General features: G+C 58.8%; 105 protein-coding genes, 3 tRNA genes and 2 pseudogenes (2 of these 110 running past the window's edge). 58 read left to right on the top strand and 52 right to left on the bottom strand.

Annotation, left to right across the window (positions count from 1 at the left end; all coding sequences use genetic code 11):
• Both HJA_RS06085 and HJA_RS18525 read right to left on the bottom strand, forming a co-directional pair.
• Positions 1-1,071, bottom strand: partial view of a serine hydrolase domain-containing protein gene (locus HJA_RS06085; RefSeq protein WP_241764308.1) — the 5' portion only. The gene continues 129 nt to the left of window position 1, outside the view; the window shows 1,071 of its 1,200 coding nt (coding positions 1-1,071); its start codon is at positions 1,069-1,071; its stop codon lies beyond the left edge, outside the window.
• Between the two features lie 397 nt (positions 1,072-1,468).
• Positions 1,469-1,615 (bottom strand): 2Fe-2S iron-sulfur cluster-binding family protein, encoded by a 147-nt coding sequence (locus HJA_RS18525; protein ID WP_155839877.1) that lies wholly within the window; start codon positions 1,613-1,615, stop codon positions 1,469-1,471.
• A 471-nt stretch (positions 1,616-2,086) separates the two neighbouring features.
• Between HJA_RS18525 and HJA_RS06075 the strand changes: the two genes are divergently transcribed.
• The gene (locus HJA_RS06075) at positions 2,087-3,931 is read left to right on the top strand and encodes a sensor histidine kinase (RefSeq protein WP_162177034.1); all 1,845 of its coding nucleotides are present in this window, start codon (positions 2,087-2,089) and stop codon (positions 3,929-3,931) included.
• Positions 3,928-4,566 (top strand): response regulator, encoded by a 639-nt coding sequence (locus HJA_RS06070; protein ID WP_035579485.1) that lies wholly within the window; start codon positions 3,928-3,930, stop codon positions 4,564-4,566. The genes HJA_RS06075 and HJA_RS06070 overlap by 4 nt, the downstream gene beginning before the upstream one ends.
• A gap of 132 nt (positions 4,567-4,698) precedes the next feature.
• On the opposite strand, the gene HJA_RS06065 is transcribed toward HJA_RS06070, so the two are convergent.
• From HJA_RS06065 to HJA_RS06055, 3 genes are all read right to left on the bottom strand, one after another.
• Positions 4,699-5,991: a tetratricopeptide repeat protein gene (locus tag HJA_RS06065; protein WP_035579483.1), complete on the bottom strand. Its 1,293-nt coding sequence runs from the start codon at positions 5,989-5,991 to the stop codon at positions 4,699-4,701.
• A 195-nt stretch (positions 5,992-6,186) separates the two neighbouring features.
• The gene (locus HJA_RS18700; RefSeq protein WP_035579481.1) at positions 6,187-6,519 is read right to left on the bottom strand and encodes a hypothetical protein; all 333 of its coding nucleotides are present in this window, start codon (positions 6,517-6,519) and stop codon (positions 6,187-6,189) included.
• Between the two features lie 693 nt (positions 6,520-7,212).
• On the bottom strand, positions 7,213-7,977 hold the full coding sequence (locus HJA_RS06055) for a helix-turn-helix transcriptional regulator (RefSeq protein WP_035579479.1): 765 nt from the start codon (positions 7,975-7,977) through the stop codon (positions 7,213-7,215).
• Positions 7,978-8,049: 72 nt separating this feature from the next.
• Between HJA_RS06055 and HJA_RS06050 the strand changes: the two genes are divergently transcribed.
• From HJA_RS06050 to HJA_RS06040, 3 genes are all read left to right on the top strand, one after another.
• Positions 8,050-9,231: an acyl-CoA dehydrogenase family protein gene (locus HJA_RS06050; RefSeq protein WP_035579477.1), complete on the top strand. Its 1,182-nt coding sequence runs from the start codon at positions 8,050-8,052 to the stop codon at positions 9,229-9,231.
• Between the two features lie 97 nt (positions 9,232-9,328).
• Positions 9,329-11,884 (top strand): TonB-dependent receptor, encoded by a 2,556-nt coding sequence (locus tag HJA_RS06045; protein ID WP_241764303.1) that lies wholly within the window; start codon positions 9,329-9,331, stop codon positions 11,882-11,884.
• A gap of 183 nt (positions 11,885-12,067) precedes the next feature.
• Positions 12,068-13,666, top strand: coding sequence for a fatty acid--CoA ligase (locus HJA_RS06040; RefSeq protein WP_035579473.1), 1,599 nt, complete (start codon positions 12,068-12,070; stop codon positions 13,664-13,666).
• Between the two features lie 239 nt (positions 13,667-13,905).
• On the opposite strand, the gene HJA_RS06035 is transcribed toward HJA_RS06040, so the two are convergent.
• From HJA_RS06035 to HJA_RS06005, 7 genes and pseudogenes are all read right to left on the bottom strand, one after another.
• Positions 13,906-14,613: a TetR/AcrR family transcriptional regulator gene (locus HJA_RS06035; protein ID WP_241764302.1), complete on the bottom strand. Its 708-nt coding sequence runs from the start codon at positions 14,611-14,613 to the stop codon at positions 13,906-13,908.
• Positions 14,614-14,632: 19 nt separating this feature from the next.
• Positions 14,633-16,153 (bottom strand): FAD-dependent oxidoreductase, encoded by a 1,521-nt coding sequence (locus tag HJA_RS06030; protein WP_035579471.1) that lies wholly within the window; start codon positions 16,151-16,153, stop codon positions 14,633-14,635.
• Positions 16,150-17,112: an alpha/beta fold hydrolase gene (locus HJA_RS06025; RefSeq protein WP_035579470.1), complete on the bottom strand. Its 963-nt coding sequence runs from the start codon at positions 17,110-17,112 to the stop codon at positions 16,150-16,152. The genes HJA_RS06030 and HJA_RS06025 overlap by 4 nt, the downstream gene beginning before the upstream one ends.
• Entirely contained in the window at positions 17,109-18,806 is a 1,698-nt protein-coding gene (locus tag HJA_RS06020; protein WP_035579468.1) for an N-acyl-D-amino-acid deacylase family protein, read from the bottom strand. Before HJA_RS06020 ends, HJA_RS06025 begins: the two co-directional genes overlap by 4 nt.
• Positions 18,799-19,071 carry a hypothetical protein gene (locus tag HJA_RS06015; RefSeq protein ID WP_035579466.1) on the bottom strand — a complete coding sequence of 91 codons (273 nt, stop codon included), beginning with the start codon at positions 19,069-19,071 and terminating at the stop codon, positions 18,799-18,801. The genes HJA_RS06020 and HJA_RS06015 overlap by 8 nt, the downstream gene beginning before the upstream one ends.
• A gap of 388 nt (positions 19,072-19,459) precedes the next feature.
• A pseudogene (locus HJA_RS18870) lies at positions 19,460-19,834 on the bottom strand (IS6 family transposase); the annotation flags it as partial.
• A gap of 375 nt (positions 19,835-20,209) precedes the next feature.
• Entirely contained in the window at positions 20,210-21,499 is a 1,290-nt protein-coding gene (locus HJA_RS06005) for a 3-hydroxyacyl-CoA dehydrogenase (protein ID WP_035579770.1), read from the bottom strand.
• Between the two features lie 311 nt (positions 21,500-21,810).
• Here HJA_RS06005 and atpD point away from each other — a divergent pair, with 311 nt between their 5' ends.
• From atpD to HJA_RS05960, 9 genes are read left to right on the top strand one after another with little or no spacing between them, the layout of a single operon-like run.
• Positions 21,811-23,205 (top strand): F0F1 ATP synthase subunit beta, encoded by a 1,395-nt coding sequence (atpD, locus tag HJA_RS06000; RefSeq protein WP_035579463.1) that lies wholly within the window; start codon positions 21,811-21,813, stop codon positions 23,203-23,205.
• Complete coding sequence (locus HJA_RS05995; protein ID WP_035579461.1) at positions 23,202-23,645, top strand: F0F1 ATP synthase subunit epsilon; 444 nt, start codon at positions 23,202-23,204, stop codon at positions 23,643-23,645. Before atpD ends, HJA_RS05995 begins: the two co-directional genes overlap by 4 nt.
• On the top strand, positions 23,642-23,917 hold the full coding sequence (locus HJA_RS05990; protein WP_035579459.1) for an AtpZ/AtpI family protein: 276 nt from the start codon (positions 23,642-23,644) through the stop codon (positions 23,915-23,917). Before HJA_RS05995 ends, HJA_RS05990 begins: the two co-directional genes overlap by 4 nt.
• Positions 23,914-24,180 carry an N-ATPase subunit AtpR gene (locus HJA_RS05985; RefSeq protein WP_035579456.1) on the top strand — a complete coding sequence of 89 codons (267 nt, stop codon included), beginning with the start codon at positions 23,914-23,916 and terminating at the stop codon, positions 24,178-24,180. Before HJA_RS05990 ends, HJA_RS05985 begins: the two co-directional genes overlap by 4 nt.
• Positions 24,180-24,884, top strand: coding sequence for a F0F1 ATP synthase subunit A (locus tag HJA_RS05980; protein WP_035579454.1), 705 nt, complete (start codon positions 24,180-24,182; stop codon positions 24,882-24,884). The genes HJA_RS05985 and HJA_RS05980 overlap by 1 nt, the downstream gene beginning before the upstream one ends.
• Positions 24,877-25,125, top strand: a complete 249-nt coding sequence (locus tag HJA_RS05975; protein WP_035579453.1) for a F0F1 ATP synthase subunit C — start codon at positions 24,877-24,879, stop codon at positions 25,123-25,125. Before HJA_RS05980 ends, HJA_RS05975 begins: the two co-directional genes overlap by 8 nt.
• On the top strand, positions 25,122-25,847 hold the full coding sequence (locus HJA_RS05970) for a F0F1 ATP synthase subunit B family protein (protein WP_035579452.1): 726 nt from the start codon (positions 25,122-25,124) through the stop codon (positions 25,845-25,847). The genes HJA_RS05975 and HJA_RS05970 overlap by 4 nt, the downstream gene beginning before the upstream one ends.
• Positions 25,831-27,330: a F0F1 ATP synthase subunit alpha gene (locus HJA_RS05965; protein WP_035579449.1), complete on the top strand. Its 1,500-nt coding sequence runs from the start codon at positions 25,831-25,833 to the stop codon at positions 27,328-27,330. Before HJA_RS05970 ends, HJA_RS05965 begins: the two co-directional genes overlap by 17 nt.
• The gene (locus HJA_RS05960; RefSeq protein WP_035579447.1) at positions 27,327-28,136 is read left to right on the top strand and encodes a F0F1 ATP synthase subunit gamma; all 810 of its coding nucleotides are present in this window, start codon (positions 27,327-27,329) and stop codon (positions 28,134-28,136) included. Before HJA_RS05965 ends, HJA_RS05960 begins: the two co-directional genes overlap by 4 nt.
• Before the next feature lie 210 nt (positions 28,137-28,346).
• On the opposite strand, the gene HJA_RS05955 is transcribed toward HJA_RS05960, so the two are convergent.
• Positions 28,347-29,051: an IS6 family transposase gene (locus HJA_RS05955; protein WP_035579445.1), complete on the bottom strand. Its 705-nt coding sequence runs from the start codon at positions 29,049-29,051 to the stop codon at positions 28,347-28,349.
• Positions 29,052-29,148: 97 nt separating this feature from the next.
• Positions 29,149-29,589 (bottom strand): Lrp/AsnC family transcriptional regulator, encoded by a 441-nt coding sequence (locus HJA_RS05950; protein ID WP_035579442.1) that lies wholly within the window; start codon positions 29,587-29,589, stop codon positions 29,149-29,151.
• Between the two features lie 127 nt (positions 29,590-29,716).
• On the opposite strand from HJA_RS05950, the gene HJA_RS05945 reads away from it, so the two are divergent.
• From HJA_RS05945 to astD, 5 genes are read left to right on the top strand one after another with little or no spacing between them, the layout of a single operon-like run.
• On the top strand, positions 29,717-30,928 hold the full coding sequence (locus tag HJA_RS05945; protein WP_035579440.1) for an aspartate aminotransferase family protein: 1,212 nt from the start codon (positions 29,717-29,719) through the stop codon (positions 30,926-30,928).
• On the top strand, positions 30,928-31,989 hold the full coding sequence (locus HJA_RS17915) for an arginine N-succinyltransferase (protein ID WP_051597415.1): 1,062 nt from the start codon (positions 30,928-30,930) through the stop codon (positions 31,987-31,989). The genes HJA_RS05945 and HJA_RS17915 overlap by 1 nt, the downstream gene beginning before the upstream one ends.
• The gene (locus tag HJA_RS05935; protein WP_035579438.1) at positions 31,982-33,295 is read left to right on the top strand and encodes a VOC family protein; all 1,314 of its coding nucleotides are present in this window, start codon (positions 31,982-31,984) and stop codon (positions 33,293-33,295) included. Before HJA_RS17915 ends, HJA_RS05935 begins: the two co-directional genes overlap by 8 nt.
• Positions 33,288-34,706: an FAD-binding oxidoreductase gene (locus tag HJA_RS05930; protein ID WP_051597414.1), complete on the top strand. Its 1,419-nt coding sequence runs from the start codon at positions 33,288-33,290 to the stop codon at positions 34,704-34,706. Before HJA_RS05935 ends, HJA_RS05930 begins: the two co-directional genes overlap by 8 nt.
• Positions 34,703-36,145, top strand: a complete 1,443-nt coding sequence (astD, locus tag HJA_RS05925) for a succinylglutamate-semialdehyde dehydrogenase (protein ID WP_035579435.1) — start codon at positions 34,703-34,705, stop codon at positions 36,143-36,145. Before HJA_RS05930 ends, astD begins: the two co-directional genes overlap by 4 nt.
• A gap of 69 nt (positions 36,146-36,214) precedes the next feature.
• Here the strand turns inward: astD and HJA_RS05920 are convergent, their stop codons facing one another.
• From HJA_RS05920 to HJA_RS05910, 3 genes are read right to left on the bottom strand one after another with little or no spacing between them, the layout of a single operon-like run.
• Positions 36,215-37,393: a mandelate racemase/muconate lactonizing enzyme family protein gene (locus HJA_RS05920; protein WP_035579433.1), complete on the bottom strand. Its 1,179-nt coding sequence runs from the start codon at positions 37,391-37,393 to the stop codon at positions 36,215-36,217.
• 4 nt (positions 37,394-37,397) lie between these two features.
• Positions 37,398-38,489 (bottom strand): DUF2817 domain-containing protein, encoded by a 1,092-nt coding sequence (locus tag HJA_RS05915; RefSeq protein ID WP_081814560.1) that lies wholly within the window; start codon positions 38,487-38,489, stop codon positions 37,398-37,400.
• A 49-nt stretch (positions 38,490-38,538) separates the two neighbouring features.
• The gene (locus HJA_RS05910; protein WP_035579431.1) at positions 38,539-40,137 is read right to left on the bottom strand and encodes an amidohydrolase; all 1,599 of its coding nucleotides are present in this window, start codon (positions 40,135-40,137) and stop codon (positions 38,539-38,541) included.
• A gap of 107 nt (positions 40,138-40,244) precedes the next feature.
• Here HJA_RS05910 and HJA_RS05905 point away from each other — a divergent pair, with 107 nt between their 5' ends.
• Positions 40,245-41,603: an MFS transporter gene (locus tag HJA_RS05905; protein ID WP_035579429.1), complete on the top strand. Its 1,359-nt coding sequence runs from the start codon at positions 40,245-40,247 to the stop codon at positions 41,601-41,603.
• Here the strand turns inward: HJA_RS05905 and HJA_RS17910 are convergent, their stop codons facing one another.
• The 7 genes from HJA_RS17910 to HJA_RS05870 all read right to left on the bottom strand — a co-directional run bounded on the left by HJA_RS17910 (position 41,604) and on the right by HJA_RS05870 (position 51,470).
• Positions 41,604-42,194: a TetR/AcrR family transcriptional regulator gene (locus HJA_RS17910; protein WP_051597412.1), complete on the bottom strand. Its 591-nt coding sequence runs from the start codon at positions 42,192-42,194 to the stop codon at positions 41,604-41,606. It lies immediately after the preceding gene.
• A gap of 214 nt (positions 42,195-42,408) precedes the next feature.
• Positions 42,409-43,929: a UxaA family hydrolase gene (locus HJA_RS05895; protein ID WP_206741679.1), complete on the bottom strand. Its 1,521-nt coding sequence runs from the start codon at positions 43,927-43,929 to the stop codon at positions 42,409-42,411.
• Between the two features lie 45 nt (positions 43,930-43,974).
• Positions 43,975-45,225 carry a lipase family protein gene (locus HJA_RS05890; RefSeq protein WP_035579426.1) on the bottom strand — a complete coding sequence of 417 codons (1,251 nt, stop codon included), beginning with the start codon at positions 45,223-45,225 and terminating at the stop codon, positions 43,975-43,977.
• Positions 45,226-45,277: 52 nt separating this feature from the next.
• The gene (nhaC, locus tag HJA_RS05885) at positions 45,278-46,747 is read right to left on the bottom strand and encodes a Na+/H+ antiporter NhaC (protein WP_051597410.1); all 1,470 of its coding nucleotides are present in this window, start codon (positions 46,745-46,747) and stop codon (positions 45,278-45,280) included.
• 121 nt (positions 46,748-46,868) lie between these two features.
• The gene (locus HJA_RS05880; protein WP_035579425.1) at positions 46,869-49,091 is read right to left on the bottom strand and encodes a TonB-dependent receptor; all 2,223 of its coding nucleotides are present in this window, start codon (positions 49,089-49,091) and stop codon (positions 46,869-46,871) included.
• A gap of 209 nt (positions 49,092-49,300) precedes the next feature.
• Positions 49,301-50,362 (bottom strand): alpha/beta hydrolase, encoded by a 1,062-nt coding sequence (locus tag HJA_RS05875; RefSeq protein ID WP_081814557.1) that lies wholly within the window; start codon positions 50,360-50,362, stop codon positions 49,301-49,303.
• A 58-nt stretch (positions 50,363-50,420) separates the two neighbouring features.
• A complete protein-coding gene (locus HJA_RS05870; protein WP_081814556.1) occupies positions 50,421-51,470 on the bottom strand; it encodes a threonine/serine dehydratase in 1,050 nt (349 codons plus the stop codon).
• A gap of 78 nt (positions 51,471-51,548) precedes the next feature.
• Between HJA_RS05870 and HJA_RS05865 the strand changes: the two genes are divergently transcribed.
• Both HJA_RS05865 and HJA_RS05860 read left to right on the top strand, forming a co-directional pair.
• Complete coding sequence (locus tag HJA_RS05865) at positions 51,549-52,196, top strand: helix-turn-helix transcriptional regulator (protein WP_051597408.1); 648 nt, start codon at positions 51,549-51,551, stop codon at positions 52,194-52,196.
• A complete protein-coding gene (locus HJA_RS05860; RefSeq protein WP_051597407.1) occupies positions 52,193-53,149 on the top strand; it encodes an ornithine cyclodeaminase family protein in 957 nt (318 codons plus the stop codon). The genes HJA_RS05865 and HJA_RS05860 overlap by 4 nt, the downstream gene beginning before the upstream one ends.
• 141 nt (positions 53,150-53,290) lie before the next feature.
• On the opposite strand, the pseudogene HJA_RS05855 reads toward HJA_RS05860, so the two are convergent.
• Positions 53,291-53,971 (bottom strand): annotated as a pseudogene (locus HJA_RS05855) (IS6 family transposase).
• Between the two features lie 291 nt (positions 53,972-54,262).
• On the opposite strand from HJA_RS05855, the gene HJA_RS05850 reads away from it, so the two are divergent.
• Positions 54,263-54,667, top strand: coding sequence for a hypothetical protein (locus HJA_RS05850; RefSeq protein WP_035579423.1), 405 nt, complete (start codon positions 54,263-54,265; stop codon positions 54,665-54,667).
• Positions 54,664-55,971, top strand: a complete 1,308-nt coding sequence (locus HJA_RS05845) for a relaxase/mobilization nuclease domain-containing protein (RefSeq protein ID WP_035579421.1) — start codon at positions 54,664-54,666, stop codon at positions 55,969-55,971. Before HJA_RS05850 ends, HJA_RS05845 begins: the two co-directional genes overlap by 4 nt.
• Positions 55,972-55,998: 27 nt before the next feature.
• On the opposite strand, the gene HJA_RS05840 is transcribed toward HJA_RS05845, so the two are convergent.
• Together HJA_RS05840 and HJA_RS05835 are read right to left on the bottom strand one after the other, a co-directional pair.
• A complete protein-coding gene (locus HJA_RS05840; protein WP_035579419.1) occupies positions 55,999-56,421 on the bottom strand; it encodes a hypothetical protein in 423 nt (140 codons plus the stop codon).
• Between the two features lie 2 nt (positions 56,422-56,423).
• The gene (locus tag HJA_RS05835) at positions 56,424-56,933 is read right to left on the bottom strand and encodes an antirestriction protein ArdA (protein ID WP_035579417.1); all 510 of its coding nucleotides are present in this window, start codon (positions 56,931-56,933) and stop codon (positions 56,424-56,426) included.
• Between the two features lie 446 nt (positions 56,934-57,379).
• On the opposite strand from HJA_RS05835, the gene HJA_RS18360 reads away from it, so the two are divergent.
• The 5 genes from HJA_RS18360 (at position 57,380) to HJA_RS18515 (ending at position 62,864) form a co-directional block, all read left to right on the top strand.
• The gene (locus HJA_RS18360; RefSeq protein ID WP_081814554.1) at positions 57,380-58,270 is read left to right on the top strand and encodes a sce7726 family protein; all 891 of its coding nucleotides are present in this window, start codon (positions 57,380-57,382) and stop codon (positions 58,268-58,270) included.
• A gap of 2 nt (positions 58,271-58,272) precedes the next feature.
• On the top strand, positions 58,273-59,223 hold the full coding sequence (locus HJA_RS05830; protein WP_035579414.1) for a sce7725 family protein: 951 nt from the start codon (positions 58,273-58,275) through the stop codon (positions 59,221-59,223).
• A 110-nt stretch (positions 59,224-59,333) separates the two neighbouring features.
• A complete protein-coding gene (locus HJA_RS05825) occupies positions 59,334-60,239 on the top strand; it encodes an RES family NAD+ phosphorylase (protein ID WP_206741678.1) in 906 nt (301 codons plus the stop codon).
• 205 nt (positions 60,240-60,444) lie between these two features.
• Positions 60,445-62,010 carry an ATP-dependent nuclease gene (locus tag HJA_RS05820; protein WP_206741677.1) on the top strand — a complete coding sequence of 522 codons (1,566 nt, stop codon included), beginning with the start codon at positions 60,445-60,447 and terminating at the stop codon, positions 62,008-62,010.
• 2 nt (positions 62,011-62,012) lie between these two features.
• Complete coding sequence (locus HJA_RS18515) at positions 62,013-62,864, top strand: HNH endonuclease (RefSeq protein WP_155839874.1); 852 nt, start codon at positions 62,013-62,015, stop codon at positions 62,862-62,864.
• A gap of 69 nt (positions 62,865-62,933) precedes the next feature.
• On the opposite strand, the gene HJA_RS05815 is transcribed toward HJA_RS18515, so the two are convergent.
• Complete coding sequence (locus HJA_RS05815; protein ID WP_155839873.1) at positions 62,934-66,716, bottom strand: hypothetical protein; 3,783 nt, start codon at positions 66,714-66,716, stop codon at positions 62,934-62,936.
• 553 nt (positions 66,717-67,269) lie between these two features.
• Complete coding sequence (locus HJA_RS05810) at positions 67,270-67,836, bottom strand: helix-turn-helix domain-containing protein (protein WP_035579406.1); 567 nt, start codon at positions 67,834-67,836, stop codon at positions 67,270-67,272.
• Between the two features lie 91 nt (positions 67,837-67,927).
• Here HJA_RS05810 and HJA_RS05805 point away from each other — a divergent pair, with 91 nt between their 5' ends.
• Together HJA_RS05805 and HJA_RS05800 are read left to right on the top strand one after the other, a co-directional pair.
• Entirely contained in the window at positions 67,928-68,359 is a 432-nt protein-coding gene (locus HJA_RS05805; protein ID WP_035579404.1) for a hypothetical protein, read from the top strand.
• A 75-nt stretch (positions 68,360-68,434) separates the two neighbouring features.
• A complete protein-coding gene (locus HJA_RS05800) occupies positions 68,435-68,902 on the top strand; it encodes a hypothetical protein (protein ID WP_035579402.1) in 468 nt (155 codons plus the stop codon).
• Positions 68,903-68,997: 95 nt separating this feature from the next.
• Here the strand turns inward: HJA_RS05800 and HJA_RS05795 are convergent, their stop codons facing one another.
• Both HJA_RS05795 and HJA_RS05790 read right to left on the bottom strand, forming a co-directional pair.
• Positions 68,998-69,570, bottom strand: a complete 573-nt coding sequence (locus HJA_RS05795) for a recombinase family protein (RefSeq protein WP_035579400.1) — start codon at positions 69,568-69,570, stop codon at positions 68,998-69,000.
• Positions 69,571-70,108: 538 nt separating this feature from the next.
• Positions 70,109-70,876: a hypothetical protein gene (locus tag HJA_RS05790; protein WP_035579398.1), complete on the bottom strand. Its 768-nt coding sequence runs from the start codon at positions 70,874-70,876 to the stop codon at positions 70,109-70,111.
• A 448-nt stretch (positions 70,877-71,324) separates the two neighbouring features.
• Here HJA_RS05790 and HJA_RS05785 point away from each other — a divergent pair, with 448 nt between their 5' ends.
• The 6 genes from HJA_RS05785 to HJA_RS18865 all read left to right on the top strand — a co-directional run bounded on the left by HJA_RS05785 (position 71,325) and on the right by HJA_RS18865 (position 76,154).
• Positions 71,325-71,756, top strand: a complete 432-nt coding sequence (locus tag HJA_RS05785; protein WP_035579396.1) for a hypothetical protein — start codon at positions 71,325-71,327, stop codon at positions 71,754-71,756.
• Between the two features lie 65 nt (positions 71,757-71,821).
• Positions 71,822-72,118, top strand: a complete 297-nt coding sequence (locus tag HJA_RS05780) for a hypothetical protein (protein ID WP_035579394.1) — start codon at positions 71,822-71,824, stop codon at positions 72,116-72,118.
• An 11-nt stretch (positions 72,119-72,129) separates the two neighbouring features.
• On the top strand, positions 72,130-73,764 hold the full coding sequence (locus HJA_RS05775) for a type IV secretory system conjugative DNA transfer family protein (RefSeq protein ID WP_035579392.1): 1,635 nt from the start codon (positions 72,130-72,132) through the stop codon (positions 73,762-73,764).
• A gap of 36 nt (positions 73,765-73,800) precedes the next feature.
• Positions 73,801-74,100 carry a hypothetical protein gene (locus HJA_RS05770; RefSeq protein WP_035579390.1) on the top strand — a complete coding sequence of 100 codons (300 nt, stop codon included), beginning with the start codon at positions 73,801-73,803 and terminating at the stop codon, positions 74,098-74,100.
• A gap of 132 nt (positions 74,101-74,232) precedes the next feature.
• A complete protein-coding gene (locus HJA_RS05765; RefSeq protein ID WP_035579388.1) occupies positions 74,233-74,583 on the top strand; it encodes a hypothetical protein in 351 nt (116 codons plus the stop codon).
• Entirely contained in the window at positions 74,580-76,154 is a 1,575-nt protein-coding gene (locus HJA_RS18865) for a recombinase family protein (RefSeq protein WP_081814578.1), read from the top strand. Before HJA_RS05765 ends, HJA_RS18865 begins: the two co-directional genes overlap by 4 nt.
• Here the strand turns inward: HJA_RS18865 and HJA_RS05755 are convergent.
• Positions 76,105-76,194: transfer RNA gene (locus HJA_RS05755), tRNA-Ser, on the bottom strand. The two genes, HJA_RS18865 and HJA_RS05755, sit on opposite strands and share 50 nt — an antisense overlap.
• 182 nt (positions 76,195-76,376) lie before the next feature.
• On the opposite strand from HJA_RS05755, the gene HJA_RS05750 reads away from it, so the two are divergent.
• From HJA_RS05750 to obgE, 4 genes are all read left to right on the top strand, one after another.
• Complete coding sequence (locus tag HJA_RS05750; protein ID WP_035579383.1) at positions 76,377-76,991, top strand: 50S ribosomal protein L21; 615 nt, start codon at positions 76,377-76,379, stop codon at positions 76,989-76,991.
• 41 nt (positions 76,992-77,032) lie between these two features.
• Entirely contained in the window at positions 77,033-77,302 is a 270-nt protein-coding gene (gene rpmA / locus HJA_RS05745; protein WP_034766490.1) for a 50S ribosomal protein L27, read from the top strand.
• Between the two features lie 131 nt (positions 77,303-77,433).
• Positions 77,434-77,949 carry a GNAT family N-acetyltransferase gene (locus tag HJA_RS17905; RefSeq protein ID WP_051597406.1) on the top strand — a complete coding sequence of 172 codons (516 nt, stop codon included), beginning with the start codon at positions 77,434-77,436 and terminating at the stop codon, positions 77,947-77,949.
• Between the two features lie 18 nt (positions 77,950-77,967).
• Positions 77,968-79,014, top strand: coding sequence for a GTPase ObgE (gene obgE / locus HJA_RS05735; RefSeq protein WP_035579381.1), 1,047 nt, complete (start codon positions 77,968-77,970; stop codon positions 79,012-79,014).
• A 3-nt stretch (positions 79,015-79,017) separates the two neighbouring features.
• Here obgE and HJA_RS05730 read toward each other — a convergent pair whose 3' ends face one another.
• Positions 79,018-79,251, bottom strand: coding sequence for a hypothetical protein (locus HJA_RS05730; RefSeq protein ID WP_035579379.1), 234 nt, complete (start codon positions 79,249-79,251; stop codon positions 79,018-79,020).
• Positions 79,252-79,343: 92 nt separating this feature from the next.
• On the opposite strand from HJA_RS05730, the gene proB reads away from it, so the two are divergent.
• From proB to HJA_RS05715, 3 genes are read left to right on the top strand one after another with little or no spacing between them, the layout of a single operon-like run.
• Positions 79,344-80,468: a glutamate 5-kinase gene (proB, locus tag HJA_RS05725; protein ID WP_422119970.1), complete on the top strand. Its 1,125-nt coding sequence runs from the start codon at positions 79,344-79,346 to the stop codon at positions 80,466-80,468.
• Positions 80,465-80,917, top strand: a complete 453-nt coding sequence (locus HJA_RS05720; protein WP_081814552.1) for a GNAT family N-acetyltransferase — start codon at positions 80,465-80,467, stop codon at positions 80,915-80,917. The genes proB and HJA_RS05720 overlap by 4 nt, the downstream gene beginning before the upstream one ends.
• A gap of 14 nt (positions 80,918-80,931) precedes the next feature.
• A complete protein-coding gene (locus HJA_RS05715; RefSeq protein WP_035579374.1) occupies positions 80,932-82,404 on the top strand; it encodes a RimK family protein in 1,473 nt (490 codons plus the stop codon).
• On the opposite strand, the gene HJA_RS05710 is transcribed toward HJA_RS05715, so the two are convergent.
• Positions 82,401-84,188 (bottom strand): long-chain-acyl-CoA synthetase, encoded by a 1,788-nt coding sequence (locus tag HJA_RS05710; RefSeq protein ID WP_035579371.1) that lies wholly within the window; start codon positions 84,186-84,188, stop codon positions 82,401-82,403. The two genes, HJA_RS05715 and HJA_RS05710, sit on opposite strands and share 4 nt — an antisense overlap.
• A 189-nt stretch (positions 84,189-84,377) precedes the next feature.
• On the opposite strand from HJA_RS05710, the gene HJA_RS05705 reads away from it, so the two are divergent.
• The 4 genes from HJA_RS05705 to HJA_RS05690 all read left to right on the top strand — a co-directional run bounded on the left by HJA_RS05705 (position 84,378) and on the right by HJA_RS05690 (position 85,826).
• Complete coding sequence (locus HJA_RS05705) at positions 84,378-85,250, top strand: acyl-CoA thioesterase (protein ID WP_035579369.1); 873 nt, start codon at positions 84,378-84,380, stop codon at positions 85,248-85,250.
• 61 nt (positions 85,251-85,311) lie between these two features.
• Positions 85,312-85,388, top strand: a tRNA-Pro gene (locus tag HJA_RS05700).
• Positions 85,389-85,418: 30 nt separating this feature from the next.
• Positions 85,419-85,727 carry an ETC complex I subunit gene (locus HJA_RS05695; RefSeq protein ID WP_035579367.1) on the top strand — a complete coding sequence of 103 codons (309 nt, stop codon included), beginning with the start codon at positions 85,419-85,421 and terminating at the stop codon, positions 85,725-85,727.
• A 22-nt stretch (positions 85,728-85,749) separates the two neighbouring features.
• A tRNA-Arg gene (locus HJA_RS05690) sits at positions 85,750-85,826 on the top strand.
• A gap of 87 nt (positions 85,827-85,913) precedes the next feature.
• Here HJA_RS05690 and HJA_RS05685 read toward each other — a convergent pair.
• The 3 genes from HJA_RS05685 to HJA_RS05675 are packed head-to-tail and all read right to left on the bottom strand — an operon-like array spanning position 85,914 to position 89,259.
• Positions 85,914-86,951, bottom strand: coding sequence for an alcohol dehydrogenase family protein (locus tag HJA_RS05685; protein ID WP_035579365.1), 1,038 nt, complete (start codon positions 86,949-86,951; stop codon positions 85,914-85,916).
• A 20-nt stretch (positions 86,952-86,971) separates the two neighbouring features.
• Positions 86,972-88,198 carry an acyl-CoA dehydrogenase family protein gene (locus HJA_RS05680; RefSeq protein ID WP_035579361.1) on the bottom strand — a complete coding sequence of 409 codons (1,227 nt, stop codon included), beginning with the start codon at positions 88,196-88,198 and terminating at the stop codon, positions 86,972-86,974.
• A 29-nt stretch (positions 88,199-88,227) separates the two neighbouring features.
• A complete protein-coding gene (locus HJA_RS05675; protein ID WP_035579359.1) occupies positions 88,228-89,259 on the bottom strand; it encodes a phosphotransferase family protein in 1,032 nt (343 codons plus the stop codon).
• 70 nt (positions 89,260-89,329) lie between these two features.
• On the opposite strand from HJA_RS05675, the gene HJA_RS05670 reads away from it, so the two are divergent.
• Entirely contained in the window at positions 89,330-89,977 is a 648-nt protein-coding gene (locus HJA_RS05670; protein WP_035579357.1) for a TetR/AcrR family transcriptional regulator, read from the top strand.
• A gap of 72 nt (positions 89,978-90,049) precedes the next feature.
• Here the strand turns inward: HJA_RS05670 and HJA_RS05665 are convergent, their stop codons facing one another.
• Entirely contained in the window at positions 90,050-93,187 is a 3,138-nt protein-coding gene (locus HJA_RS05665; protein ID WP_035579354.1) for an efflux RND transporter permease subunit, read from the bottom strand.
• 5 nt (positions 93,188-93,192) lie between these two features.
• The gene (locus HJA_RS05660; protein ID WP_035579352.1) at positions 93,193-94,296 is read right to left on the bottom strand and encodes an efflux RND transporter periplasmic adaptor subunit; all 1,104 of its coding nucleotides are present in this window, start codon (positions 94,294-94,296) and stop codon (positions 93,193-93,195) included.
• Positions 94,297-94,563: 267 nt separating this feature from the next.
• Here HJA_RS05660 and HJA_RS05655 point away from each other — a divergent pair, with 267 nt between their 5' ends.
• Positions 94,564-95,472 (top strand): ROK family protein, encoded by a 909-nt coding sequence (locus tag HJA_RS05655; protein ID WP_035579349.1) that lies wholly within the window; start codon positions 94,564-94,566, stop codon positions 95,470-95,472.
• A 1-nt stretch (position 95,473) separates the two neighbouring features.
• Here HJA_RS05655 and mmsB read toward each other — a convergent pair whose 3' ends face one another.
• The 3 genes from mmsB to HJA_RS05640 all read right to left on the bottom strand — a co-directional run bounded on the left by mmsB (position 95,474) and on the right by HJA_RS05640 (position 98,776).
• Positions 95,474-96,364 carry a 3-hydroxyisobutyrate dehydrogenase gene (gene mmsB, locus HJA_RS05650; RefSeq protein ID WP_035579347.1) on the bottom strand — a complete coding sequence of 297 codons (891 nt, stop codon included), beginning with the start codon at positions 96,362-96,364 and terminating at the stop codon, positions 95,474-95,476.
• 132 nt (positions 96,365-96,496) lie between these two features.
• Entirely contained in the window at positions 96,497-97,273 is a 777-nt protein-coding gene (locus HJA_RS05645; RefSeq protein ID WP_035579345.1) for an enoyl-CoA hydratase-related protein, read from the bottom strand.
• A 6-nt stretch (positions 97,274-97,279) separates the two neighbouring features.
• Positions 97,280-98,776 (bottom strand): CoA-acylating methylmalonate-semialdehyde dehydrogenase, encoded by a 1,497-nt coding sequence (locus HJA_RS05640; RefSeq protein ID WP_035579343.1) that lies wholly within the window; start codon positions 98,774-98,776, stop codon positions 97,280-97,282.
• A 165-nt stretch (positions 98,777-98,941) separates the two neighbouring features.
• Here HJA_RS05640 and HJA_RS05635 point away from each other — a divergent pair, with 165 nt between their 5' ends.
• Entirely contained in the window at positions 98,942-99,835 is an 894-nt protein-coding gene (locus tag HJA_RS05635; protein ID WP_035579341.1) for a LysR family transcriptional regulator, read from the top strand.
• Positions 99,836-99,918: 83 nt separating this feature from the next.
• On the opposite strand, the gene HJA_RS05630 is transcribed toward HJA_RS05635, so the two are convergent.
• Complete coding sequence (locus tag HJA_RS05630) at positions 99,919-102,003, bottom strand: TonB-dependent receptor (protein ID WP_035579339.1); 2,085 nt, start codon at positions 102,001-102,003, stop codon at positions 99,919-99,921.
• 202 nt (positions 102,004-102,205) lie between these two features.
• Here HJA_RS05630 and HJA_RS05625 point away from each other — a divergent pair, with 202 nt between their 5' ends.
• The 5 genes from HJA_RS05625 to HJA_RS05605 all read left to right on the top strand — a co-directional run bounded on the left by HJA_RS05625 (position 102,206) and on the right by HJA_RS05605 (position 106,454).
• Complete coding sequence (locus HJA_RS05625) at positions 102,206-102,883, top strand: Fe2+-dependent dioxygenase (RefSeq protein WP_035579737.1); 678 nt, start codon at positions 102,206-102,208, stop codon at positions 102,881-102,883.
• Positions 102,884-103,265: 382 nt separating this feature from the next.
• The gene (locus tag HJA_RS05620; protein WP_035579337.1) at positions 103,266-103,700 is read left to right on the top strand and encodes a hypothetical protein; all 435 of its coding nucleotides are present in this window, start codon (positions 103,266-103,268) and stop codon (positions 103,698-103,700) included.
• A 114-nt stretch (positions 103,701-103,814) separates the two neighbouring features.
• A complete protein-coding gene (locus HJA_RS05615) occupies positions 103,815-104,681 on the top strand; it encodes an alpha/beta fold hydrolase (RefSeq protein ID WP_035579336.1) in 867 nt (288 codons plus the stop codon).
• Between the two features lie 76 nt (positions 104,682-104,757).
• A complete protein-coding gene (locus HJA_RS05610; protein ID WP_035579334.1) occupies positions 104,758-105,498 on the top strand; it encodes an SDR family NAD(P)-dependent oxidoreductase in 741 nt (246 codons plus the stop codon).
• Positions 105,498-106,454 carry an alpha/beta hydrolase gene (locus tag HJA_RS05605; protein ID WP_035579331.1) on the top strand — a complete coding sequence of 319 codons (957 nt, stop codon included), beginning with the start codon at positions 105,498-105,500 and terminating at the stop codon, positions 106,452-106,454. Before HJA_RS05610 ends, HJA_RS05605 begins: the two co-directional genes overlap by 1 nt.
• Here HJA_RS05605 and HJA_RS05600 read toward each other — a convergent pair.
• The 4 genes from HJA_RS05600 to HJA_RS05585 form a co-directional block, all read right to left on the bottom strand.
• Entirely contained in the window at positions 106,451-106,993 is a 543-nt protein-coding gene (locus tag HJA_RS05600; protein ID WP_035579328.1) for a GNAT family N-acetyltransferase, read from the bottom strand. The genes HJA_RS05605 and HJA_RS05600 overlap by 4 nt on opposite strands.
• Positions 106,994-107,107: 114 nt before the next feature.
• On the bottom strand, positions 107,108-108,274 hold the full coding sequence (locus HJA_RS05595; RefSeq protein WP_035579326.1) for a CaiB/BaiF CoA transferase family protein: 1,167 nt from the start codon (positions 108,272-108,274) through the stop codon (positions 107,108-107,110).
• 89 nt (positions 108,275-108,363) lie between these two features.
• Complete coding sequence (locus HJA_RS17900; protein WP_051597404.1) at positions 108,364-108,705, bottom strand: helix-turn-helix domain-containing protein; 342 nt, start codon at positions 108,703-108,705, stop codon at positions 108,364-108,366.
• Between the two features lie 83 nt (positions 108,706-108,788).
• On the bottom strand, positions 108,789-109,859 hold the full coding sequence (locus HJA_RS05585) for an ATP-grasp domain-containing protein (RefSeq protein WP_035579324.1): 1,071 nt from the start codon (positions 109,857-109,859) through the stop codon (positions 108,789-108,791).
• A 228-nt stretch (positions 109,860-110,087) separates the two neighbouring features.
• On the opposite strand from HJA_RS05585, the gene HJA_RS05580 reads away from it, so the two are divergent.
• Positions 110,088-110,393 carry a hypothetical protein gene (locus HJA_RS05580; protein ID WP_035579322.1) on the top strand — a complete coding sequence of 102 codons (306 nt, stop codon included), beginning with the start codon at positions 110,088-110,090 and terminating at the stop codon, positions 110,391-110,393.
• 80 nt (positions 110,394-110,473) lie between these two features.
• Here HJA_RS05580 and HJA_RS05575 read toward each other — a convergent pair whose 3' ends face one another.
• Positions 110,474-111,106 carry a peroxiredoxin gene (locus tag HJA_RS05575; protein WP_035579319.1) on the bottom strand — a complete coding sequence of 211 codons (633 nt, stop codon included), beginning with the start codon at positions 111,104-111,106 and terminating at the stop codon, positions 110,474-110,476.
• Positions 111,107-111,476: 370 nt separating this feature from the next.
• On the opposite strand from HJA_RS05575, the gene HJA_RS05570 reads away from it, so the two are divergent.
• Positions 111,477-111,935, top strand: coding sequence for an Rrf2 family transcriptional regulator (locus HJA_RS05570; RefSeq protein ID WP_035579317.1), 459 nt, complete (start codon positions 111,477-111,479; stop codon positions 111,933-111,935).
• Here HJA_RS05570 and HJA_RS05565 read toward each other — a convergent pair.
• The 4 genes from HJA_RS05565 to HJA_RS05550 form a co-directional block, all read right to left on the bottom strand.
• Positions 111,932-112,438 carry a hypothetical protein gene (locus HJA_RS05565; protein ID WP_035579315.1) on the bottom strand — a complete coding sequence of 169 codons (507 nt, stop codon included), beginning with the start codon at positions 112,436-112,438 and terminating at the stop codon, positions 111,932-111,934. The genes HJA_RS05570 and HJA_RS05565 overlap by 4 nt on opposite strands.
• Positions 112,439-112,538: 100 nt before the next feature.
• Positions 112,539-112,658 (bottom strand): cytochrome bd-I oxidase subunit CydX, encoded by a 120-nt coding sequence (gene cydX / locus HJA_RS05560; RefSeq protein ID WP_034765495.1) that lies wholly within the window; start codon positions 112,656-112,658, stop codon positions 112,539-112,541.
• A 16-nt stretch (positions 112,659-112,674) separates the two neighbouring features.
• A complete protein-coding gene (gene cydB, locus HJA_RS05555) occupies positions 112,675-113,817 on the bottom strand; it encodes a cytochrome d ubiquinol oxidase subunit II (protein WP_035579312.1) in 1,143 nt (380 codons plus the stop codon).
• 12 nt (positions 113,818-113,829) lie between these two features.
• Positions 113,830-114,932: the 3' portion of a cytochrome ubiquinol oxidase subunit I gene (locus HJA_RS05550; RefSeq protein WP_035579309.1), read on the bottom strand. It continues 502 nt past the right edge of the window; the window shows 1,103 of its 1,605 coding nt (coding positions 503-1,605); its start codon lies beyond the right edge, outside the window; its stop codon occupies positions 113,830-113,832.

The raw sequence follows: 114,932 nt of genomic DNA, 5'->3' as shown, positions 1-114,932 counted from the left end.
GGCAAACGTATCGGTGGCACCCGCCCAGAAATAATCGCCTGGCGCAAGTAGAGACTGGATGCCTCGATCCTCACTGACAACGCCAAAACCAAGCCCGAAGCCCGCTCCCATCATGTTGAGTTCCAGGCGGATAGGCCCCATGGCCTCGGGCAATGCGTTCCGTGTCATCGCTTCGACCGACGCCTGCGACAGGAATTGCTCACCATTTACCTCACCGCGGCGGCGCATCATTTCAAGGAAGTTCATGTAGTCGCCGGCGGTCGAGATGAGTCCACCACCGGACATGGGAAACCGCATCTTATCGATCGCAGCATCCTCGAAGGGCTGAAGCTTGCCATCGGCGTCTGAGATGTAGAGGGTCGCGAGATTGGACCGGTCAATGCCTGCACGATTGTAATAAGTATGCGTCATCCCGAGCGGTGAGAGCACCAGTTCCTCCAGTGCATCTTCGACGGATTTGCCCGTTCTCACTTCAATTATTCGACCCAGCACGTCGAGGCTAAAGCTGTATCCCCAGCCCTCTCCTGGCTGGAAGACAAGCGGCAGACTGGCGATCCATTTGCTCGCGTCGGCGAGCGATTCCTGCTCGAAAAACTCTGCATAGCGCTTGGCATAGACCACATTCGCAGGAAGCTCAGCCTGTCCCGAAGCGCCGAGGCCGGCCGTGTGCGTCAACAAATCGTAGATCGTGATCGCACGCTTTGCAGGCTCGGTCTGGAGTGTACCATCTTCGGCAAGCCCGACACCTACTTCCATCTGCGCGAACTCCGGCAGGTAACGAACGACCGGGTCTGTCAGCCTCAGGTCGCCCCGCTCTACTAAACGCATGACCGCAGCCGACACGACAGGCTTTGTCAGGCTGGCGATACGGAATTCCGTATCAAGCGCCATCGGCGCGCCAGCCGATATATCGCGCATTCCAAACGCCTTCACATACTCACCCCCTGTGCCATTCCGGATGATAACGACATATCCGGCGCGTGATTGTGCTGCCGAATTTGCTTCGAGATGTTCGCTTATTCTGGAGAGTTGAACGGGGTCTAGTCGGCTGGTCTCTGGCTGTTCCGACATGTCGCTACTGACCATCTGGCACCCTGTCAGAATTCCGGCAACGACCAAGCCGAAAGCCGGGATCATGACTCCCCTAAAAAATCCAAACACAGAATTCCGCTCCCGCACATTACAAGCGCACTATGTCACGCTCGGGAGCATTTAGTTAGCCTACTAATTTTATGCCTTCAACCCCCAAAGCATCCCCGAAAAAGAACAGGCTTTATGAGATGAGGCGGTTCCAGATCTGCTCATCTGTTTCAAGAACGAACGGCAGACCTGCAAATTCGGAGAGACTGCTCATCCCGCCAAAAGCGATAGATAGCGGCCTTCGCCCTGTATGCTCGGATTTTCCAGAAATTTGTTCCAGGCCACTGAGAGTGGCGTGGCCAAGCAGCGCGCTCCCAGTGCGGCCTGATCAGGCTTCTGGTTGTGCTACAGTAATTTCCAGGCCCTCAAATTCCGGCACGACCTCGATCTGACAGCTGAGGCGTGAATTTGGCCGAGCGTTCAGCAAACCGCTGATCAACTCGATCTCTGCTTCATCCGCATCCTTCAATGCCACCTTTGACGGTCCGTCCACATATATGTGGCACGTCGCACAGGAGAGGTATCCACTGTCCGTCAAACTGAAAGTGATGACCAATTTTCAGGTATGTCTGTCCGGTTGCCTTCCGAGACAGTGAAGCAATTCCGATAATCAGGAACCGGGAACAAGTTCATGACCCTGCCGAGAGAGGTGACGGGGCCATGAACCCGGGATAGAAGCCCGCTCGTCAAGCGCTTGCGTTCCCACCCAGCCTGACAAGTGACATTTTACTAGCTTTTGCACGAGTGCCCCCGCTATCCCCTGAACAGGGGGCGCAGCTTTTGCGGAAGTGTGGCAGCGGGAAATATCCTGGTGTCGCCAGAAGCCAGCAAAGCGACGCACAAACCAGTTCTGGAGGTGACAGGGGCTACGGACAGGTTAGACGTTTGTGATCATGATGGGTCCAAAAAAATGATAGCCACTAGACTTTTGCTCCTGGCGCCACTGATGCGACTTGTCCTTCTGTCAGTGGCAGGCCTCGTCCTTTTCATGGGAATGGTTCTGGTCGCTCTGCAACCAGAGACCGGCTGGAACTGGTCGCCAGAGTATTGGCGCCCACTGGAGAAGATACATCCTGCCATTTGGGCATCGCTTTGCACAGGACTTCTCGCCTGGCTTATTTCGTCCTGGGTCTGGGCGCTGAAGCCCATGAATCTTCCCGCAATTTTGTTTGCGGCAAGCGGCGTCGCCACATTGGCGTTCTGTTTTTCCTCTTTCGCTCCGTGGATTTCACTCCCCATGACAGAGAAGACGGTCGCATCGATATGGGCCGTGAACATGTTGGGGGCTTCAGCCTTTGGCATCATTATGACCTGCCTTTTCCTGGTCTATCCTTCGCGCCAAACTCACTGGAAGCCGCTATCTGCTTTGACCGTCTTCGGTTTTGGTGGATGGACCTTGCTGCGCACCTTCGGCCCCTTTCAGGATTTCGCAGAAGTCCAGCGCATTACCACGTTTGAAATGCTCGCGATCGTCGGCGCCGTGATCTGGCAGGTCCGGTCTTCTGCCAGCGATCCACGAAAGCAAGCGATTGCAATCTGGCTCGGCGCATCCACCCTGCTCGGCGCGGGTGCATTTATTGCAACCGTGGCCGCCCCGTTAACGCTCGGTTTCGGCCCGCTGATGCTTGAAAATTACGCGTTCAGCTTCTTCCTGATCATCTATATCGGCCTTGCGGTTGGACTTATGCGCTATCGATTGTTTGACCTGGGATCATGGGCATACCGGTTGGTATTCTACGCGTCGGCTGCGCTAGCGTTGATACTTCTGGATATAGCGTTGGTCAGTCTGTTCACCTTCGACCCCGGCCAGGCGCTCGGGCTTTCGCTATTGTTCGTCGCTTTTGCTTATTTGCCGATGCGCGACATCCTTTGGCGACGAATTGTTCAGCGGCGCCCCGCCAATGACGATGATTTGTTTCATCTTGTCCTGGATGCTGCTTTGAAGCCGACTGAACAGGAACGGGCCGCCGGTTGGAAAGCGTTGCTCTACAATCACTTCCATCCTCTTGAACTGACCGAAGCCGAAGCGACTATCGCTGAACCGATAATCGGCAACGAAGGCATCAGCCTGAGCATTCCGGGCATCGCGGGCGTTCCGTCTCTCCAGCTCATGCACGCCAATAACGGTCGCGCACTCTTCACCCCTCGCGATGCAGCTGTTGTGACACATCTGGTCCAGTTGATGCAGCATGCCGAGACCAGCCGGTCTGCTTATGATCGGGGCGTCTCGGCGGAACGATTGCGGATCGCTCGGGATATCCATGACAATATCGGCGCCCAGCTTATGCGCGCACTGCACTCTGCGAAAACCGACCGGAAAGATGCTATGATCCGCGACACTCTGGCGGACCTGCGGGATGTTATCAACAATGCTCAAAGCCCTATTCTTCCAATGGACGAGATCCTTGCTGATCTTCGCGCAGAGACAGCTGAGCGCCTCGAACCCCACAGTATATCTCTTCGCTGGAACCTGCAGGCAGATGCCGGCATTCAGCTCGCACCGTCTACGGTCCACGCACTTCGTTCTCTGGTCCGTGAGGCAGCAAGCAACACAATCAAGCATGCGGGGGCGACGCGCCTTGATGTACGCCTACGAATTACTCCAAATCAGGTCGAGGTCGAGGTCGAAGATGACGGATCGGGCTTTGACATAGCGACCGTCAAACTTGGACAAGGACTTGCCAACATGAAAGCTCGCGTGGAAGGCATCGGCGGCGCGTTCAAGCTCGTCCGGGGGACGAGTGGCGCACAACTGGAGGCATATTTTCCGCATGAGGCCCCAGCATCATGAAATCAATTCTTGTCGTCGAGGACATTGCTGAAACACGCCTATGGCTGCGCAACGCGGCTGAAGCAGCTTTTCCAGATTGTGAAATCCGTGAAACAACAAATGTTCGAGAAGCTGTCTATGCTGTGAAGGGCCATAAATTCGACATTGCGATTGTCGATCTCGGTCTGCCAGACGGTTCCGGAATTGATATTATCTCTGCGCTCTCGGCTAGTCGCCCAGAGACAACGATCGTCGTAGCAACTGTCATGGGGGATGATGCGTCCGTTATTGCTGCTCTGTCGCAGGGAGCGCAGGGATACCTGCTCAAGGACTCACCTATTGACGTTTTCGTCCGGCAGCTGAATCTGATTGAACAGGGCCTGCCTGCCCTCTCGCCGTCAATCGCCCGCCGTATTGTTGAGCACTTTCGCAAAACAGCCATAATACATGACGAAGGTAGCGACCTGACTCCCCGTGAGCGGGATGTTTTAGGCTTGATTGGCCGGGGCCTGCGAAACGCAGATACCGCAAATGCGCTTGGCCTCAGCGAAAGCACCGTCGCAAGTCATATTAAATCGATCTATGCAAAGCTTGGTATTTCCAGCCGGGCTGAAGCCGCGCTCCAGGCTGCAAGGATGGGCCTCACTCAGTCCTGATCAACTGACTTTTGTTGCGCATTTTCGGAAACCCAAACGCGGCGCCAGAAAATGGCTGGCAGGGCGACCAACCTGCCGGCCATTCATATCAATCAAGTGACGAAGCGCGCTTTTATTGACCAGCCCACAACGCTACTGGCAAACGGTTGCACTCGTATTGCTGCCTTTCATGGTGCAGTGAGCCCAGCGGTATTTTTCGCGGGTTTCAGCTGAAATCTGCGAGGCGCTCTTCATCGGTGCGGGCTTGAAAGACGAACTGCCACTGGAATAGCTCGGGGCGCTGGTGCCATAGAGTTCACGCCACCGAGCGTCGGCCATGCCTGGTGCATTCGTGCCGGTTCCGAATGTGCCTTCGAGTCCGGTTCCACGCGCGGCCAGTTCTGCATCAGCCGCCGCGCGGACAGGGCCGGTCGGGAACCAAAGTGCGGCAGCGTAGAGGTCGTTCGTGGAAATGTCGCTCATCCGGCCGGCAGACCGCGTTGCCAGGATAGCTTTTTCAGCGAGGTCTTTTGATCCAGCCGAATTGATCGCGGCACTGACGGCATCACCGTAACGGCCTTGGGATAGGGGTGTATCGACCATCTGCCGATAGGCAGCCATTTTTGCTTCGTATTCAGCCATTTCGCGGTTGTAGGTTTCCCAGTCTGTCGCAGTCTGGCATGCGTCGGCGTGACCGAAATCGCAGGCACGCCGCATATAAAGCGCTCCGAGTTCATATTCTTCTATGCTGAGATAGACGCCACCGACATTACGGCAATGCGCTCCGGCTTTCTGCTCGTCACAACGGATCATCGAATAGGTGAGACCCTTCTCCGCATCGAATGTGGCTGCATCCGGATCGGCATAGAGGCGGGCGGCGACGTCGCATCCCATCATATCGTGAAATTGGTTGCAGGCTTCTTCTGCGAACCAGCCGGCTGTCGGCATATCTATCAGAGAGGGGTACTCGCCCTTCTTTCCATCCCACGACCAGTCGAGTCCCCAGTAGCAAGGGTTTTCGACGCCTGCCGCGCAACCGGCCTTTGCAACCTCAACAGCCTTTTGGAGATCAAATGCTGGAGACGTATCGCTGATGCGATGGCCGATGGCCCGGCTGCAACCGTCGACATGTCCCATGCCACAGGCACGCTCCAGGTAATCAACCCCCTTAAAGACATCCTTTTCGAGGTTGCCTTCTCCGAGACTGACCAGGATACCGCTTGTTGAACAGCCATCCGGCACGCCCATGTCGCAGGCCTTTAGAAAATACGTCACAGCTTTCTGCTTGTCTTCGGCGACGCCGGAGCCTTGGGCATATTCCGCACCTGTGTAGAAGCAGGCTTCCGCGTCTCCCGTGTTGCAAGCATTCTCGGAAGCCGAAACTTGCGCGGAAGCAAGTGACCCAAAACCCAGCCAAATTCCCAGCACAAGCCACTTTCTGAACATGTAATTCTCCAGTCATTACAATTCTTGGAGAAATCACATGAACGAGTGTGTTGCGCCTCCCCTGTTCAGGTGAGAGGCCGCTAAAACATACAAGTCGTGCTGTATGGCGAATTCGGGTCACTCTCCAAGTTTTGCGGACCATTGGATTTCAGCATGCAGAGCACCCAAGATACGTGGCGTGCCCTTTAGGGGTGATTAGTTTAATGAACCCCACGCTGCAGCAAATATATCAACCGCCCGCATATCCTCTCCCTGTTCTGCCAGCTCGACTGCCGTAATCGCACCAACCACCAGGACCGGCGCAATCGTGTTGGAGAAGAGATAGGGCCTTGAAGCATGGCGTAGCAGCTCCACGATTTCCCGCCGGCCCGATGTATAGCTCCCACAAATTTGTTCTTGATTTGTTCCAGCGTCTGTGCTTCTCTTATAGCGCGCTTCAACTATGTGACTCTCAGTGCCAAACAATCCGAACACACCTCCATTGGCGGCATGCACACGACCAACGCACAGCTTATTCTTTGCCATCATGGTACCCCTCATGGATGCGCAGAGAATTTCGAGACTTTTTAACGACCTCCGAACACGCCATCCTATTCGGAAACCTAAGATCTCCAACAATAGGCTGCACGTATCTCTTTTTCATATAATTGCTGCGGACTCGTTGCCCGAAAAGATCGTACAAACCTCACTGCTCACTGGAGACGCGATGCGCTTTGTCGAGTTTGACCTAACGCTGAGCAGACTTCTGACTTTTCGTAACAGTCAGGAAGAGAAGCCTTTAGTTCTGGCAGCTGACGCAGCCTCCTCTCGCACTGCTAACGACCTCGTAAACCGCATCAGGCAAACATTCTCAATTCTGTCGGGGCTCCCGTCTGGCAGAACAGCACCAGTCAATCCTCACGTAACACTGGTCTGGGATCGCCTGCACGTACCCGAACAGCCAATTCCCCAAATCACACTGCCCGTTCGGGAAGTCACGCTGGTTCACAGCCACATCGGAAAATCCAGATACGACATTCTTGGAAGTTGGCGGCTCGTTCCAAGATAGCGCAAAGAATTGAACCATAACTACCTATTAAGGGCCCTGCGGATGCGCGCATAAAACTGGTGCTGTCATGCGAATGGATCAAAGCGAACTTCTGGAGACTTCGCATTATCGGAAATGAGACATCGCCCTCTCTCGTCGGCGGACAGGAAAGACAATGACAAAGGCTGCCGCCACTAGGCGCTTCGACCGATATATCCCATGCTGGTGGCAACGCGCACAGCCTGCGCCCGTCCGGAAACCCCCAGCTTGCGCCCTGCATTGGTGAGGTGAAACCGGACAGTTGGAACTGATACGCTCATGATTTTTCCTATCTCGCTGTCGGTCTTGCCCAGCGCCGCCCATTTCAGGCACTGGATTTCACGGCGCGTGAGATCCACAATGTCGGGTGATATATCCAAAGAAACATTTTCTCTGTAGGCGGACAGGAATTTCAGGGTCAGCAGGTGCATGCCGGGCGCATGAGCGGCAAAGGTGGCAGCAATATCTGCCACAGCCCCATCTGTAGCCCAGACGATCGCACCCAGGATGCCGTACGGCATGTAACAAGGACAGATAATCGCGCTGGCCACACCGAACGACTCGTAGTCGGCATTCTCATTAAATACTTCGAGCGCGCGGTTCGGCCGCCAGCTCTTCAGCACGTCTCCATCAAAATAGAATGGTTCCGCGCAAATGCGGGCGGCCTGGATGAAGCCCGACCGGAGCGCGAATGTCCTGTCATTCCAATAATGAAGGTCCGGATCGAACCAACTGAACAGGCTTTCCGCATAGGGTTTGCCATCTGAGCCGCACATCGGCGCCGGATCACTCACATCGGCTGATGCAGCTATATAAGGAAGTCCCGCACGTTTCCCTGCTGCGACAACTTCGAGTGCCTGCGCATGCAGGTCGGTTTCGGTCTCTTCTGAATCGGTGTCAGAGGGCGATGAAGGTTTCATACCTATCGGATGTGCTAGCTTGAGGCCCGTACTGCGCTATCATTAGTGTGCATAAAGGGCGGAAGGTGCGCGATGAATTTGAGCTTGTCAGAAAAAGATATCGCTTTCAGGGAGGAAGTGCGAGCTTTCCTTCGCGACAAGCTGAGCCCGGAACTTGTTGCGGCTGGCCGGAAAGCCACAAGTGTATTTGTCGAACCCGAATACACGCTTGCCTGGCAGAAGAAGCTGCACGCGCGCGGATGGGCCGCCCCGCACTGGCCGGAAGCTTATGGCGGGCCGGGCTGGAGCGAGATGCAGCGCTATATTTTCGCTTCGGAATGCGCTATTGCCGGCGCCCCGCCGCTTGCTCCGATGGGGCTCAACATGGTCGGTCCCTGCATCATCGGATACGGCACCCCGGAACAGAAGGCCTTTTATCTTCCGCGCATTCTGGCGGGTGAAGATTACTGGTGCCAGGGGTATTCCGAACCGCAATCCGGATCGGATCTGGCCTCGCTTTCACTGAAGGCCGATCGTGACGGCGACGACTATATTCTCAATGGCTCCAAGATCTGGACGACCCACGCGCATCATGCCAATCGCATGTTCTGCCTCGTAAGGACGCGGTTCGATGGTAAGCCTCAGGAAGGGATCACCTTCCTCCTGCTTGAAATGAATACACCGGGCATACAGGTCGATCCGATCATAACCCTCGCCGGCGAGCACGAGCTGAACCAGGTCTTCTTCGACAACGTTCGCGTTCCGGTTTCCAACAGGCTGGGGGAGGAAAATGACGGCTGGACGGTTGCCAAATACCTGTTGGAATTTGAGCGCAGCGGCGGTTCCTCTGCCGGTCTTGAGGCCGCGCTCGAGCGCTTGCGCACGCTCATTATGGACAGTGGCAACGAGGACGCAGGGCTGCGCGCCAGACTCGAAGCAGCATCCATTCTGCTTGAGGCAATCAGCACAACGGAGCAACGGATCGTCGCCTCGCTCAGTGCTGGTCGACCACCGGGGCCGGCCGCGTCCATGCTGAAAGTCCAGAGAACCGAAATGATGCAGCGGATCGATGAACTTGCCGTTGAGGCATCCGGCCAGTTTGCGAATGTCTACGAACCGGCAACCTGGTATCCGGAATCCAACGCCAGTCCGGTTGGGCCGGAAGCGCTTACAGTCGCAACCGCGAAATATCTCAACAATCGTGCGGGTTCGATTTATGGCGGGTCGAACGAAGTACAAAGAAACATCATGGCAAAGGCCGTTCTCGGGCTCTGAACACACCTCCCCTATCAACCTTGACAGCTTGTCGGCATAGGCTGTTTCCGGGGAACCTCTCGTCAAGTCTCAACAAATGAGACAATGGGAGGAAATCGTGAAAAACCGTTCTGCAGTATTGAAATCACTATGCGTAGGTGTCTCTCTGACGGCCCTCGGCGCAGGTCTGCCTGCGCTTGCACAGGGCGCAGACATCGCGTCCACAGAAGCCGCTGACAGCAGCCAAAACTCCCTGAAGCTTGGCTCCATCACGGTGACGGCCCAGCGGCGTGAAGAATCGGCGAATGACGTGCCGATGTCGATCCAGGCCTTTGGCGGAGAGCAACTCGATACACTCCGGGTCAACAAGGTTGATGATCTCCAGGCCCTCGTGCCCAGCTTTTCCGTGTCCCAGAGCTACCAGGGCGTGCCAACCTACACGCTTCGCGGAATCGGCTTCAACACGATCAACGTTTCCGCCACTTCGACCGTCGGCACCTATGTCGACGAAGTTGCCTATCCTTATCCGTTCATGAACTCCGGTCCGATGTTCGACATCGAGCGTATCGAGGTCCTGAAAGGCCCGCAGGGGACCTTGTTTGGCCGCAACACGACGGCCGGCCTGATCAACGTCGTGACCAACAAGCCCAAGGACGAATTCCAGGCGAGCATGTCCGCAGATGTCGGCAACTACGACACTTGGAACCTCGAAGGCATGGTCAACCTTCCGATCGCCAAGAATGTGCAGGCCCGCTTCGCGATCCGCAGCGAAAACAGCGACAAGGGCTGGCAGAAATCGATCTCCCGCGGCGAGGATCGCGGCACGGTCGACAAGCTCGGCTACCGCGCGGCTCTGGCCATCCAGCCGACGGATCAGCTGAACATAGACCTGTCCTATAATGGCTGGGTCAACAAGTCTGACACAATCGCCGGGCAAGGTATCGCATTCACTCCACCGACCGATCCCGCGAATGCAACAACGACATCGGCGTTCAATGAGCCCGGGCTGGCGAATTTCCTCGCCAACAACTTCCCGACCAGCGGCGAGCAAGCAGACTGGGCGCCCTCTTATCTCCGTTCCATGGATATCGGCGCCGGACAGGGCATTAAAGGCCCGACCGAGGAAGACTCGAAGTTCCACGCCATCAAACTCGGCGTGGATTATACTTTCGACAATGACATGCGCCTCGTCTCTCTGACCGGCTACAACAAGCTGGAACGGGACGCCATCCTCGACTGGTCGGGTGTGCCCTACCAAATCCTGCTGCAGGACGTCAGTGGCGAGATCAAATCATTCAGCCAGGAACTCCGTCTCGAAGGCAAGAACGGGATCGCAAACTGGCTGGTCGGCGGCTATTACGGCAAGGACGAGGCGGTTGACGGCAACCGCACCATGCTGCGCGATAACGCAAACTCCAACTTTGTCAGCTATGCGAGCTATCTGCTGACCGTCGACCCGACGCTGCTCGGGTTCCCGGCGAGCACTGCGGGCCTGGTATCTGTCGTCAATGTTGATCCGGAAACGGGACAACCCTATTCGGATCCGGACCTGCTCAATTCATTCCAAACCTATTATGACACCGGCGACTTCGAGTCGCGGACGTGGAGCATTTTTGCGAATGCTGATTGGGAGTTCTCTCCGGAGTTCTCCCTCACGACCGGCATTCGTTACACGGATGACAGTCAGAAATATGTCGGCTGCTCCGGTGACGTGAACGGGTCGATGCAGCCCAACGTCAATGTGTTCAACCGCGTCTTCTTCACAGCGCTTTACGGGCTCTCAGCACCGCCTGCTACGCTCCCGGAGAACGGCTGTAATACCTATGATGTGACCACCAACTCTTTCGGCCCGGTCAAGTCGGATACGAAGGAAGACAACGTGTCGTGGCGGGTTGTCGCCAACTGGACACCGGATTCCCTTCCGAACACGCTGCTGTTTGCGTCCGTTTCGCAAGGCTACAAGTCCGCTTCGACGCCTGTGAACGCAGCTTCGAAGTCCGAACAGAACGCACCTGCCACGCAGGAAGACCTGCTCGCTTATGAAGTCGGCGTGAAGGCCGGGCTCTTTAACCAGCGCATGCAGGCCAACGCGTCGCTGTTTTATTACGACTATACCGACAAGCAGGTGTCATCCTTCTTCCCCGATCCGATCTACAGGGCCCTCGCCCGGCTTCAAAACGCCCCGGAGGGGGAGGCTTACGGTCTGGATGCGGACGTGACATGGCTCCTGAGCCGGGAACTGACGGCCATCGGCGGCCTGACCCTGCTGCATACCGAGTTCGGCGACTTCCCGACCACGGATGCGGCCGGATTGCCGACCAATATCCAGGGAGACCCCTTCCTCTATAGTCCGGAAACTACGGCAAGCCTGACATTGGTCTACGATAAGCCGATTACCACGAACCTCGGCTTGCGCGGGGCCCTCAGCGGTCGCTGGCAGAGCGATTCGACGGCAGGTGACCCTGACAATCGGAATTATGATATCGACTCCTACGGCCTGCTTAACGGCAGCATAGGCGTCTATTCGCTGAATGATACCTGGGAGTTCTCCATCTGGGGCAAGAACCTGACCGACGAGTATTACTGGCAACAGATCACATCCAACGCCAACGTCATCCTGCGGTTCGCCGGACAGCCCAGAACCTACGGGGCAACATTGAGCTACAAATTCTAGCCCCCTCCCCTCGACGAGCTGCGCTTCCCGTGAAACCGGAAGCGCAGCTTATTTTATTATTTGCGGGGGGCCCCCGACGTGCCGCATTTAAACGAGAGGCCCGCTGTGCATGTTATTTTATTCAGGTATCCATAAGTCCCGAATGTCCTTCCAGGAACAGCCGACGAGATCCGGAGAAAGCGAATGAGCGCCTCAGAAGCCCTTACAAAAGCAGATTTCGATCAGATGCCCACATTGGGCGATATCGCAAGGTTCCATGCGCGTGAGCGGCCGGAGGCGGTTGCACTCAGCTTCGAAGGGCGGGACACGAGCTTCAGACAGTTCGACCGGAACACGAACAAGGTCGCCAATGCCCTCATCGCGTCCGGTGTGAAAAAGGGCGAACGCGTCGCCTATGTCGGCAAGAACAGTGATCAATACTTCGAACTTCTCTTCGGTGCAGCGAAGATGGGCGGCGTGACATTGCCCATCGGGTGGCGTCTGGCACCGGCAGAAATGGCATATATCATTCAGGACGGGCAAGGCTCCCTTCTGTTTGTCGGGCCGGAAGTGGCAGAGCAGGCAAAAGCCGCGCTGTCCGAACTGGAAAACCCACCGCAGGTCATATTCATGGAAACGGATGGGCCTGACGGCTTTGCCGGCTGGCGTGACGGCCAAACCGATGCAGACCCCGACATCGATATCCCCCCGGACAATGTTGCCCTGCAATTGTACACATCCGGAACAACCGGTCGGCCCAAGGGCGCCATGCTCAGCCATGACAATCTCCTTGGCGGCCGCCGCGAAGCTGCTGAAGCGGACCTGCCCTGGAACCAGTGGGGGCCGGACGATGTCAGCCTTGTCGCCATGCCCGTGGGTCATATCGGGGGCACGGGATGGGGCATTGTTGGGCTCTACAACGGTGCTAAGGGCATCGTTGCGCGCGAGTTCGACCCTTTCCGTGTACTGGATTTCATCGAAAAGGACGGAGCCTCGAAGATGTTTATGGTGCCGGCGGCGCTGCAGATTGTCGTGCGTCAGCCGAATGCCCGCAACGTCGACTATTCGCGGCTGAAATACATCCTTTATGGCGCCTCACCGATACCGCTCGACCTGCTTCGCGAGTGCATGGAGGTGTTTGGCTGCGGTTTCTGCCAGCAATACGGCATGACTGAGACGTGCGGAACGATCGTCTACCTTCCGCCTGAAGATCATGACCCGAACGGCAACCAGCGCATGCGTGCTGCCGGCATCCCCATGCCGGGCGTGGAGATTCGTATCGAGGACAGCGAGGGCAACGTGCTGCCGCCCAACACGGTGGGCGAAGTCGTGACGCGCTCGCGCGCCAACATGAAGGGTTATTGGAACCTGGATGAGGCGACGCGCAGCACGATTGCAGAGGATGGCTGGCTCCACACTGGCGATGCTGGCTACCTGGACGAAGACGGCTACCTCTACATCCACGACCGGGTCAAAGACATGATCATCTCCGGCGGCGAGAATATTTACCCTGCCGAAGTGGAAAATGCCGTCTATGGCCATCCGGACGTGGCCGAAGTAGCCATTATCGGTGTGCCGGACGACAAGTGGGGCGAGGCCGCCAAGGCCGTCGTTGCCCTGAAGCCCGGCGCCCGGCCGGATGCAGACTCCATTCTGTCTTTCGCCCGCTCCAGGATTGCCGGCTTCAAGGCACCCAAGAGCGTGGACTTCGTCGAAGCCCTGCCGCGCAACGCCTCCGGAAAGATCCTGAAAAAGGACCTGCGCGCACCTTACTGGCAGGGCAAAGACCGAGCCGTGAATTAGCTGATACGCCAGGAAGCGCGGCGACCTCTCCCTGCCTCCTTTCAAGGCTCGATTCGAGATCAAACAGGCACAACAATGACATACAACAGCGGCAGCAAGGGGGCAGTTTCACCAAGTTACCAACGGACTGATGAACGGCCGTGACAATCCAAACCGGTCGTTCATGCCGACTGAGCCTTCAGGCGTGATCTCGCGGAAAGCATTCATTCAACCAAGCTGAACCGATAGGCCGTTGAGCGTTACATCGTTTCGGGAGAATACTCCGCCGCACCTGAGCCGACCGTTGATAGCTCCGACTGGTAAACCGACATTTTTGATTGAAGAAGGTTCTTGCCGGACGGATTGGAAGCACCATTCAGGCAAAGAGCATAACCAATGCCGACCGTTGGCGTGAGTGCCGAAGTCGACAGACTTCCCACCACCCAAGACAGAAGTGCACCTCCCGAAATTTGCGCCATTGCCTGAACGATCAGTTCGATCGGAACATCTTTGGAAAGAAACCCGTCGCGCGCAGCGTTTCCCAGCAAGCCTAGCCATATTGCACGCGTCTGGGCGAGCCGTTCCGGCGTTGCAAGCCCAGTATCGTCATGTCCGGACGTGCTAAGCAGGGCGCGCCAAAGCGTGCGGTAAAAGTCCGGGTCGCTCGTGTAATAGCCAAAGGCGAGTTCGTGCGCCCCAAAGATTCTGTCGATACTGTTTCCGGCATTAAGTTTGCGAAAACGCTTGGCGAAGTCACGTTCGTCTTCCAGCACTGCGAGAACGACAGCGCGTTTCGATCCGAACAAATTATAGGGTGTCGACAGGCTCACTTCAGCCCGTTGTGCCAGCGTGCGCATGGAGAGATCAGTGTCACCCGTCTCGCGGATTAGATCGCGGGCGGCCCGCACGATCCGGCGCCGGCGTTCAGCCTTGGCCTGTTCGCGTTTGCTGACATCTTCTGTCATCATTTCCCCTAGGTGCTGACGGTCATGCTGCAGGCTTCGCCTCGACTGCTTCGAGACGTAAATCAGACAGGTGATCGATCTCAAGGGCGCGCATCAGTTCCGTTCGGTCAGGCCCGGGCTCTGGCGGATAGGCCGCCACATTGCGCTTCTTGCCGCGCGCCCAATAGTAGAGCACCCGGCTGAAATTCTTTGGCTTGCCCAGCCATTTGTTGGGATGCTCCAGCATGTGAAAGCCGCGCATCGCCTGGCGCAGAAGGTCTACATCAGAGCGGATGGCGATCCGCACACCATCTTCGAAAAAACTTTCGATGATCCGCCCTCGCCAGCTCTTCTTATAGCCTGGCGTGAGGGCCGCTTCAGCGCGCTTGATGGCGGAGCGATCTTGCGCGCGTTGGTTTATGTAATAGGGCCGAAGTTCATTGCGCAGGCGCTTGTTATAGATGATCTGGCGGGTTTCAGGATCACTCGTCTCGTCAAACGTCTCACGCAGCAATTCTGCGCTGACCGCTGCAAAGGAGCAACCCCGCCCATAAAGCGGATTGGTTCGCACCAGCGTATCGCCCAAGGGGTAGTAGTTGAGAACCGTCGGCTTGCCATCGGTTACGACATCACGCCAACGACTGTGCAGGTCACCCATGCCATGTACTTTGCCGCGCGGCTCAGCGCGTTCCGAATTGGTCCAGGGGTAAAGACCCGGCAGCTGTAGGGTGATGCCGTGAAATATGTCCGGATTCATGATCGCTTTGCGAAGCTCTGTCTCCACCTCGGGCACGGATATGGTAATCGAGAAGCAGCCATTGTCGCCCGGAAACACACCGAACTTGATGTAGCCGAGATCACCGCTAGCTGGTGGGTTTTTGGTGCGGTCAGGTTCTTCCATGCCAGGAAGCAGGCGATAGTGGCGCGTGAAATAGAGGATGCCCGCCGACTCGCTTTCTTCGGTGATGGCTGCACCTTCTTCCATCAGCTGTTCGATCAGAAAACCGGACTTGCCACTGGCATCGACAATCGTCTTCGTCGTAAGTTCAACAGGTACGTCTTCCTGTTCGCCGGACACGCCAATTACTTCGACCACTCCGTTTGCTACCGGCCTTGTACTCAGTTTACGGACGAAGAAGCCGGATCGGATCGTGACATTCTCCAGCCTTTCGACATAGCGGCGAATGGCAAGCTCAAGGGTCGTGCGACGACTGGTGATAATGGTGAGATCGGAATCTTCCGGAAGCGGCTGGTAATGAGCGCGCTGGATATCAGACAACATCATGTCGAAGGTGAGATCCCGCGCCCCCATCGCTTTCAAATCGTCGAGCAGTTCTGGATGGTGCTGTTTGATGATGTTTCTCAGCCGCGCGAGAAAAGCGTGACTCTGGCGGACATGGCCCGCGCCGCGCCTGTGCCAGTTAAGAAATACGACATCCGGATCTTCCGCCGGCGGCGGCTGATCGCGCTCAAGAAGCGTAATCTGCCGTCCGGTCGGCGCAAGTGAGAGCGCAGTACAAAGGCCACCGATTCCGGCTCCGACGACCAGCACATCTTCGCTCATCCATCGACCTCCTTCAGGAAGCGAAGGATGATTTCGTTGGTCTTCTCCGGCGCTTCCTGCTGAGTCCAGTGGCCAATCCCGGGGATCAGCTCATTAATGCGGAGGTCGCGGACAAAACTCGGCATGGCTTGATAGGCTTCGGCAGCCATCATGATCACACCATCATTCGTACCGGCAGCAAAGAAGGCGGGCTGATCGATGAAGGTCGGTGCACCTTCTGTGAGCTTCCAGGCAAGATCGTGATTGCGATAATAGTTCAGCGGACCTCTCATGCCGGACTGAGAAAACTCCCCGGTATAGAAGTCTAGATCGTCTTCGCTAAGCCAACCCGGCAGTGATTCCGGTTCTGGCTGGCTGGAAAACATGTCGTCGTCTGGTCCCTTGGGGGCAAGCTGAGTGAGATCTGTCTCCCCCCCAGCCATGACCAGGAACTTTTTCAAAGCCATACGGATATCCGCTTCGAATTCTGCTTCGGCGATGCCCGGTTCGAAAAAGTATAGCTGGTAGAAGAACTGCCCCTTGAACATTTCCCGAATCGCCGGCATCGGCTGAACGGGTGAGCGCGGGATGAATGGCACGGACAGAGCGCCCACCGCTCTAACCTGATCCGGATGGTGAAGCGCCGTCGCCCACGCCGTGGGCGCGCCCCAATCATGGCCGATCACTATGGCGCTCTCATAACCCAGCGCCGGGATCAGACCCATGATATCCTTACGAACTTCGACCTGGTTATATGCTTCGATCGCGTGCGGCTTGTCGGATTTTCCGTAGCCACGCATGTCGGGCGCCACGACATGGTATCCCGCGTCCGCGATCGGCTTGAACTGATGGCGCCACGAGTACCAGGATTCCGGAAAGCCGTGCAGAAGCAGGACAAGCGGCCCTTTACCGGCTTCTGCAACGTTGAGTTCGATCCCGTTTGTCGCGACCCGGCGCTGGCTCACCCCTGGCCAGGTCATTCGGCGGCAACCAGTTCCGGGGCGTCTGCGCGCGCGCCCGGCAGGACGACCCCGCGTGCATCCTGATAGCCATCCCTGACCGACCACGCGATGCCGCCGCCGACGATGACTGTATCGACGCCGTGAGAGTCGCGCACATAGCGGCTGCCATCGCCCGGCACGTCCTGAACGAATTTCTCCACACCGCGGTCAACCGTTTCGGGGTCGAACACAGCAACATCGGCAATGTAGCCAGGCTGCAGAAAACCTCGTTCCGGAATACCCCAAATCGAGGCGGTGTCAGATGTCACTTTTTTCACAGCGTCTTCCAGACGCATCGTCTTCAGATTGCGGACGAAGTGGCCAAACAGGTAACCTGTATCGCCATAGGTGGAGAATGACAGGATGTGCGCACCGCCGTCACTTGCGCCAATATGGACGCGCGGGTGCTTCAGCAGGCTGACGACCTTGTCGTCATTGTTGTGTCCCATGTCAGCGGCCAGGAAATGCGCATCAAGGTCTTCCTCGACCGAAAGGTCGATCATCGCCTCAACCGGCGTCACACCCCGCTCCTTTGCGATTTCGGCGAGCGTCTGGCCGACATATTTCTGATTGGCCTCGGTCTTTACCTGACGTAGCACGAGACGCGGCCAGAGATCCTTCAAATCAGCCACCTCGGCGGCGCGGGCTTTTCGATTCTCGGGATCGGCGAAGTGCGCCTTGATTTGTTCAGGTGTACCGAAACGCATGACGCGGTACCAATTGGGGAAGCGGATGAAGAGCAAGCTCGGCACAGCAAACGAGAATGAAATGTCGATCGGACGGGTCTGAACCTGCGGCCAGACGCGAGCACCACGCGCGAATTGCTCGTCGACCCGCTTCATCACCTTGTCGACCGCGTCCACATTGTCGGAATTGACGAAGAGCGGCGAGAAGGTGGTCGGAATCTGGTACTTGATCGACAGATCAGCCAGCTGGTCGAGCCTGGCGATCGTGAGGTCCGGATCGTAGAATTCAGGCACGATCTGAAGCATGCGGCCATATTCGCTGAGCACAGCCGCCAGCGCGTCAACTTCGCGTGCATCGGCATAACGGCTCGGAACAGGCTGCAGCGTTTCATCCATGTCGACATAGCTCGTCGACAGACCGGCTGCACCCGCGTCGAGGCATTCACGCAGAACATCCTGCATTTCGGCGATTTCCGCATCCGTTGCAGTGCGCTCGGTTGCGGCATCGTTCATGACCCAGAGACGGATCACACTATGGCCGACGAGCGGGGCGACATTGATCGCCAGGCCCTTGCGGATGCGCGTGATATACTCCGAAAATGTCTCCCAATCCCAGACGACCCCTTCGCGGAACGCCTTGTAGGGCATCTCTTCGATCTGGTTGAACATGCCGACGAGGCGCATGCGGTGGTCAGCTTTCAGAGGCGCCAGTGACAGCGAGCAATTGCCCGGCACGATCGTGGTGACGCCATGTGAGAGAGCGGGCTTGGCCGCGCCATCCCAGAGAAGCTGCGCATCAAAGTGGGTGTGCGGGTCGATAAAACCTGGAGAAACGACCTTGCCGCTCGCGTCAATTTCCCTGTCGGCGGTTTCGGCAATCTTGCCGATCTTGGCGATACGGTTGCCGGTGATCGCGACATCGGCCTGATAGCCCGGCAAGCCGGAGCCGTCGACAACGGTGCCATTGCGGATAATGAGATCATACATGGGGCGTTTCCCTTTGGTCTTTTTTCTGGTCTTTTAGAAAGCGAGCCGAAGAAGCGGCGAGCGCGTCGCGCACATGCTCCCAGCCGGTTCCGGTGAGGTCTTCGGGTCGCTCGACGCCGGTCGATTCCATCAGCCTGCTCGTGGCGTACTCATCGAGCGTCACCAGTGAGCGCCCGCCATTCTCGAACGCGAGCGTTACGATCAGTTCGGCGATCCCGTCATGGGCTGCCGCGATCTGGACATGCCTGATTACGGCGCTGCTCATGCAGCGGCCAGAGGCGGCTCGATGAAGATAACGTCGCTCGGCAGGATGGGATTGCCAGCCCGCGGGCTATCCTCTGGAGCAGGCGCACGCATGAATACATGGAGATTCCAGCTCTGCAGGCTTGAGATTGCGTCCTCGATCTTCAACTTGGGGAGCTCGCGCTCTGCGATCGACGCCCAGCTATCTCCGGCTCGCGGAAGGATTGATTTCCGGACGACTGACAGATTGTTATCGGACAAGGTTTCCTCCACTGCTCATCCGATAAATTTAGAACACGTTCTAATTATTGACTCAAGTGCAAGATTTTACGCTTCGAATGGTGGTGCTTCTTTTTTCGGCAATAGGCCAAGCTTGGCGCCTGGCATTTCCGATCTCGTCCAGAGTCCCTATACGAGCGAAGCTTGTCCGTGACGACGACCTTAGCCTTGCCGTACCGCTTCATGGCTTTTCTCATGAATTTCAATGTAGAGGCCTTATCGCGAGTCTTTGTGACGAAAGACTCTAGCACCTCACCTTCGTGATCAACCGCGCGCTAAAGGTAGTGAGTCTGCCCACGGATCTTCACGAAGACTTCGTCCAGATGCCACTGCCATTGCGGCGATTGCCTCATTCTTTCAGATCGATGTTTGCGGATCTCTTGCGCGAAGTAAGTGTCGAAACAGTCTACCCAGTGACGGACGGTTTCGCGACAGATATCGATCCCTCGTTCATGGGGCAGGTCTTCGACATTGCGCAGAGATAACGGGAAACGGACATACAGCATCACCGCAAGCTGGATGATCTAGGGTGACGTCTTGAAATAGCGAAATAGTGTTTTGGTCATTTCCAGAGACTAAACGCCTAGATTGGCACCCTCAGGCTCGGCTCCGCTGAGTATGCCTTATCAGGGAAATCGGGCCTAAGGGTGCTGTTGCATTTGACGATTGGAGATGGCGGCAGATTTCGGGCCTGAAATCTGCCCTGTTCCGGAACAGAGACGCGGTCCTGGCGCCAAAGCCCGCGGTGTGTGCGGGTTTGTACGGAGGCGAGTTTAGCTTTTTCTGCTTGGGAGTGTGGCTGGCGGTGCAGTCAGACGAATTCTAACCAGTCTCCGCTTTTCGCGGTCGAACAGGTTCCAAGCGCCTATAAGGTCGCCTCATCAACCGGGTTGAACGTCGATGAAGCGGCCGCCATCCTTAGCGAGCCGTTTGAGCGTTTCACTCGGCGCAAAGCGTTCATCTTCTGCACCAAGACGCTCCATGGTGGCGAGCACCGCTTCGGCCCCGACCATATCCCCATAGAGCATGGGCCCGCCTTTGTCTGATGGCCAGCCATAACCATTGAGCCAGACAATATCGATATCTGAAGCCCGTTGCGCTTTCTTCTCTTCGAGAATCTTGAGCCCTTCATTGATCATCGGGTGAATACAGGTCGCGATAATGTCTTCCTGGCCCGGCGCCGATCCCGCTTCCACGCCCGTGATGTCTGCAATGACTTTTGCCGTCACCTCCGACGGAATCGGACGGCGGTTTTCATCATAGTCATAATAGCCGGCACCGGTTTTCTGGCCACGCCGGTCAAGTTCGCAAAGTGCGTCGCGGATTGGGTTGGCAGTTTTTGCGCCCTTCTTCCAGCCGATATCCAGACCGGCAAGGTCTGACATCTGATAAGGGCCCATTCGAAACCCGAATGCATTCAGGGCCGCATCGACATCCCAGGGCATGGCGCCTTGAGCGACGAGCTTCTGCGCCTGGGCCTGGCGGGCAAACAGGATGCGGTTACCCACAAAGCCAGGACAGACACCAACGAGCACTGCGATCTTGTTGATGGTCCTGGCCAGGTCCATGCAGGTTGCAATCACATCATCTGCCGTGTGGTCTGTCCGAACAATTTCGAGAAGCTTCATCACATTGGCGGGGGAAAAGAAGTGTAGTCCGATGACATCTTCCGGCCGTTTGGTGACACTGGCGATCTCGTTGATGTCCAATGCGGATGTATTGGTGGCAAGGATCGCGCCCGGCTTCATGATCCGGTCCAGTTCGGAGAATATTTTCTTCTTCAGATCCATGTCTTCAAAGACGGCCTCAATGACGAGGTCACAGTCTGCAAAGTCTTCCATATTCAGTGTGCCAGTCAGGCACGCCATACGCGCCTCGACTTCGTCTTGCGGAAACCGTCCCTTGTCGGCACTGCGCTGATAATGACCACGCACCACGCTGAGACCCCGATCAAGGGCTTCCTGCTTTTGCTCCAGAACAAGCACCGGAATGCCCACAGTGGCGAAGTTCATTGAAATACCACCGCCCATTGTTCCGGCGCCAATGACGCCGACTTTCTGGATTTTGCGGCGTTGGGTATCAGCGGGTACATCAGGCACAATCCAGGCATCGCGCCCCGCCTGTGCGATATAGTCGGACACTTGCTCTGGTGTAATCGAAATAGCGGGCATGGATTTGTCTTTCATTTGATGAACGCGGGCGCGCCGACGAAGGTTTGGCGAGCTATTTTGCGTTACCCTACTACCTGACCCCTTCATTATGGAAGCTTGGATCACAACCACGTTCGAGCCTGCTTTCTCGACACTACCCAGCTAAAAGATTCATTGCCCATGGCCTGTGGGCGGGATGTCTGGGTTGGACGTAAATTGCCGGAAAGACCGGCATTCAAAACAACCGCGTATTATCATAATATCGGTAGAACCAAGGGCCTGCGAAGCGATCTGGTCTGTGTTGGAACCGGGAGAATGTTTTGCCTGACCAAATGGCAAGGGTCACATCTGTTCGAGGACCAGTGATAGACTTTGTCTGTGACGGAGCACTGCCGGCCATCAACGATGCCGTAATCGTGGACCCGGACCGATCTGCCGTCATGTGCGAGGTTCAGGCGCATCTCGACACCCGGCATTTTCGCGCCATCGCGCTGCAGCCAACGCAGGGCCTATCGCGGCTGATGGAGGCGCGGATGACGGGCGCGCCCATTACCGTACCAGTGGGCGATGCGGTGCTTGGCCGCCTCCTGAACGTTGTGGGCAACATCGGCGATGGCGGCACACCGCTGCCGGAGGATACACCGCGCCGGTCCATTCACCAGGCGTCGCCGCCGCTTTCCAAGCAACGCACCGAAGTCCGGCTGTTCTCTACCGGCATCAAAGTACTGGACCTGCTGGCCCCGCTGGCACAGGGCGGCAAGGCGGCCCTGTTCGGCGGCGCAGGCGTTGGCAAGACGGTTCTGGTCACCGAACTGATCCACGCAATGGTGAAAGACTATGACGGCGTGTCAGTTTTTGCCGGGGTCGGCGAACGCTCTCGCGAGGGGCATGAGATGCTCCACGACATGACGAATTACGGCGTGCTGGACCGGACAATTCTCGTCTATGGTCAGATGAATGAGCCGCCCGGGGCGCGCTGGCGTGTGCCGCTGACGGCGATGACGATAGCCGAGCATGTACGCGACACCGATCAGCGCAATGTCCTCCTGATGATGGACAATGTATTCCGCTTCGTTCAGGCGGGAGCCGAAGTCTCCGGACTGCTCGGCCGGATGCCGTCGCGTGTGGGTTACCAGCCGACACTGGCGACCGAGGTGGCCTATCTTCAGGAACGCATTACCTCATCCAGCCGCGCGGCCGTCACCGCTATCGAAGCCGTCTATGTGCCTGCGGACGATTTCACCGATCCTGCCATTGCCGCGATCAGCACGCATATGGACAGTATGGTTATGCTGTCGCGGGATCTCGCCGCCGAAGGCATCTATCCGGCGATCGACCCTTTGCGCACGACTTCCACCCTGCTGGATCCGATGATCGTGGGCGAGGACCATGTGCAGACAGCAACGGAAGTCCGCAAGCTGATCGAACACTACAGCGAAATGCGCGATGTGATCGCCCTGCTGGGTGTAGAGGAGCTGAGCAGTGACGAACAGCTTCTGGTCGGCCGGGCGCGCAAGCTGCAGAGGTTCCTGACACAACCCTTCTTCGTGGCGGCGGCCTTCACCGGCATGGAGGGGCGCAGCGTCTCTACAGAGGATACAATCAAGGGCTGCCGCGCGATCCTTTCCGGCGATTGTGACGACTGGGATGAAAGATCTCTCTACATGATCGGATCGCTGGAAGAGGCCCGCGCGCATGAAGAAGCGTCTCGGAAGACAGTACCATGACGGCAGTGCTCAAGCTCACCGTGACGACACCGCTGCGGATCATCCTGCAAGAGGAGGATATCGTCTCACTGCGTGCCGAGGACGCGAGCGGTGATTTCGGGATCAAGCCGGGTCATACGGATTTCCTGACTGTGATCGATGCCGGCGTCATGCGCTGGCGGACGGCAGAAGGACCGTGGCGCTATTGTGCACTCAGAGGCGGCATCTTCAGCGTGACCAGCGGCAACCTGGTGCGCGTTGCGTGCCGGGAGGCGATCCTCAGCGATGATCTCGCCACGCTCAGGCCGCGTGTCGCTGCAGCGCGGAAGGAGGCGCTGGACGAATCCAGGCGGGCACGGGCGCAGGGCGTGAAGCTTTATGCGCATGCCGTCCGCCGCCTGATGCACGAACTTGCCGCGGGCGGGGACACGCTCGGCCTGCAGCCGGATGCCGACAAATGAACGACGACAGCGACCGCACGGAGGAAGCCGCCCGCCGTGCGGACGCGCTGGACAAGGCGGGCAAGGCCGACCCGGAGCCGTCGCTCGCCCGCCGGTTCGCGACTATAGGCGCACTTGGCTGGATCATCGTCGTGCCTATCCTGACCGGGCTGTTCATCGGGCACTGGCTGGACGACTGGCTGAATACGGGCATCACGATGTCAGCAGCGCTGCTGATGGCCGGGGCGGTATTCGGCTTCGTGCTGGCCTGGCGGTGGATACAGGAGCAATGATGCCGGATGTGAGCGCCCTGATACTCGCCCTACTGGCCGGCCTTGCCGGGATCGGCGCCGGATGGCTGCACTTTGCGAGCCTCGAATGGGTCGCGAACAGGATCGTCGAAGGCCGTTTGTCTGCTGTCGGGGCTCAGCTTGGACGGTTGGTCCTGCTGGGTGGCGTGCTGTTCCTGTTCGCGCAAGGCGGCGCGCTGGTTCTGCTGGCCGGAGCGGCGGGTATCCTGCTGGGCAGGTTCATCGTGCTGAGGGGGGCTCGGTGATGGGCGCCTCTCCGTTCAATGTGGAGACCGCATTCTCGATTGGTCCGCTCGGCGTTACATGGCCGGTCGTGGTGACCTGGGTCATTATGGCGGTGCTGGCCGCCGGATCCTTCCTGATCACCCGGCAGCTGAGCCTCAAGCCTGGCCGGGCGCAGGCCGTCCTTGAACTGATTGTCACCACGCTCGACAGCGAAATCCGCGCGACCGTGCCCGGCGACCCTGCCCGGTTCCGCCCGTTGATCGGCACATTGCTGATCTTCATCCTCGCGGCCAACTGGAGCTCTCTGGTGCCGGGCGTCGAACCGCCGACAGCGCATCTGGAGACGGATGCCGCGCTGGCTGTCATCGTGTTCGCCGCGTCGATCATCTGGGGCATCCGGTCACTGGGTGTAGGCGGCTGGCTCGTATCGTTCGTCCGGCCCAGCTGGTTCATGCTGCCATTGAACCTTGTCGGCCAGATCACGCGTCATTTCTCCCTGATGATCCGCCTGTTCGGCAATGTCATGAGCGGTGCATTTATCATCAGCATCGTCCTTTCGCTCGCAGGGCTGCTGGTGCCCATCCCGTTGATGGCGCTGGAGATGCTGACCGGCGCGGTGCAAGCATATATCTTCGCTACTCTGGCGCTCGTCTTCGTCGGATCGGCGGTCAACGAAGCGGGACCGCCCCCGGAAACACAACAAAAGGAAGAGACCCATGACTGATTATGTTCCGGCCATCAGCATCATTGCGGCGACGTTTGCCGTCGCGTTCGGCGCAATTGGGCCTGCGCTGGCAGAAGGACGGGCCGTTGCGGCGGCGCTGGAGGCCATTGCCCGCCAGCCGGAGTCTGCCGGAGCAATCTCCCGCACGCTTTTCGTCGGCCTCGCCATGATCGAGACGACGGCCATCTACTGCCTCGTCGTTTCCCTGCTGCTGCTGTTCGCCAACCCCTTCGCTCAATGAGTTTCGACTGGGTCACCTTCGGCTTCCAGATCGTCAACGTCCTGCTGCTGCTGGCGATCCTGAGATACTTCCTTTTCCGGCCGGTCGCGAACGTGATTGCACGCCGGCAGGCTGAGACTGACGCAGCCCTGGAAGCGGTCGAAAAAGCGAAGGCGGAAGCGAAGGCCGCGACCCAGAAGGCGCAGGCCGAGGCGGACGCAACCGCTGCGGCCCGTCAGGACGTTCTCGACCAGGCGCGCAAGGACGCGGAGGCCGAACGACTTGCCCTGCTGGAGAAAGCCCACGCCGAAGCAGAGAAAATTGTGTCTGATGGGCACGCCGCGCACGAGCGCAATATCCACGAAAACAAGGCGCAGCAAATGGCCCGCGTCCGGGACCTCGCCGCCGCCATTGCCGAACGCGCCCTGACGGCGCAGCCTCAGGATGTTGGCAGCTATCTCAGCCGGCTGGTGGCCTCTCTCCAGAAAATGCCTCCGACCGAACGGGGCGCCCTGTTGAAAGGCGGGAACCTGACGCTGATGAGTGCAGCACCGCTTTCGGACAGCGACCTGGCTCTCGTGAAATCGGCGCTGGCGCCATTCGAGATCAACCCGGAATTTTCCGTAGCGCCGCAGCTAATTGCCGGGCTTGAGCTGCAATCCGACAGCGGCGCTATCCGGAATTCTCTCGCCCACGACCTGGAACAGATCACCGAAGCGATGCGAGATGACGGACCAGACTGATCCCGCCCTCGATCCGCTGAGGGCGCGCATCGCCAGCGCCCAGCTTGGCGCCGAGGCTGAAGAACGTGGCAAGGTGATCGCCATTGCCGATGGATTGGCCATGGTGGACGGCCTGCCCGGCGCAGAACTCAATGAGATCGTGACCTTTGCCACTGGTGCACGCGGCTTTGTCCTTACACTGGAAGAAGACCATCTTAACGTTGCCTGCCTCGACCCGGCCGACGATGTCGCAGCGGGAACGCGCGTTACACGGACGGGGCTGCTTGCCTCCGTACCGGTCGGAGAGGGTCTGTTTGGCCGGGTGCTGGATCCGCTGGGGCGGCCGCTCGATGATGGCCCCTTGCCCGACAGCGAAGAGCGCTTGCCCGTCGAACGCCCGGCCCCATCCATCATCGACCGGGACTTTGTCAGCGAACCTGTTGAAACGGGCCTGTTGGTCGTCGATGCGCTGTTTGCGATTGGCCGCGGACAGCGCGAACTGATCATCGGAGAACGCCAGACCGGTAAGACTTCCATCGCTGTCGACACAATCATCAACCAGGCCAACAGCGACATAATTTCAATCTATGTTGCCATCGGCCAGCGAACGTCTGCCGTGAGGCATGTGATCGACGCGGTGCGCGAACATGGGCGCATGGATCAGACGATTTTCATTGTTGCAGAAGCATCTGCAGAACCGGGCCTGCAATGGCTGGCGCCCTTCTCAGCGACATCAATTGCCGAATGGTTCCGGGACAGGGGACGGCATGTGCTGATCGTCTATGACGATCTGACCAAGCATGCCGCCACGCACCGGGAACTGGCGCTCCTGTCCCGCCAGCCGCCTGGCCGGGAAGCCTATCCTGGCGACATCTTCTATCTTCATGCCCGCCTGCTGGAGCGCGCAGCGAAACTGTCGAAAGCGCGCGGCGGCGGATCGCTGACCGCCCTGCCGATTGCCGAGATCGAGGCCGGCAATCTGTCGGCGTATATTCCAACCAATCTGATCTCCATTTCGGACGGCCAGATTGTCATGTCGCAATCATTGTTCGCCGCAAATCAGAGGCCCGCCATCGATATCGGCCTGTCTGTCAGCCGGGTTGGCGGAAAGGCGCAACGGGCTACGATGAAATCCGTCTCCGGACGATTGCGGCTTGACTATGCCCAATATCTCGAAATGAAAATGTTCTCGCGGTTCGGCGGCTTCGGCGACGAGGCCATGGCCGCGCGTATGAAGCGAGGCGAGCGCATCGCCGCATTGCTGGCGCAGCCCCGCCTTTCACCGCTGGACCTGCTCACACAGATTGCGCTTCTCAGCGCCCTGAATGACGGCATGCTGGACGATGTTGATCTGGCAGAGATCGCCCATCTGAAAACAAAACTGCCATCCATGCTCGCAAACGACTCAAGATTATCCGACCTGGACCTGAGAGCCCCCAAACTGGACCACGAGAAGAGATCCGCAATTCTGGAGGTGGTGCAGTCTGCACTGAAACAGGCATGAGCCAGCGCCCAGAAGAAATCCAACAACGGCTGCAAAGCCTCGACGAGATAGGTGATGTTGTCGGCGCGCTGCGCGCTATCGCGGCCGGTCACGCTAGTTCCGCAGATACCGCCGTCAGGGCGATCGATGCTTATGCCGGGACAGTGACACACGCGCTGGCGACTTCGCTCGCTGCGTCAGCCCCGCAGATGGAGACGGAAGGACCAGGCCTGCTGCTTGTGGTCGGTGCAGCGCAGGGCTTTTGCGGTGCCTATCCGGAACACATTGCCGTGGCTGCGCAATCCACGCTCAAGCCTGGCATGGGGCTGGTCGTGATCGGCGCCCGGACTGAAGACATGCTGAAAGCCGCCGGCCACACGCCCCTCTGGTCGGCTGACCTGCCGGGGCATCCTGCGGCCATTCCGGCACTGGCCAGCCAGACGACAGATGTGCTGGTTGAACAATCGGTACATTATCCCGGTGTGATCCACGCCCTGACCGGATCGGTACACGCTGGACACAACCAGACCCTATCCCGCCTGTTCCCGCCAGCCCCACCGGAGGGGGGCACGTCGCAGATCCCGCCTATCATGACCCTGCCCGCGGCCGAGCTACTGACTGGCCTTCTTCAGGAAGCACTGTTTGCCAGCGTCGCCCGGGTCATGATGCAGGGAGCCGAAACGGAAGCCCGCGCAAGAGTTGAAGCCATGGCGCGGGCGCAGAACAATCTTCGCAAGCGCCGGACGGAAGTAGAGCAGGCTTACCAGCAGGCCCGACAGGAGCAGATGACAACGGAAATGATAGAGTTGTCGACCTACAAACGCTGACCCGCCGCTGCGGACATTGAATCTATGCGATTGAGGACATCGCTGACATTTACGTTGCTTGGTGTCGCCAGATAATAGCCCAACCACAGATACGCTGGCCTTTGCGATAGCAATTAAATGCTGCGGGATTTGCTGCCATATCAGCAGACCGGCTGGCGGTGCTGTCAGACAAACTCGAAACAGTCTCCGCTTTTCGCGAACCAGCCGGTTTTAAGCGACGAGAAGCGCCCGCCATTCGCGAAGCGCGGCGTCTCGTTTCTGCTTGAACCGAATTCTGGTGTTGATGTGCCTTTCGAAGTTGAAGTGATTGTACACTGATGAATGGACTGAGACGAATTTCTGCAAACTTCGCATGCGCCGGAATCGTGACATGGCCCGCTCCCGTCTTCGGAATAGTAAGTGTGAGTTTTCGGCGCGGTTGTTGAAATGGCGCCCTGTTTCTTGGCGACCTTCGTTCCCAATCACTTTCATCGCAGCGCGATAGGACGGGCATCTATCCGTCACCACAACATGCGGATTACCATACCGCTTCATTGCTTTCTTGAGGAATTTCAATGCGGAAGCCTTGTCCCGAGTCTTCGTGACAAAGGTTTCGAGCACTTCGCCCTCATGATCGACCGCTCGCCAGAGATAGTGGGTCTGCCCACGGATCTTCACGAACACCTCGTCCAGGTGCCACTGCCATTGTGGCGATTGTCTCATTCGTTCAGATCGGCGCTTGCGGATTTTATGGGTGAAATAAGTACCGAAACGATCTGCCCAGTGGCGGACCGTCTCATGGCAGATGTCGATGCCTCGCTCATGGAGCAGATCTTCGACATTCCGCAAAGATAGCGGAAAGCGAACGTACAACATGACCGCAAGCTGGATAATTTCGGGCGAGGTCTTGAAGTAGCGGAAGGGTGATTTTGTCATTTCCTGAGGCTAAGCGCCCGGATTGGCCAACTCAAGCCCGGTTCCCCTGACAACACCCTCAAGCAGGTTCGCATTTTCAGTCGGCGGCCATGCCGTTTCAAGAGCGCCGGTTGATACGGGTGGAGAGGATGACGGAGGAGCGGGTGCGCTCGACGCCGTCAATGGCGATCACCGTGTCGACATAGGCTTCAAGGTTTTGCACGGACGGGGCCGCGATAACGACGATCAGGTCGAACTCTCCGCTGACCGAGTGCACTTCCTCAACTCCCGTCACGCGCGACAGTTTCTGCACCACGGCGTCCATCGTCTTCGGCGCCACATTGACCAGGACATGCGCGCTCACCCAGTCCCGCTGGTAGGGCGCCGCCAGGATGCAGGTGTAGGAATCAATCACGCCCGACGTCTCCAGCCGTTCCAGCCGCTTCTGCGCGGTGGAGCGGGAGACCGAGAGCGTTTTGGCAAGATCGGTCACGCTGATGCGGCCCGAGCGCTTGAGCACCTCGATCATATCATAGTCACTGTCCGTCAGCCTGATCATCGTATTTCGTCACTTTGCATATCTGAGGCACCATATTGCCTGATCATATGCATTATATTGCCCCGTTTGACGATTACAATGATTAGGCAGATGCGGCACCCATGGGCGAACCAGAAAAGAGGTCCCCATGAACCGCGACAGCCTGTTTCCGACTTACGCCCCGCCAGAACTGCAGTTTTCTCACGGCAAAGGGAGCTGGCTGACCGACACGTCCGGCCGCCAGTATCTCGACTTTATTGCCGGCATTTCCGTCAACACGCTGGGCCACGCGCACCCGGATCTGGTCGAGGCGCTGCACACGCAGGCGCAGAAGATCTGGCACCTCAGCAACATGTTCGATGTGCCCGGCCAGGCCGAACTGGCGCGGCGGTATTGCGAGCTGACCTTTGCAGATCGCGTCTTCTTCACGAACTCCGGCGCCGAGTCGATCGAATGCGCCCTCAAGAGCGCGCGCAAATTCCACGCCGAACAGGGCCATCCGGAACGCATCGACATTATCGGTTTCGAAGGTGCCTTCCACGGCCGCACCTATGCGACGGTCAACGCAGCCGGGAACCCGAAATATCTCGAAGGCTTCGGCCCCCGCCTTCCCGGCTACAAACAGGCCCCGTTCGGAGACATGGATGCCCTCCGTGCCATGACGGACGAACACACAGCCGCTATCCTGATCGAGCCTGTCCAGGGCGAAGGCGGCCTGCGGCCTGCACCCACCTCCTATCTGGAAGCCCTGCGGGAGCTGTGCGATGCGCAAGGCATCCTGCTGATCTATGATGAAGTGCAATGCGGCGCCGGACGTACCGGGCAATTGTTTGCACACCAATGGAGCGAGCGCGCCGCGCCGGACCTGATGGCGACGGCCAAAGGCGTCGGCGGGGGCTTCCCGCTCGGCATGTGCCTTGCGACCGGCGACGTGGCGCGCCACATGGTGCCCGGTACACACGGCACGACCTATGGCGGCAACCCGCTTGCAGTGGCAGTCGGCACGGCGGTGCTCGATCACCTGACTGCACCGGGCTTTCTCGAAAACGTCCGCGAAAGATCGGCGCAGCTGCACGGCGAGCTGAACCGTCTGAAAACGAAATATCCGGATCTGGTGACAGAAGTTCGCGGCAAGGGCCTTCTGGCGGGCTTCAAGCTCGGCAGCGGCCTCAACACGGCAATGCGTGACCGTCTTCGTGAAAACGGTCTGCTCGCGGGCGTGGCTGGTGACAACACGGTCCGCCTCGCGCCGCCGCTGAATGTCAGCGCGGCAGAGATCGAGCAGGCCATCGCGATCATTGATGGCGCTCTGGAAAGCTTGCAACGCGTACCGGTGGCAGCCGCCGGTTCATCGCAATAATGGTCCCCCCCGGATACATCATCAGGCCCGTCAGTTCTGGTGATCTGGCCGGGTTATTCGCCCTCTGCCTGCAGGCTGGCCCTGGTTTTACCAGTCTGCAGGCAGAGGAAACGTATCTGCGCGCGCTGATCGCCTGCAGCGAAGCCTCGTTCGCTTCGCCGGAAGGCAGCCCCAAAGGCACCTATTTCCTGGTGATGGAGCATTGCGAGACCGGCGATGTTGTCGGGTGCGCAAGCGTCAAGACCGGCGTCGGATCAGATGCGTTCATGTGCGCTGACTTCGAAATGAACGGCCCTTCCGAACGCCCCGATGCCCTGACCCTCCGGCGGACACTGCAGGGCTTTACGGAAGTCGGCTCCCTGTTTCTGCACCCCGCTCACCGCGCCTCCGGCGCCGGGCGCTATCTGGCGCGCGCGCGCTATATGCTGATGGCCACGCGCCCGGACCTGTTCGACAAGCCCATCGTCTCGCAACTGAGAGGCTGGTGTGATGAGGCGGAATGCTCGCCCTTCTATGACGCGATCTGGTCACCGCGCCTCGGCCAGACCTATGAGGAGTCCGACGCCCGGCTCGCGCGGGACGGTGCCGGGTTCATCCTGTCGGAATTCGACGGCCTGCACGTGCCGCTCGACACACTGGACGAAAAGGCCCTGCACGCCATTGGGCGCCCACACGACACGGCCGCCGGCGCATTGCGCCTGCTGGTTCAGGAGGGGTTTCACCCTTCCTCCCTCATCGACATGTCGGATGGTGGCCCGATTGTTCTGTCGACGCTCGGTGAACTGAACAGTGCACGCACGGCGCGGCAGGTCAGCTTGATGGATGGACATCCTGAACCCGGCGCACAGATGACGCTGCTTGCCTCCTCTTCCCTTCAGGATTTCCGGGCCTATGTCGGCTGCGTCAGCATCGATGCCCAAGATCGCGTCACCTGCCACGCGTCTGCGATCAGCCAACTCAATGCGGGCCAGGATACGCGCTTTCTGATCAGCACACCGCCACCTTCCAACCCCGGTAAAGAACCCCATGCCCACACCAATTGGAGCCTCGACAATGTCTGAGTTCACCCCGCCATGGCGCCTGCGCCAGAATTTCGCAGACCGCCTCTCGCTGATGTATCGCGAGGAAGTGCCCGCCTATGGGACGCTGGTGGACCTGGTCGAGAACATTAATATCGCAGACGCCGAGGCCTCGACCTTTTCCGGCGCGCGGCTCGGTCAGGAAAGGCACGGCGCCATTCGTCTCGCCCTGCCGGAAGAACTCTCCCTCCTGCGCAGAGCCCTTGGCGTGCTGGGCATGTTCCCGGTCGATTATTACGATCTCGCCGCGGCCGGACTGCCCGTCCACTCAACCGCGTTCCGCCCCATCAATGGCGACGCGATTGAGCGGAGTCCGTTTCGTCTCTTTGTCTCGCTCGTGCGACTTGACCAGATCGCCTCTCCTGCGCTGAAGGATGAAGTGGAACGTCTCACCCGTGAGCGATCCGTGATGTCTCCCGTCGCGCTGCGCTATATTGAACGGGCAGAAGCTCAAGGCGGACTGACCGACGCGGAAGGCGAGGCCTTCCTGGACGCTCTGATCGAGACCTTCCGCTGGCGCGGCGAAGCATTGTCGACCAAACGCGTCTATGATGCGCTGCTCAACGAACACCCTCTGCTGGCTGACGTTGTCTGCTTCCCCAATCCGCACATCAATCACCTGACCCCACGCGTCAGTGACATCGACGCGGCGCAGCAAAAGATGATCGATCTGGGACTGCCCGCAAAGGCCGTCATCGAAGGCCCGCCGCGGCGGAAATGCCCGATCCTGCTGCGCCAGACGGCCTTCCGGGCGCTTGAGGAATCCGTCACCTTCCGCAATCTGGACGGTGTCGATGCGGCTGGCGTGCACACCGCCCGCTTTGGCGAAATCGAGTCACGTGGGGCAGCGCTCACCTGCGCGGGCATGGATCTCTACAATGCCTGTCTGGCGAGCGGGGATTTTGACGCCATTCCAGCCGACTGGAATGCGTTGCGGATCAAGAAGCTCGCTTGGTTCAAATACCGCGCAGCACCGGGCGCATGCCTGCCTGCTGCGCCCCCGGAAAGCTCTGACGCCCTGGAGAAACTCATCGCGGACGGTTCGATCATCCCGGAACCGATTACCTATGAGGATTTCCTGCCGGTCAGCGCAGCGGGCATCTTCCGCTCCAATCTGAGGTCACAGGGCAGCACGAATACCGGCACGAAAGGCAATCAGGCCGCTTTTGAAGAAGCGCTCGGCTGCCCCGTCTCGCAGGCTCAGGCCCTGTATGAGCAGGAATCCCGCGCATCGCTGCAGCAACTGTTTGCGCATGAGCAGCCGAAAGAACTCGCGATCCATGAATAGGTCCCTGCCTGCCTCCCTGACCCAGCGAGACGATATAGATCTCGATCCGCAGATCATCGAAACCTATTGCCAGGGCGGACGCGGTGAAAAAGGCTCCGCCCTGTTCGTGGCGCGCCCGCGATCGACGCAGGTCGCCTCTGACATCATTGCCTTATGCGTTCAGGAGGGCATTCAGCTTGTGCCGCAATCCGGCAGGACCGGGCTTGTCGGCGCAAGTGTTCCGGACCCGGACGGGCACCACGCCGTTCTCAGTCTTGAGCGGATGACGGGCGACTTTCACCTCGACCGGATCAACCGAACCGTCACATGCGGCGCAGGCCTTCGCCTGTCGGATATCAACGCCCGTCTCTCGCCTGAAGCACTCTACATGCCGATTGATCTCGGGTCTGATCCCTGCATCGGTGGCATGGTGGCCACCAATACCGGCGGAAGCCGCCTGATGCGCTACGGCGATGTCCGGCGTCACGTTCTCGGCCTGACCGTCATCCTCGGCGACAGGAACGGAACAATTGTCCGGCTGGGCGGCGCCCTGCGCAAGACCGCGACCGGCCCGGACTGGAAGCAGCTTTTCGTCGGCACAGGTGCCAGCTTCGGTGTCATCACCGAATGCACCTTCAACGTCGAACCGACGGCCAAGCATAAAGCAACCGCCCTCATCGCCCTGCCTGACGAGAGCGCACTGCCAGACCTCCTCCTGGAACTGGAGCGCCGGTTTGGCTCTCTTCTCTCCGCGCTTGAATTCATGTCAGCCAATGCGATGCGCGCGGCGCATGCTCACGTCCCTTCGCTGAGAAGGCCATTTGGTGGCGACCTGCCTGACATTGCCTTGCTGGTTGAGCTTTCCTGCGACTGGCCTCTGGATGAGGCGGACCGGTCGCTGGATGACATTCTCATCGGCGGGCTTGTCGGCATCGCGGAGAGCGGCGCGGCGAACATGGGCGATGTCGTGATCGGACGGGCCGAGGAAGTGTGGGCCATCCGGCACGCTCTGTCTGAAGGCGTCCGCAAGCGGGGCCGTCTCTACGCGTTCGATCTGTCTTTCCGGCGGGGCGATGTGCTGCGCTTCAGGGCGGCCATGAAGGCCCAACTCGGCGAACTGTTCCCGGATGTGGAGATCTGCGACTTCGGCCATGTTGGCGATGGCGGCATTCACTTCAATCTTGTCGATCATCTCGCCCCCGGCGACTGGACTCCGGACCGTGAGCGGATGATCCGCGACACCGTGATCAAAACCGCCGTCGAGGATTTTGACGGCAGCTATAGCGCGGAACATGGCATCGGCCCGGTAAACTTCCGCTACTTTGACACTTACGCATCTGCTGAAACGAGACGCTTCTCCGCCGCACTGGAGGCTGTGACCTCCGGAAAGCGCCTGGGCCGCGTCCACTTCTCCCCGGAGCAAACACAATGACCGCTCAGCCCCATTCAGGCGACTGCTATATCAATGGCAAATGGGTGCCGGGAGACGGCGCACCTTTCCAGAAGACCTGCTCGGCCAGCGGCGAGGTGGTCTGGACGGGCCGGGCGGCTTCCGCCGCGCAGACAGGACAGGCCGCCGAGGCTGCTCGCGCCGCATTCGATGCATGGGAGCAAACGAACCTCTCCACCCGGCAGGCCGTGCTTGAACGGTATGCTGAGGAACTGCGCCTCCGCAAAGAAGCCATGGCGCTCGCCATCAGCCGCGACATGGGCAAGCTGCTCAAAGAAGCCCGCATCGAAGTCGACACAATGGTCGCCAAGATTGCCGTCTCGATCAAAGCCCAGGCCGACCGCGCAGGTGAGCACAGCCTGCCGGCCGACTTCGGACATCTGGATCTGACACACAGGCCCCACGGCGTGATGGCTGTTTTCGGGCCTTACAACTTCCCTGGCCACCTGCCGAATGGTCATATTGTTCCTGCCCTTCTGGCCGGAAATACGTGCGTGTTCAAAGCGTCGGAACTGGCGCCGTCCGTTGCCCCCCTCATGATGGACGCCTTCCAGGCAGCGGGCCTCCCGGCTGGCTGCGTCAACCTTGTTCAGGGCGGACGGGATACCGGCGCGGACTTGCTCGCGGCGGATATCAACGGCCTCCTGTTCACAGGCTCTGAACACACCGGCCGCATGTTTCACCGCTACTTTGCGGGCCGCCCCGAGGTCATCTTGGCGCTGGAGATGGGTGGCAACAATCCCCTGATCATCTGGGAACCAACGGATGTGGAAGCGGCGGCCGAGATCGCGATACAGTCCGCCTATCTGACCACGGGGCAGAGATGTTCCTGCGCAAGACGCCTCATCCTGCCTGAAGGGCGTTTCGGAGATCAGCTTGTGGAATCTATCGCAGAGCGCGCGAGGCATCTCGCCGTCGGCCCATGGAATGACGACACCGCCTTCATGGGCCCGCTCGTCAGTGCACATGCGGCGGCGCAGGCCGTGACGTTCCAGAACAAGCTGATCTCGGAAGGCGCGCGCGCCATCCTCCCTCTGGAACAGAAAGACGAAAATCTCGGCTTTGTCTCCGCCGGGCTGATCGACATGTCGGGGGCAGCCCCAGTGGATGAGGAAATGTTCGGTCCACTGCTGCAGGTTTACCGCGCCGGTGATATCGATCAGGCTATCGCGCTGGCAAATGCAACGCGGTTCGGACTGGCGGGCGGACTTGTCTGTGACGACCTGCCGACATGGGAAGGGGTTAAAGGCCGGCTTCGCGCCGGCATCCTCAACCTGAACCGGCCGACCGTCGGGGCCAGTGGCCAGATGCCTTTCGGTGGACCGGGCGCTTCAGGAAACTTCCGTCCGGGCGCCTATTATGCGGCGGACTATTGCGCCTGGCCGCAGGCCTCGCAAGTGGCCCCCTCCAGCCTTCGGTAAGCAGCGGGGCTGGCATCGGGAGAGTGGCCTCCATGAGGGAGCTTCCCGTCTGCCAGCCCACGCCGGAAATCAGGCCTCGATCACGATCGTGTCCTGGATCTGGTACTTGTCGATCGCGTCTTCATCGAGTTCCACGCCCCAGCCAGGCCCTTCGGGAAGATGCGCGAAGCCATCTTCATAGACGATCTCGTCCTTGATCAGATCGTCTTCCATCATGATATGGCCCTGCAGCTCCGTCGCGTGACAGATGTTGCGGGCTCGGGCCGCATGCATGTGCAGGATCACTGCGCTGCCAATGCCTGAGGGCTGGTTGTGCAGCACGACATCAAGGCCTTTCGCCGCCGCATAGTCAATGGCTTTCAATGCGCCCGTCATGCCGCCCGGGCGTTCCGGATTGATGCCGAAGGTTCGCACCGCCCCCATTTCTGCCAGCGTCACGATATCGCGCAGACCGAAACCGCTTTCATGGGCCATCAGCGGCACATTGGTGCGGGACTGGACCCACGCCATGCCGACAAAATCATCGCCTTTGACCGGCTGTTCCGCATAGTCGATCCCATATGGCGCAATGGCTTCAATCGCCGCCAGGGCTTCGTTCGCATTGTAGGCCTGATTGTAGTCAACCCGCAGCCCGGCTTCCGGCCCGATCAGTTCCCGAACGGCCTTGATGATCTCGACGTCCTTGTGCGCCCCATCACCAAGCTTGCAACGGAATGACTTGATGCCTGCCTCAAGGCCAAGCCCGACCAGATGCCGAATGGTGTCCACATTGGTGAGCGGCAACACCATGCTCATCGGAATGCGGTCTATTTGTTTACCGCCGCACAGGTCATGAACCGGACGGTTGATCGTCCGGGCTGCAACGTCATACAGCGCCAGGTCCAGTACGCCCTTCGCCATTTCATTCCGGGCGACATTGTTGTCCATCTTGTCATTGATCAGCTCCATGTCGAAGGCGGACCGGCCCAGCACAAACCGCGCAAGGTGGTCCCGGATCACCTCCGCCATCATGGCGGGCGAGGCCGCGCTTTCGACCAGCCAGGAATAGGAATCCCCGATCCCCACGACGCCGTTTTCAGTCGTCATCCGGCAGACGAGAAAATCTCCGCCGAGCCAGTGGTCATCCACCTTGAGCCCCATGGCGACCTTACCGCTGCCACCTTGCAGCATGTCGCGGATATATTCCTTGAAAGGAACAAAGACCGTGAAAAGCTCTACCTTCCGGATCGGATCCTGTGATGTACTCATGATCTTATGCCTCTTCCCTTTGAAGTTCTGCCAGACCGCCGAGCGCCTGGCTGAAAACCTGTTCACCCCGCGTCAGAACTGCGTCTCGCCACGTGTCGCTGTCCGGATAAAATGCGCTCATGACGCGCCCTTTGATCTCTGCCCCAAGCGCGCTGTTCACATCCCCATGATGCACCAGCCAGTTGTCTTCGATCATTGCCCGCAACACGATTTCCGGCGGCTCCGTGCCATATTCCAGCGTCATTGGGATGACCCAGGCCTTATCCAGCTGCTGTTCCAATCCGCCATTCAGATAGCCGCCCAGGATCGTGTCAGCCTGGCTGACAGGGCGCGGCGTCACCAACATGTCACCGAACCATTCGGTGGTGACTTTCTTGTGGGGCTCGTCCGGATTGGCGGCCATCATAAGCGCGCCGTAGCCGGACGGTCCGAGGCCTGTATGCACATCGATCTGAACAACGATGTTCGCCTGACCGAGTAAGTCCTGCCAGATGGCTTCGATTGTGCGGCGCGACCAGACAGGCGCGGCGCCACCATACTGAACGCCCTGCGGGAACTCGTACTGACCGCCCGAAATGGCCTTCATGAAACTCAGGAAATCCATGGAGCGTTGCAGCGCCTGGACCTTCTCCATGATCGCCTCAATCGCGCCGGGCGGCATGTCGACAGGGTTCAGCAAGGCATCGAGATCCCGGTAGGCCTCATTGGCCGGCAAGTCATTCGAGAAGTCGATAAAGTTCCGGTTCAGATCGACATTGTCTTCTGTTACGCGCCGCACATGGGAGAACCCGTGCGGATTGATACCGTGGATCAGAAGAACTGCGACATCGTCCGGCAGGGTCGGCACTTGCTCGACAAACTGGCTCTGGAGCGCAGACCCACAAAGCCCTTCAGCGCCGTGGGTTCCGCTGCAAATGACCAGAACGCGCGATGCCGTTTCAGGCCCCTTCCAGAACGTATCGATGTAGATGGGAAGACCATCCAGTCCCTTGAGAGGGTGCTCATGGCTCGCATGCTGCCAGCCGCCGGCCTTCTCTGTGTGAGCCAAGAGCAGATTCCTGGCGGACCGATAGTCCGATGAAAAATATGAAGACACGTTTCACTCCCTGTATTGAGTCTTTGCCGTGTTGAGCGTCACGCCCCCCTCAGGCACTAAAGAAAGCGCCGCCAATCATGGTGCGGAGGACTTTCAGGTCCGGTATCTGAGAAGCGGGGACAGCCAGCGGGTTCTGATCCAGCATCACGATGTCTGCCGCCTTGCCCACTTCCAGCGTGCCTTTTTCAGCCTCTTCAAACTGGATAAAGGCCGCATTGCGCGTAAACATCGCCAGCGCTTCCTCTGGCGTCAGCCCCTGCTCCGGGTGAAAGCCACCACGATTGACGGCATAGTCCAAAGCCGCGATCACATCCGTTGGTTCAATCGGCGCATCTGACGATCCAGCTACCGGGACGCCTGCATCAAAAAAGTCACGCAACGGATACGCCATGCCCGACCTGCCTGGCCCAAGACGTGCCGGCAGCCAGTCTTTCTCTGACCGGATGAACAGCGGCTGGGTGCAAATTTGCAGACCAAGCTCAGCAATTCGCGCGACGAGATCCTTAGGCGCTATCGAGGCGTGTTCTATACGATGGCGGTGATCCGGCATTGGATGCTCCGTCAGGAGACGCTCGAACAGGCGCACACAGTTCGCGATCCCCTGATCCCCCACCGCGTGAATGCAAACCTGAAATCCCGCCAGATGCGCCGAACACATCCGGCTGTAAATCTCATCCTCGTCCAGCGTCATGTAGCCATGCGTACAGGCCTTGTCGGTGTAAGGCTCGCTCATGCAGGCGGTGCAGGAGCCGAAAGTTCCATCCGCGAATATCTTGAACGCGCGCGTCTTCGCCTTGTTATCCGGTGCATTCAGCGGGCTCTGGATCAGGGCATTAATCCCGTCCAGGGTCTTGCCAATGACAATGGCATAGATCGACTGCGGAATATTTTCCCGCAGTGCCTGAACCACCATGCTCTCCATACTGGCGGAGGCGCCACCGGGGCCTTCTTCATCGCTCTGAAGCATCGCACCGATGGAGGTGATTCCATTGCGCGCCAGCGTGTCGAACAGACCCTGGCTCGCTTCAATCATACGGGCGGGCGACGGTGTCGGCATGTGCGCGAGTGGTAGGCCAACGGCCTTTTCGTTGAAGACGCCGCTGAGCGTTCCGTCGGCATAGTAACTGATTTCGCCCCCTTCGGGGCTTTGCGTCTCCGGCCCGATGCCTGCGCCCTCAAGAAGGCATGTGTTCGCCACGACGCAATGGCCGTCGCGCGCATAGATCAGCACCGGCCGGCCAGGAAAGAGCGCATCCAGCTCATACCGCGTAAGCTGTTCGCCCTGCGGCAATCTTTTGCTTTCGAACTGCACACCGACGACCCATTCGGACCTGTCCACGCGTTCCGCGTGCTGCAGCAAGCGGTGGCTGATGTCAGACATATCCGTTGCACCGTCGAGGTCGGCGCTCATCGCGAAGAAGATCATCGGCAAAGGATGGAGATGAGCGTCAATAAAACCCGGAAGGATCGCCGCCCCGGCAAGATCGATATCGATTGGTTGAATCTCGCGACTGGCGGCCCATTGGCGGCCTGCCTCCAGTCCACCCACAAAACCGATCCGTCCGCCCTCCGTCACGAGGCATTCCGGAACGTCCCCGTCCTTCGCCATCGTCACAATAGAGCCGTTGTGAAAAAGATAGGCCTCCACGACTCGTCCCTCGCATTACCCACGCCTGCGTCTGCAGAAAGAGATGACAGGTGCGTCGGAAGATGTCTATAGTAAATACTATACGAGCCGCAAAAAGTGAGACATGCATGACAAACCTGACGACGGAAAGCAGACGCGGATTACCGCTTTCGGGAGTCTGGTGGGCCAGCTTCGACTGGGCACGAAGCCCGTTCTACTATGTCGTCATCATCTATGTGTTCACGACCTATTTTGCCGAGACCGTGATCGGCGATAGCGCCAGGGGTCAGGCGATTGTCAGCACGACCGTTACGATCGGTGGCCTGATCATGGCGCTCATCGCGCCACTGCTCGGAGGATACATGGACAGAGGCGGTGCCAAGAAGCCCGTGCTTTTCTTCCTGATGCTTGTCCTTGCAATATCGAGTGCTGCCCTGGTCTTCGTCATTCCCGGGGCGTTCTATTCTGTCCCGCTTGGCATGACGCTGCTCGTGATCGCAGGATGCTCCTATTCCGTATCGGAACTCATTCACAATGCCCTGTTGCCGGCGGCGGGAAACAACCGCCAGATCCCTCTCATATCGGGGCTCGGGCTTTCCATGGGCAGTCTGGCAGCCGTCGTGGTGCTGCTTCTGGTGATTCATCTCGTCGACACCCCACCATTCGGATTGGAAACGCACGACATCGCACGCGGCTCAGGCCTGATCTGCGCGATATGGATGCTGGTGTTCCTGATCCCGTTCTGGCTGGGCATGCCCGATCTTTTCCGCGAAGGCGCGACCTGGAAAGGCGCCCGCCGCCTTCCGGAATCCTGGTCACCGCTGCGCAACACGCGCCAGCTGTTCCGGGACTATCCGGCCATCATGCGCTTCCTGATGGCCCGCATGATCTTCATGGACGGACTGACAGCCCTGTTCGCAATCGGCGCGGTTTACGTCGCCGGCACGCTGGGATGGTCACAAGGCCAGACGGCACTGATGGGCGTTGTCGCAACCGTCTCGGCGGTCGCCGGCGGGTTCATGGGCGGCCTTCTGGACCGGTCTTTCGGTCCGCGAAATGCCATTCTCATCGAGCTGTTCTCGATCACGGCGATTTTCTGTTTTCAGATCAGCATCTCGCAGGACGCCCTGCTCTTTGGCCTGCTCAGCGCACCTGCAGCCGCCACAGGCTGGGAGATCATGCCGCGCAGCATAGATGTGATCTATCTCGCAACGATCATCCCGCTCAGCGCCTTCATCATCGGGGCGTACAGTTCATGCCGCTCGCTGCTGGTCTTTCTCAGCCCACCCGACAAGCTTGGCCAATTCTTCGGAATTTACGCCATGATCAGCACGGTAACAGTGTGGATCGGCCCGGCACTGGTGGCATCGGTAACGTTCGCAACACATAGTCAGAAACTGGGCTTCAGCAGTCTCATCATCCTGTTTCTGGCAGGCAGTCTGATCATGCTCAGCGTCCGCGGCCCTGAACGGTCGGGCATCTCCTGATCAGAACAGGTCGTAGATCTTCACCAATCCGTCAGCCGTATAAGACAATATGGCGTCCTGATTTTTGAAGTTCGTTTCGAACAGCATCTCAATGGCCGCATAGCTAAGCTCGAGAGCCAGACGGGCGCGGACAACCAGGTCGTCGAAATTGTCCGACAGGCCCTGCCCCTTCAGGTATTCCGCTATGAGAATGGACATGTCCGCGTGCGACTCCAGGCGCACATCGCGAAGCTCAGGGATGGCGCGGAGTGAGACAAGCAGGGCATAGCCGCCGCGAAACGCGCGCGTCATATTGAAGGACTCGCGCAGCGTGCGCAGGGAAGCGGCGTGAAGGTCCGCTTCCCTGGTGATCCGCAGGCCGGTATCGGCCCGTAACGCTTCGCTCTGCGCCAGCATCATGCGGGTGCCAAGTTCACGCAGCAGGGCGTGCTTGTTCTGGAAATAGTGATAGAAAGAGGGCGGCGTCACACCCGCGCGCTCGACAATCGCGTTGGAATTCAACGCCTCGAGCCCGGACTCGGCCATGATGTCCTGCGCCGCGAGCAATAGCCGCTCGCGTGTCGAGATAATCGGCGTCGTCGTTTCTTTCATCGCATCGACCTACGGACAGTATGTTGCACAACCGGATTGGCGCTGTCTTGTCGATCAGCGCCCGGTTCGGCAAGCATAAAGTTCCTCAGCCACCTTTGCGAGGCGTCACAAAGCCACCGGCATGAAGCGGAAAATCGACAGGGCGGCGCTCGAAATGAAGCCCCGGACAACGGGACGGCATCGTTTATGGATGTGATGCTGCACGGATGCGCACCTAAAGCATCACACCCATATCCCAGGGAGCAAATTCCTCGTCCCCATACCCCAAACGTTCGCTCGCGGTCATTTTCCCGGATGCCGTTGCAATGATCTCCTCAAAGATGCGCTCTCCCGCCTCTTCCAGGACCTCCTGCCCGTCCAGTATTGTTCCGCAATTTATGTCCATATCATCCCGCATACGCTCATAAAGCGCTGTATTGCTCGCGAGCTTCAAAGACGGGACAGGCTTGCATCCGAAGGCCGACCCGCGCCCGGTCGTAAAGCACATTATGTTTGCACCACCTGCGACCTGCGCAGTCGCGCCAACCGGATCGAACGCGGGCGCATCCATGAAGACCAGTCCCTTTTCTGCAACGAACTCTGCATACTCATAGACCGCCATCAGATTTGATGTGCCAGACTTGGCAATTGAGCCAAGCGACTTCTCGGCAATGGTCGTCAATCCACCAGCCTTATTTCCGGGCGATGGATTATTGTTTATCTTCATTCCATTCTTGGCGGCGAACTCTTCCCACCACTTAATTCTGCTCACGAATTTTTCTGCCACATCTCGTGAGATCGCTCTCCGCGTGAGAACGTGTTCTGCACCATAGCATTCCGTGGTTTCAGAAAGGATTGCCGTACCGCCATGCGAGACAAGAAGGTCAACAGCCACACCCAATGCGGCATTGACGCTGACACCGGAATATCCATCCGATCCACCACATTGCAATGCAAGCTTTAGTTCACTGACCGGAACCGGCTGTCTACGAACGTTATTTGCCTCTTCAAGGCAGGCCTCAACACGCTCTATGCCCGCACGGATCGTCGCTGCTGTTCCACCTGTTTGCTGGATAACCAGCGCATCTCCTTCCGCACCGCCAAGCACATCATCGAGATTCCCGACCTCACACCCCAGCCCGATCATCAGGACTTTGCTGAAATTGGGATGAGCGGCATATCCCGCAATGCATCTTCGTAAGGATTCAACGCCTTCAACTCTGGCATCGAGTCCGCACCCGCGCTTGTGCGTCAGTGGAACAACGCCATCAATGCCCGGATATTCTGATAGCCGCCCTCTGAAATGGTCAGCGATTGCGCGAGCAACGGTTGCTGAACAGTTCACACTCGACAGAACACCAATGTAGTTCCGGGTGGCTATTCGACCGTCAGCCCGCACAAATCCATTGAAGGTCCTGTGAACTTGCGGCACTGGCGTTGGGCGGACCTCAGCACAATAGTCATAGTCCCGGGCAAAATCGACCATGTCCAGATTGTGGGTGTGAACATGTTCCCCCTGAGCGATCGGCGCTGTTGCCCTTCCGATGAGTGAGTTGTAGCGACGCACCGCCCCACCCTCCGGGATAGCATGACGCGCAATCTTGTGCCCCGGCTGGATCGGATCTCTTGCGAACAACCCCTCCAGGAGTTGTTCCCCTGCAGCAATATCGCGAAGCGCGATGACCACATCATCTGCTTCGTTCAGAAGCAGCGTGAGAGGGGCTTCTGAATCCCAGCCACTTGACTGTTCGTTCATGTTATCTCCCATCTGTAGGATTAAGTCGCGCAGTATCAGACGTGACTAGTCGAGGCTGGCAGGTCGCGCCTTACAGGTTCCCGGCTCCGGCTCCCCCTGCATCAGGCGCCTGACGAACGGGACGGAATCCTTCAGCGACTCATTCACAGCCGTGCTGTGATCGAAGCCTTTGTAGATGTGATGCTGAACCGCTGCGCCGCCTGCGCAGAGCATATCATACATGGCCTCCTGCAATTCAGGCGCGGCATCGATATCCATGTCGCCCGTCCCGAGAAAGATCGGCGTTGTATAGCCAGTCGGCGGAGGAACCAGTGTATCCCTCTGCGCGGCCAGAGCCTTCCAGCCTTCCGGCGTCAGCGTGTCTTTCATCGACAGGTCCGCCATGAGCGTATCGTATTCCAGCGCGTACACGCAGTGGAATTTGGCAAGTTCCAGCACTGGCAGAGCCTTCTCCGTCAGGGTCGTTTCTGGCGAGACCGGCTCAGGAAGCCCATCCAATGCCAGGGCCATATAGAGAAGCACAGCAGAGACCGGATCCGGCTCATCCTCTATCTCCGGCCGCGTCCCCCCGATATCGGCGATCAAAGAAACGTCGATCAATGCGGCGCCTGTCGCCACTGTACCGAGAACGTTGAGATCTGGTGCGTAGTCGCCCGCCAGTGCTGACGCCGTGAGAACCGCAGGCCCGCCCTGAGACTGTCCGACGAAAACGACCTGATTGCTGAAGTCCGTTCCTTCACCAATGATGGCGCGTGCCGCATCAATGATGGAGTAGCCTCCGGATAGCCCGTCGATATAGGGGTGGCGCCCCGGCGTCCCAATTCCCTGATAGTCGGAAGCGACGACTGCAAACCCCTCAGACAACCAACGTGAAATGTAGGCCACATCGCGCCACGACCGCCCGGCCCAGGACGGCGCACAAATATCCGCGATCCCGACTGTACCATGCCCGAAAGAGATAACAGGCCAACCGCCCTCAGGCATATCGCCTTCAGGAACAAACAGTGCGCCAGATACGGTAACAGGTGTCTTATCCACGCCGCTGGCAGAGGAGTACAGGATGCGCTCGGCCTTCGCGGCACCCGGAATCATGAACGGTTCCGGCAGTTTTTCCTGGCGCAGAAGCACGCCTGGCGTGGTTGGGATCTCTTCGTTCAAGACATAGAAGTCTGAAACCCGCCCATCCGTCACATCAAACCTCACAGGCTCAGCTGTTGAACAGCCGGGCGCAATAAAGGCCCCGCCCATCAAGGCAAGCGCAACCAGCGCCTTGCGATACTTATTTCCCGAAAACATGAGGTTACTCCAATGCTATGTATACGTACTTTTCTATCGTGACGGGTCCAGCTCAGATGGCCTTTTGCTGGCCAGGAATCAGGTCCGGTTTGGGCGAGACTGCCCGGCGCCGCAGGGCGATGCCGGATCCGATATAGATGCAGGCCACCAGCGGGCTCGCGATATTGAAGATACAGAATGGCAGATACACCATCGTGCTGACCCCAAGCGTTGCAGCCATGAAGGCGCCGCACGTGTTCCAGGGCACAAGCGGCGATGTCACCGTGCCGAAATCCTCGGCTGTCCTTGACAGCATTTCCGGACGAAATCCCCGCGCGTGAACTTCGTCTGCATACATGCGTGTCGACAGAACAATTGAGAGATACTGATCGGCCGCGACAATGTTGCCGAACAGGGCGGTCGCAGCTACGCCGAAAAAAATGCTCCGGTCTTTCCGCATCAGGCCCAGAACGGACGTCAGGATACGCTGAAGGCAGCCCGTCCGCTCCATCATCCCGCTGAAGAACATAGCAGACAGGATCAGCCAGACGGTCGTCATCATGCTCGCCATACCGCCACGGGACAGCAGCTCATCCGCATCCGCCACGCCTGTATGCGCCTCATAGCCAGTCGCCGCCGTGCGCCAATAGTCGACCATGAGCTGGGGCAAGGACACCTGGTCCCCGCGTTGGAAGGCGAGCCCGAACGCCACGCCCACAATGATCGAAATGACAATTGCCAGCAGAGGTGGTACGCGCGCGATCGCCAGACCGATCAGGATTGCCATGGGCAACAGCAAGGCCCAACTGATCGTAAAGTTACTGCTGAGCGTTCCGGTCAACAGGGCCAGTTGCGCCGTATCAACCTGCTGACCTGCCCGCAGGCTGAGAAAAAGAAAGACGGCCAGCGCGATCAGGAATGCCGGAACCGTCGTCCACAGCATATAGCGCACATGCACGAACAATTCCGCCCCCGCCATGCCGGATGCCAGGTTGGTTGTATCGGAAAGCGGCGACAGCTTGTCACCGAAATACACGCCCGAGATGATCGCCCCGGCAGTGATCGGCAGCGACAGGTCCGATGCCTGCGAAATGCCCATCAGGGCAACACCAATCGTGCCGGCGGTCGTCCAGGCGCTGCCGCTGGACATGGCCACAACCGAACAAAGCACAAGAACTGCAGCGTAAAAAATGGAAGGGTGCAGGATCTCCGATCCATACACGATCAGTGTCGGGATGACACCCGATGCCAGCCAGACACCGATCAGCCCCCCGATTGAAAACAACAGCATGATGGGAATGATGACCATGCTGGAAAACTCAGACACCGCCTTCTCGAGCGTTCCCCAGCCAAGCCCGTTGCTCAACCCCACGATGCCGGCCACCAGACCGGCACACATCAGGACGATCTGAACAGACCCACCGGTCGCCTCATCGCCGAAAGTCATAACAGCGAGAAACAGACCCACGAACAGGACCAGCAAGGGTATGGCGCCTTGCCAGAGCTGAGGGAGATCGCCGCCACGCTTGGTTTCGTTGTGCATAAGAATTCCCAGTGCTCGCCAATCCTCATGGCAGGTTTCACATGCGTCTGATCTCACGCAAGAAAGAAAATGGTCAGGCGGAGCGGGTCACACCCCTCCGCTCCGCCTGACAGGTAGTGACCTAGAAGGACCGCTTCAGGCTTACGCCTACAGTCCGAGGGGTCACGAAGGACTCAGAAGGCGCCCCTGCATACGAGAACGTGTTTGACAGCGTTGCCGCATCTTCCCCAAACACGTTCTTTGCGAATGCAGACACATCCCAGGCATCGGTGCTGAGGCCGATGCGGAGATTGACGAGTACATAGTCGCCGACTTCCTCGTCTTTCGTTATGCCGAACCTTGTATCCAGTTCGTTCGCAGCCACGTTGTCTGTGAACTCTTCAATCAACGTGGATTTGTACGGGCCGACATAGTTCGCGTTGCCGTTGGCATAGACCTGCCAGCCATTCTTGAGCGGACGCTCATAAGACATGGAAACGTTCAGCATGGTTTCAGGTGAAGCCGGGAGGCGTTGTTTCTGGTACTGTGCGTTCCCCTGCAATTCGGTCTTCGTATAAGATCCGTTGACCGACAGTGTGAGGTTTTCGTTGACAGCGACGGAGTATTCCGCCTCGACGCCTTTGCTCGTGGCGTCACCCAGGTTGACGAGCGGCGTATAGGCGCCCCCTGCGAGGGTGAGGAACACAGGGATCTCGGTCCAGTCCGCATAGAAGACTGCGCCGCTGAGATTTGCCCTGCCATCGGCCAGCACAAGCTTGGTGCCTGCTTCATAGTTCCAGAGGGAGTCAGACTTGTACGCCAGGTACTGGTCAACATTCGGGATGTTGATACCAGGCAGGTTCGGCGGGCCGCCATTGAAACCGCCGAGACGGAAGCCCTTGGAAATCTGGAAATAGTAGAGCTGGTCTTCATTCGGCTCGAACCGCAGGTTGACCCGCGGCGTCCAGACCTTCTCGGACTGATTACCCGCTTCACTGTCGACCGTGATATCCTGCTTGTAGTCAGAGTACCGCAGGCCGACATCGAGCCCCCAGGCGCCCGGAAGGTCGATATTGGCTTCACCGAAGCCCGACCATTGCGTCGTCTCATTGGTCCGGTCGATCACCAGGATCGGGCCGAACAGAGCCCCTTCCGTGAACACAGTCTGACGTACGGAGTCTTCGTGCCGGTAATAGGCACCGATGATCCACTGCACCGGGGAGTCTGTTTCGGACGTCAGCCGCAGTTCCTGTGAGAACACCTCACTGTCGACATGGTCGTCGGAGTAAAGGTCATAGTTCGACAGGCCATAGAGCCCCGGAGGTCCGGCAAGCGCGATGACGTTTCCATCGAACAGGCTGGCGTCCTGACGGCCCTGATATTGCGTCTGGTAATAGCCGGAAGCAGAGTCGAGGCGAACTTTTCCAAAGTCGTATCCGACATTGGCGTTGTACAGCGTCAGGTCCGTATCGTCCCGCTCGTCGCCGCGACGACGTTGAGCATTGCCGGCATTTTCATACGGCTCACGCACCCGGCGCCCATCGGCAACCGTGCTCTGTGTGACGGCCTGAAGCAGGATGTCGAGATTGTCCGTCGGCTCCATCTTGAGCGCGATACGTCCGCCTTCAATCGTGCCGCTGCCGACCTTCTGTCCGGTCTCAAGATTCTTGACATAGGCCGCCTCGTCACGCTGGAACAGGCTGCCACGCAGAGCGGCTTTTCCTGCGGCGATCGGAAGGTTTACCGTGCCAACCACGTTCGTGCCGAGATCATCTGCCCCATCGACGGAGCTGACGGTGCCGGAAAGTTCTGCAGAGTAAGTGTCGAGGTCCGGATGCTTGGGGAGCACACGCAGCGTGCCGCCCAGAGACCCGGCGCCATAATATGTTCCTTGCGGACCACGGAGGACCTCAATCCGGTCAATATCAACCGGCTCGACCTCGATTGCCCGAAGCCCCCCATTCAGGGCGACCTCATCGAAATACGTCACAACGGTACCGCCGAGATTGCTGCCGCCCGGTGTGGTTGCGAGCCCGCGAATGATAACGTTGCTGATCCCGATGCCGCCATCAACGAGCGCCACGCCGGGCACTGTCGTCAGATAGTCGCGGTATTCGTTGGCGCCGATCTTTTCCAGCGCGTCGCCGGTCAGCGCCGAGATGGAATACGGCGCGTCGAGAATGTCTTCTTCGCGCTTGCTCGCCGTCACTGTGACGCTTTGCAGGACATATCTCTCATCGGCAGGATTTTCCGTGCTCGAATCTTCCTGTGCCTGCGCGACCTGCGAGGTCGCAATCAGCGCGATTGCCGGCAGCATCGCTGTCGTCAGAAATAGTTTGGTCTTTGACATGTTGAATACTTTCATTGCCACTCTCCCCCTTTTTTGAATCTGGGCTATTTGTTCATTCTTGCGAGCACCTGCACGCGAGGCTCTGAAGCTCTGCTTCACGAAACAATCTTCCTCCTCATTCCGGCGGCCGGTCCGGGAATTTTCCCAATGGACGGCACACATTTCTCGACTGACCTCCCCTGACCGGGGGACCTTTTTCGACGGATTTTCACCCGCTCTTTTTGTTATTCGATGTATTCATCCCAGAAGGCTTCGGAGCGCGCATAAGCGGTGTCCGATTCCGGTGTTCCGGGCAGTAGGGACTGAAAGACGTGGGGCATGCCCTCATAGACATCGAGGACCACATCACCTCCGCCTTTGCTGATCTGCCGATACAGCCTGACAGAGTCGCTGAGAACGATTTCCCGCGTCCCGGCCTGAATCAGAACTGGAGGAAACTCAGCAGTATATATTCCGTAGACGGGAGACACATACGGGTTCGTGAATTCGGATGGGGACGCATATTGTGCAAATCGCGCTCGCGCATAGCCGACATCCAGCGCCGGGTCGAACGCTGCCACCGTCCGGATCGTATCGCCCGCCAGTTTCAGGTCTGTCACCGGAGACTGGAGCAGGATTGCCGCCGGCATCGGCCCGCCTTTGTCTCTCAGTTTCAACATGCTCGCCGCGACAATCGTGCCGCCGGCAGAGTCTCCGAAAATCCCGATCTGATCTGCAGAATTCCCTTCTGCCAGCAACGCCGCATACGCGGAGAGAACCTGATCCGTGATCTCGTCCCACTTGGCATCTGGCGCCCGCGTATAGTCGAGCGAGTAGATCACGCGCCCGGTCTTGGCCGCCATAAGCGCAGCCCCCGACAGCGTCGACCTGGCCGACAGATTGGTAAATCCGCCACCGTGCACATAGATCAGTACGCCGGACTTCGTCGCCCCGCCTTTTGGAACAACTTTCAGGGCGGGCACGCCGCCAAGTTCAATTTCTGAAACATCCGGAGACAGCGTTTCAACAAGCGGCTGTGTGAAGGCCAGCGTGAACTGCTCGACCTGCTCACGATTGGCGGCCCACTCGGCTGGCGTTTTCGGATAATCGGATGATGGCTGCGTCGTGCCGACAAGCGAAAGCAGGGCCGTCATGGCCGTTTTCGCCTCCGGAGACACGCTATCAGCGATCCAGAGCGCGTCAGCCTTTGAGGCCTCCGGGCTTTCTGCCGGTGGGGTAGCGCACGCAGTCATGACGGCCACCGTTGCTGCAGCCAGCCCGATTTGGAACATTCGAGTGATTGGCATGATGAAAGCCTCCCGAGGCCAGCAATATTATTCGTAAACAGAACGTCTCTTGCCTGCGTCACGCTCCGCCTCCCGCGTCAGCGGCCAGGATCGCCTTGAATTTCTCCAGCGCGATATTCTTTCCGCAAAGCACGACCACGGCTGTTTTGCCCGCAAGCCGCGGAGCACATTTTTCAAGTGCCGCCAGAGCCAGAGCTGCCGAGCCTTCGACAATGAGCCCGTCGCCCATGGCGAGATCTTTCATGGAGCGGGCAATTTCCGCTTCACTCACCAGTACAGGTGTGGGGTCGAGTGTGTGTGCCAGGTTGATCGTGATGGCGCCCGGCTCAACGCCGCCCGCCGTGCCATCTGCCAGTGTTGGCGTCTCGTCGAAATCAACCGCCCGCCCGGCGCGCATCGAATGCAGCAGGCTCTGCGCATTCTCAGGCCAGGCGGCAATCACTTCGACATCCGGTGCTTCCTTGCGCAGGACAGCGCCGATGCCCGAGAGCAGACCGCCACCACCAACGGACACCACGACCGCATCGACTTTGCGGCCATCATCAAGGATCTCGGCGACGCAGCCACCCTGTCCGGCGATGACGTCCACATCATTGTAAGGTGACACGTAAACGGCGCCACTTTCAGAAGCCAGCCGGCGCGCCAGAAGCTCGACCGTCAGCGGGTCCGCATCGTGCAGTTCGACTTTCGCCCCCAGCGACCGGATCGCTTCGATCTTCCGGGGTGAAGCATTCTGCGTCGCATGCACTGTAATCGGAATGCCTTCCTCCGACGCCACAGTCGCCAGAGCCAGGCCATGATTGCCCGTCGAAGCCGTCACGATACCAAGCGCTTTCTGGCTGGCCGACATGTTGGAAAGCTTGTTGTAGGCGCCGCGGAACTTGAAAGAGCCCGTCGGCAGGAATTGCTCGCACTTAAGCAACACGCGGCAGCCGAAACGCTGTGACAGGAATTCGCTTTCGACCAATGGGCTGGGCAGCGCGCGATCTCGCAAACGGGCCACCGCGCCGCGAGCAAGAGCGGCCACAACATCAAGAGACAGGGTGTCAGCAGCGGGTGCTGCGCCGCCCTTCCCGCCCTCTGTTTTGTCCTGTTTGGTCGTGGTCATGATTCCGGCTTGCCTCGCTGATGAATTGACGATATTTCTAAATTAGATTTTTTGTCAACCACGATTCAGGAGAGACTTTTGACCGAACTGTCCGACTCCCAGGCATTCACTCCGGGCCTTGAGGCGCATTTTGCAATCGCCGATGGCATTGCCGCCCTGTTCGCGCCTTATGTAGAAGTGGTGATCCATGATCTGGCGACGGAAGAAGTCGCCTATATTTCCAATGATCTATCCCGCCGCGTTGCAGGCGACCCGTCGCAACTCGACGAAATAAGCTTCGACCCGAGCCTTCGCGTCATTGGCCCCTACCAGAAAACGAACTGGGACGGCCGGCGCATGAAATGCATTTCGATCGTCATTCGCGAAAACGATACGCCGATCGGCCTGATGTGCCTGAACGTGGACGTCACCCAGTTTGACCTGGTCCGGCGCGCGCTCGACGGATTTCTGGGCTCTGAGCCGCGCAATGAAGGCGTCCAGGCCCTGTTCGTTCACGACTGGCATGAGAAGATCAACCAGTTCGTGGCGGAATGGTGCGCCACGCGCGATATCCGCATCGAGCAGATCGACAAGGCCTCTCGCCGTGAGCTGATCAGTGCCCTGCGCGATAGCGGCGCGCTGGAACAGCGCCGCGCGTCTGCCTACATCGCCCGCATTCTCGGCGTCAGCCGCGCAACCGTGTACAACGAACTCGCCGCCCTGAAACAAGGCAGCAGCTCGACGTGAGACTCTATAATCGCGAGAATATCCTGCGGGTGGTCAACTCACCTGACATTATCAGCGTCATCGAAAAGGCCTTTCAGAGCTATTCAGACAAAACCGTCCAATCGGGCACCGTCGTGCATCTGGCATTCACAGATCCACCGGGCGACTTTCATATAAAGTCCGCCCATCTGGCCGGAGCGCCGGTGTTTGTGGTGAAGATGGCCAGCAGCTTTTACGAGAACCCGTCCAGAGGCGTGCCCTCCAGCAACGGGATCATGATGGTCTTCGATGCGGCGACAGGGCACCCCGAAGGCGTCCTGCTCGACGAAGGCGCCCTGACTGATATGCGGACCGCCATTGCCGGCGCCGTTGCTGCCCGGCTGATCGCCCCCGCAAACCCAGAGCGCCTAGGCGTCATCGGATCGGGCACGCAGGCCCGGGTCCAAGCAGAATGGATCGCACGCGTTCTCGGCATCCGCGACGTTCAGATCTGGGCGCGCGACATGGAAAAAGCCTCCACACTGGCGACAACGCTCAGCGAAAACGGCCTCTCGGCAACGCCTCAGGCCTCGATGGAAGCCTTGTGCGCGGATTGCGATCTCGTCGTCACAACAACGCCAAGCCGTACCCCGCTCATTACCAAGGCGATGATCCGGCCCGGTCTTCGTGTCGTCGCGATTGGCACAGACACGCCCGGCAAGCAGGAAGTCTCAGATGAAGTCATGGCGGCTGCCGACGCCATACTCGTCGACTCCTTCGACCAATGCTCTGAATACGGCGACACCGCATCGGCCCTGGCCAGAGGCATCGTGGACCGGGAGCGGATACAGGAGATTGGCCAGGCGCTGAACAACGCGTTCTGTTTGAACCTGCCGCCGGAAGCCATCGCCGTGGCAGACCTGACAGGCATCGGCGCCCTCGACGCCGCCATCGCCGAATTTGCCTTTCACCAGCTCACCGCCCGAACAGTCTGATCACAGAGCGCGGGCGCCAGAATAAAGGTATTGTCAGAGGGCTGGTGTCAGACTACTTCGAACCGGTGGTGTCAGACAAACTCGAAACAGTCTCCGTCTTTCGCGGACGAGCAGATCCTAAGCGACGAGAAGGTCGCGCCATTAGCGAAGCGCGGCGTCTCGTTTTTGTTTGAACCGTATTCGGGAGTTGATATGCCTTTCGAAGTTAAAGTGATTGTACACTGACGAATGGATTGAGACGAACTTCTGCAAACTTCGCATCCTGCGAAATCTGGACATAGCTCGCTCCCGCCGTCGAAATGGCAAGTGTGAATTTTCGGCCCGGTTATTAAGATGGCGCCCTGTTTCCTGGCGACCTTCGTTCCCAATAACTTTCATCGCGGCCCTATAGGACGGGCATTTATCCGTCACCACGATATGTGGATTTCCAAATCGCCTCATCGCTTTCTTGAGGAATTTCAACGCAGCAGCCTTATCGCGCCTCTTCGTCACATAGGATTCCAATACTTCCCCTTCGTGATCCACGGCGCGCCACAAATAGTGAGTCTCCCCACGGATCTTCACGAAGACCTCATCCAGGTGCCATTGCCATTGAGGACTCTGCCGCATCGCCTCGGACCTCCGCTTCCGGATCTTGTGAGCGAAGTAAGTCCCGAAGCGATCCACCCAGTGGCGGACCGTTTCATGACAAATATCGATGCCTCGCTCGTGCAGCAGGTCTTCGACATTCCGCAGAGACAGAGGAAATCGGACTTACATCATCACCGCGAGCTGGATAATCTCCGGCGACGTCTTGAAGTAGCGGAAGGGTGATTTCGTCATTTCCGGACGCTAAACGTCAGAATTGCCCACCTCAAGGTCGGTTCCTTTGACAATGCCCTACCAACCATAAGAGCAGAATTCCTGTTTGTGGGCAGAATTGCATAATGCCCTTGGCGGCAACCAAACAAACCAAGCAATAACAATGCACTGAAAGGCAAAACTGGCGGAGAGTGGAGGACTTCCTTCACACTCCGAATTGTTCGAAACCCTAGCCGATTGGGAACATCAGCTTCAACATCTGGAGCAAAACCGCCCCGAATCCATTGGGGATGAATTGGGAGGGCCGGAGCTATGAGTGCCCCTTCCCTCAAACAAAGCTTCAATGCGCCCCGTAATCCTGGCGAACAGGCCAGACCGTTTTCGATCCGGCTAACGGAAGCTGAGCGTGCGTCTCTCAAGCGTAAGGCGGGCTCTAAGCCTCTGGGCTCCTACATTCGCCACAAGCTGCTGGGCGATGATGCCACGCCGCGCAAGTCTTCGGCCCGCAGCCCGAGCGAAAGCGATAAGGCATGGGCGCAGGCGCTGGCTGGGCTCGGTCAATCGCGGCTGGCTTCCAATCTCAACCAGATTGCCAAGCTGGCCCATCAAGGCGCACTGCCCGTCACACCGGAATTGCAACAGGAACTCCATGACGCCTGCGCAGACATCAAGCGTATGCGCCTCATGCTCATCAGGCAGATGGGGCTCAAGCCGTGATCCTCGTTGGCAACCAGCGCGGCGGGGCGCGTGATCTCGCCCGCCATCTCCTCAAAGATGAGAACGACCATGTGCATGTCCACGAGGTGCGGGGTTTCGCGAGCGATGACCTTGATGAAGCGTTCCAGGAAGCCTACGCCCTCAGCCGGGGGACGCGCTGCAAGCAGTTTCTCTTCTCCATGAGCTTCAACCCGCCACCACAGAAAGAGGTCACGGTGGAAATGTTCGAAGCCGCCATTGAGCAAGCTGAGGAGCGGCTGGGCCTGACAGGACAACCGCGCGCTATTGTCTTCCACGAAAAAGAAGGTCGTCGCCATGCACATGCGGTATGGTCCCGCATTGATGCGGAAAACCTAAAAGCGGTGCAGCTCTCATTCTCCAAGCGCAAGATGCAGGAACTCTCCCGCGACCTCTACCTCGAACATGGTTGGCAAATGCCGCGCGGATTGGTGAACTCGCGCGAGCGCGACCCGAGAAGTTTTACGCTGGAAGAATGGCAGCAAGCCAAGCGTGTGGAACGCGATCCGAAGGACATCAAGGCCGCCATTCAGGATGCGTGGGCCATATCCGATTCCGCTGCATCGCTCGGACATGCTTTGCAGGAGCGCGGCTTCAAGCTGGCGCGCGGTGATCGGCGCGGCTTCGTAGTGACGGATTATCGGGGCGAGGTTTACTCGCTGTCCCGATGGGCCGGCATCAAGCCCAAACAAATACGCGATAGAGTTGGCGATGCTCAAGAGCTTCCCAGCCTCGAACAGGCGAAACGGGATACTGCGCGCGAAATGCAGGGCAAGCTCAGCCAGTTCCAGCAGGAACTCGATGCACGTGCTGCACAGGCCAAAGCAGAACATCAGCGCCAGAAACAAATCCTCATCGAGCGCCAGCGCGCCGAACGGGCGGCAGCCTTCGAACGGATCGCTCAGCGTGAGGCAATAGAAGCCCGCGAGCGCCAAGCGCGCTTTTCTGCCGGACTGCGCGGCCTATGGGACAAACTGCGCGGCGAGCATGCCCGCATTCGTGAAGAAAACGAACGCCGCGCCTATGAATGCTTCAAACGCGACCGCGCCGAACGCGACACTCTGGTGTTCCGCCAGCTTGAGCAAAGGCGATTGCTAGAGCAACGCGCACGGCATCGGCAGGAACACATTGCTGAACGGCAGCAGGAACTCCGCCAGGATGCGCTCCGGTATCGGGAAACCACTGAGCCGTCACGAGAAGATCGGCGCGAAGCCTTCAAACAACGGCGGCGAGAAGAGCGGGGCAAAGAGCCAGGGCGAGATCGGCCCCGTGGTCCGGAACGGTAACAATAGAGTCTGAGGAATTCCCCGCGCTCAGACTCCGAACAGGTCGGGTTGAACGGAGAGTAATTCATCCAGAACGATCAGGTGAGCAAAGTCGTTGAACAGATGATTGTGTTTGAGGCTCAGCGCAGTGTGTACGGAGTCATGAAAGGGCTCGTCCACGGCTTCAGGATGTTCTCTGCGAAAGGCGTTTAGATCACGCGCCGCTTTCCGGTATCCGGAAAGGTCGCGCCTATAATCGACCAGCACCTTTCCACGGAGTTTGCGAAGCTCCTCAGAGCGCTTGGGCTCTGCCAGCGCATCGATCCGCGAAATATCGCGCTCCATGTATCCGCGATAATTGCAGCTCACAACTTCGGCCAAGATGACGCTTGGCGGCAAAACGGGACCGCCCAGCACGTAAAACCAAGGATGCCCCGGCGAATAGCCATTGCGATTGTAGTTCCGGGCCATGATCAGTGACTCCAGAAGATATGGACACAGTCGAAGCCCAACTTGATCGCTATGATGTCGTTGATTTCCAAGTCCCGGGCCATGCGTTCGTAGTCGATATAGAACCGCAGGCTTTCGGGAATCTCTGTCGTTTCTTCCGTAATCTGTTCGGCAAACTCCGAGACCGAGTGGAACTCTCCGGCATAGTGATCCTCAAGCGCCGTTTGTGCGCTCTCCAGATCGCCGAAATAGTTCGCCAACTCCGCACCGAGCGTGCCATGCTCGGCGATAAACTCGGCCTTATCCACGATCTGCTGAATACCTTCGTATTCAGACAGGCTCAGGCCTTCGAAGCCTTCGTAGTCATGCACGGCGTATTCTTCCGCCCCCTCTATTGGGGAGGCTCTAAGCATCTTTTGAATGTCCGCATTGATGGCCTCAACGCCTTGCTGTGCGTCGATCCAAGCACCGTGCAATATGCCGTTATTGTAGGCGGCCAAGCAGGCCACATAAATTCTGATCTCGTCCGTCATCTTCTCTGTCCCTCCAATGGGTATGGGTTTCGCTTCTGAAACCCTGCCTCGTGGCGAACAGTGGGTGTGCAAACGGAGGGAAGAATCGACGGCGGGCGCAAGGCGCAGCCTGAGCCTCGGGAGACCGTCTATTCTTCTCGAAGTGCGCCGAGGGCGAAGCCCTAAGTCTTGCGCGAGGGATGGAAGCCGGATGGCCGGGACCGCTTGCGGGCCTGGTCACGACAGCCCGGCCCGGTGGGCGCGCTATAATCGGGTTGCCTACAACGCCAAAATCCCGGATGTGACTGTAGGCTCTCCAAGGCTAAAAGTCATAAGGTCAAATAGTGCGGAGACATGTGATAGTCGTTATCAAGTTCTTAAATTGTTCTTTCAATCATAGCGTCTGTGGCATAGAATCAGGCTAAAGGAGGGGCCGCATCAATGATGTTGGCCCGAATTGAATTGGTATGAAAACTAAGGAGCACATCGAGACCTCTGCTGTTGCACGTTTCTTTTCTGCCAGCGTCTTTAAAGAGCTGTCGAAGAGTGGCAGATCACCGCTTCTGGCTCGCCTTATCAGAGAATCTGGTCTGCCAGTCGATGCACTTGCCTGTGAACGTGTAGGTGATCTGTTTGAGCGCGCTTTTCAGCACCTGCGATTGAAAAGCAATCGACATGAATATGTCTATAAGTCAGCCATTACTCACAAGGTGCTTCTGGGCACGCACTCATTGAATACAGCTTCGATGGTAACGGAGTTTCGAGTTGGTTCTTGCAAGGCGGATGTCGTGATTCTTAACGGAACCGGCACTGTTTACGAAATCAAATCGGAGCGAGACACGTTAAGCCGATTGAGTGATCAAGTTGATGCATATCGAACAGTGTTTGCGTCAGTAAATGTTATTGTTGGCGAGAACCATGCCGAAGAGGCTTTGTCAAAGACTCCCGAAGATGTTGGCATAATGTTGCTTTGCCCCAGGCACCGCATTTCCACTTTGCGGGAAGCGCGAGACTTGCCGCAAAGGACAAGTTCTGGTGCAATATTCGACTCGATTAATCTGACGGAAGCGCAGCAGATACTAAGCAGCGCTGGAATCGACGCCCCCGACGTTCCCAACACAATGCGCTACACAGCCTTACGTGAGCTGTTCGTGCAATTACCTTCGGAATACGCGCACCGAGAGATGGTGCGTACACTGAAGCGCACGCGCAATTTGCAGCCTCTTCAGTCCCTTCTGGATGATATTCCGCCGAGTCTTTATTCTATTTCGCTTACATCCAGGCTGCGGCAGAAAGATCATGGTCGCCTAGTTGCAGCATTGCAGGCACCAGCAGTTGATGCATTGGGTTGGGGGTAAAGATGTACCATCCGTATTTTCGCGGAAAGCAGTATGAGCTGATCACAATTCGAGAAACTGCGGAATTGCTAGCGGAGGCCGGGTTCACCCCAATCATTGAGCCTGTCCGTGAACAGATGAGTGGCCTAAAAAAAGCTCTCCAAGAAATTTGTGACGCCGGAGGACAAGCGATTGTCATCGTCAACCCGCAAATTGGCGATCACAGCCATGACGGCGCGAGTATCGTCGAATTGCTACAAGAAGAGTTCGATGACCGCGAGAATCTCATATACGGACTGCTTCTAACAGAGGAGATGACCGTTGCGGACGTGATCAGTCTTTGTGAGGACTTTGAAGAAAAGGACCTCGCATTCATCCATGCCGGGTTTGCAGATGGACGAGCATTAGCAGACGAAACAGCAGATTTTGATCAGGTTAAAACAAGCGTTTTTCTGGAAGATTTTTGCGGAAAACTCTACCAACGGCATTTCGCGGATCATGAAAATAAGATTCTTGTTAGAGATGGATTTCAACAAAGGCGAAATCGGGATCATCCTGACGCGCCAGAGTTCTTCTCGGACCTTCATGCCACCTACGAACTAGAGAATATGACTGGCTTCGGGGATTATCTCATTGTCGGAGATGACTATCGAGAAAGTGGAGGACCAGCGTATACCGTTGCGATCCATCTGACTTACATTGACTACGATAAAGACGAAGAAATGCACATCAGGCATTTTAAGTCGGATAGGCAGGATACGCCAAAAGACCCAGCGGGTAAATTTGCGGAAGCGCTCGAAAAGCTCATTTCTCTGCTCAATGGTCCAAATTCAAAGTACATTGAAACCAGTGCGATTGAAGAATTTAGAGATTTACACAGGCGGGGTCATTATCCTGGTCTTGGATATGTGAAGAAACTATCCATGAAGCACCACATCGAGACGTTGGCTGAGTACTTCGAGGAAGACGACTAATGCTCTGCTGCCCAAATTGCTTCAGAGACAGAGGGCTTGAAAGAGAAATTATCCCGCAAATATCGGAGCAAACAGGAACCTGCCCTCTATGCAATGCTCAGAATAAGCCTTTGGTCGAAGCTAAGAAGTTAGGCGACTATTTCGAGGTCCTATGCGGCATCTATAAGCGTGACGAGAGCGGTCGGGTCTTGGTCGATTGGTTGATCGAAGATTGGAATTTATTCAATCTTGATCGTGCATTGGCGAATAGTCTTCTCGTCGAGATTCTGGATGATGGCGAACGCGTTCGCGAGTTGGTGGTGCCATCTGAGCTGTGTGAAACGCGCAATCTGGATGGCTGGGAAGCACTTCGCGAAGAACTAAGGCATGTAAATCGATTTTTTCCGCAAACAGACTTTGAACTTGATAGACTTGAAGAGCTTTTCTCTAGCCTTCTGATAACACGCGATGAATGGCCAAGAGAATGGTACCGTGCACGGATTGAGACAAACGGAAAAGCCTACAAAGCGTCCGAAATGGGGGCCCCTCCAAGAGAACTCGCTGCGCATGGAAGAGCCAATCCTGCCGGCATTCCTTACCTCTATTTGGGGTCAACGCCGTTTACAGCGATTGCTGAAGTAAGACCGCATCCTGGGGAGCACGTATGTGTAGCAAAATATCGGGTCGAGGATGACCTGCCTATTATCGATCTTAGAAATCCCAGAGCTTTAATTTCACCATTTCTCCTAGAGGGAGAAGGTGAAATTGGACTCATGCGAGGAGATATAGAATTTCTGGAAAGGTTAGGGGCTGAGCTAACAACTCCCGTCCTACCGAACGCTGCTGCTATAGATTACATACCAAGCCAGTATCTTTGCGAGTACATTAAACGGTGCGGTTACGCTGGCGTTCTTTACTCAAGTTCGGTCAGCGATGGTGTGAACATAGCGCTATTCGAGCCCAGTTCCGGCACTATCGAAAGCGTCGACGAATACCGGGTCAACCGTGTTGATGTCGATGCGGCCATTATCGCTTAGAGCCGGGCTCTATTTTACCTGCAAGGTTAAGAGGTCGAGTTGTTTCGCACTAATTTCGACGATCAATTTGCCTTTAGTTTTGAGGCTGCGGAACATTTGATAGCGAGCGCCTCAAGCGACCCTTGATGTCAGCATTCCGCTTAGCGTCTTCTTGCTTGGGAATACAATGATAAGTTGATACACTTTTTGCGCTATGAAGTTTCAAGTGATTCCAAATCAGGGACCGCTTCCACGCGATGCGAAGGACTTAGTGGTTCTTCTTACAGACGCATGGGACGATTGGTTCAAATACAACACCATGTACGTGGTGTTCTATTTTGATGCTGAGGGTGAAAAGCACCGGATAGGCGAGGTCAAGATAGGCCAATTCGATATGGAGCCAGATCAAAGACGCGCCAACATCCCAGCTCAATTTGAGCAGCTAGACGAACAGTATTTCTCGCTCGGTCAGGACGACAGCTATTATCAAGCGCTCAATGAGCTGGGTGATGATTTCAGAGATACCTATCTTGTGGCCATGAAAGATGTGGCCAGAGACCTAAATCTATTCGAACGTGCTCTTGAAGAAAATGTTACTGGTGTCTCTCTGCTTCGGTCCGTTTCTGATCAATCTGTAAGGGGACAATATCGACGGATGGCTCAGGGAGGCGCACGGCTTACCGACTATTCTTTTTCATATACACCTCCCCCTTGGGGCAGAGGGAATGTTCCCCCAACATTTGAATTTGAAGTCATACCAGGCGCATACCCACCGACAAACGTGCACGTACTAATCGGCCGAAATAACGTCGGAAAGACATACACTGTCGATCAGATGACCAAAGCACTGGTTCGTCCTGAAGATGGCAATTTTGGCGACTTCAGTTGGAACGAAAATGATCACGATTTCGAGGATTCAAAAAACTTCTCCAACATCATTTCTGTGACGTTCAGTGCGTTTGACCCATTCGAACCGCTGCCTGTCAGAGAAAACAAGCTGTCTGCCGTTAGGTATCAATATATAGGATTGAAACACACCAGTAAAAACGAAGATGGCAAAGCGAAGCCGCCGAAGTCACCAGATGACCTGGCCGCCGATTTTGGGCAGTCAGTACAGCTTATCCTAACCCAAATCTCCAAGCAGGAAAGATGGCGACGTGCTTTGGAACTTTTGGAATCGGACCCAATATTTAAACAGGCAGAAATCTGGCAGTTAATTGAGGAATTCGGCGAACTACGAACTCAGTTTGAACGTCGTCAAGCGTTTGAGCTCGTGCGTAAAAGTGCTCGACAACTCTATTCAAAGCTAAGTTCAGGTCACAAGATTGTTGTGCTGACGATAACGCGGCTTGTCGAAACCATAGAGGAACGTTCACTCGTCCTGCTGGATGAACCAGAAGCACACTTACACCCACCGCTCCTTTCAGCATTCATCCGATCTTTGTCAGACTTACTAATAAATAGAAATGGGGTGGCCATCATCGCAACGCACTCCCCTGTGATTTTACAAGAGGTCCCAAAGACATGTGTTTGGCGACTTTGGCGCAACGGGACTGAGAAGCAAATTGAGCGCCCCGCGGCAGAAACATTTGGCGAAAACGTAGGCACGCTGACGCACGCGATATTTGGACTCGAAGTCACGAATTCCGGCTTCTACAAAATGATTAGCGATTCTGTGGACGAAAACCTGACATACGAACAAATCCTAGAGCGCTTTGGAGGGCAGCTAGGGGACGAAGCAAGGGGGATTGCTAGGTCATTAATTGCCGCCCGAAATGGAGCGGGCCGCTAGCAATGTGGACAATTCAAAAACCAACAATCACAGCTAGCAGCACCTTCGATACCTGTATTGAGGGTATCAGTGATGCGGGTCAAAAAACACGGTTGGAAGGTATTCGCCCCCAAATCGCAGCAGCAGAAATCGAGTTCGATGCGAGGGGGGTAGCTCAAGAGATTTATCTAACCGCCGGAACAAATACCATTGCCGGCGCTGCGGGAGACGTAACTGCAAGTGAGATGGAACAGCTCTATACGCGGCATATGGCGCGGCAAAAAAGCCGAGGTCACTCTGTGTACGATAAGATCATGGCAAGCGCTGTGCATGGCCAATGCCCATTCTGCGGGCACCATACGGTCTCTACTCTAGACCATACGCTACCAAAGAAGCGGCATCCGATACTCGCGGTCACCCCAATTAACCTCATCCCCTGCTGCAAAGACTGCAATCACAACAAAGGAACTTCAGCACCCGCTGATGCAGTTTCGCAATTTCTCAATGCGTACTACGACGACATCACGGCAGATCGCTGGCTGTATGCAGAAATTGTCAATGGCAGCCCACCTGGAGCCACGTATTTTGTTCATCCCCCAAACAATTGGGACCAAGTAACCGTAAGACGAGTTCAAAACCACTTCGACAAACTGAAGCTTTCTAGGTTGTATGCTTCACAAGCGGGGCGGCAACTGCAGAATATCCGCCGATCATTGTCCAGCATGTATGATGCGGTAGGAGCACAAGCGGTACAGCAAGATCTCGAAACGCGAAGTCTGAGCTGTAGTGAATTCAGTATCAATTCATGGGAAGGTGCACTGTATGAGGCAGCCGCTCAAAGCGGATGGTATTGCAATGGTGGGTTTCGAGCCTAATAAGCCTGCATGTCAGAGCTTTGATCATCGGCGATACCAGCTAAGACCGCACCTTTAAGGCACTTAACTCTACTGGAAAATCCTAGCAATATCGTCAAATACAACGATTTTTGATTTACTCTGAAGTTCTCCCCATGCCCACTGCATAGGGACAATATTACTGAAGACGAGCCAGCCCTCTATTTCCGCATCCCGTTCCGCATTACAAAACGTCTTTACAGCGCCCGATTCAGCTTGAAGCTTTTCTAAGCGGTCTAAATGTTTGCGCAGCAAATCCCGCTTTCCATTCGCCGAAACTCCTTGGAATTTGCTGATCTGTTCTGCAATCTCGCCAGGTGTTTTGCGCTCAAGAAGGTCTTTGCATTCGATTACTAAAATTCTATCTCTCCCCGGAGAGATTGCCAGAACATCAATATCCCCATAATCCCTGTCAAGGTTGGCTCCGAGTATCTCCGACAGGGTTTTTCCGCGATAGGTCGACCACCCCAAGAGATCGAATTTCTCTTGAACCTTAATCTCAAACTCACTGCCCCGAATATCATCTGTATGCGATTTGTAGCGCCGCATTTCTACACTCTCAATTTGCTCCAACGGAAAACTGGCGGAGTAGTAGTTGCTGACAAGGTATGCGAATGAATCCCGCAACATGCCAGGCGCAACCATGACAACTGGATCGCTCTGCTCACTGAGCGCCAAGAATGGACGGCGCACAATCGAGAGTTGACGCCTAAAACGCCAAAAGCGGATATCTTTGTCCAAGCAACCGTTGGGTATGGTGTCCCAAGTTTGCCGCGGCACTAGCATCATCCTCTGAATAATCCTGCGCGCCACTTCAGGGGCGAGCTTTCCTATATCTGTTGATACTTGAGATAATTCCGACAATCGTTCTGTTATGATCGGGCTTTGCTGGACAAAAGCACGGTCTTCTATGCTTTCAATGAGGATTTTATACTCCTCTATTGATCCCCCCATCTCCGCTAAAAAGGCCGCTTCAAACTCCAAATCAATGCTGCGCGCTTGTTGCTTTTTGGGTCGCTGTCCGTCAAATATCCGCTCCGGATAGCGTTTGATATCCTCATCAATAGAGCTGCTCGTTCCTGCGTGAGCGTAGGGCTGAATTACTTGGTCTGAAAAGTCGTGGTTAGCGTGGATGTCACCTTGAGGTGTTATCTTAATTGTTGGCTCCATCGCTCCCCAACGCATGCAGTTTGAATTGTTTCCAAGGTGAAAAATGAGCATGGCTCTTGAGAGCATTCGAGCAAAATCAAGCTTGCCAGGGAGCAAACCTCCTTCATCCAGCGCGTCACACACCGCCATCTCTGCAACATTTCTGCACGAAGCAAATATCCCATTGAGTTCGAACTCATTGTTGATAATTACATTGCGTGCGTCTGGGGATTGATCCCTCAGGGCGAGGATAGCTCTAGAGGTTCTACGCCATTGCTGCCGATCTACTGCCGCAATCTCATGGTTGGTGAGGCAAAGCCTTAGGAGCGCGTCTTTTGAATACTTGCCGATTTCTGCTCTCAAATCATTCGTAAGTTCTCTTGTGACCTTATTCAAAAACTGAGTGCAAGGCTCCACACCTTCAATCAACGCGCCCTCTGAGCGATCTCGAAAGCGCCAGCCCAAACCAAGTTTCAACGCTCCCTCATCAATTCTACTTGTTTTAATCAGCTTTCTTGGGAGTCTACTGCGTAACAGGTCACGTATTTCCATTGATGCATATCGGTGTGTTTGACGTGCATCACTGTTTGGAACAACTCCCGATACAATCTCCTCTAACAAATCTTCTGGGAGCGGCTCGTTACAGAGTCTAAAAAATCCTTGGATTGCACGGACCATAAGAGCGCGCTCGGCAACGTTCTCAGCGTTAAAAACACCATGCTCGAAACCTTCTCCGATTTCCAAAAAGACAGCGTTCTTATCCGCATCTGTGCTGATGGAAATTGCATCCAGAGATGCATCATACGTTCCTGGCGCATCGTAACCACCGCTATCGCCGACATTCCCGTTGAATGTAAGATGCAGCAAAAAAGACAAGCGAGCCTCAGGTAGATGCCGAGTAAGAATGTCAGCAAGTCGAGGCAGCCACGTCTTCAAAAGTTGCCAGCGAGCGTATGCATGGTCACGTCTTTCAGCCGTCGGGGTGTTGACCTCGCCCCACCAGACCTGTCCTGCACTCATCACATAGGCGAGGGGTATTCCACGTCCATCAAGAAAGCCCTCGTATCCATATAGCGGGAGGTGTCGTTCCGTCGGAAATTGCTCGTCCGAGATCTTTCGCATCTCCAGCTGCTCGCCATAGGGACTAGTTAGCAACCTACGGTCGGTTTTGACCGCAACATCGTACCTTAGTTGCTTCTGCGAATTCTGATCGATGACGAGAAAGGTGTTATCGCCGAAGAAGTCATCAGGCATAGACTCATGTGGAACAAGATGTCCGTCTAGGGATTGCGACCACGCCAGAAGGTTAATCAAGCCATTGATATTCTGAAGGCGGACACCATTGCGATGCACAGCATCTTGAGCATCAAGCAGCTGCCAGATGAGCAATGGGTCGGGCTGGTCGATTTGGCTGATAACTACCAAGTCATAGGCGGAAAGGGAGCACTGTCGCCATTTCTCTCTATTTTTCGCCGTGATGGCGTGACTGATAGCACGACCAAGACCACACCCCACAGTTAAGGTAATCATCTCCCGGAAATTCGGCGACTTAGCAGCGATTTTATACGCATGGTCGATAGAGGCATTGATTTCTTTGTCAAATCGATGAGGGTCATTAGCTGGCTCAACTAGCCCACCTTCCTCAAAGCCATCGAAAGCATCCACCACAAATACGATGTTCAGCCACCGCCCAAGATCAACTTCCTTAACAACACTTGAGAAAAATCCTTTGTCAGTTTTTTCAAATTCCAAATCGGGACGATTTGATGCTCCAAATATTCCTATACGATCTAACAGGTCACGATATGCATATGCGAGAAGGCCAGACCCGTGCTCTAGTGCATTATTCGCCTGAAAGAATTCTATGACAAAATATCGTATAGCAGATGAGATCGCCGTTGGCGCTAAAACGACAACCTCTTCATTGTGATATCCCAGTGGGTATCGATCAAGCGGAGAGTTCCCAACTACGCTATCAACCAGCTTGCTTTTATAATCGGGAAGAAAGCCAAAAGCGGCTAAGTCCTCAAGCTCGACCTCAAGTGTCTTCAGTTCCTGCAGGGTGAAAGAAACGGATCTTCTGTTTCGTCTCCCCCATTCCGCATCTTTGAGGCTGATTTGCCTGATGGGTTCGCTCGCCCCGTACTCATAGCGAGACAGCATCCTCCGGCGGACAATTTCAGAAGAAAGCTTCAGTAGCGCAGTTATTGATTTGCGCAGTGACGAAATTTCGTCTGATGAGCGGGGGAAAGAAATAGCTTGAACCGCTAGCTGAGTATAAAATCCCGCACCTTCCCAAATGCCTTCGAAAATTGTGTACTCGCCATCGTCCAAGCACAATGTGTTCGTGAATATGTCTTCTGAAGGGTCAAGCATTGTTCCGCAGGGACCATCATTAAGAGCATTGAACCACCGTCGGATTTCTTTTGGCGTTGGTTTTCTTGTGCCCCGGCAATGAACAAGAGAGAGAGCAACGAGCACCTCAAGAAACAAGCAGGATGCCTGGAGACGGGGTTCAGTCAATAATGCCGAAAAGATGGACGCTGTCTTAGTTGGGTGACATGAGGCCATTCCAGAAACGATATCTGGATGCGCATTGGATATGCTTGAAAGCGTCAAACTGCTTCCTAGCAGTGTAGAAGCAAACAGGGCATCAAGACCTAACGACTTGGGCGGCGATTCCATTTGCTACCTATAGCAGATTCTTGTGCGTACTGATCCATGTTTGGAGCAAGCTCAATTACAACAGCAGCAAAGCCGTTGATCGGGTCCAGCCTAGACAGGCTGGCGGCATCCAATCCGCGCAGGGTTGGCCCATGTTTCCAAAGAGCACGGGCAGGCTCTTGGTCGCGCTGAAAGCGTCTCCATGAAATGGTCAGGGTTTCCAAAGGGGCTCGAAGGCCCCTTGGTCGATGGTGTGCAGAGGAGAGCGAAGTCTCCTTGCGAGTGGTTGGGCGGCGATACGCTCACCTGGGATGGGTCTTGGGAAGGGGCACGGAGGCCCTTTCCTAAGCGCGATCAAACGGCGGACGTTTGGCTGGCGCATGAAGGCTCGATGCCGGAATGCGCCATGGCTGGAGGGTCCACGGGAGGGCGCAGCGCCTCCCTGGCAAGATAGCGCTGTATTACAGCGCACATCTTGCGCGCATCGCATATAAGGTAATTCCGACGGCAATGCCGTAATACGAGGATAAAGTGAAAACTATGCTCAGAGCGGTCTGTGTGAACAGCCACTTGGTTATGATATTCGTTTCAATGGATATTCAGTGTGCTCAAGAGCCATGGGCTGAGGACCATGCTCCCATCGAATAACCCGAATTGATTTGACCTTGTTGAGGTGTCGCAAAATATGGCCGGGAACTTTGTCTCCCACAGGTCTCCTCGAATTGTTTTCGGTAAGCATCACGAGTGAACACATATCGACAAAGTATTCAAACCTGACGATGCGGACCTTTAAGGGGCAATTGTAACTCAAAGCCACGGCTCCATCCATCATCGTATGCAATTCGAGCTCGGCGTCAGCTCTTTTGGTGAGGTCGAAATAGTCAGCTAGAGTGTCAACGATATACGGATCATGGCGCTGTGCGCTTAGCTGATTGATCTCATCTTCTGCAATATTCAAAGCAACAGCCAAAGCATCTATGGTCTTAGCTTGAGGGTTTAGAACTCGGCCGTTTTCAAGCTCGGAAATCCGCGTTTTGTAAGCTTCATCGCCGAACGCAAGTACAGCGAGCGCCTGCTGTGTCAGTCCCTCAACCCCTCTTTTTTGTTTGATTAGCCTTCCAAAGGCCTCGCCAAAACTCATTAATCTGTTTCCGTAACTTTCCGGAACTCAAAAATCGTCGCTTCCGCCTACTGCTGTCAACAAATTCAACCGCTTTAATTGGAGGTGTGCCATGAACCTGTGCGTTCAATGCCTGTCGAAGGGATTTTGCGAGCAAATCCAGACCAGAATTGTCTCAGACGAGGAACTGTCAAACCCTGACTTCGTGAGAGACGTCAGAAATTTTTCCGCGGGTCTCGCCGTTGATCCAAACTCGTGGCTTGAGGCGCTCTATAACATGTACTGCCAGTATCCAGGTTCAATTGTGGACAGGAACGGAAGAGAGCTATTTCTTGACCTTGAGCATTTTGAGGTCCCCTACATTCGGGAGTGGTTCCGCGATTGGGCGTGCAGCCCAATTGATCAGAATGTTCGCCCACGCGTTAGAGAGGAGTCACGGGAGCGCATCCGCGTGCTAGGCACAGTCCTGAAGGCCAAGTACCCCGAGCATGCGATGCTCTGGGGTGTTCGCCCTGCAAATGACAATGCCCCAATAAAGTTATGAACAGGCGAAATATTATTTCGTGCACGGACATTCTATTTCCTATATAATTGTTTAACAACAAGGTTATGGGAATGAATGGGCAACGAAGTTTTATCCGGGGTATTTGAGAGCTACGCTCAAAATCAGTTCAGAACGCAAGAAGTCGCCTCACACGTCGATGAGGTTGTAAAGTCGTTTCTTGGTAGTGAATTTGGCTCAAATCTTGAAAACTCCGACGGATTCACCGATACGCCAGCTAACAGGCAAGTCTCAACAATACGCATGAAAGAACCGGACAAATTCGGTACAATGAGCGAAATGGTCTTAGAGATTTTCGCAGAGGGCCGCGCTCAAATCAGCGCAATGTACCTAGAGGATGATGAAATCAAGGATACTGAACAAAGAATTCTGCACTTTCACTCCCACGAGACGCCCTTGCAAATTGCCGGACGTATTGCTTCTTCTATGGCGGACTTTCAGAACAATGAGGTTGCGGAGCTTTTCTCACGATATGCCGAAAAAATGATCGCCGAGATCAAGGACGCCCCCGGAGTAATTCGCTAGTAAACTTCTTCACTGCCGAAACCGAATGCCTCTTGTTCAGAACGAACTAATAGGACTGCTCACCTTAAGATATCCTAGGGCCAGCGCGCCACACGCTAAGCCGCCCGATCACTTCCCGGTGATCCGGCAATATAGCGATACATGGTGGATTTCCCGACGCCCATATGATCTGCGAGTTCCGGCACCTTCATACCGCGCCTCAGCAGAAACAATGCCTCACGCAATTCTTCGCCATCCAGTGCAGGTTTTCGTCCGAACTTCGCTCCGCGCGCTCTGGCCGCCTCCATCCCGGCGCGAGTGCGCTCGATCAGAATAGACCGCTCAAACTCAGCTACGGCGGCCATAACCTGCAAGATCAATCGCCCGGATGCCGAGGCTGTATCGATGCTCTCGCACAGTGAGTGGAGGCCGATGTCCCGGTTCTGCAAGGCTGTGGTTATATCGAGGAGATCAAGCAAGCTTCGACCCAAGCGATCCAGCCGCCAGATGACCAATACATCACCGGGCGAGAGCCTTCTGAGAGCGCGCTCCAATCCCGGCCTGCGGCTGGCCAGGGCGCTGACACCGTGATCCTTATAGATGCGCTCACATCCGAACGCTTCAAGCGCGTCCAGTTGGAGCGAAAGAGACTGATCGCCCGTGGACACACGGGCATAGCCAATGCGCATGGCGATCTCCTGCGAGTTGTCAAAAATAGCGCTGGCGGCTGCATATTGCCGTCTCTCAAGGCTTCCCTTTCGAGACTGGTGCCTATGAAGCCCTTCGCAAATTGAAATCCATAGGATTTCAATCGCTTCCGGCGGTGAGTTCACCCTACTCCATTCCGTCTCTTTACGGAAGGAAATTGAGAAAGCTGAATACTATTGTATGCGCCGCATTGCTTGCAGCGACTGTGCCCGGCGTGGCAGTTGGGCAGAGTGCTTCAGCGCCCTCCGAACGCCTAACCAATGCCGATGTGATGAAGCTGCCAAGCGCAGAAAGACGCTATTGGATTCATGGCGCTGTCACGACCATGGCAACCTCCCTAGTCAATCGTGGGGATAGTGCGGGGAAATGTGTATGGGATTGGGCCTCCGCGCCAAATTCCGATGTATTTTCTGTCACTGAGAAAGCATTTAGCCGCTATCCGGACGCAAGGCCATCATCGACTGTTCTGGCTGTCGCCAACATGAAGTGTCCCGGCGCTATGCGTGAATAGGATTCGCCCTACAGCGGCAGCTCTGGGATTTTGAGTTTATTTACTGACTTATCTAATTCAAATGGTTCCTTCGCCATTTCTGGCTCGTCGGCTGAAACCGAAGCGAAGAGGTCCTTGCTGGAGGCATTGGAAATCACGTCGATATCGTGATCAGCCTTCTTGAGGTTCTTCTCGATGTCATCGATTTCTTCTTTGCTGGATGGATTGTCGGGATCGTTCAACTTGTGCCGCGCTGGATCAAGGACATCGGTCTGAATACCGATCAATTTATCTCTGCGAGTACGCGCGCTATCCAAGGCATCATTTGCGCCTTTGTACTGCTCCCAGGATGGCGCATTCTCATCAATATCAAGCCTAGAGGCTTCCTCATCCGAAAGCTTTCGTCCGTCTTTGGTCCAGACAGACCCGTCTGCCGCCCGGAACACGGCTGTTCCATCCGGCAACTTTGTGGCCTTGTCTTCCAAGTCTTCCATCAGCTCGCTTAGACGCTCAATGTTCGCCGTCACCTTGAGGAGGGCGGCATCTAACTTGTTTTGCGTATTGGAAAGCAGATTATTGGCCCGGTCCCAGGCTTCCCTGTACGCGGGATCGTTCAAAAGCATATCGAGCTGGGTGCGGAATTCGCGCCAGCGCTTCTCTCTCTTGGATTCCTGCCCATTCGGGCGGTCATCATCCCCCACGAGGAAGCGCGCGATCCGGCCATTATTCAGTCCGGCCAGTTCCACGTTCAAATCATCGGCGTCTATCTGCCGTTTTTCGCTGATTTCCTTGTCCACACACACCTCTATAGGGTTTTGATAATTTTACCATTTTTGGTTGTGTGAATGCAAATTCCGAGGTCGCTCACTGATAACTGCAAGCTTCAAAGTGAAGTTGTCATTCGTGTTGTTTTTATCGACTTAATCCCCTCACGACGTTTTGCGCATGAGTACACTGCAACCATCGTCGTTACCGACGACGATGCAACCTCAACTCCATGTAATGGAAAGGCTATCAAAATGAGTACTGCTTCAGAACAAGCCCGGAGAGACCATGTGAACGGCAAGCATCCGAAACCTCCTTCGCATTTCAACAAGAAACAATGTGAGGAATACGAGATGGAAGCGAAAAAGCTGAAGAACGGCAAAAACTAGTCGTTCTGAACTCGGCAGTGGGGAAGTTGCAGCTCCCCCACCGCCATTCCTTCGCGACCGTCGAAATAGCCCGATAGGAGGGGCTGATCATATGACATCGACACCACACTTCAACCCGCATGATGCGGGAACGGAGACGGCTGGCCATCGCTCAGCACTCTCCGAGATTAATCGGCAGCTCCAAGAGGAGCACAGGAAGCGCAATAGCGGCTGGCTCACCTTCGCCGGGTTCTTCGCTCTGAATAGCTTTAGCGCATACGTCACAGGGGGCGTAGCGGGTTTGTTGTTCTGCAGTCTCATGCTCGCCATTCCGGGTTATCTCGCGCTCTACAGGCGCGGTGAAATCTCCGCATGGGTCCTGTTTGCGCTCTCGCTCTCCAATGTCCTTTGGGCTGCCGCCTCCTGGGCGCAGCGGACTTCGAGCTTCGGCTCAGCCGTGTTCTTCCTGAGCGCACTCTTCGCAATGAACTTCTTGGGTGTTGCGATGACGAACCGGAAGCTTCGCCAGGCAGCCGCTGGCTGAATCCCGATCACGGGCGGCGAATATGTCGCCGCCCGGCCTTACACCCCTGACAGGATATTCAAGCGATGACCTATAATTCTAATTCCGGCGGGAATGCGCATGAAGGCAACGGCACCTATCTGGCCAAGGCGATTTCATCGCTCATTCTCTTCTTCTGCCTTCCCGGCATCTGGAATTTCTCCATCTGGCTCTACTGGGTCGCCCTCTCTTCAAGCATTCCGGATGCAGAATATTTGGCGCTCCCAATCTGCGGCCTATGCCTCACGACCGGGTATTTCGGTCTCACTGTCCTCATGACCTTCGGCGTGCGCTTGATTGGACTGCTCATCCTTGATCGCGACAACATCGATACAGAATACTGAGGCCTTAAAGAGTGGACGCCTACGGTTACGAGGATTTCAACAACGCGAGGGACCGCTTCGGCTCGGCAGGCTTTGCAAATACTGCAATGATCGAGCGCGCGGACGGCTTCACGCAAACACCCGGTGCTTTGTTCACCGGGTTCTTCAAGGGCCGCCCGCTCTGGTATGATGGCGCGGGCGGCTGCATTCTCGTAGCCGGGGCCAGAGGCGGAAAACTTCGGGACTGGCTGGCTTACAATGTATGCCCTGGCATCTGCCGCCACACGCAGGTGATCCTTGACCCCAAGTGCGAGATCGCGCCGATCAGCCAAAACCAGATTGAAGATTGCAAACACACGCTTCACTGGAACCCGGCGCGCCTGAACGGCATGCCCTCACACACACTCAATCCGCTTGAACATCTGACGCCGGACAACCCGCTGATCGAGTCAGACATCCAGCGCTTCGTTGATAATACCATCGTGCAATCGGGGGCAGCCAATAGCTCTTATTTCGAACTGCGCGCTCGGGAGTATCTGTTTGCGGTTTGCCGCATAGCTGTGGATGTCTACGGGCCGCTCAACTTGCCATTGGTCAAACGCATCGTTGGCTGGCTCATCAGCGAGAATGAGGAATGGTACGCATTCGCCCGGCATATGCGGAGCTCCGGCAACGAAGATGCAAAGACCATAGAGGCCGAAATTTTCTCCGCCCGTGAAAACCCTACCAACGGGTTTCAGGGCATTCTAGGCGAGCTATCCAAAGCCTTTGCTTGCCTGAGTGATCCGGTTTTGCTGCGCTCGGTCTCGCCGCCATTCACGGCAAAGCTGTCGGATGTCACCAAAGGGCAGCAAGCCTATAATATCTATCTTTGCCCACCCATTGAATTCCTGAGCCAGTGGTCGATGGTCATCAAGGCCATCTTGCTCACATTGCGCACGTACAAGTCCCGCGCCCCGTCCGCCCCGCGCCAGACATGGCTACTTGATGAATGCGCGCTGCTCGGAAAATTCCCTTTGCTCACGGAAGCCTTCACCGTGGGCGCAGGGATTGGCATTCGCCCCGTCGCGATCTTCCAGAGCGCAAAGCAAATGCGCGCCGTGGGTCAGGATGCCGAGCACATTATCCCTTCATCTGCCGCGCTTCAGGTCCATTTCGCTGTACGCGATATCACCTCGGCGCAGAACCTCAGCCAGCAACTGGGCGTACAGACACTCGAATATGACGATTCCCAGCGTCAGGCGCAGGCCAGGCAGGCCGGAAAGCGCGCTTTGCAGGCAATTCTTCGCGGTGGCGATTTTCTTGGGTCCGCTTTGGAATACAGGCATCAGCGCCGCGTCTCCCGCATGCGCTCCAAACAGCAGCGGCATCTAAGAGCGCCCGACGAGATCCTGCACACACCGCCCGGCAAGATGTACGTTCAGATGGATGGCGTTCCCCGGCCAATCTATGCGGATCGCGTCCCTTACTATGCCCAGCCAATGATGGCGGGGCGTTACCTGCCCAATCCATATCATCCGCCCTCGGACCTCGTTCAGATCGCCACGCCAAACGGCCCTGAATGGCGGCGTGTGATCACCGAGCCCGTTCCCTCAAAACTTGCCCACTATCCGCAATACGCTGCCGGCATCTGGTCCTACGTCGAAGGATACCGGCCACAGATTTAACTCACCAACCCAACCGCTCAGCCAAGGAGGCAAAATATGAGCAACAATCCCCCAGTCGAGACCCTGCGCGATGGTCCGCTCAAGGCCAGCATCTTCCGCAACGAAGGTGAAAACGGCCCGTTTTTCATCACGGTCTTATCCAAAACTTACAAGGATGAGCGCGGCGAGCTGCGCGATACCAACGCCTTCAGTGCAGGCGATCTGCTGCCCGTCAGTGAATTGGGGCGTCAGGCTCATCACCGCGTGAATGAACTGCGCCGCGAACTGGCTTTGTCCCGAACGGCTCAGGATCGCCCGCCCGAACGCAGCCGCCGCCAAGGCCGCCGAGAACGCTAGTTGCTCGCCAGCATTCAGTTTTTCCTTGAAAAATAAGCAATTTTGATATAGGAATATGGTCCTATTTGCTGTGGTTCAAGGAGGAAAGGAGCCCGCATGAAAGATAACCGCTAACGATAGGACAAAGGACACGTGCACCATCGCCAAGACCCGCCAACACCATACACCCCAACACTTGAACTCAATTTTGAAGCCTATGCGCCGTTCCTTGAAAGCGCAGACATATCCGAAGAAGACAAACACCAGCTCATTGAAATGCTCTGGTCGATTGTCGTCTCATTCGTCCAGCTGGGCTACGGCCTGACACCTGTGCAGCAGGTTCTGGACGCCAGACCGTCTGCCAGCTCGGCCTGTGGACAACTTCCGAAAAACCACGATCAGAGCCCACTTCCGGCTCATAATCGGGTAGAATATTCTCATGCAATCACCGAGAATGTCGTCACGTCTGCCTGCGCGGATGACGAGGAAGGAGTCTCAGCATGACAGGACAATTCACACCCCTTCAACGCGCCGTTTCCTATGTGAGAGTCAGTTCGGCGGCTCAGGTCGCCAAGGGCCAGGGCGCAGAAAGCCAAGCTGTCCGGTGCGAGGAGTATGCCCGCATGAAGGGCTATCGCGTAGAGAAGGTCTTCGAGGACAAGGCCGTCTCAGGCGCATTGATTGAGCGCCCGGGCATGAAGCAATTGCTCGCCTATTTGCGCAAAAATCGCAAACACCACCTCCGCGTCATTATCGACGATATCAGTCGCCTCGCACGCGGGACGGATGCGCACTGGGCCTTACGCGGCGCAATTGCAAAGGCGGGTGGTGTACTCGAAAGCCCGAACTTTGAATTCGGTGAGGATAGCGACAGCCAGCTTCTTGAAAACATGATGGCTTCGGTTTCTCAACACTTCCGTATGAAGAATGCTGAGCAGACAAAGCACCGTCAACGCGCGCGCTTTTTGGGCGGGTATTATCCATTCGCGGCCCCTTGGGGTTTCAAGCAAAAACACACACCCGGTCATGGCAATGTGCTCGTGCGCGACGAACCTGTCGCCAGCATCATTCAGGCCGCCTTCGAAGGACTGGCCAGCGGGCGCTTCCAGTCAAAGGCCGAGATCGTCCGCTTCTTCGAAACCTTCCCGGAATTTCCACGTGGCTCAAATGGCAAAGTCCATCCTCAGCGCGTCACGCACATTCTGAATAGGGTTCTTTATGGCGGCATGGTCGAACGTCCGACATGGGGTGTGCCTCTTCGCAAAGGCAAGCATGCTGGACTGGTGAGCTATGATGTCTTTCTGAAGGCTCAAGATCGCCTCAACGGCAAGAAGTACGCGCCCGCCCGCGCCGACCTCCATACTTATTTCCCACTTCGGGGCAGTGTTGTGTGCTCGGATTGCGAAAATCCGCTGACCGCCAGTCACTCCAAATCCAAGACCGGGAAGCGACATCCTTACTATCACTGCTACACGAAGGGCTGCCCCTCCAAAGGCAAGTCGATCCGTAAGGCCGAGATTGAAGGCGAGTTTGAGTCGCTGCTCCAAAACCTGCAGCCATCGGAGACGCTCTTCGCGATGACACAAGCCATGTTCAAGAACGCTTGGGAGCAACAGCGCCAAAGTGGCCAGGCAATGGCTCAGACAATCCGGCGCTCGATCACACAATGTGAGACTCAGATTGCCCAGCTTCTTGACCGCATCGTGAAGGCTTCAAGCGACAGCGTCGTATCGGCTTATGAAACCCGCATCACGAAGCTGGAAAAGGAGAAGCTGGCGCTAACCGACAAGCTTTCTCAAACGGGCAAGCCTAAGCGCCCATTCGGCGAAATGTTCGAACTCACCATGTCATTCCTCGCAAACCCTTGTAATCTATGGAAAAGTGAGCGCTATGAGGACAAACAAACCGTCCTGAAACTGGTGTTTTCCTCGCCTCTCAAATACAAGAAGAATGAGGGTTTTCGAACCCCGGATTTTTCCAGCGTTTTCAGTCTTCTACAGGATATTTCAGGGCTAAAAGAAGGGATGGCGGAGAGAGAGGGATTCGAACCCTCGGAACCCTTGCGAGTTCACTAGTTTTCGAGACTAGCCTATTCAACCACTCTAGCACCTCTCCGCGCCGGTGTTGAAGCGCCGTCACCTATAATGACTGCGCGCGGATTTCAACCACCTGAAAACGCCTGAAGATGATATTTGACAGCGCTGCCGCTTTAGTGTTTACCCCCCGCTTCAGGCGCGGGGCCGGTGACGGCTCCCGTGCATATCCCGTTTATTTCCACGCCGGAAGGATGAGACCACATGTTCGCGGTCATCAAGACAGGTGGCAAACAATACAAGGTCGCTGAAGGCGATACGATTGTTGTCGAAAAGCTTAATGCCGAGGCTGGCAAGGATGTGGTGTTCGATACCGTCCTGATGCTGGGCGAAGGCGCAAATGTTACCGTTGGCGCGCCCCTCGTGGCCGGCGCTGCCGTGACCGGTGAAGTCGCTGAGCAGACCCGCGGTGATAAAGTCATCACCCGCAAGAAGCGCCAGCGCCAGACCTACCGCCGCACGATCGGCCACAAACAGCACCTGACCGTGGTGAAAATCACCGGAATCAGCGCTGACGGTGCCAAGAAGCCGGCAAAGAAGGCTGCTGCCAAGACGGAAGACGCCCCGAAGGCTGAAGCGGCTCCGGCTGCTGCTGCCCCGGCCGCTGAAGCCGGCGCTGCTGACAACCTCAAGAAGCTGACCGGTATCGGCCCGGCACTTGAGAAAAAGCTGAACGGCGCAGGCATCACTACCTTCGCTCAGATCGCTGCCCTCACCGACGCTCAGATCGCCGAGCTGGAAGAACAGCTCAGCCTCTCCGGCCGCTTCGCCAAGGACGGCTGGGTCGAGCAGGCAAAAGAACTCGCAAAAGACGCATAAGGCCTGTATAAGGCCCTCCGCTAAAGGATCAGGAGCAGACTATGGCTCATAAGAAATCAGGTGGTTCGTCCCGTAACGGCCGCGATTCGAATCCGAAGTACCTCGGCGTGAAGAAGTTCGGTGGCGAGCACGTCATCCCGGGCAACATTCTCGTTCGTCAGCGCGGCACCCAGAAGTGGCCGGGCAAAGGCGTCGGCATGGGCCGCGATCACACCCTGTTCGCGCTTACCGAGGGCAAGGTCGAGTTTGCGAAGAAGGCCAAGGGCCGCGTCTACGTAAACATTGTACCGGTGGCGGAAGCAGCAGAATAGCGGCTGACAGCGCGGCCGCGGGAACGTGGCCGGATCGCACCAGACGATCAGTTTCCGGGGGGAGGCAGGCCACTGTCTCCCCCTTTTCCATGTCTCCCCTGCCCGCTTACGACTCAGGAAGGAGTCACAGCATGTGTGCAGCCATAACGACCGACAGATTCGCCCTGAGGCGGCTCCGCGTGGACGATGCACCAACCATCACCAACCTGGTCAACGATCCGAAGATCTACCGCATGGTCGCCCGTATCCCACCGCACCAGACCGTGGCGCAGTCGGCAGAGTGGATTTCCAAGCATCCAGCCCGCCGGGATCGGAATGCGGCGCACATCTTCGCGATTGAACAGGATGGCGAGCTGATCGGCATTGTCGGCGCAGAGCGGGACGAGCTGCAACTCCCGTTCGAGATCGGGTACTGGCTGGCCCCCGCCAGTTGGGGAAAGGGCATCATGACCGAAGCGGCGGGCGCCCTGATCCAGTGGCTGCGTGACCGGGGAGAACGTGGCTTTGTTTCAGGCTACCTGGCCGATAATCCCGCTTCCGGCCGGGTGCTTGAAAAACTGCAGTTCATGAAAGCGGACCGGCGCCCTATTTTCTGCATGGGCCGCGGCGAGCGCGTCGATCATTTCGACATGGCGCGCGTCGGCTGATACACGTAAGAGAGCATCATGAAGTTCCTCGATCAGGCCAAGGTATACATTCAGTCCGGAACGGGCGGCTCTGGCTGTGTCTCCTTCCGGCGTGAGAAGTATATCGAATATGGCGGCCCAGATGGTGGCGATGGCGGCCGGGGCGGCGATGTCTGGGCCGAAGCGGTCGAAGGGCTGAACACGCTGATCGACTACCGCTACCAGCAGCACTTCAAGGCGAAGCGCGGCGGCCATGGCATGGGCAAGCAGCGCACCGGCGCAAAGGGCGACGATGTCGTCCTGAAACTGCCCGTGGGCACACAGATCTTCGAGGAAGACCAGGAAACCCTGATCGCGGACCTGACCGAAGTCGGCCAGCGCGTACTGCTCGCGCAGGGCGGCAATGGCGGCTGGGGTAATATGCGCTTCAAGTCTTCAACCAACCAGGCTCCTCGCCGCGCCAACCCCGGCGAGGAAGGCGAAGAGGCGTGGATCTGGCTGCGCCTGAAACTGATTGCCGATGCCGGCCTGATCGGCCTGCCGAATGCCGGCAAGTCGACTTTCCTGTCGGCCGTGACGGCGGCCCACCCGAAGATCGCAGACTATCCGTTCACGACGCTTCACCCCGGCCTGGGCGTGGTGGATCTCGGCCCCGGCACGCGTTTCGTGCTGGCTGATATTCCGGGTCTGATCGAGGGTGCAGCGGAAGGCGCTGGCCTCGGCCACCGGTTCCTCGGCCATGTGGAGCGCTGCAAGGTGCTGCTGCACCTGATCGACTGCACGCAGGATGACGTCGCCGGTGCCTACCGCACCATTCGCGGCGAACTCGAAGCCTATGATGAGGAACTCGCCCAGCGGCCTGAAATCGTCTGCCTCAACAAGATCGACGCGCTGACGCCGGAACTCGTCGAGGAACAGGCAAAACAGCTGGCGACCGAATACAAGGGCAAGCCCCTGCTCATCTCCGGCGTGACCGGTCAGGGCGTAAAACTGGCGCTCTACGAGATCGCACGGCACCTCGGCATCCAGGCAGAACTGGAAGCTGAGGAGAATCCGGATGCGGATGACTCCTGGACGCCGCTTTAGAGTCTAGTGGTGATGGTGGTGCGGTTCGGTATTCAGCGCGCCGCACTTGCCGCACTTAACGATCACGCCATGCGCATCATGATGAGCCACGTCCACCAGCAGTGTCGTCTTGCACCGGCCGCAACGATAGGTCTCGTCCCCGCCACCTTCGCGCAGCGGGGTGCCCGCCGTGTGCTCCAGCACGTCGTGGCCAGCGGCCTGTTCGGGCGTAATCAGGATCATGTTGAACTGCGGCATGGGCACCTCTCTTTTCGCTCCACTGAGGCGCAACGGCCCGCCTTGTCAACGCTCGACTTTTTCCTTCCGGGAAAGCCCGCTCTCATGTATCGCTGCGCGCCATGACCGCTGACGCCCTCGCCCACGCCAGACGCATCGTCGTGAAAACCGGCTCGGCCCTGATCGCCGAGGACGGACACCCCCGGCATGCCTGGCTTGAGAAGCTGGCGGCCGACATCGCCGCTTGCCGGGCGCGCGGGCAGGATGTGATTCTCGTCTCTTCCGGCGCCGTGGCGCTCGGCCGGGCAGAACTCGGCTCCGCGGGCACAGCACGGCTGGACCAGAAGCAGGCCGCCGCCTCGATAGGCCAGCCGCGCCTGATGGCCGCGCTCGCCGCCGCTTTCGCCCCGCATGGGCTGACCGTGGGCCAGGCGCTGCTCACGCCGACCGACACAGAGATCCGCCGCCGTTGGCTCAATGCCCGCGCCACGCTGGAAACGCTGCTGGAAGCGGGTGTCGTCCCGGTGATCAACGAGAACGACACGGTGGCCACCGAAGAGATCCGCTATGGCGACAATGACCGGCTCGCTGCCCGCGTCGCCCAGATGATGGGAGCAGACCTGCTGGTTCTCCTGTCCGACATTGATGGCCTCTACACCGCCGACCCGCGCAGCAACCCCGACGCCACACATATTGATGTGCTGGACGCGCTGACCCCCGAACACGACGCCATGGCGACCGGGGCGAACGCTTCGGCCGGTGTCGGTTCCGGCGGCATGGTCACCAAGCTGGCCGCTGCCCGCATTGCGCATGCCGCGGGCTGTTCCACAGTCATCACCATTGGCAATCGCGAGCACCCGCTGCTGGCCCTCTCCGAAGGCGCCCGCGCAACGCTGATCCGCGCCAATACCACACCCGCACGCGCCCGTGAGGCATGGCTCGCCGGACACCTGCAGCCGGAAGGCTTCATCCTGGTCGACAAGGGCGCCGCGCGTGCCCTGAAAGATGGCGCCAGCCTGCTGGCCGTCGGCGTCACCGGCGTGGAAGGCAATTTCGACAAGGGTGCCGCCGTCGCCATCAAGGCACCGGACGGCAATATCGTCGCCCGCGGGGTCACCGCCTACTCCGCCGCCGACATCCAGCGCATCGCCGGACGCCAGAGCGAAGAGACCGAGACGATTCTCGGCTATCGCGGCCGCCCGGCCATCGTCCACCGTGACGACATGGTCCGCGCGTGACAGCCGTCCGGATAAGGCCCGCTACCGAAACCGACATCCCCGCCCTTGTGGCGCTGGAGCAAAGCTTTCCCGAGGAAGACCGCTTCCCCGCCCGCACCTGGCGGCGCCTGCTGCGCGGGCAATCCATGGCCTATGTCGCTGTTTCCGATGGTGAAATCTGCGGCGCGGCTGTCTACCTCTACCGCACAGGGACGAAAGTCGCGCGGCTCTACTCCCTGACCGTCGCGCCCAGCCATCGCGGAAAAGGCATCGCGTCGGCGCTTCTGGCCGCCGGGGAGACCGATGCCCAGACGCGCGGCTGTGACCGGGTGCGCCTTGAAGTGCGCCGATCCAATGCCACTGCAATCCGGCTTTACGAACGCCACGATTTCCGCGTAATGGCGCAAATACCGTCTTATTATCCGGACGGGGAAACGGCAGCCCGGATGGAAAAGCCCATCCAACCCTGAGGCACAGCAGATTCATGACCGACTGGGTCATTCTCGTTGAAAACGCGAACGATATTTCACAGGCCGAGACGCCGCACAAAGTGCTCCGCGTGGCGGACTATATCACCCGGCCGGCCCTGTTTGCCGGACGGCGCCCCTATATCCTGAATCTCTGCCGATCCTATGGCTATCAGTCCGAAGGCTATTACGCCTCCCTGCTGGCCGAGGCGCGCGGCCACCGCGTCAGCCCCAGCGTGCAGACCATGGTCGAGCTGTCGGCCAAGGGCCTCTACAATCACGCCCTGCCCGACCTTGGCGAGCGCCTCCGTGAAGCCCGGGCCAAGGGCGCGCCGGAAGTCGAAAGCCTGTTCGTCGCCTTCTCGAAGCCGGAGATAGCGGGATACGAACGCCTCGCCCGCGAAGTCTCGGACTGGTTTCGCGTCCCGGCGCTGGAGGTCGAGTTCGATCCGGCCGCGCCGCATGGCATCTCCCGCGTGCGGATGGTACCGCCGCAAAAGCTGAAAGGTGAGCGGCGTGACTTTTTCCTGCGCGCGATGGAGACCTATACCAGCGGCCGCATCAGCGAACCGAAGACCAAGGCCCCCGCCAAATGGGCCCTCGCCGTTCTGGTGGACCCGAACGAAAAACACACCGCCCCGTCCAAGCCCGCCTCGATCAAGCGCCTCGCCGACGTGGCCGCCAAGATGGGTGTGGAAGTCGAGATCATCGACCCGTCGGACCTGACCAGCCTCGCCGAGTTCGACGCCCTGTTCATCCGCGCGACGACGCAGATCAACAACTACACCTACAAATTCGCCCGCCGGGCGGAGCAGGAAGGCATGCCCGTCATCGACGACACGCATTCCATGATCCGCTGCACGAACAAGGTGTATCTCAAAGAGATTCTGGAAAAGGCCGGCCTGCCCATTCCGCAGACGGAGATCCTTGACGAGAAGTCAGACCTGGAAGCCGTGTTCAACAAGCTCGGCTCTCCCGTCGTCCTGAAAACGCCGGACGGCTCTTTCGGCTCCAACATGGTCAAGGCCCGGACGCTGGAAGAACTCAAGGAGGGCGTGAAGGCGATGTTTCAGACCACCGCACTCGTCATTGCGCAGGAGTTTGTGCCCACGAAGTTCGACTGGCGCATCGGCGTGCTGAATGGCGAGCCGCTCTATGCCTGCCAGTACAAGATGGCACGCGGTCACTGGCAGATCGTCAAACACGGGCCAGACGGCAAGACAACCGAAGGCGGTTTCAAGACCGTCGCTGTGGAAGATGCCCCGCCAGCGATCGTGGACGCAGCCGTCCGCTCCGCCCGCCTCATCGGCGATGGTCTTTATGGGGTGGACCTGAAAGAGACAGACCGGGGCGTGATGATCATTGAGATCAACGACAACCCGTCGATCGATCATGACGTCGAAGGCGCTGTCCTGAAGGACGAACTGTGGCGCCGCCTGATTTCCTGGTTCTCCACACGCCTTGAACAACGCATGGGCCGGATCGCCTAGAACCGGCCACCGCCGCTGACAACCTTCCTGTAGACCTCTTCGGTCATCGGCTCGTAACGGTCTTCCTCGGCATTGTAGACATAGAGCGGGTCACGCACCTGGTGTGGGTCGAACCCGTCTTTTACCAGCTCAAACTTCCGATACTTGAAGGTGCCGGTGGTCTCCGGTTCCTTCTGCACACGCAGGAAGACCGGAATGGCATATCCCGGCAGGCGTTCTGCCAACAGCCGGTGAAGACCAGCTATGTCGAGTTCATCCGACGCCGTGATTGCCGCCATGCCCGCTTTGCCATCGGCGCCGGGTACGGCAATTCCATAAACATTTGCCGTCTCCACGCCCTGAATGCGTGAGAAGGCCTCACCAACTTCGTTCGTGGCCACGTTCTCGCCCTTCCAGCGGAACGTGTCGCCAATCCGGTCGACGAAATAGACGTAACCGTCCTTGTCTTTCCGCATCAGGTCGCCCGTACGGAACCACATGTCACCTTTCTCGAAGACATCATGCAGTACCTTGCCGGCAGTATCTCGTTTGTCGGTATAACCTTCGAAACGCGTGCGGTTGTCGTCGCCGATGCGGCCCAGCACTTCGCCAACTTCGTCCACGCCTGCCCGCACGCAGAACCCGTCTTCGCCGCGAACCGGCTGTTCGGTTTCCATGTCGGGCTTCACGAACGCCACATGTGCAAACGGCTTTTTCATCCACGGCGGAATGCGGCCGCAAGCACCGATCTTGCCGTCGATATTCAGGAGGCTGACATTGCCTTCGGTGGAGCCGTAGAATTCCTTGAAATCCGATACGCCAAACCGGTCGGCAAAACGCGCCCAGACATCGCCGCGTAGGCCGTTGCCGAAGCCGCCGCGGATCTGATGCTGTTTGTCTGAAGGGCGCTCCGGCTGGTTCAGTAGGTAGCGGCAGATCTCACCGATATAGACGAACAGGGTCGCACCGTTCAGCGCCGCATCGTCCCAGAACCGGCTGGCGGAGAATTTACGCTCCAGGATCAGGCTCGCGCCGCACATCAGGGCCGCGCCGACCGCGCACACGCCGCCGGTTGCGTGATAGAGCGGCAGCGCCTCCAGGATACGGTCTTTCGGCGTGATCTCGCACGGGCCGATAAAATTGCGCATCAGCGTCCGTACGCGCGCATGGGTCAGCTTCGCCGCCTTCGGCATGCCCGTCGTGCCGGACGTATAGACGAAGAGGCAAGTGTCCTTGCCCTTCAGGCCCGCCCGGCGCAGGCGCGTCGGCCTGTGCGTGGGCATGTCCTTCAGATCCGTTCGGATGTCGCGGAAAACAGGGCTGTTGAGGGACCAGACGTCGAGCGGCTGCTCCAGGAATGGCTGGGCGCTGTGCACCGCCGCTTCAAACCCGGTGCCCGTAATCAGTTTTTGCGCGCCAACAATGTTCAGGCTGTAGGCCAGCGCTTCGCTGTCGAGATTCGTATTGATCAGCGCCGTCACCACGCCGACCTTGGAAAAGCCGACCCAGGCGGCAACATAATCCGGCCGGTTCTCCATCAGGAGCGCAACCACATCACCTTTCTTCAGGCCGCGCTGCAGCGCCCAGTGGGCGTAGCGGTTCGCGCGGGCGTCAAACTCGGCATACGTGGTCAGCCGGCCCTCGAAACGGAAGGCTATGCGGATCTCGTGGTCATCCACCGCCCGCTCGAAATCATCCGGCACGAGGAAATCGCTGTCGGGCGAAATACCTTTCGTCCATTTCAGGAGGCTAAGCGCCCCCGTCAGGAATTTCGCATCACGCTGCAGATTTGACAGGGCCTTCATCGACAACCGCCTCACACACCACCAGAATGTCGTCTGTCTGGACTCTAGCGGAACAGGGTGAATGGGCCGGTTCGGGAATCGTTGAAATTTCATCGATTTGCCCGCACACAGGACCCAAAAAACAGGCAGGGATTGCATCTGCGGCCGGGTCCTGTATTTGCTGCAGTGCACAATGGGAGGCAAACAAGTATGACTGATCCGGTAGGCGATCTGCTGGCCCTGCTCGACATCGAGCGGCTCGAAACTGACCTTTTCCGCGGCCAGAGCCCGGATGAGGAAGAAAGCCAGCGCGTTTTCGGCGGCCAGGTCATCGCGCAGAGCCTCGTCGCGGCCTACCGCACCGTGCCGGAAGACCGGCCCTGCCACTCGCTGCATTGCTATTTCATCCGGCCCGGTGACCCGAATGTGCCGATCATCTACCAGGTCGACCATTCGCGTGACGGCGGCAGCTTCACCACCCGCCGCGTCGTCGCAATCCAGCACGGCAAGCAGATCTTCAACCTCGCCGCCAGTTTCCAGGTCGTCGAAGAGGGCTGGCACCATCAGCACCCGATGCCCGAAGTCCAGGGCCCGGAAACCCTGGGTGACCGCGTCGAGTGGCGCCGCAAGTTCGCTGAGAAAGTGCCGGAACGCCATCGCGGCCATTTCCTGCGCCCGCGCCCCATCGAGATGCGCGAAATCGATCCGCTGGACCCGCTGAAGCCGGAAAAAGTCTCCGACCAGCAGAATCTCTGGTTCCGCGTGGCCCGCGAGATCGACGAGGCGCCGTGGCTGCACCACTGCCTCATGGCCTATGCCAGCGACATGGCCCTGCTGGGCACCGGCAATCGCCCGCACGGCATTTCCTGGATGACCGGAGAGCTGATGTCCGCCAGCCTCGACCACGCGATGTGGTTCCACGCACCGATCAAGTTCGACGACTGGCACCTCTATTCCATGGACAGTCCCTATGCCGGCGGTGCGCGCAGCTTCAACCGGGGCTCGATCTACACTCAGGACGGCCGTCTGGTCGCCAGCGTGGCCCAGGAAGGCCTGATGCGTCCGGCCCGGAAAAAGCGCTGATCACTGTTCGCAACCGCGAAAAGGGCTTGCACCAGCGAGCGCGATCATTACACCGGGAGTCCGGAGCGTAGCGCAGTCTGGTAGCGCATCTGGTTTGGGACCAGAGGGTCGTAGGTTCGAATCCTATCGCTCCGACCATTTTTCTAAGTGGCCCACAGGGACAGGCAAATGCAGGCGAGAATCTACAAGCCCTCCAAGAGCGCGATGACCTCGGGCCGCGGCAAGACCAAGGCTTGGGTGCTTGAATTCGTTAAGGAAAACGTCCACCGCACCGCCGACCCGCTGATGGGCTGGACCAGCATCGACGACACGTCCGGCCAGGTCCGCATCGAATTCGACACCCAGGAGCAGGCTGTCGAGTTCGCCAAGCGCGAGGGCATCACCTTCCGCGTCGAACCGACCCACGAGCGCAAACGCCTTGTAAAGTCGTATAGTGCTAATTTCGACGCCAACCGGAAACAGCCCTGGACGCACTAGTCGCGCATCCGGGTCCGGATTCGGCCCCGTAGCTCAGCTGGATAGAGCATCCGCCTTCTAAGCGGACGGTCGCAGGTTCGAATCCTGCCGGGGTCGCCAGATGCCTGCCAGCTTTCGGGCCAGCTTTCGGGCCAGTTTTCCGGATGGGCAGGCCGGAACCTGCCCACAATCCCTCTCCTGCTCCGATCAGATGTCCAGCACCATCTTCATGGCGCCTTCGGCCCGCCGGTCGAACAAATCATAGGCCCGCGCGCCTTCCGAGAGGTCCAGCGTGTGGCTGATATAGCGCTCCGGCTTGATCCGGCCTGACTGGATCAACGGCACGAGTTCCGGCCATTCCTGCGGCACCGAACAGGTTCCGATCCGGAAGGTCAGCCCCATGGCGAAGGCCTTGGCCATCGGGAAATCCATGGACCTGTCCTGGTTGACGCCAATCACCGACACAGTCCCGCGGCGCCCGGTAAGTCCGAGCGCCGCACGGATCGTCGCGGAATGCCCCACCGCCTCGATCACACTATCACACATGCGCCCATGCGTGGCTTCGCGAATATACTCCCGTGCCTCGGCCGGATTAGGCGTTTCCAGCCCGATGGCACGCCCCATGGCGCGGCGTTCCTCGACAAGGTCAATGCCAAACACGCGGGCCGCGCCCATCGCAAGCGCGCCCTCTGCGGCCATCAGGCCGATCGGTCCGAGCCCGACAACAGCGACGGTTGCACCATGCGCGATGTCCGCATTGCGCGCGCCGAACCAGGCGGTGGCAAGCGCATCTGTCAGCATGAGCGCCTGCTCCGCCGTGACGCCTTCCGGAATACGCGCCGCGTTGAAGTCCGCCGCGGGCACGCGCACGGCTTCGGCCTGGCATCCCTGCAGCGCGCTGGAGAGACCATAGCAGCGGCCCGAATTCGTTTCGCAATTGACGACATTCCCGGCGAGGCAGGAGCGGCACTGCCCGCAGCCGACCGCTGCCGAGATCATCACCTTGTCACCAACCTTCAGCTGGCGGACGGACCGGCCAATCTCGACCACTTCACCGACCGCTTCGTGGCCAACGCAATAGCCCACATCCTCAGAGAAGGTCTCCCCGTGATAGATGTGAAGATCGCTGCCGCAGATCGAGCATTTGTCGACCTTGATGATCGCGTCTCGGTCATCCTCAAGGACCGGGTCAGGAACGGATTCGAAACCAATGTCCTTCGGTCCGCGATAGACGAGTGCTTTCATGATGATCTTCCTCCCGTGCCTCAGCGAACCGGCATGGCGTTGTATTCGCGGATCTTCAGCTTGCCGAGCTGGGACATGTGGACCTCATCCGGGCCATCCGCGATGCGCAGGAAGCGGTTCAGCGTGAAGAAGCGCGCCACCGGCGTGTCGTCGCTGACGCCCATGCCGCCATGAGCCTGAATGGCGCGGTCGCACACGGTCTGTGCCATTTGCGGGGCGACGACCTTGATGGCTGCGATCAGATCCTTGGCATCCTTGTTGCCGAAACGGTCCATCGCGTCGGCGGCCTTTAGTGTCAGCAGGCGCGCCATTTCGATTTCGCAGAAGCTGCGCGCGATGTCCTGACGGATGGAGCTCTGATCGGCGAGTTTCTTGCCGAAGGCCACGCGGTTCTCGACGCGGCGTGACATGATCTCCAACGCCCGCTGAGCCTGCCCGATCGAGCGCATGCAATGGTGAATCCGGCCAGGGCCAAGACGCCCCTGCGCGATCTCGAACCCGCGGCCTTCACCGAGGATCATGTTCTCCTTCGGAACACGGACGTTCTCGAAACGCAGTTCGCACTCGCCGCCGGGGGAGTTCTTCGAACCGAACACGGTCAGGTGACGCACGATGGTGATCCCGGGCGTGTCGGGCTCCACAAAGATCTGCGAGTGCTGCTGGTGACGCGGATTGTCGAGCAGCGTCTTTCCCATGACGATCCAGATCTTGCAGTTCGGGTTCATCGCCCCGGAGATCCACCACTTCCGGCCATTGATCACATAATCATCGCCATCCGGCAGGATCGTCAGCTCCAGATTGGTTGCATCGGACGACGCTACCTGCGGCTCGGTCATGACATAGGCGGAGCGGATTTCACCGGCGAGCAGCGGCTTCAGCCAGCGCTCTTTCTGTTCGGGGGAACCATACTTTGCCAGCACTTCCATATTGCCCGTATCGGGCGCAGAGCAGTTGAAAAATTCCGACGAATGCGGCACCCGGCCCATGATCTCGGCCAGCGGCGCATATTCCATATTGGTCAGGCCGGCGCTGTACTCGCCGTATTCTTCCGGCAGGAACAGGTTCCACAAGCCTTCAGCCTTTGCATGCTCCTTGATCTTGTCGATCCCGGGCCAGCGTTTCCAGAGGTTCGCCGGGTCTTCGTCCCAGGCATGGTATTCTTCTTCTGTCGGATACACATATTTGTCGAAGAACGCCTCCACGCGGGCGATCAGATCCTTGGTCTTCTGGCTATGCTCGAACAGCATCCGGCTTCCTCCGTCTCATTCGTCTGTGTTCAGCTGATCCAGCGCAGGGCGCGCTCGAGCAGCCATATGGTTCGTCTGTGCAGATCGTCGCCCGTCGCCTTCGGCGCCTTGCCGGCGCAGGCACGCGCATAAGTCCCCTCAAGGATGATGCCCAGCTTGTAGCAGGCGAGCACGCCATACCAGTGGATGCCGGAGAGGTCGCGGTCCGACTGCGAGGCGTAACGCGCAACCAGTTCTTCCGCCGCCGGGAACCCCTCCCAGGGCTGGACGGCGACAGTGCCGGCATCGGAGCGCTCGGCCTCGTCCGGCCAGGTCGCCAGCAGCCAGCCAAGGTCCAGCAGCGGGTCCCCGACCGTGGTCAGTTCCCAGTCGACAATGGCGGCGAGCCTCGGTTCATCGAACCGGAACATCACATTGGCGAGGTGATAGTCGCCATGGATGATACCCGCGCGGAAACCCGACGGGCGATGATCGTCCAGCCAGTCGCCGATCCGGTTGACGCCCTGCAAATCCTTGCGCCCATCCCATTCCGGAATGTCGGCATAGCTCTCCAGCTGCCCCTTCCAGCGGCTGACCTGACGCTCGAGATAATTCTCCGGCTTGCCCAGCCCGGTCAGGCCGACGGCCACATAGTCGACCGCGCCGAGTGCGGCGATCCCGTCGACAAGAGACAGCCCCATCTGGTGGCGCAGCTCAGGTGAATGCGCGAACGGCTCAGGCAGGCCTTGTGTGGCATTGTAACCGTCTACCGGCTCCATCAGGTAAAAGGCGGCGCCGAGGACGGTTTCATCCTCGCAGGCGGCGATCAGGCCCGGATGCGGCACGTTCGTGCCCTTCAGCGCGGCCAGAACGCGCGCCTCCCGGCGCATCGTCTCATTGGAATTGGCCCGCAGGACAGGCGGCGGGCGGCGCAGCACATAGGTCCGGCCGGCCCGGCTGAATTTCAGCAGGATGTTCTGCGTGCCGCCGGCCAGGCGCTCGACGTCCGCGATCGGCCCGTCTCCCAGGCCGTTTACGTCCATCCAGCTGGCCAGCACGTCAAGATCTACAGGCGCGTCCATTCGCATCCCTCGATTAAGTCAATTGGATAATATGGTTGACGTGGAGACGAACGGATTGCAAGCCTTCCCCATGGTCCGCCTGCAGGAAAAAAATGAGAGTGATGCCGTCGATGCGCTGAAGCGTGCGGCGCTGAAACTGTTTGCCGAGCGCGGGGTCGATGGCGTCACCGTGCGCGAAATCGCGGCGGCGGCCGGCCAGAAGAACCACGGCGCCGTCGGCTATCATTTCGGCTCCAAGGCAGAGCTGATACGGGTCCTGATCGTTGACGGCGCCAGCCTGATCGACGCACGGCGGAACGCGGCGCTTGATGCCCTGCTCGCCATGGACCGGCCAGCCGAACTGGAAGAGATCATCCGGATCCTCGTCTATCCGTCGATCAACCTCGCGCCGCCCGGTGCGGAAGAGTGTTACAACCGGTTCGTTGTTCTCTTCGCCATGGCCCACCGGGACTTGTTCATGCGCGCGCTCGAAGACCGCTGGAACACCGGCTACCAGCGGTGCATCGAATGGCTGCGCGGCTGGATGGCGCACATTCCGGAACGCGACCAGACCGAGCGGATTGTTTTCATAGAGGCGTATCTCGGCGGCGTTCTCTCCGCCCGGGAGACCCGCCTGGCCGACTCAAGCCGGACTCACACGACCTGGTCGAGCGAGCGCGTTCTGGAACATTTTGTCCAGACGATTGCCGCTATCGTCCGCGCCCCGGCCATGGCGTAACGCCTGCCGCCCTGCATCATGATTTCCGAAACAGGACCGCGGGAGGGACAGCGCCCTCCCGCAAATCCGCATTCACTCCGCCGGGGCCGCCGCCGCTTCGTCGGCTTCCTGCTCTTCAACCTCCAGACGCCGGGCGACATCGCTCGGTGAACCGGAGCCGCGCGCGATCAGCGCATAGGCTGTCGGCACGATCAGCACCGTCACCAGCATGCCGGCCAGAACGCCGGACAGGATCACAACGCCGATGGCCTGGCGGGTCTCGGCCCCTGCTCCGCTGGTCAGGATCAGCGGAACCGCACCCGCTGCCGTGGTCAGGCTGGTCATGACGATGGGCCTTAGGCGGGTCAGGGCCGCTTCCTTCAGGGCATCGAGGAACTCCATCCCCTGATCGCGCAGCTGGTTCGCAAACTCCACGATCAGGATGCCGTTCTTCGCCGACAGGCCGATCAGCATGATCAAGCCAATCTGCGTGTAGATGTTCAGCGAATTACCCGTCAGGTAAATGCCAAGCAGGCCACCCGCCAGCGTTGCCGGAACCGTCAGCATGATGATGATCGGGTGCCGGTAGCTCTCGAACTGCGCCGCCAGAACCAGGAACACGATGATCATGCCAATGGCGAAGACGAACAGGATCGAGCTGCCGGAGCTCTTGAAGTCCAGCGACTGGCCCTTGAAGTCGATCTGCGCTTCGGCCGGCAGCACATCGCGGGCGATACGCTCCATTTCCAGCAGCACATTGCCGAGCGACGCCCCGTCCTCGAGTCCCGCCTCGATCGTGATGGAGCGGACGCGGTTGTAGCGGTTCAGCTGCGGGCTGTCGGCAATACCAACGATCTGCACCAGGCTGGAAAGCGGGATCAGGCTGCCGGACGTTGAGGACCGGACATAGATGTTCTGCACATCATTCGGTGAATTCTGCTCAGACCGCAGGCCCTCCAGGATGACGTCATACTCCTCGCCATTGTCGACATAGGTTGTCACCCGGCGTGAGCCGAGCATGGTCTGCAGCGTGTTGCCGATGTCGGCAACGGTAACGCCAAGGTCTGCCGCCCGGTTGTAATCGATCTGCACACGGTATTGCGGCTGGGTTTCCTTATAGTTCCAGTCGATGTCCACAAGGCCGGGATTGTTCTCCCGCAGCGCCTGCAGGAACGTGTCCCGCCACTCGGTCAGCTGCTGGTAATCCGGGCCGCCCAGCACAAACTGGACAGGTTTGCCATTCCCGCCGCCCAGGCCCTGCCGCATGATGGCAAAGGCACGGATTCCCGGCAGGTCGCTGAGCTTCCGGTTGATCTCCCCGATGATTTCATCTGCGGGGCGGCGCTCGCCCCAGTCTGCCAGCGAGACGACCACGAAGGCCTGGTTGAAGGCGTTGCTGCCGAAGCCCGGCGCCCGCACCAGCACGCGCCGCAGTTCCGGATTTTCCCCTTCGGTATAGGGCAGCATCCGGCGTTCGATCTCGTCGACATATTGTTTCATGTAATCGAACGAGGCGCCTTCCGGGCCGCGGACCATGACGAAGAAACTGCCCCGGTCTTCACGCGGCACATATTCCTGCGGCACGGTGCGCAACAGGCTGTAGGCACCGGCGAACAGGGCCACGAGGACAAGCCCCACGGCAATCGGGCGCTTGATGAGCTGGTTCAGCAGGACGGCATAGCCGCCCCGGAGTTTCTTGAACCCGCCATCGATCAGGTTCGGCAGGATGGCGAACACGCCGCGCGGCGGGGTAGCGGTCAGCAGCTTCGACGCCAGCATGGGCGTCAGCGTCAGGGCCAGGATGGCCGAGAACGCCACCGCCGCGGCAATCGCCAGCGCAAACTCTGTGAACAGGCGGCCGAGGTCACCTTCAAGGAACGTGATCGGCACGAACACGGCGATCAGGACCAGTGTTGTGGCAACCACGGCAAAGCCCACCTGCCGCGTGCCCCGGAAGGCCGCGACGAGCGGTGTCTCGCCATACTCCTCCATCCGGCGGTGGATGTTCTCCAGCACCACGATGGCATCGTCCACAACCAGGCCGATGGCCAGAACCAGCGCCAGCAGGGTCAGCAGGTTCACAGAGAAGCCAAGGGCGAACAGGACGATGAAGGTCGCCGTAATCGACACCGGCACCGTGATCGCCGGAACGATGGTGGAGCGGAAACTGCCGAGGAACAGGAAGATCACCAGCGTCACCAGCCCAACGGCAATGCCGAGCGTGACCCAGACTTCACGGATCGAGGCGCTGATGAAGACGGAGCTGTCATAGTTGACGACAATCGTCATGCCGTCCGGCAGGGTCGTGTTCAACTGTTCCGCCAGCGCCCGCGCTTCTTCAGCGACGGACACCGTGTTCGCCGTCGACTGTTTGACGACACCGAGGCCGACCTGCGGGACGCCATTCCCCCGGAACAGGTTCCGGTCTTCCTGTGTGCCGCGCTCAACCCGGGCCACATCGCCCAGCCGGATGAGATAGCCGTCGGTTCCCCGCCCGATGACGAGGTTCGCAAACTCGTCCGGTGTCCGGAAGGCCCGGTCGATCCGGACGGTATAGTTCCGCGCGCCGGACTCGACGCTGCCGGCCGGGGCTTCGACATTCTCCCGCCGCAGGGCGTTCTCAATGTCGGCAACCGTCAGGTTCCGAGCGGCCAGGGACCGCCGGTCGATCCAGACGCGCAAGGCATAGGACCGGTCGCCGCCAACCCGCACGCGCGCCACGCCATCCAGCGCGGAGAACCGGTCAACCAGGTAGCGGTCGGCATAGTCCGACAATTCCGGCGTCGTCATGTTGTCGCTGGCCAGGTTCAGCCACATGATGACGTCTTCGTTGTTGTCGGCTTTCTGGATTTCCGGCGGGTCTGCTTCGGTCGGCAGATTGTTCAGCACGGTCGACACGCGGTCGCGGATGTCGTTTGCCGCCGCATCGATGTCCACATTCACCGAAAACTCGACGCTGATACTGGACCGACCGTCGGTGGAGTTGGAATCGATGAAGCGGATCCCGGAGACACCGGCGATCTGATCCTCGATGATCCGCGTGATACGCGTTTCGACCACGTCGGCCGAAGCGCCCGGATAGTTGGTCTGGATGTTGACCACCGGCGCATCGATGTCCGGATATTCGCGCAGCGGCAGGCGCATGAACGACACGATGCCGAAAATCACAAGGACCAGCGAAAGGACCGATGCAAAAACCGGCCGCTTGATGGAAACGTCAGATAGCAGCATGGCGCTTACCCGCCGTTCGCTGCGCCAGGAGACGCAGCGCCGCCGCCCGTCTGCAGCACAGTCCGGTCACGCACGACGATCGGTGCGCCATCGCGCACCCGGATCAGGCCGTCCGTGATGATCTGCTCGCCCGGCTCCAGCCCTGCGATCACCTCAACCTGGCCGTCCTGGCGCAGGCCGACCTGGATCTGGCGGCGCTCGGCCACAAGCTGGCCATTCTTGTCGGCGGCGACATAGACGAAGCTGTTCGGTCCGATCGGCTCAATGGCTTCTTCCGGCACGGAGAGGGCCCGGCGCGGATCGGCCAGCAGCGTCACTTTCATGAACATGCCCGGTTTCAGCAGCCGGTCCGGATTGGGCAGGATGGCCCGCACGCGGATCGAGCGGGTCACGGGGTCGATGCTGGCGCCGACCGTGTCTACCGTGCCGTCGAACGACATGCCCGGCAGGTCGTCTGTCTGAACCTGCACCTCGGTGCCTTTGCGGACGGAGCGGAGGAAAATGGACGGCACGGAAAAGTCGAGCTTCATCTCGCTGTCGTCGATCAGTTCGGCCACGACATCGCCGGCGCGGACGTAGGAGCCGACGCTGACAAGGCGGAAGCCGAGCACGCCGTCAAACGGCGCGACCAGGACACGGTCCTTCTGGCGCGACTGCACGGCGCGCAGCTGGGCGTTCGCGGCGCTCAAGTCACGTGCGGCCTCGTCCAGTGCGGACTGGGAGACGGTGCGCTCCTTGGCCAGTTGCTGGGTACGCTCAAACCGCTGACGGGCTTCATTGGCAGTCGCCTCGGCAGCATCGACCAGCGCAGCCTGTTCACCCTGGGCGAGGGAGAGCAGCGTCTTGCCTTTGGTCACCCGGTCGCCATCGTCGAAATAGATGGCCGTCACACGGTCGGCGACGTTCAGCGTCAGGTCCACGCTTTCGCGCGCTTCCAGCGTGCCGAGGGCTTCGATGTGCATGGAGAATTCGGTTTCCTGCACGGGCGACGTGAACACACTCGCCGCGCCCGGGCCGCGCTGGGCTTCTGCCACCTGCGCACCCGCCGTGGTGATCACGGCCAGCGCAGCCGCAGCCACCTGCCAGTGTCCGAAAATCCGGAAATTCATAATTACTCTATCCTGTCCGGCGGTTACACCGCCTGTCCATATTGGTTCGGGCCGGCCATGCATTGCACAACCAGCCTCCAAATCGCCCGTACCTGCAAAGATAGTCCAAACAGACCAAAGTCCAGAAGAGGTTTGTTGCGCCTGCACAATTTTTCGTGAATTTGCGGCTTATACGGATTCATTTTTCTCTTGAAGGTTGCAAGATAGGCGAACTCATACCTATTACGTGCTAATGAACGCATTGGACGCGTTACTTTAGGAGGAACCATGCTGGGTGGGATCGAAGCAGGCGGCACTAAAATCGTTTGTGCAGTCGGAAGCAGCCATGACCAAATTTTGGCCAGCGAAACCGTCCCGACGGCAGACCCGGCCGCGACCTTCCAGCGGGTGTGTGCCTTTTTCGACCAGGCGCAGGCCCATCACGGGCGGATCGCCGCAATCGGGGTCGCCACCTTCGGCCCGGTCGACACAGACCCCGGCTCACCGGCCTATGGCACCCTCAAGCGTACCCCGAAGCCGGGCTGGTCCGGCGCAAACTGGATGGACGGGCTGAACCGCCTGCCCTGCCCGGTCGCAGTCGACACCGACGTCAACGGCGCAGCGCTCGGCGAGTGGCAGCTCGGTGCCGGGAAAGACCTTGGCACGCTGGCCTATGTCACGGTCGGCACAGGCATCGGCGTCGGCATTCTGAACCATGGCCGCCCGCTGTCCGGCATGGGGCATTTCGAGATGGGGCACATCTACCCGCCGCATGATTATGAGTCCGACCCGTTCCCCGGCCGTTGCCCGTTTCACAATGACTGCCTGGAAGGCCTCGCCAGCGGACCGGCCATCACGGACCGCTGGGGCCTGACCCTGTCGGAAATGCCGAGCGGCCACCCCGCATTCGAGCTTCAGGCAGGCTACCTCGCCCATCTCGCCGCGACGATCGTCCTGACCCATATGCCCGAACGCATCATCTTCGGCGGCAGCGTGATGAAAGCGCCCGGCCTGCTGGAGCGGGTCCGCACGGCAACCCGCGCCCTGCTGGCCGACTACCTCTCCTGCAGCCCGGCGGGCGGGGACCTCTCGGACTATCTCGTGCCGCCGGCTCTTGGCGACCGGTCCGGCATCACAGGCGCCCTGTACATGGCCGAGGCCCGCGCTAGCGGCCTCCGCCACGAACGCACTCTCTAGGTCAGAGCGCGCCCTTCAGATCCTTCATCACACCGGAGAAATCGAGCCCGGAATGGCCGCGCGCGTCGAGGTCGCCATAGACCTTCTCGGCCATCTCGCCGAGCGTGATCTTCGCGCCAGCCGCCACCGCGGCCTCATGTGCGAGCTTCAGGTCCTTAAGCATCATCGCCACGGCAAAACCCGGCTTGTAGTCCCGGTTCGCAGGTGAGGTCGGCACCGGCCCCGGCGCCGGGCAATAGCTCGTCATGCTCCAGCACTGGCCGGACGAGACCGACGAGATGTCAAAGAAGGTCTGCGCGTCGAGGCCCAGCTTTTCAGCGAGGTTAAACGCCTCGCACGTGCCGATCATGGAGATGCCGAGCAGCATGTTGTTGGCGATCTTCGCCGCCTGCCCGTTGCCGCTGCCACCGGCATGGAAGATGTTCTTGCCCATCGCGTCGAGGATCGGCTTGGCCTTTGCGAAGGCCGCATCCGGGCCGCCCGCCATGAAGGTGAGGGTGCCCGCATCCGCCGCCGCCGTGCCTCCGGAGACCGGCGCGTCGACCATAAGGAAGCCGCCCGCCTCGGCCTGCTTGGCTGCCTCCCGCGCATCCTCCACCGCGATGGTGGAGCAATCGATGAACAGCATGCCCGGCTTCGCATTCGCCGCGACACCATTGTCACCGAAATAGACAGACAGCACATGCTTGCCCGCGGGCAGCATGGTGACGACCACATCCGCCGCCTTCACGGCGTCCGCCAGCGACAGCGCGGGCAGAGCGCCATGCGCCGCCGCGGCCTGCACTGCCGCCTCGTTCAGGTCGAAGGCGTGTACCTCGTGCCCGGCATTGCAGAGATTGGCACACATGCCCGAGCCCATATTGCCGAGCCCGATGAATGCGATCTTTGTCATGTTTTTCTCCCTTTGGGCCCTTCACGAGCGCTCATGCTGAGCGAAGTCGAAGCATGTGCGCGGGCTCTCCTGAGCCCGCCACACGAACCGGAACCCATCCTTCGACTTCGCTCAGGATGAGTTCCTCCGGCATCACTTATCCTTGAAGTCCGGCGCGCGCTTCTCAACGAACGCGCTCATGCCTTCCTTCTGGTCGGCGGTGCCGAACAGGCCCTGGAACAGGCGGCGTTCGAACTTCACACCTTCCGTGGTCGGCAGTTCCAGCGCCCGGCCGACCATTTCCTTCGCTGCCATCAGCGACGGGATGGAGAAGCCGGCGATTTCCTTCGCCGCTGCCATCGCCTCGTCCATCAGCTTGTCGTGTTCCACAACGCGGGAAACGAGCCCGATCCGGTCGGCTTCTGCGGCGTCGATCATGCGGCCGGTCAGCACCATATCCATCGCCTTCGCCTTGCCGACAGCTTTCGTCAGGCGAATGGAGCCGCCCATGCCCGGCGTCACGCCCAGCTTGATTTCCGGCTGGCCGAACTTCGCCTTTTCGGACGCGATGATCATGTCGCACATCATGGCCAGCTCACAGCCGCCGCCAAGTGCGAAACCGTTCACCGCCGCGATCACCGGCTTGCGGCACGCCGCGAACCGGTCCCACAGGCCGAAGAAATCGTCGACATACATATCGGAGAAGCTCTGCGGCTGCATCTCCTTGATGTCCGCGCCCGCGGCAAACGCCCGGCCTTCACCCGTCAGGACACTGACAGCAATGTCCTTGTTCCGGTCGATCTCGCCGAAGACATGCGCCACTTCGCTCATGACTTCCTGGTTCAGCGCGTTGAGGCTCTCCGGCCGGTTGATCGTGACCAGCGCAATGCGATCATTATGTTCGAAAGTTATGGTGTCGTAGGTGTTCATGAAATCCTATCCCATCGTCGGAATGATGAAGGCCTGGTCGCCGATGTCGCCTTCCGGCCAGCGCTGGGTGATCGTCTTGATCTTCGTCCAGAACCGCACGCCTTCCGGGCCATGCTGGTTCGTATCGCCGAATGCCGAGCGCTTCCAGCCCCCGAAGGTGTGATAGGAGACCGGCACCGGGATCGGCACGTTCACGCCGACCATGCCGACATTCACCTGCGCCGCAAACTCACGCGCCGCGCGGCCGTTCGAGGTGAAGATCGCGCAGCCGTTTCCGTACTGGTGATTGGAGGGCAGCGCCGCGGCCTCTTCCAGAGACTCCGCGCGCACCACCTGCAGCACCGGCCCGAAGATCTCTTCCTTGTAGGACTGCATGTGCGGCTTCACATTGTCGAACAGGTTCGGCCCGATGAAGTATCCGCCCTCGGCGCCCTGCATGGTCAGGCCCCGGCCATCCAGCTTGAGGTCTGCGCCCTCGTCCACACCCATCTGGATGTAGCTTTCCACCTTCGCCTTGTGCGCGGCGGAAACGACCGGCCCGTAATGCGCGTCCGGATCGGTGGAGACGCCAACCTTGAGGCCGCGCGCCGCGTCCAGCATGCGCTCGACGAATTCGTCGCCCGTCTTCTTGCCCACGGTCACGGCCACCGGCAGCGCCATGCAGCGCTCGCCAGCCGAGCCATAGGCCGCGCCGACGATGTCCTTGACGGCCTGCTCCATGTTCGCGTCCGGCATGATGATGCCGTGGTTCTTCGCGCCGCCCATGGCCTGCACACGTTTGCCGTGCGCCGTGCCGGTCGCGTAGACATATTGTGCGATGTCGGACGATCCGACAAAGCTGACGGCCTTGATCTCCGGATGCTTCAGGATGGCATCGACGGCCACCTTGTCGCCGTTGACGACGTTCAGCACGCCTTCCGGCGCCCCGGCTTCCAGCAGCAGCTCCGCCAGGCGCATCGGCACCGACGGATCTTTCTCCGACGGCTTCAGGATGAAGGTGTTTCCGCAGGCGATCGCCACGGCGGCCATCCAGCACGGGATCATGGCGGGGAAGTTGAACGGCGTGATACCGGCCACCACGCCCAGCGGCTGGCGCATGGAATAGACGTCGATGCCCGGGCCGGCGCCCTCGGTATACTCACCCTTCTGCAGGTGCGGGATGCCGCAAGCGAACTCGACCACGTCGATGCCGCGCTGCACGTCGCCCTTGGAGTCGGCCACCACCTTGCCATGCTCGGAAGAGAGCAGCTCGGCCAGCTCATTAATGTTCGCTTCCAGCAGGCGCTTGAATTCGAACATCACGCGGGCGCGGCGCTGCGGGTTCATCACCGACCAGGCCGGGAAGGCCTCTGCGGCATTCGCCACCGCTGCATCCAGTTCGCCTTCGGTCGCCAGCGCGACACGGGCCTGCACCTCGCCGGTGTTCGGATTGTAGATGTCGCCGAACCGGCCGGACGTGCCGGTCACGCTCTTGCCGCCGATGAAATGATGCACTTCGCGCATAATGAACTCCCTTGAATGATGACGGGAATGGATCCCGTGGAATTTTCACGGGCATAGATCCCTGACTTTGACGGGACCGTAAAGCGCGCGTAATTTCAGGTAAATGGACAATATCGCAGCTACCAGCTGCGTATTTGCAGGCAAAATGCGAAAGAACAGGCCACCATGAACTGGGACGATCTCCGCCTCCTCCTCGATGTCAGCCGCCATCCGCGCCTGGCCGATGTCGCCGCGCGCACGGGCCTCGACGCCACCACGATCAGCCGCCGCCTGCGACGGCTGGAAACAGACCTCGGCCTTGAACTGTTTGAACGCACGCCGAAAGGCCATCTGCTGACGCCTGCCGGTCAGGCCGTTGCCGACAAGGCAGAAGGACTGGAACACTCCGCAGCAGAGATCGCCAGCCTGTCGGAAAGCGAAGGCCCGCTCGCCACGGGGCGCGTGCGCCTTGGCGTCACCGAGGGGCTTGGCAGTCTTCTACTCGCCCCGGCCATGGCCCGCTTCGCCGTTCAGGCGCCGCATGTGGGGCTCGACATCATCGCCGTCTCCGGCTTCGTCTCCGTGCCGAAGCGCGAGGCGGACATGTCGATCATGCTGACGCGGCCGAAAGCCGGCCGGCTGAAAGTGCGCAAACTGTCGGACTATGTGCTGCACCTCTACGCCCATCCGGACTATCTCGCCCGCACGCGCGCGGTCACCGCCGTCGCCGACCTCGCGGAGCATGACCTCATCGGCTATGTCGATGACCTGATCTATTCCTCGCAGCTGCGCTATCATGAAGACATCGCGCCAGGCCTGACGCCGCGCTTCTGCAGCCCCTCCATCGTCGCCCAGTGGCAGATGGCGCGCGAAGGCGCCGGCATCGCCGTTCTGCCGCACTTCATCGCCGGGAACGATCCGCAGCTCGTCTCCGTTCTGCCGGAGGCCGTCTCCCTGCAGCGCAGCTTCTGGCTCGCCGTGCATGAAGACGTCCACGCCACCTCCCGCGTACGGGCGGTGGGCGATTTCCTGGATGAGTTGTTCGCGGACTCGGCCGCCCGGCTCACCGGCGCCGCCTGAGCCCTCACCTCCGGGAGGGGGAGGCACCGCTACGGGGGAACAGCGGCTGGAGGTGAGGGCGAGGCGGGTCTTCCGGGAGGAAGCTAGAATGCCGCGCGGATGCCGACGCGGATGTTGCGGCCCGGTGCAGGCACGACGTCTTTCAGCACGCTGGTGGAATAGCGGATTTCCTCATCCGTCACATTGCGCGCGTCGACGAACAGGGTCGTGCCATCCTTGCCGAAGCCAAGCTCGGCGAGGTTCAGGTCCGCCCGCAGATCCAGCTGCGTGTAGCCGTCGGTCGGCAGCTCGCCCGTCGCGATGTCGGTCTGATCGTCCGCCCACGTCACATGGGCGCCGGCCGACCAGAGGCCCCAGTCCGCTTTCGCACCGGCATTGATCGTCAGCGGCGGCATCAGGGGCACATTACCGCCGGAATCCAGCTCGCCGTCGACGACATCAATGCCGCCATCCAGCGTCCAGTCTGCCTTCAGCAGGCCTTGCGGGATGTAGGCCTGGCCATAGATCTCCGCGCCGGTGAAGGTCGCGTCTTCCTGGCTGAACAGGTAGACCGGCAGGCCATCGACCTCTGCAGCCCCTTCATAGAGGCCGGGCGCGAGATAGATGAAGCCGTCAAACGAGGTGCGGAACAGGTTCACGCCGAAACTGGCATTGGCGCTTTCCCAGCGCGCCGTCGCCTCGATGTTGAGGCCTTTTTCCTTGTCCATGCCCAGATTGCCGACCTCATATTGCGCCGTCGCGAGGTGGGCGCCATCGGCATAGAGTTCGCTCTCGTTCGGCGCGCGCTCCGTGTGGGAGACCTGCAGGCCGACGAACCAGCCATTGTCCCAGTGCTGGTGCGCCCCGGCGGATGCGCTGAACAGGTCGAAATCGGTATCGCCTGCCGCATTGCCGCGTTCGGCATTCTCGATCCGCGCGCCGCCTTCGAGGCCGAAGCCGTTCTCCCAGTCGATCGTCTCATACAGGAAGGCGCCAAGGCTGTTGGAGGAGGTCGGCGTGATAAAGGCCTCATCGCCATAGGCGCCGAGGTCCTTGTCTGTATACTGCACACCGAACGCACCTTTCACGAGGCCAATCTCGTGGCTCGCCTCGACGCGGGCTTCGGTGCCGTCTGTCTTGTAGACCGTGCCCGGCTCGCCCGGCGCTTCGAACTCGGTGTGTTCGTAATCGGCCTGCGAGACGGTCGCCGTGATCTCTTTCAGGAAACTGTTGTCGAACTGGATGCCGCCGCGCATGTCATAGCGCGTCTGCTCCATGTCGATGAAGGGCATTTCCTCTGCGGCTTCGGCGTCGCCGGCATCGCCGTCCTCGTCGCCATGCTCATGGGCAGAGCCCGGCAGGCCATACTGCGCCTGCTGCTGGCGCACGGCCACGCCAAGGAAGGCGTTCTCTCCGATCCAGGAAACGCCGCCGGCCATGGAGGTCGTCTGGGCGAAGGAGTTCTCCAGCGTCCCGGAGGCGTGCTCTTCTTCCTCATGCGCCGGGCCTTCCTCGGCCTCTTCCTGCGCATGCAGCCGGGCCGACTCGGCCATGCCCGGAATGTCGTAATTGCCGAAATCGCGGGCTGAGCCTGTCAGGGTGAAGACGAATGGCCCCTGCACCATCTGGCCGCGCCCGGCCACTTCGGTGCCTTCGCTCACACTGTTATAGGCGCTGAACAGGTCCACCGAGGCCGGGTCTTCCGGCAGGCTCTCTGACAGCAGGCCGTCGATCACATTGACCACGCCGCCAATCGCCTGCCCGCCATAGGCCAGCGCCGCCGGGCCGCGCAGGATTTCGATCTTCTCCGCGTCGATGCCGTCGGCCGCTGCCTGGTGGTCAGGCGAGGCGGCGGAGACGTCGATCACGCCGATGCCATTGGTCAGCACCTGCACCCGCTCTGCGCCGAGGCCGCGCAGCACCGGCCGGCTCGCGCCCTGGCCGAAGAAGGTGGTGGAAACACCCGGCTGGCGGTCCAGCGTATCGCCCAGCGTCGGGCCCAGCGTCTCGATAATGCCTTCCCGGCCGATCGAGGTCGCATTGCCGATCAGTTCGCCTTCCAGCCTGTCCGGCCCCGGTGCGGTCACGATGACCGACTGCTGGCGCAGGTCTTTGTCGTCCGGGGCATCGGCGTGGGCAAAACCGGCGAGGACCGCCGTCGAGGCAGCGAGGAGGAGGAGCTGTTTCATGAGGGAGGGAGGATCCGCTTGTTTAATTGTTATATTATTGCATTACCTTATCGGCAGACGCCGTCAAGCCACCCTCTAGGGAAAGTCCCCGGGTTTCAGCAGCGCCGGATCTGGGCTAGGCGAAGTCCGTTATGGTCATGCCATCGTCATGGCCTGTCCCGCCCTGATCACGCCACATCCAGCCAAAGCCGCGCCCAGTCTCATGATGATCACCGTTTCCGCCGTTCTCACGCCCGACCAGGTGCACAAAGTCACCCGCCTCGCCTCCGGCCTCAGCTGGCGTGATGGCGCCACCACCGCCGGGGCTGTCGCCCGCCAGGTGAAGCGCAACGAACAGGCAGACCTCTCCGGTGCCACCGGCACGGCGGTGAAGAAACTGCTGCAGGAAGCAATCGAGGGGCACCCCGTGCTGCAGGCGGCTGCCCAGCCGCGCCGCTTCTCGCCCCTGATGATCAGCCGCGCCAGCAAGGGCGGCGGCTATGGCCGGCATGTCGACAATGCCTTTATGGGCAAGGGCGACCGCCGCCTGCGCACCGACCTCTCTTTCACGCTTTTCCTGAGCGACCCCTCCACCTATGAAGGCGGCGAACTGGCCGTCGAGACCGCGGCCGGCGAGCACCTCGTGAAACCGGACGCGGGCGATCTCGTCCTCTATCCCTCCACCACGCTGCATGAAGTGCGCCCGGTCACATCCGGCGAGCGGATCGTCTGCGTCGGCTGGATCGAAAGCGCCGTGCGCGACGCAGCGGCCCGCGAAATCCTGTTCGACCTCGAAAACCTCCGCGCCACCCTCGGCCAGACCCACGACCCCCAGTCGCCGGAAATGCTGACCGTCGCGAAAACGATCTCCAACCTCCTCCGCCTCTGGGGCGACGCCTGAGGCAGGTCCGGCATAGACCGGCTTAGTCCGGTATAGTCATGATTGGTCATGCAGGGGCATGGCGTAGACGGATTTAATCCTGTGGCAGCCACCCCCGGTCACGTGTCATCCCGGAATTTGCGCAGCAAATATCCGGGACCTTCTCTCATGCCGCTTCATCCTTCGACTTCGCTCAGGATGAGTCCGCACTTCAGAAGCGCTCATGCTGAGCGAAGTCGAAGCACGAGCGCGGGCTGGCTGGGTCCCGGATAAGCGCTGCGCGCTTTCCGGGATGACGCGTGGAGGGGGCTATCCACCACCCAAACCACCCCATCCTGCTGCAGCCACGCCCCCAAAGACAAACTTATCCAACACCTCCGTCCCCTGACGTATAGTGCGGGCCATGTCACTCTTTCACCCTCCCTCGCACTTCCCGCCGCAGCTCGCTTTCCTCTGGCCCATCATCTGGGTCCAGGTGCTGATGCTGCGCGCGCAGATCCGCGCCGCCTATGGCCGCGGGGTGGTGTATCGCTGGAGCGTGACAGATAATCTTCGCGTCTATCTGGTCAGCATCGAGTGGATGCCGGGGCAGAAAACCGAACGCGCATGGCTGAAGCCGCGCGAGCATTTCAATGATCGCCTCGCCGCTGCGTGCGACGGTCGTGCGGCAGCACCCGCCTATCTCCACTTGCAGCCCCTCTCCCTCGGGAGAGGGGTTGGGGTGAGGGGCAAAGGCGCTTCCGCAAGTGCTGTACGTGCGGATATGGCTTACCCCCTCATCCCCAACCCCTTCTCCCCAAGGAGAAGGGGCTTAAACCTCCCCCTGCCGGAAACCTGAAACCGCAGCTAATCCAAAAAACCAGACCTACACCAAGCGCCTTCACGGGCGTCGTACGTGCTGGGCGCGACGGCATGTCTGGACAAGACCGCCAGAGCGCCCGACATTCGCGCCATGATTACAGGACCGACTTCTCACTCGTTCATGTCGCAGCGCCTGCGGCTCCATTATGTCGACTGGGGCAATGAAGGCGCCCCCACGCTGATCCTGCTGCATGGCGGGCGCGACCATTGCCGCAACTGGGACTGGGTGGCCCAGGAACTGCGCGACGACTGGCACATCATCGCGCCGGACCTGCGCGGCCATGGCGACAGCGCCTGGTCGTCGGACGGGGAGTACAGCCCCCGCGCAAACGTCTATGACCTCGCCCAGCTGATCCACCAGCTGAATGTCGGCCCGGTCCACATCGTCGCCCACTCCTATGGCGGCAACATCTCGCTGCGCTATGCCGGAATCTATCCGGAGATGGTGAAAAAGCTGGTCGCCATCGAAGGGCTGGGGCCGTCACCGAAAATGCTCGCCGAACGCTTCGCCATCGACCCGGACAAGCGGATGCGGGACTGGATCGAGGGCAAGCGCGCCGCCGCCGGCCGGGTGCCGCGCAAATATCCGTCGCTGGAAGACGCTTACAAGCGGATGAAAGAGGAGAATTCCTATCTGACCAGCGAGCAGGCCCGCCACCTGACCATTCACGGCATCAGCCAGAATGAGGACGGCACTTACTCCTGGAAGTTCGACAATTATTTCCGCGTCATGACGCCCTATGACATGCCGCAGGAAGAGCTGGAAAAACTCTGGGCGAACATTACCTGCCCGACCCTGCTGGCTTATGGCGAGAAGAGCTGGGCCTCCAACCCGGCCGAAGACGGGCGCGTGAAGCATTTCCGGAACGCGACCGTGAAACTCTACAAGGATGCCGGCCACTGGCTGCACCATGACAAGCTGGACGAGTTCGTCGCGGACCTGAAAGCGTTCCTCTAGGTCCTGACCATAGGTCACGACTGGTGCGCGCGTCCGTCCCGGGCCAGACTGGCGTGAAACATATCAGGAGGAACCCATGGCAGATCCGCTCTTCAGTCTGGAAGGCAAAGTCGCCCTCGTCACCGGCGGCAGCCGCGGCCTCGGCTATCAGATGGTGAAGGCCTTCGCCGAGCGTGGCGCCGATGTGATCATCGCCAGCCGCAAGGTCGAGGCCTGCGAGGAAGTCGCCGAGGAAGTCCGTGCCATGGGCCGCAAGGCGCTCGCCGTCGGCGCGCATTGCGGCAAGTGGGACGACATCGACCGCCTGATCGACATGGCCTATGAGGAATTCGGCCGCGTCGACATCCTCGTCAACAATGCCGGCATGGGCCCGATGGTGCCCAGCCATGAAGTGCCGGAAAACCTGTTCGACAGTGTCGTGAACCTGAACTTCAAAGGGCCCTACCGCCTTGCCTCCATCATCGGCGACCGCATGAAGAAGGATGGCGGCGGCTCCATCATCAATATCTCCTCCATCGCCTCTCTGGTGCCGATGCCCCGCGTCGTCTCCTATGCCGGTGCCAAGGCCGCGCTGAACGCGATGACCACCAGCTTTGCCCGGGAATACGGCCCGGAAGTGCGCGTGAACTGTATCGCAGCCGGCCCCTTCCTGACCGACATCTCCAAGGCCTGGACGGAAGAGGCGCGGGAAAAATCCGACAATGCCCTCGGCCGGCCGGGTCGTCCGGAAGAGATCGTCACCGCCGCGCTTTATCTCGCCTCCGATCATTCCAGCTTCACCACCGGCTCGATCATCCGCGTCGACGGAGGCCCGTGATGTCGTCCGAACACCTGCTGGACCCGGAGCTGAAGGATTTCTTCCTGTCCATGCCGCCGCTGACCCTGTCGCGGGAAGCGATGCCCGCCATCCGCGAGGCGCGCGAGAAGATGGCAAAGGAGCAGATGCCGCCGCTGCCGCCGGAAGTCTCCATCGTGCAGGAAATGGCACCGGGACGCGACGGCGCGCCGGATGTGCGGATGAAGATCTGCCGCACGCCGTCTGACCGCAAGGACCGCCCGGCCATCCTCCACCTGCATGGCGGCGGCTATGTGCTGGGCAGCCCGGAAAGCAACGCGCCGCAGCATTGCGCCTGGGCCAAGGGCATGGACGCGGTCGTCGTCGCGCCCGCCTATCGCCTCGCGCCGGAAACCGCCTATCCCGGCAATGTCGAGGATGCCTATGCCGCGCTCGCCTGGCTTTACAAAAATGCCGATCAGCTGGGCGTCGACACATCGAAGATCGCCGTGGCAGGGGAGAGTGCGGGCGGCGGCCTCGCCGCTGCGCTGGCGCTGCTTGTCCGTGACCGGAAAGAGTTCAGCTTCTGCTTCCAGTACCTGATCTTCCCGATGCTGGACGACCGCACCACGATCCGCGCCGACCTCTCGCCCATGTATGGCGAATATGTCTGGGACCGGGCGAAGAATTATTTCGGCTGGTCGGCCCTGCTGGGCGAAGCGCCGGGCGGGCATGATGTTTCGCCCTATGCCGCCGCCGCGCGCGCCGATGACCTGTCAGGCTTGCCGCCGACCTTCATCTCGACCGGCGCGATGGATCTCTTCACCGAAGAGAATCTCGACTATGCCCGCCGCCTGATGGCCGCCGGGGTGCCGGTGGAGCTGCACGTCTATCCGGGCGCGCCGCATGGCTTCATGTGGGTGCCGACTGCACGGGTCACGAAGCAATTCGCGCGCGATGCCCGCGAAGCGCTGGCGCGGGGAATCGGCGCGGCCTAGAAGCCGGCCGCGCGGGCCTCGTCCGCGGTGATCGCATAGACCAGGCTGGGCGGAGCCTCCGGCACATCGTCGAGCGTCTCGGTCTGGCGCATGCTCAGCTGCTCGAGAATCCGGACGGCGAGCGCATTGTCCGGCCGGACCAGGGCGTGAACCGCATCCGCCCGCAACTCCCCGAAAGCCACCCCGAAACAGGCGCGGCCGAGATCGTGGCCATAGCCCATGCCCCAGGTATCCCAGGCGAAGCGGAACCGGAAGATCAGGCGCTCCTTGCCATTGATCTGCCGGTAAGCCAGCCCGCCAAAGCCGATCACATGGCCCGGGTTCTCAGCCGTGGAAATGGCCCAGTTACCGAAGCCATGCTTCCACCAATGGTCCTTCATCGCCTGCAGCATCCGCCGGCTGGCATCCTTGTCGGCCAGCGGCCCGGACGGCGCATAGGCGGACACTTCCGGGTCGCCATAAATGTCGAAGTGGCGCCCGACGTCGTCCATGGTTGGCTCCCTCAGCACAAGAGGGCCAAAGTTTTCAACCTGGCTCATGAACGGCTTATCACACCTCTCCCGGAAAACTCCGGAACAGTCCTGATGCCCGCAAAGAGCGCTGTCAATTTCAACTGAAAGGAAAACTGTGAATCGTTCGCAACAGTAGGCCGGTCAGTCCTCCTTCAGGCCGAGTTCCGACAGCACATCATCGGTATGCTCTCCAATCGAAGGCGCGGGTGTGATTTCACGCTTCGGCTGTCCAACGAACTGGACCGGCGGCTGGGTTTCCCAATAGCCGCCCTCCGTCGGGTGCTCGCGGTGCTGGAAGAAGTTGACCGCCTTGAGGTGCGGATCGTCCTGCAGGTCCGGAAAATCGTTCGCCCGCGCGGCCGGAATATCGGCCTCGGCCAGCAGCTTCAGCCAGTGCTCGGTCGTGTGATTGACGAAATAGTGCTGCACTCGCTCCATCATGTAATCCATGTTGAAGAAGCGTCCGCGCCGGTCGGCAATCCGTTCGTCCTTCAGTTCTTCCGGCGCCCCCATCACATCGAACAGCTTCACCCAGCGCTGGTCCACATAAGGCGCGATGACGATATAGCCGTTTGCGGTCTGCAGAGGCTGGCGGCAGGGATCAACCTGGCGCTGGTAGCAGAAGGGGCCAACCGGCGGGTCGAACGCCGCTTCGTAGAAATGCTCTTCCAGCAGGAAGTGCGTGATGCATTCGAACATCGGTACTTCGACATGCACCGCCTCACCGGTCCGGTCGCGCTGGCGCAGCGCGGCGAGGGTCGCATAAACCGCGTGCAGGCCGGAGACCTTGTCGGCAAAGGCGGTCGGGATAAAGCGCGGCCGCGGATTGCCATCCACTTTCGGCAACAGGCTGGTCGCCGCAGACAGGCCCTGGATCAGATCGTCATAGGCCGGCCGCCCCGCATAAGGGCCTTCGGATCCAAAGCCGAGGCAGTGGACATACACAATGTCCGGCTTGATCGCCTTCACTTCCTCGAAGGTCAGCCCCAGACGGGCCACGGCATCCGGGCGGATATTGTGGATGAACACATCGCTGCGCTGGATCAGGCGCCGGATCGCTTCCTGGCCCTCCTCGGATTTCATGTCCCAGACGACAGACCGCTTTCCGCGATTGATCGTCATATGGCAGGGGCCCATGTGCCGGTTCTTCGCGTATTTGCCCACATTGCGGAAATCGTCGCCGCCGGCCGGCTCCACTTTCACAACGTCGGCGCCCATGTCAGCCAGGGTCTGTGTGCAATACGGCCCGAAGATCACTGTGGTCATGTCAGCAATACGAATGTCGGACAGCACATTGGTTCCCGGCATGGGCATCTCCCTGTTTTTCGGTACTCAATGGGCCAGCCCCGACAGCCTTGGCAAGGCCTGCCGCGTGGGGATTTCCTAGGGGAAACAGCTCAGGTGAGCAGTCCGACCGGGACGTCCAGCGCGTCTGACAGGCGTTTGGCGGTCTTCAGCCCATAGGGCATGCCACGCTCAATTGCGGAGATGTGATTGGCGCGGATGCCGCTCCGCTCGCCGAGTTCCTTCTGGGTCAGGAGCCGGTATTGCCGGACCGCGCGGACCGGATGCTCGCCCTGCTCGATCAGGTCCAGGACATCTGCGGGCACATTGGCCGGATCGCTGGCGCTGACCTCCCGGGCCAGACGGTCCAGGGTTTTCTCCAGGGACGCCACTTTCGCCTCAAGGTCCAGGACCTTGATCTCAAGGGAATACACAAGCTGAGGATCGCCAGACATATCGGAACGCCCCGTACCTTGGGCCTCTCAATATGTCTGTTCGTGAACGGTTTTTTGTCCGAGCGATTAATCTTATGTGACAGTCAGGAAGCCCGCATCAGGTCTGTCTGGTCATGCACATCCATGACGGCCATCCGCAGCTGGTCAGCCATCCAGTCGAGCGATTTGTTCACGCGTTCCACAGCATTGCGCTCCTCGCTGAGGACACTTTCCTCGCCGCGCGGCAGCCAGAAATAGGGGTTGGCTTCCCAGAGGACGACGCTGCCATCGGGGCGGATGCTATAGTCGACCGCGGCAAAATCCAGCCCAAGCGCCCGGACACCGTGGGCCAGGGTTCTGGCGTAGAGCGGATCGGTCTCGAAATAGGTCTTGTCCTCGCGGATCATGTCGTCGAACAGCTTGCGATTATAGCCGATCCGATGCGCCAGGCGCCGGCGCGGGCGGGCTTCGCGCTTAAGAAGGCAGTTGGACAGGCCGACCACCGGGCCAGACGCAAAGAACAGATGGCTCGGCATCACGGCATCGCCGAACACGAAGGCGCGGGCTTTGTGATGGTAGCGCCGGAACAGGCTGGACGGTTCCGCCCCTGCAGCCCGGTATTCACCCCGGATGTCGAACTTCTGGATTACCGCGACAGGAAACTCACACGTCTCCACGGCCCGGCGCACATCCGCTTCATTGCGGACGATCAGTACATCGCGCTGCGCATGCTCGACATCCGACCGGACGATACAGGTGCCGCCGAGATCCTTGCAGATCTGCGCAAGGTTTTCCGGCTTGTTCACAATCCGCGCCCGGGCCGACGGCACGCGTTCCTTGTGCCAGATCGCCGACTGGCGGGTCTTGGTCGTATTGCTCAGCGCTTCGGGGCTGTTGAGGATACGGATATTGGCTGACCGCGCCGCCGCAGCGATCTCCATCGCCTCCATGAAGCAGGCCGGATACTTCTCCCGCAGCGGATCGCCCAGCCAGAACAGGATGAGATCGACATTGGTCAGGTCGGCGGCGCCGGAACCTGTTTCATGCACACGAAACCGTGCCGCGAAAGCACGATCTGTCGCCTGAAGGCGCTCCATGAACACATTCCCGGTCGGCACGCCACGGCCACGGCCCGGACCATGAACCACGATCAGAATATCACCCTGAGTACCCATGAAGCCGCTGTGCCTACCTGTGCCAAATCGCTCCGGAATCAATTTCCGGTCACTTTCCGGTGAAGTCAGTCGCAACTTTCTTGCCAGTTGAGTGTGCTGTACTGGGCGGCGGCTTCCCCTGTATTTGCAACAGGATACGTAATTCTACGAGGTCCGCGGGGAGACGCTTAACCGCCCTTAACCGAATCGGCGGCACAGTCGGACCATCCCCACCGGAAGGAGGCTGGTATGTCCATCAAATGGGTTCGGCGCCGTGCACATGTCCGGCGGCTTTCATCGGGTGACAGCGTGCAGGTCGCCCCCAGCTGGGTCCCCGTTGAAGACAAGGGCGGGGACGCGAAGGGCGCGTCCTTCCATTCCGCCTGCCCGGTCTGCGATGCCCCGATCCTCAGCCTGCGCATGCCGAATGGCGGCTGGGTTCATTTCGAGCGCGGGATTGGCCTCTCCCGCCTGAAGCATCCCTGTTTCTATATCGGCGAAGACATCGCCAATGTCCGGGATGAAGCGACCGGCGACCTGTTCGACGACGCCTGAAAAGGAAATCGCGCAGGCGGCGGGCGCCTGCGCGATCCTTGCTGCCCTGCTGGAAGGGGGTCGTTAGGGCAGCAGTCCGGTCAGGCCTTCACCTCCGTGAGGCGCAGATAGGGGCGCAGCGTTTCCCAGCCCTGAGGGAACAGGGTCCTGGCTTCCTCATCCTTGATCGACGGCGGAATGATCACCTTCTTGCCAGGCACCCAGTCGGCTGGCGTTGCGATCTTGTTGGCGTCGCTGGTCTGGAGGGCATCGATGACCCGCAGGATCTCATCAAAGTTCCGGCCGACGGACATCGGATAGGTCATGGTCAAGCGGATCTTCTTGTTCGGATCGATAATGAAGACGGAGCGTACGGCCTGCGTGTCGCTCTGCTCCGGATGGATCATGTCATAGGTCTGCGCGATCTTCAGATCCTTGTCGGCGACGATCGGGAATTGCAGGTCTGTATTCTGGGTATCGTTGACATCGGCGATCCACTTGACGTGCTCTTCCACCGTATCCGTCGACAGGCCGAGCGGCTTCACGTTCCGCGCCGCGAACTGATCCGCCAGCTGAGCGGTTCGTCCCATCTCCGTGGTGCAGACCGGTGTGAAATCCGCCGGGTGGGAGAAGAAAAACACCCAGCTGTCGCCTGCCCAGTCATGGAAGGAAATCTCTCCCTTCTGGGTGGCGACGGTAAAGTCAGGAGCGGTGTCTCCGATACGCAATGACATGGCATAATATCCTTGAATTGAACTGTTGATCCTGTGTCCGGGTTTGGCCCTTCTGAATTCCGGGCCGCCTCCTGAGCTTTATGTGCTATTTAATATATTACTTTTCAAACTCATTCTACCGATGTCTGCCATAGAATGGATTTATGGGGGAAGCAGTCTTGGGACAGCTCTCCGGGCGCACTCACAAACCTTGATAAATCATCATATTTCTAGCGATCACCGGATCACCCACCCACTTTCTTGCTTCGTACCCGTAGAGTTACGGATTGACATGCATTGCCCGTTCGGTCGTAATAGTGGCAATAGTTTTGACACTTTTGTATGTCACAGACGACCGAAGCAGCGGAACTGCCGGGAGGAAACTGGAAACGTGCGACTGACGGCTTATACCAATTACGCGCTCAGAACGCTGATGTATTGCGCGCTACACCCGAACCAGCTTGTGCGCATTCAGGATGTTGCCGACGCGCACGGCATCTCCAAGGCACATCTGCTGAAAGCCGCGCGCCAGCTCGGCCAGCTAGGTTATCTTGAGAATGTCCGCGGCCGAACCGGCGGTGTGCGCCTCGGCCGTCCGCCGGAACGTATCATTATCGGTGAAGTCGTGCGCCATACGGAAGGCGACCTGGAAGTCGTCGAGTGCTTCAATCCGTCCACAAACACCTGCCCGCTCATCGGTGTCTGCAAGTTCAGCACGCTGTTCCGTGCCGGTTTGCGCGCTTTCTTCGCGGAACTGGACAAGGTGACCCTGGCCGACATGATCACGAACGGCCCCGTACTGATGGAACGGCTGGAGACCCATCGCGAGGCATTGGAGTCGGGCTGCTAGTCAGCGGCGGCTCCGTCTTTCACTTCCACCGCCTTGAAGCTGCCATGGCAGGCAGAACATTTCCCCATGGCGCTGCTGACAACCAGCTGGATCTCGTCCATCTCCGACGTCATGGCCATATCCGAAATGTCACTGAAGTCCTGACGCAGTGACCGGCCGAGCACGCGGAACCCTTCCGGGCTCTTCATTTGCACGGCCTGTCCCTGGCCATTGCCGCGCCGCAAGGCGCCTGCCGTATCGCGGATGGTTTCCCGGTCTTCTTCCGCGATGGCCGCACTGATTGTCTGCAGCCCTTGCAGGAAACCGAGCATTTCGGTGCTGATATGCGCCCGGTCATCCGCCGTATAGTACAGTGCGATACGGCCATCGGCCGTGCGTTCCGGACGCGCCGTTTCAGCCGCCAGCTCGCCGAGGTCGTCACTTGTGGACATAAAGCGCATCAGGCCAACGCCCATGATCAGTCCGAAAAAGATCCAGCCAAAGATTGCCAGTGTCTTGTTCATGTCTGTAGCGCTCCTTTCAGAAGCTCAGAACCGTCGCGCCTTCTACCGTGAAGACAGACGCAATATCCGGCGGCGGGCCAGCGCCGCCGGCATACCGCGATCAGTCGATCTCCAAATCGTTCTCGCCCGCTTCGCCCATGGACACTTCGTTCCACATGGCATTGAGGATGCCGAAGGTCAGCGCGAGGCCGAGGCCGAGGATCCAGCTGAAATACCACATATGCTTGTCCTTCCTCTTAATAGGTGCCTGGGGCGGTTGCTTCTTCTGTGGTCAGACGACCCCAGAGGACTTTGAACACCCAGGCAGTATAGGCCAGAATGATCGGAACGAAGATCACCGTCACGATCAGCATGATGAACAGGGTGAGGTGGCTCGATGAGCTGTCCCACACCGTCAGGCTGGCATCCGGATTGATCGAGCTGGGCAGGATGAAGGGAAACATCGAAGCCCCCACCGACGCAACGATACCCGTTGCGGCGAGGCCCGATCCGATCAGCGACAGAGATGTCTTGTTCTTCAACCCAACAAAAGCGAGCGCCGAACCGATAAAACCAAGCGCCGGAGCGAGGATCATCCACGGATACTTTCCGTAATTGGTGAGCCAGGCACCTGCCTCAACCACCACGTCCTTGCGAAGCGGATTGGCGACACCGTTCGGGTCCATGTCGGTCACGATACGGTAGCCCATGCCGGCCATGGCCAGCCAGACACCTGCCGCCGCGTAGAATACGATCACCAGCAGCGCCGCAATCTGGCCGAACTTCGCCGCCCGGTTCAGCACATGGCCATGCTCGATCTTGACGACGAGCCAGGAAGCCCCGTGCACCACCAGCATGGCGACCGACGCAAGGCCGCAAAGCAGGGCGAACGGGTTCAGCAGGCCGATCAGGCCGCCCGAATAGGTCGCACGCAGCGTGCGGTCGATGTCGAACGGTACGCCCTGCAGCACATTGCCGAGTGCCACGCCAAAGATCAGTGCGGGCACAAAGCCGCCGACGAACAACGCCCAGTCCCAGGACGTGCGCCAGGTCGTGCTTTCCCGCTTGGAGCGGTACTTGAACCCGACCGGTCTCAATATCAGCGCCGCCAGAACTACGAACATGGCCAGATAGAACCCTGAGAAGCTGATGGCGTAGACATAAGGCCATGCGGCAAACAGGGCGCCGCCGCCCGTGATCAACCACACCTGGTGACCTTCCCACATCGGGCCGATGGAGTTGATGACGAGACGTCGTTCCTTGTCCGTCTTTGCCACGAAGGGCAGCAAGGATGCGACGCCAAGGTCATAACCGTCCGTCAGAGCGTAGCCGATGAGTAGCACGCCGACGAGGCCCCACCAGAGGACTTTCAGCGTTGCATAGTCGAGAGGAAGTTCCATTGTCCTGTCCTCCTATTTGTCGAACTGGATTGTGCGCGGACGTGCCGGCACGGCTTGATCAGAAGTATCTTGGGTTCCGCCACCGATGCCCTTCGGCAGGATGCGAGCCCCCGGGCCAAGCTTCACAGCACGGATCATGAGGGAGATCTCGATCACGGCGAGCGTGCCATAAAGCAGCGTGAAGCCTACCATGGTCATGATGACCTGCGTTGCCGACAGGCTGGAGACGCCCATAAAGGTCGGCAGCACACCATCGATCACCCAGGGCTGGCGACCGGTTTCAGCAAGGAGCCAGCCGAGTTCCGCCGCAATCCATGGGAGCGGGATTGAGTACAATGCCAGATACAGGAACCAGCGCGGCACATTACGTTTCAGGCTGACGAAATAGAACGCCACGGCGAACACCGCGATGAACAGGAAGCCAATCCCGGCCATGAAGCGGAATGAGAAGAAAGCCATGGCCACATTGGGAACCGTATCCATGGCGGCCTTCTCGATCGTCGCACGGTCCGCCGTTGCCGGATCGTCGACATAGCGCTTCAGCAGCATCGCATAACCAAGGTCCTGCTTCGTCTGCTCAAAGATTTCCCGGGCCTCGATATTGTTCGGATCGTCGTTCAGCGTTTCCACGGCCTTGTAGGCGCGGATACCATTTTCGATCCGGTCTTCCGCGACAGCGACCAGCGGCAGGATACCTTCCACTTCACCATCCAGAGACCGCGTGGCGATCAGGCCCAGCACGTAGGGAACATGGATCGCATATTCGGTTTTGTGCTCAGCCTGGTTCGGAATACCGATCAGCGTCAGGCCTGCCGGGGCCGGTTCGGTTTCCCACATGGCTTCCAGCGCGGCGAGTTTCATTTTCTGGTTATCCGTCAGGGCATAACCGCTCTCGTCACCAAGCACGACAACCGACAGCGCCGAAAGGAGGCCGAAGCTGGCAGCAACAGCCATCGAGCGTTTCGCAAGACCGAGGTGCCGGTTCTTCAACACGTACCAAGCAGAAATGCCCAGAACGAAAACAGACGCTGTCACATAACCAGCGCTGACCGTGTGCACGAACTTTGCCTGCGCGACCGGGTTGAACAACACTTCCATGAAGTTGGTGACTTCCA

It is taken from the genome of Hyphomonas jannaschiana VP2 (genome assembly GCF_000685215.1).
Classification (GTDB): Bacteria; Pseudomonadota; Alphaproteobacteria; order Caulobacterales; family Hyphomonadaceae; genus Hyphomonas; species Hyphomonas jannaschiana.
This window is presented reverse-complemented; position numbering and strand designations above follow the sequence as displayed.

What these genes read in the sequence shown, in the direction of transcription:
- HJA_RS05585 (WP_035579324.1), bottom strand. Translation starts at nt 109,859, where the DNA reads ATGGGTACTCAGGGTGATATTCTGATCGTGGTTCATGGTCCGGGCCGT.
- HJA_RS17900 (WP_051597404.1), bottom strand. Translation starts at nt 108,705, where the DNA reads ATGTCTGGCGATCCTCAGCTTGTGTATTCCCTTGAGATCAAGGTCCTG.
- HJA_RS05750 (WP_035579383.1), top strand. Translation starts at nt 76,377, where the DNA reads ATGTTCGCGGTCATCAAGACAGGTGGCAAACAATACAAGGTCGCTGAA.
- HJA_RS05955 (WP_035579445.1), bottom strand. Translation starts at nt 29,051, where the DNA reads ATGACAAAATCACCCTTCCGCTACTTCAAGACCTCGCCCGAAATTATC.
- HJA_RS05680 (WP_035579361.1), bottom strand. Translation starts at nt 88,198, where the DNA reads ATGCTGTTCGAGCATAGCCAGAAGACCAAGGATCTGATCGCCCGCGTG.
- HJA_RS18865 (WP_081814578.1), top strand. Translation starts at nt 74,580, where the DNA reads ATGACAGGACAATTCACACCCCTTCAACGCGCCGTTTCCTATGTGAGA.
- HJA_RS06015 (WP_035579466.1), bottom strand. Translation starts at nt 19,071, where the DNA reads ATGAGCAGCGCCGTAATCAGGCATGTCCAGATCGCGGCAGCCCATGAC.
- HJA_RS05895 (WP_206741679.1), bottom strand. Translation starts at nt 43,929, where the DNA reads ATGAACGAACAGTCAAGTGGCTGGGATTCAGAAGCCCCTCTCACGCTG.
- HJA_RS05990 (WP_035579459.1), top strand. Translation starts at nt 23,642, where the DNA reads ATGAACGACGACAGCGACCGCACGGAGGAAGCCGCCCGCCGTGCGGAC.
- HJA_RS05565 (WP_035579315.1), bottom strand. Translation starts at nt 112,438, where the DNA reads ATGAACAAGACACTGGCAATCTTTGGCTGGATCTTTTTCGGACTGATC.
- HJA_RS05975 (WP_035579453.1), top strand. Translation starts at nt 24,877, where the DNA reads ATGACTGATTATGTTCCGGCCATCAGCATCATTGCGGCGACGTTTGCC.
- HJA_RS05980 (WP_035579454.1), top strand. Translation starts at nt 24,180, where the DNA reads ATGGGCGCCTCTCCGTTCAATGTGGAGACCGCATTCTCGATTGGTCCG.
- HJA_RS05920 (WP_035579433.1), bottom strand. Translation starts at nt 37,393, where the DNA reads ATGAGTACATCACAGGATCCGATCCGGAAGGTAGAGCTTTTCACGGTC.
- HJA_RS05645 (WP_035579345.1), bottom strand. Translation starts at nt 97,273, where the DNA reads ATGAACACCTACGACACCATAACTTTCGAACATAATGATCGCATTGCG.
- HJA_RS05815 (WP_155839873.1), bottom strand. Translation starts at nt 66,716, where the DNA reads ATGGAATCGCCGCCCAAGTCGTTAGGTCTTGATGCCCTGTTTGCTTCT.
- HJA_RS05630 (WP_035579339.1), bottom strand. Translation starts at nt 102,003, where the DNA reads ATGAAACAGCTCCTCCTCCTCGCTGCCTCGACGGCGGTCCTCGCCGGT.
- HJA_RS05615 (WP_035579336.1), top strand. Translation starts at nt 103,815, where the DNA reads ATGATTACAGGACCGACTTCTCACTCGTTCATGTCGCAGCGCCTGCGG.
- HJA_RS05880 (WP_035579425.1), bottom strand. Translation starts at nt 49,091, where the DNA reads ATGAAAGTATTCAACATGTCAAAGACCAAACTATTTCTGACGACAGCG.
- HJA_RS06055 (WP_035579479.1), bottom strand. Translation starts at nt 7,977, where the DNA reads ATGAAACCTTCATCGCCCTCTGACACCGATTCAGAAGAGACCGAAACC.
- HJA_RS05945 (WP_035579440.1), top strand. Translation starts at nt 29,717, where the DNA reads ATGAACCGCGACAGCCTGTTTCCGACTTACGCCCCGCCAGAACTGCAG.
- HJA_RS06065 (WP_035579483.1), bottom strand. Translation starts at nt 5,991, where the DNA reads ATGTTCAGAAAGTGGCTTGTGCTGGGAATTTGGCTGGGTTTTGGGTCA.
- HJA_RS05950 (WP_035579442.1), bottom strand. Translation starts at nt 29,589, where the DNA reads ATGATCAGGCTGACGGACAGTGACTATGATATGATCGAGGTGCTCAAG.
- HJA_RS05670 (WP_035579357.1), top strand. Translation starts at nt 89,330, where the DNA reads ATGGTCCGCCTGCAGGAAAAAAATGAGAGTGATGCCGTCGATGCGCTG.
- HJA_RS05665 (WP_035579354.1), bottom strand. Translation starts at nt 93,187, where the DNA reads ATGCTGCTATCTGACGTTTCCATCAAGCGGCCGGTTTTTGCATCGGTC.
- HJA_RS05715 (WP_035579374.1), top strand. Translation starts at nt 80,932, where the DNA reads ATGACCGACTGGGTCATTCTCGTTGAAAACGCGAACGATATTTCACAG.
- HJA_RS05595 (WP_035579326.1), bottom strand. Translation starts at nt 108,274, where the DNA reads ATGCCGGGAACCAATGTGCTGTCCGACATTCGTATTGCTGACATGACC.
- atpD (WP_035579463.1), top strand. Translation starts at nt 21,811, where the DNA reads ATGGCAAGGGTCACATCTGTTCGAGGACCAGTGATAGACTTTGTCTGT.
- HJA_RS05850 (WP_035579423.1), top strand. Translation starts at nt 54,263, where the DNA reads ATGAGTGCCCCTTCCCTCAAACAAAGCTTCAATGCGCCCCGTAATCCT.
- HJA_RS05890 (WP_035579426.1), bottom strand. Translation starts at nt 45,225, where the DNA reads ATGTTTTCGGGAAATAAGTATCGCAAGGCGCTGGTTGCGCTTGCCTTG.
- HJA_RS05965 (WP_035579449.1), top strand. Translation starts at nt 25,831, where the DNA reads ATGACGGACCAGACTGATCCCGCCCTCGATCCGCTGAGGGCGCGCATC.
- HJA_RS06005 (WP_035579770.1), bottom strand. Translation starts at nt 21,499, where the DNA reads ATGCCCGCTATTTCGATTACACCAGAGCAAGTGTCCGACTATATCGCA.
- HJA_RS05875 (WP_081814557.1), bottom strand. Translation starts at nt 50,362, where the DNA reads ATGCCAATCACTCGAATGTTCCAAATCGGGCTGGCTGCAGCAACGGTG.
- HJA_RS18515 (WP_155839874.1), top strand. Translation starts at nt 62,013, where the DNA reads ATGTGGACAATTCAAAAACCAACAATCACAGCTAGCAGCACCTTCGAT.
- HJA_RS06070 (WP_035579485.1), top strand. Translation starts at nt 3,928, where the DNA reads ATGAAATCAATTCTTGTCGTCGAGGACATTGCTGAAACACGCCTATGG.
- astD (WP_035579435.1), top strand. Translation starts at nt 34,703, where the DNA reads ATGACCGCTCAGCCCCATTCAGGCGACTGCTATATCAATGGCAAATGG.
- HJA_RS05770 (WP_035579390.1), top strand. Translation starts at nt 73,801, where the DNA reads ATGAGCAACAATCCCCCAGTCGAGACCCTGCGCGATGGTCCGCTCAAG.
- HJA_RS05710 (WP_035579371.1), bottom strand. Translation starts at nt 84,188, where the DNA reads ATGAAGGCCCTGTCAAATCTGCAGCGTGATGCGAAATTCCTGACGGGG.
- HJA_RS05695 (WP_035579367.1), top strand. Translation starts at nt 85,419, where the DNA reads ATGCAGGCGAGAATCTACAAGCCCTCCAAGAGCGCGATGACCTCGGGC.
- HJA_RS06050 (WP_035579477.1), top strand. Translation starts at nt 8,050, where the DNA reads ATGAATTTGAGCTTGTCAGAAAAAGATATCGCTTTCAGGGAGGAAGTG.
- HJA_RS05830 (WP_035579414.1), top strand. Translation starts at nt 58,273, where the DNA reads ATGTACCATCCGTATTTTCGCGGAAAGCAGTATGAGCTGATCACAATT.
- HJA_RS18360 (WP_081814554.1), top strand. Translation starts at nt 57,380, where the DNA reads ATGAAAACTAAGGAGCACATCGAGACCTCTGCTGTTGCACGTTTCTTT.
- HJA_RS05810 (WP_035579406.1), bottom strand. Translation starts at nt 67,836, where the DNA reads ATGAGTTTTGGCGAGGCCTTTGGAAGGCTAATCAAACAAAAAAGAGGG.
- HJA_RS17915 (WP_051597415.1), top strand. Translation starts at nt 30,928, where the DNA reads ATGGTCCCCCCCGGATACATCATCAGGCCCGTCAGTTCTGGTGATCTG.
- HJA_RS05605 (WP_035579331.1), top strand. Translation starts at nt 105,498, where the DNA reads ATGTCGTCCGAACACCTGCTGGACCCGGAGCTGAAGGATTTCTTCCTG.
- HJA_RS05905 (WP_035579429.1), top strand. Translation starts at nt 40,245, where the DNA reads ATGACAAACCTGACGACGGAAAGCAGACGCGGATTACCGCTTTCGGGA.
- HJA_RS05930 (WP_051597414.1), top strand. Translation starts at nt 33,288, where the DNA reads ATGAATAGGTCCCTGCCTGCCTCCCTGACCCAGCGAGACGATATAGAT.
- HJA_RS05580 (WP_035579322.1), top strand. Translation starts at nt 110,088, where the DNA reads ATGTCCATCAAATGGGTTCGGCGCCGTGCACATGTCCGGCGGCTTTCA.
- HJA_RS05800 (WP_035579402.1), top strand. Translation starts at nt 68,435, where the DNA reads ATGGGCAACGAAGTTTTATCCGGGGTATTTGAGAGCTACGCTCAAAAT.
- HJA_RS05640 (WP_035579343.1), bottom strand. Translation starts at nt 98,776, where the DNA reads ATGCGCGAAGTGCATCATTTCATCGGCGGCAAGAGCGTGACCGGCACG.
- HJA_RS05840 (WP_035579419.1), bottom strand. Translation starts at nt 56,421, where the DNA reads ATGGCCCGGAACTACAATCGCAATGGCTATTCGCCGGGGCATCCTTGG.
- nhaC (WP_051597410.1), bottom strand. Translation starts at nt 46,747, where the DNA reads ATGCACAACGAAACCAAGCGTGGCGGCGATCTCCCTCAGCTCTGGCAA.
- cydB (WP_035579312.1), bottom strand. Translation starts at nt 113,817, where the DNA reads ATGGAACTTCCTCTCGACTATGCAACGCTGAAAGTCCTCTGGTGGGGC.
- HJA_RS05610 (WP_035579334.1), top strand. Translation starts at nt 104,758, where the DNA reads ATGGCAGATCCGCTCTTCAGTCTGGAAGGCAAAGTCGCCCTCGTCACC.
- HJA_RS17905 (WP_051597406.1), top strand. Translation starts at nt 77,434, where the DNA reads ATGTGTGCAGCCATAACGACCGACAGATTCGCCCTGAGGCGGCTCCGC.
- HJA_RS05660 (WP_035579352.1), bottom strand. Translation starts at nt 94,296, where the DNA reads ATGAATTTCCGGATTTTCGGACACTGGCAGGTGGCTGCGGCTGCGCTG.
- mmsB (WP_035579347.1), bottom strand. Translation starts at nt 96,364, where the DNA reads ATGACAAAGATCGCATTCATCGGGCTCGGCAATATGGGCTCGGGCATG.
- HJA_RS05780 (WP_035579394.1), top strand. Translation starts at nt 71,822, where the DNA reads ATGACCTATAATTCTAATTCCGGCGGGAATGCGCATGAAGGCAACGGC.
- HJA_RS06035 (WP_241764302.1), bottom strand. Translation starts at nt 14,613, where the DNA reads ATGATGACAGAAGATGTCAGCAAACGCGAACAGGCCAAGGCTGAACGC.
- HJA_RS06030 (WP_035579471.1), bottom strand. Translation starts at nt 16,153, where the DNA reads ATGAGCGAAGATGTGCTGGTCGTCGGAGCCGGAATCGGTGGCCTTTGT.
- HJA_RS05995 (WP_035579461.1), top strand. Translation starts at nt 23,202, where the DNA reads ATGACGGCAGTGCTCAAGCTCACCGTGACGACACCGCTGCGGATCATC.
- HJA_RS05625 (WP_035579737.1), top strand. Translation starts at nt 102,206, where the DNA reads ATGATGATCACCGTTTCCGCCGTTCTCACGCCCGACCAGGTGCACAAA.
- HJA_RS05685 (WP_035579365.1), bottom strand. Translation starts at nt 86,951, where the DNA reads ATGAAAGCACTCGTCTATCGCGGACCGAAGGACATTGGTTTCGAATCC.
- HJA_RS05730 (WP_035579379.1), bottom strand. Translation starts at nt 79,251, where the DNA reads ATGCCGCAGTTCAACATGATCCTGATTACGCCCGAACAGGCCGCTGGC.
- HJA_RS05985 (WP_035579456.1), top strand. Translation starts at nt 23,914, where the DNA reads ATGATGCCGGATGTGAGCGCCCTGATACTCGCCCTACTGGCCGGCCTT.
- HJA_RS05600 (WP_035579328.1), bottom strand. Translation starts at nt 106,993, where the DNA reads ATGAGCCAGGTTGAAAACTTTGGCCCTCTTGTGCTGAGGGAGCCAACC.
- HJA_RS05705 (WP_035579369.1), top strand. Translation starts at nt 84,378, where the DNA reads ATGACTGATCCGGTAGGCGATCTGCTGGCCCTGCTCGACATCGAGCGG.
- rpmA (WP_034766490.1), top strand. Translation starts at nt 77,033, where the DNA reads ATGGCTCATAAGAAATCAGGTGGTTCGTCCCGTAACGGCCGCGATTCG.
- HJA_RS05620 (WP_035579337.1), top strand. Translation starts at nt 103,266, where the DNA reads ATGTCACTCTTTCACCCTCCCTCGCACTTCCCGCCGCAGCTCGCTTTC.
- HJA_RS05960 (WP_035579447.1), top strand. Translation starts at nt 27,327, where the DNA reads ATGAGCCAGCGCCCAGAAGAAATCCAACAACGGCTGCAAAGCCTCGAC.
- HJA_RS05675 (WP_035579359.1), bottom strand. Translation starts at nt 89,259, where the DNA reads ATGGACGCGCCTGTAGATCTTGACGTGCTGGCCAGCTGGATGGACGTA.
- HJA_RS18700 (WP_035579481.1), bottom strand. Translation starts at nt 6,519, where the DNA reads ATGATGGCAAAGAATAAGCTGTGCGTTGGTCGTGTGCATGCCGCCAAT.
- HJA_RS05655 (WP_035579349.1), top strand. Translation starts at nt 94,564, where the DNA reads ATGCTGGGTGGGATCGAAGCAGGCGGCACTAAAATCGTTTGTGCAGTC.
- HJA_RS05935 (WP_035579438.1), top strand. Translation starts at nt 31,982, where the DNA reads ATGTCTGAGTTCACCCCGCCATGGCGCCTGCGCCAGAATTTCGCAGAC.
- HJA_RS05635 (WP_035579341.1), top strand. Translation starts at nt 98,942, where the DNA reads ATGAACTGGGACGATCTCCGCCTCCTCCTCGATGTCAGCCGCCATCCG.
- HJA_RS06040 (WP_035579473.1), top strand. Translation starts at nt 12,068, where the DNA reads ATGAGCGCCTCAGAAGCCCTTACAAAAGCAGATTTCGATCAGATGCCC.
- cydX (WP_034765495.1), bottom strand. Translation starts at nt 112,658, where the DNA reads ATGTGGTATTTCAGCTGGATCCTCGGCCTCGGCCTCGCGCTGACCTTC.
- HJA_RS05785 (WP_035579396.1), top strand. Translation starts at nt 71,325, where the DNA reads ATGACATCGACACCACACTTCAACCCGCATGATGCGGGAACGGAGACG.
- HJA_RS05870 (WP_081814556.1), bottom strand. Translation starts at nt 51,470, where the DNA reads ATGACCACGACCAAACAGGACAAAACAGAGGGCGGGAAGGGCGGCGCA.
- obgE (WP_035579381.1), top strand. Translation starts at nt 77,968, where the DNA reads ATGAAGTTCCTCGATCAGGCCAAGGTATACATTCAGTCCGGAACGGGC.
- HJA_RS06025 (WP_035579470.1), bottom strand. Translation starts at nt 17,112, where the DNA reads ATGACCTGGCCAGGGGTGAGCCAGCGCCGGGTCGCGACAAACGGGATC.
- HJA_RS06075 (WP_162177034.1), top strand. Translation starts at nt 2,087, where the DNA reads ATGCGACTTGTCCTTCTGTCAGTGGCAGGCCTCGTCCTTTTCATGGGA.
- HJA_RS06020 (WP_035579468.1), bottom strand. Translation starts at nt 18,806, where the DNA reads ATGTATGATCTCATTATCCGCAATGGCACCGTTGTCGACGGCTCCGGC.
- HJA_RS05575 (WP_035579319.1), bottom strand. Translation starts at nt 111,106, where the DNA reads ATGTCATTGCGTATCGGAGACACCGCTCCTGACTTTACCGTCGCCACC.
- HJA_RS05835 (WP_035579417.1), bottom strand. Translation starts at nt 56,933, where the DNA reads ATGACGGACGAGATCAGAATTTATGTGGCCTGCTTGGCCGCCTACAAT.
- HJA_RS05970 (WP_035579452.1), top strand. Translation starts at nt 25,122, where the DNA reads ATGAGTTTCGACTGGGTCACCTTCGGCTTCCAGATCGTCAACGTCCTG.
- HJA_RS05805 (WP_035579404.1), top strand. Translation starts at nt 67,928, where the DNA reads ATGAACCTGTGCGTTCAATGCCTGTCGAAGGGATTTTGCGAGCAAATC.
- HJA_RS17910 (WP_051597412.1), bottom strand. Translation starts at nt 42,194, where the DNA reads ATGAAAGAAACGACGACGCCGATTATCTCGACACGCGAGCGGCTATTG.
- HJA_RS05795 (WP_035579400.1), bottom strand. Translation starts at nt 69,570, where the DNA reads ATGCGCATTGGCTATGCCCGTGTGTCCACGGGCGATCAGTCTCTTTCG.